Source organism: Hoeflea sp. CAU 1731 (genome assembly GCF_039888615.1).
Lineage (GTDB): Bacteria > Pseudomonadota > Alphaproteobacteria > Rhizobiales > Rhizobiaceae > Flavimaribacter.
On the sequence record NZ_JBDQQS010000010.1, the window covers coordinates 1 to 113,449 of the forward strand.

Consider the following 113,449-nt stretch of genomic DNA (forward strand, 5'->3'; position numbering starts at 1 on the left):
AACAGTGCCGCCTGACATTCCTTTCGCTTGCCCATCATCGCAATCAGCCTCCCAAATCACTTGAGAAACTGAATCAATCGACAAAGGCCTAATCAAGGCGACTTTTTCATCAAAATCAGCCCATTGCGGCCATCTATCAACTTGAAAATCGGCGGCCTTGCGCCCTCATTTCGGTCGTTTACGGGTTCTCTGTTCGGTCTGTAAAGCTGTCATTCGCTGCATACTGATTGGAGGAATAGAATGGATGGGAAGCGGACCTTCACAGCAATCGCGACATACTCAAAGCTCCAACAAAAAAGCAGACAAGATCCGGCGGTGGAGCAAAGCAGTATCCCGCTCACAAGACTTATGCGGTCACGAACAGCGTCCGGATCATGAGCCTTGCAACCGTTTTGCGGTATCTTCCTGCCGATTGCCTTGCGCCAATCTGGCAAAGGCGTCACGCCAGCCATTGGCGAGTTCGGGAAGGGTTGCCAAGGTCCGTGCGTCCTGAAGTGAGATGCGCCGGGTCAATCGTGCGCGCGTGACGCTCATGACGCTCCACTCGGGGCAGGGCCTTTCGATCAGCGTCAGGGCATCGCCAATGCCGACCTCGCCGGGTGCCAGAACCCTGTAATACCACCCGGTTCGTCCCGTTTTCTGAAAGCGCCACGCCATCCGGTCGTCGCCAGTGTGCGAATTCAGCTTCCAACAGGGTTGCCGGCCTTGGCTGATCTGCACCTTTGCCGTTCCGAGCGCGAATATGTCGCCAATGCACACCGCATCTTCCGTCAGACCGATAGTAGAGATGTTTTCGCCGAACCCGCCGGGGATAAGATCATCGCGAGCCAATTCATGGCTCCAGACGGCAAAGTGCTCGCCGGGATAATGATGCAGGGCCTTGTCCGGGCCGCCATGCACCGTCAGGTCGGCTTGCACATCTCCGTCGAGGCCGTTTTCCGTGACCAAAACCGTCTGAGAGAGCGACCGCTTTCCGATCGCCGTTGGCGGTTTGCTGGGCCAGCGGTCTTCGACGCTCCCGACGAACAGACCCTCAACGGTGACGCGGGCGGTCATGCCGCCACCTGTTCATGGCAGATCTGATCGCCCTCTTCGGGGGCGAGAGGCAGCGACAGCAGTGCGCAAAACGCACCGTCAGCGGTCGTGCAATGGTGCGCGCAGCCGCAGCACAAGCCGAACGCACGCCCACCACGCGCCGTCAGACGGGATTTCACAAGCGTCGAGAGGGTGTCGGCAAGGTTCTTCTGACAGTCGCCGGGCAGCGCATCAATGGCCTCGGCCAGGGCAGCCGGTCGTGTCGTCACGGCAACGCCCCGCTCGGTGAGATCGTATCGAATCGACCTCTTGTCCGCATCGGATCTGGTTTCGGTCACATAGCCTTTCCGCATAAGCGCTTTGAGGGTCTGCGACATCGTACCGCGTGTCGTGCCCAGATACTCCGCCACCTGCGAGGGAGCGCGCGAGAACCGATTCGCACATGACAGATACTCCAAGGCGGAGATCTGCGCCGGGTTCAGGTCATCGCCCCAGGTCTCGGCGGCGTCGAGGCGGGCGAGGCGATTCATGAGGGCGCGGATGTGGTTGGCTGTGGTCATGAGCACAAAGTATCGAGTCGAAATCACTATTGCAATAGCTTCGATCTAATGATATCGACTCGCTATTAAAAAAATGGAGACCATCATGACCCGCATCCTTCTGACGCCCGTTTGTGCTTTGGCTCTGGCCAGCGCTGCCTTTGCCGATGAACATCACGCCATACACCAGTCCGGGGCAATTACCTCGGCAGCCGACGCTTCCAAAACCGCTGCCTTCGATATCCTTGCCGCCCATGCCCATCGTGACGGCCGTCTCGTGACGTTCCACATGACGACGAACGGTGTCGCCGGTGCAGAGCAACCGGAGCCGATCGGCGCCCTCGGCGGTGCGCCGGTGCTGTCCTATGTCTGGCCCACATCGCTGGACCCCGCGACGGTCGGGTTCGAAGGCGGCACTGGCATCCTGGCTCTGGCCGCGACCAGCCACCCGGACTTCGACGACACGCCGCTTTTCGACGAAAACAACGACGGCGACCCGGCCAATGACGGGCTTCTGTGGCACAGCCATTGGGTGGTCTTGACGCCGACGGAGGCCTGTGGCGAAGACGCGCTCGGTGTTCGGGACATCCCCGAAGGTGCCATGCCCGCGCTGCCCGCGACATGGCCGGGGCTCCCGATCTTCATCGACAGCCCGGGCTATACGCCGATCTTCGACGGACCGGAAATATCCATCACCGTGCCCTTCGCCGACCCGGACGCTGTCAGCGGTGCCGCCTATGACGGTGTTACCTCGGCCTTGCGGGTGAACGCGAACATCCACGCACCGCTGCTCTGCGTGGCGGATGTCTTCGACATCGCGTCGGGCGATCTCAGCCTGCCCGGCACACTCAACTGATCCCGGGGCGCGTCCCCCACGCAGGACGGCCCCTTCAAGACTTGGAGATCGAGATGACTGAATCCTGGCTGCCGACCCTGCTCACGGAAACGCCGCAAGACGGCTACGCACTTGCGGTGAAACTGGCACGCGTCGCTGTGAAGATGACGCAGACGGATCCCGCCATCCGCGAGGATCTGCGCACCGTCTACGAAAAGGACGCCAACGCGCTGATTGCGACCTCCTCGGTCGTCGCGACCCACTTCCAGACGGTCGCGGCGGCCAACAACTACTGGATAGACTGATGGAAGCTTCGCATCACCCCCTGCCCGACTGGTCCGTGGATCAGTGGTTCAATACACCTAGATCGATCTCGCTCGCCGATCTGCGCGGCAAGGTCGTCGTGATTGAGGCCTTTCAGATGCTCTGCCCGGGATGCGTCGCCCATGGATTGCAGCTCGCACAACAGGTGCACGATCTCTTTCCCCGGGACGACGTGGCGGTAATCGGACTGCATACTGTTTTCGAGCACCACGCCGCGATGACGCCGGTCTCGCTTGAAGCTTTCCTACACGAATACCGCCTCACTTTCCCGGTCGGGGTCGACACGCCCGGCGCGGGCACTCTGCCCGTCTCCATGGAGCGCTACGGCCTGCGCGGGACACCGTCCTTGCTTCTCGTAGATCGGAGGGGCGCTTTGACGGCTCACTACTTCGGGCAGATCAGGTCGCTGCGACTTGGAGCCGATATTGCCGCGCTAATGGCCGGTAGTCAGCCAATCGGTACTTCAGTTCCAAAGCCCGAAAACTCATCCGACCACACAGCGGAATGTGACGATAACGGATGCGTGGTATAGCTGCCCCAAATGAGCGGCAACCGCCTTTTGCGCGACAAGATGGATGGCAGGTTTAACTACGAAGCGGCAACCTGAACGACAGTGAGTTGTGCTTCGCACTGAAGGGCTGGTTTGACGGGCCGCACAGCAGTATTGCTGCTTGACGCTGGAAGTCTGCTTGGGGCGGGAACCGCCACCAAAGCCGATGAATGTCAGCTAATCTCGATCGCAGCACGTAAGCCGACAGTCTCCTGCCGGCCCCAATTCTGTCGTTTATTCAATATGCAGCGAACGCCTGCTTCCTGTCCTTTTTCTGGTCCGCTGCAATGTCTAAGACGAACGATATAGGCGGGAAAGCATATGGTATTCGAAGCAGACACCATCCTGACATTTTAGTCGATACCACCTAGTAGAGTATCCAACCGTCATGTGGTTACTATGTGGTTACCTTTTCAAAGCCACACAATCGAAAAATCAGCTAACCTATTGAAATAATTGGCGCACCCGACAGGATTCGAACCTGTGACCTCTGCCTTCGGAGGGCAGCGCTCTATCCAGCTGAGCTACGGGTGCGCAGGGGCCGCTTCGGCTCCACGGTGCATAAACCAAGTCACACCGCTCCGCAATGTCAAAATGGCCGGCGCGCGCAACTCCCTCCGCCGAAACGCTTCGCCGGGCCGTTGCGGATATCGCCATGCGAGCGCAAGGAAGCTGATGCGGGCGACGCGGCTTTCCTCTATAGTCCGTCGCCGGATGATTCAGCCGGCAATTGCAAGCCGGGCTGATTGTACGGGACTTGCCGCCATGACCACCTTGCCGACCGATCCAGCGACCGAAACCACGCCGCGCCTTCAGGACTGCCCCGACTGGCTCTACCTGTTGCGCGAATTCGACGCGCTCTACCGCCACGGCTCGTCCGGCGGAAGCCGGTTGATCCGCTCCCACCGCAAGCGCGTGCGCGACACGCTTTCCCATATCATCGACGCCAATCCTGAAATTGCCTCGCGTGGACCCGAGACCAAGCCGGTTGCGGCCCATTTGCCGCGAGCGCTTGATCTGGTCGAACGCGGCGTCATGGCAGGCATGTCCCGCGCTCTTTCCAGGGTGGCGCATGCCCTGACCTGGGAATACGGCTATGAGAAAGTGCCCAGAGCGCTGGCGCAGAAATACGCCTATTGCGAAATTCTCGGTTCCCGCGGGCCGGTTCGCTCCGAGCGGCTCGTGCTCGGCTTCGTGCTGTTTGCGCCGAAAACCACCTACCCTCAGCACAGCCACGACGAAATAGAGGAGAGCTACATTTCGGTCTCGGGCGCCTGGTCCGAAAATGATGCAGCCGTGCATGCGCCCGGATCACTGATCCTCAACCGGCCCGGTCAGGAACACCGGATCACCACAGCCGATCTCGATCCCTGCCTTCTGGCCTATGCCTGGATCGGCCCGGAGGCGCGATTGAATGCGCCGGAGATGAAGTTCAGTTCACGTCGCAGATCGCGTCTGAGCCAGGGCATATGAGCGACGGCGAAGATCGGCGCCGATTTGCCAAACCATTTTGTCGCGGCCGCTCGTCTTCGCTGTCATCCGCGCCTGCGATAGGCGTTTCGGATTTCGCGCATGACGCGCTTTTGCAGATCTGACTGGTTGACGATGTTCCAGTGACTGGATTTTTCGAGCGTGGGCAGGTTGCGAATGTCGACATTGACGATCTCGCCGTCAAACCCGGGTCCCGGCGAGAATCTGCCCGGATTGTCCTTGTTCCCCGACGCCTTGAAATTCACGAAACGGCGCACGCCTTTGGGCACCGTCGTGGCGTAGAGGGGGTCGAGCGTGATGACGAGATCAACGGGAATGCCGGCCTCGGTCAGATCATTGGCCATGGCAATGACCACGCTTGCGCCGAGCGAATGACCGACGAGAATGATCGGCCTGGCGCGGCCCTGCGCACGGGCCGCCTTGATCTGCGCCAGCGTCTTGTCCTTAGCAGACCAGCTGACGGCCTTCGCCGGCACGCCCTTGCTGTTGAGATCGGACGCCATCTCGTTGATGCCGGTCGAGAAGACGCCGTTGAAGCCGCCGCGATACATGTAAATCTGCGCGCTCGACGCCGCTGGCGTAATCGCAAGCGCCTGCTCGATCGACTGGCCGTCGTTGATCGTTGTGCATGCGACAAGCGCGGGAAAGCCCGCCATGACCGCGATCAGGGCGGCGCAATACGCAAATCTCATTATGTCGGTTCCCTAGACGCCTTGGGTCAGGCGCACTCTCGCAAACTTCACAGGCGAGGAAAAGCCGAAATGCCGGCAATATGTTAATGATTTCCTTCCGAACGTGAAGGAGCGCTGCGCCCTGTCGACTTCGCGATACTGTGGACTGTAAATCAGCCTGATTTTCGCAGGTTGCGGAAAGTACAACAACAGTATTAATTGCCAATGTGGGCTACGCGTGCTTGACATGCCGCGCTATTGCACAATTCAGGAGGGTTTTATGCCACACAAATTCAAGATCGTTTCACGCAAGAACGACCAGTACGGCGTGCAGTTTCTGTACAATTCGGAAATCATGGTCTGGTCCGAAAGCTACAAGGGCAAGTCCAGCGCCACGAACTGCATCGAATCGATCAAGAAGAACGCGCCGGGCGCCGCCGTGGTGGATTTGACCAAGGACGACAAGGGATCTGGCTACCGTTTCGAGATCGTGGAAAGCAAAAACGGTCAGTATTTCGTCCGCTTCGTGGCGTCGAACGGTGAGACGATGGTTATTTCCGAAACCTATACCGACAAGCGAAACGCCGTAAACTGCGCCACAAGCGTAGCCAAGAACGCGCCTGCTGCCGCGGTTGAAGACGACAGCTGACGACCGGCGAGGCCGGCGTCAATCGGGGACGGCGATACGTCGTCCGGTGACGCTGTATTCGTCCTTGCCGTCCTCCATCTGAACAGCGTCAAACGGATTTCCAGAGAGCGGCGTATGACGCACGATCGCTTTGCCTTCGAAGACGTCCTGGCGCGCATCGTAGGTCGCTTCGAGATCGAGCCGTTTGATCTTCGCTTGCGGATCGTGCGGCGTGGAGAAAGTGAAGTCGATAATCACGGCCTTGATCGAGGCAAATCCGTCTTCGGCGCCGATGCATTTCCAGGCGCCGCCGCCACCCGTAAAGGGCTGCTTTCCGTAAAGCCCGACCTGCGCGGAATCCTTGAAGAATGCGTGGCCGCCATTGGTTAGCGAAAGAACCATGCGGCCAAGCCGCTCCTCGCCATCGTCTTCCTCCACTCGCAAGAGCAGGTAGCTGCCGACGGCGTCGATGCAAGCCGACAGATCAAGGTCATCCTGAGCGGTCGCGGCGCTGGTCACCGTCACCGAAGCGAACAGAACGGCGGCAAGCTTGAAAATTCTCGTCATTTCTCGTCTCCCATCGAGCCAGAATCCATTACCGCCTCCGAGGAAGCCAAGCGGCGACACGGATCTTATCTGGAAAATCCGAGACGCGAACCGGAAAACGAATATTCGCGCGGCGCGTTGAAATTCGCCACGTCATAGGGATCTAAGGCAAGCGGCGCCAAGCGCAGGATAGCGTCGCCTGCAATCTCGCCACTCGCCATGTCGTAATGCGCCTCGAAATCCATCCTGGCGATTTTTGCTTCCGGCTCCCTGGCGGTGGCCGAAGTGAAATCCAGCAGCATGACACGCACTTTCCCCGACCCGTCTGCTTCGCCGAGACATTCTCACACACCCTGTGCGTCGGTGAACGGCTGATATCCATAAATGCCGCTCTGCGCCGAATCCGTGAAAAGGGCGTTTCCACCAACTGTCAGGGTCAACAGCATGCGCCCGATCCAGTTATGCTTCCTGATGACCACCTGACGCTCAAGCAGATAGGCGCCGACCGCGCCGGGACATGCCCCCGCCTCTGTGGCGGCAGGGCTTTCTTCCAATGCCAATGCGACAGCTGGACAATGCAGCAGCGCCGCCAAGGCGGCGACCTTGATGATCCCCTGTCTTCTGTCCATTTGGAATATCCCATATTTGAAAAGAAATGAAACGGCGCCGTCAGTTGACGGTCGGGCTGAACAATAGCTTGATATAAGACCTGTAGAGAAGAATTTGTCTGGAAAGCACCGCGGGTTCGCCCAATGCTTTCGACAAAATGATGCCGCCGTCGACTGTGCTCGACACCATGTCCGCCACCGACTGGAGGTCGACATCGTCGCGCGGCGGATACACCTCAGCGATCTCTTCCAGCATGGCGACGAAGCGCTCGCGCCAGCCGAGAACCGCCGTGCGGTTCAGCGAACGGACCGACGGGTCGAACAGGCGTTCATTGTAGCAATAGGCCGCGACCATGCAGCCGGGATGGCCGTTCGGCAGATCGGCCATTTTCTCGGCCAGCAGCTTCAGGCCGATCAGGAAGGCGTGCAACGGGTCGTCATGCAGTTCCCGCGCCCGGTCGAAGAGTTCGTCGAGAAGTCCGTCCTCGCGGTCGAGATAGCGTTGCAGAATCGCTCGCGCGAGCTCGTTCTTGTCACGGAAATGGTAGAAGAAACCGCTTTTGGTGATCTGCGCTTCAGCGATGATTTCCTCGATAGACGTTGCGCCGAAGCCCTTGGCGAGCACCGACAACTCGGCGATGTCCAGAAGCCGCTCCCGTGTTTCCTGCCCTTTTCCCATGGATCAAACCAACCTGACCTCGAGTACAGTAAATTCTGCAAAGCTGGCCCAATGTAAAGGGATATTCAGCCAAACCTTTGCTTTCAAAGCAAATAACTATCCAGATTTTCAGTACCGTAAGTTGGCTATCTACCGCAAGACAGTCAGTGCATCTTCCGGGGGCACAACAACTGCTCAGAATGAGAAGTTGCGGACGTTCGGGAGAGCATAGCATGTTTGGAAAAATTGAATTCAACCGCAAACGCCATGGGACGGCAAGGACCCGTTGGCCAGCGGGTCGTTCCAGTTCGCTTGGAGATCTGTCGCCACACGCACGTCGCGATATAGGCATGACGATCGGCGTCAGCGATCGTTACTGGCGCAGTCTGTGAGAGTGTCGGGAGGCAAGCGTTGGCGCGCCTCCCGCAGCAGGCCGTTTCTGCTTATTCCGCCGCATCACGATGCTCGAGGGTCAGCCCCTTGGCAGTCCTCGGCGCGAAACCCTTCCAGTAGGTGTGCTCGGGCTTGAACGTACCGTCCTCATTGACGGCGACGACGCCGTCCGCCGAGTTCTCCAGCACGTCAAGGAAAGAGGCCAACTCATCATCCCCCTCCAGATACTCGCCGAAAAATGCGGAAACGAAATGCTGGGCGATATTGTTCATCCGCACCGTGTCCCACACGGCGTCGGCGTAGTGCTCGAAAGGCACGAAATCGAGGTGTTCCGACGGCTGCCAGGATTCGGCGGGCGCCGGCATGGGGGCGGCCGCATTGTGATTGGCGAAGGCGAAGGTCAGCAAATAGCGATCCGTATTAACCGCGCCCTCGAAGATCGCCTTCGTTCCCTTTTCATAACCCGAAACGTCGTCATCGCTGCCGGCGATGAACAGCATCGGGATCCGGACGCCCGCAAGACCCGCTGCGTCCCAGAATCCGGCGTTCATGCCCCAGGGGCCGATGGCGACGACAGCTTTGATGCGATCATCGAAAAGAGACTGCTGCGTGTCGCTGCCCGCCAAATGCACTTTCAATGTGCCGGCAGGCGCGCCCCAGGGATAGGCGGTGCTGGCTTCCGTTACGCCGGCTCCGGCTGTAATCATTGCGCCATAACCACCCATCGAGTAGCCCACAAGGCCCGTATTGCCGGCGTCGACCAATCCCTTCAGAAAGCTGTCGTCAGACTTCGACAACCGGTCGATTTCAGCCAGCACAAAAAGCTGGTCGAACGGCCTGTTGACGAGCGTGCTGCCAAAAGCCGCCTTGTTGTCATAGGTGCTGTCAGTGTGGTCGATCGAGACGACGACATATCCCTTTGTCGCGAGATTTTCCGCGAGCGGGCTCATCAGGAAACGGTTGCCGGGATAGCCGTGCGACACGATGATAAGGGGAAACGGCGTTTCAGCCGACGCCGGCGCGGCGTCACGAACAGCACGTCCCTGCAGGCTTACCTCTGTAACGCCGTCGCGAAGCAGCACCCCTTCATAGGTTCCGCCCGATCCGGTTCCATCTGCAGCCGGATACCACACCTCCAGCGTCAGCGGCCGGTCATAGGTGGGCGGGTCCTTGCCTTCTTCAACATTGAGAATATCGATCTGGCCCGGATTGACCACTTTGATCTGCCGCACGCCAATCTCGTAATCTCCGAAAGACGCCAGTTCGGGCGCGTCGGGCCGGATCTGGTCGATGCGGTTTTCCGCAGAGGCGACAGCTGTAAATCCAAGGAACGCCATTAAAAGAACACTCGCAATTTTCGTCATTTTAAGTCTCTCCCTTTTGTCCGGCGAGGCTTCACCGGAGGTTGCAGCATACGCGCTCTGAAACCGCAGTACAGAAGGAATGTGGCGTCGGCTTAACAGCCGGACGTCAGGGTTTTGTCCGGTAGAGGCGGATCTGAAGTTCACGCCCCTTGGAGTAATTGACGCCGACAATCGGCCCGCCCGGAATCATACCGTCGCGACCGCCCGGCAGGCTGGCGAATACAGAAGTGGCGTCCTTGTCCGAAATGGCGACAACGCCGCACGCGCCATTTTCCTCAAGAAACTCGGCAACATCGTGGGGACGCAGATTTTGGACCCGATCCGTCCCGACCAGAAAAACAAGGCTCGGTTCCCGGAATGAAAGCGAGCCGAGCGCGGACGCCTCGCACGGTTTTTCCTCGGCGAAACGTTCGGCTATCTGACGGTTTAACCACAGCCGGTCGAGCCCCGGCAGAACGCTTGCGAAGAGCATGCAATAGGCAATGGAGGCCGCGAGCGCGGCGACCAGGATCCTGCGCATTGGCGTCAGATCGAAAGTGTTCACCAGGGCGAACCAACCCGCAAGCAGCATCAGGATCGCAGCCGTCAGGCCCTGCCACTGGAACTCCGCCTTGAGATAGATCGGCAGCCCGACTGCAACGACGGCGAGACCCACAGCCACGACGCCCGTTCCAAATGCGCCAAGACCATGCAGCACACGCTGCCAAAGCAAAGGCGTATATCGATCCTGTTCACTCAGCGTGAGACACCAGGCCCCCATCAGCAGGATCGCAGGATAGGCGGGCAACATATAGTGCGGCAGCTTGGTCGGAATAATTTCGAATACGACGAAGAATGGCAGATACCAAGCGACGCAGAACAACAGCCGCGCATCGGCGCGCATGCGCCGCAGGGCGTTGGAGCCGCCGACAAGCGCCAGAAACCCAAAAGGCCAGACAAAAAGCGAATAGGTGAGAAGATAATACCCGGGCGGGGCGCCGTGCAACTCCTGGCCGCCGGCGACTTTTCCGAAAAGATCACGACCGAGCGCCTCCTGCCAAAACGCGCCCTCGCTCTTCCATGTGATGAGGACCAGCCACGGCGCCACGATGAGCAATGCAAGCAGCGCCCCGCGCAGCGGCTTCAGGTCCGTGAGCCAGCGACGCGCACGTCCACGTTCGAAAACCACGATGGTCGCGACCGTCAATCCGCTCAGCAGCGGCGTTATCGGTCCCTTGATCAGGATCGCAAGCCCCTGCGCGACCCAGAACATCCACGACCAATGCGCCGCAGGCGGAACATCGTCACGGCGGGCAAGATAGATGCGCGCCAGAAAGCCTTGCGCCAGGATCGACAACAAAAGCAGCACGGAGTCCGTCTTGGCCAGCCGTCCCTCAAACGCCACACCGAATATGCCGATGAACATGATGGCGGCGATCAGCCCCGCCGCGGGTCCGAACATGAACCCGCCAATCCACAAGACGGCTACGCCGGCGAGCGCCATGGCGAGTGTGGAGACAATCCTGTAGACCCATATCGAGGCGTCCTCGCCACCGCCGAGAAGCTGGACTGAAGCCGACTGCAGCCAGTAGATGCCGACGGGTTTCTTGTATCGGCTTTCATCCTGAAACCGGATATCAACATAGTCGCCGGTCTCGACCATCTGTTTCGTCGCCTGGATGAATCGCGCCTCGTCGCGATCGGTCGGAGGCGTCTGCCCTATGCCGGGCGCAAGCAACAGAAAGGCGAATAGAAAAACGAGGATGGCCTGAAGTGGTCGTAACCGTGACCCATTCGACATGGCGTTCCAGCGGCCGTCAGTTGGTGTCAGCCATTGCCGCCTTTCTTTCTGCAGCGATCAGCCAGAGATTGCGAATATAAATGATAAGCCCCATCCCCTGGCCGGCGATGAACACCGGGTCTTGTCGCTGGATGGCGTAAATAAACAGCAACGTGCCGCCGAACAGCGAAAAGAACCAGAAGGCGACAGGCACGACGCTTCGCTTGGCGCGTTCCGAAGCGATCCACTGCACGACGAAGCGCATCGTGAAACAGGCCTGGGCTACGAAACCCAGCACCACCCATCCGTCAAGCTGCGCGACGAATACTGTGTAAAACCAGTTGATCAGTGGCGCCAAAACATCAGTCATAACGAACTTCCTCAGCGACAGGCATTTGCCTGCGGCGGCGCTTCAGCCACCAAACTCCAATTAGATCCATCGCGCCTCGCAGACCGCGGTCGAGTATCCCATAATTGGATTTTCCAAACCGGCGCGGACGGTCAACTACGTCCATGGCCACCACGTCGTAGCCTTCCTGAATGACGAGCGCCGGCAGAAACCGGTGTGTGCCGTTGAAAAACGGAAGTCTCCGGAAGGTGTCGGTGCGCAGGACTTTCAGACCGCATCCGGAATCCCGGGTCTTGTCGCCGAGAATGGAACCTCGCAGCCAGTTTGCGAAGCGCGACGAAAGCTGCTTCAGCTTTGTATCCTTGCGTTTGACACGCTGCCCGCAGGCGATGCCCACGCCGGGACCGGCTTCAACCAACCGGTCGACGAGTTGCGGAATGTATTGCGGATCGTTCTGCCCATCCCCGTCGATCGTCGCGACGATCGCGCCGTTGGCTGCGAGCACGCCGCTGCGTAGAGAAAGACTTTGTCCGACGGACTCACGATGGCGCACATGCCTCAGCGGAAACGGTCTGCGAACATGTTCTTCAGCCAGAACTGTCGCGGTGTCATCCGTCGAGCCGTCATCGACGATGATGACCTCGAAATTTCTCCCCGCCATGTGCTGTTCGATCTCGTCGAGCAGCGGCGGGATATTTTCCGCCTCGTTCTTGCAGGGAATGACGATCGAAATCATGCCTTCGCCTTGAGATATTTTTGATCGATTGCGGAATGCAAATTTCGGCGAGACCGGAGCGGCCTGGCTTTCGTCAACCGTTCCGGAACGTCATGTCGACCGGGCCGCGGTGGCATTAGCAAATCGTATGATAGGGCGCAAGTTTCATCTCGACGAAACCGGTCATGGGCTTGCCAGGCGGGAGGCGCGCGGCCGGGGGCCGCGACACAGTATTACGAATGGCTTGACATACTGGCGTACAGCTTATTCAAAACAGAACAGTAATGGAGGAGACAATATGCTCGGACTCATGCAGGAATGGCCGCTGCTGTGCCACAAGATCATCGATCACGCCGCCAATTTCCACGGAGATCGTGAAATCGTAACCCGCACGGTCGAGGGCCCTGTCACGCGGACCAACTACCGCGACCTGCGGCAGCGGTCAATGAAACTGGCGAAGCGGCTCGAGAGAGAGGGAGCGCGGATTGGCGACCGGATCGCCACCATGGCCTGGAACACATCGAGGCATCTGGAAAGCTGGTACGGCATAACCGGCATCGGCGCTGTCTACCACACGCTCAATCCACGTCTGTTTCCGGACCAGATCGCATGGATCATCAACGATGCGGAAGACAAGTTTCTGTTCGTCGATACGACTTTCCTGCCGATTATCGAGGCGATCGCCGCCAAGACGCCGAGTATCAAAAAAGTATTTGTGCTCACTGATGCGGAGCATATGCCGGAAACGAAGCTCGACAATGCGGTCTGCTACGAGGAATGGCTTAACGAGACCGACGATGACTTTGCCTGGAGACGGTTCGACGAACGCACGGCAGCCGGCATGTGTTACACGTCGGGAACGACAGGCGATCCCAAGGGCGTGCTCTACTCGCATCGCTCCAACGTGCTTCACAGCATGGTCGCCTGCCAGCCGGACATGATGAACCTGTCTGCGCGCGACCGGATGATGCCGGTCGTTCCGCTTTTCCACGCCAATGGCTGGGCGACTGCTTTCACCTGCCCGCTGGTCGGCTCCACGATGGTGCTGCCTGGCGCAGGAATGGACGGAGAATCCCTTTACAACCTCCTGAACGACGAGAAAGTGACGATTACGGCGGCGGTGCCAACAATCTGGCTGATGCTGCTGCAGTTTCTGGAAAATTCAGGCAACAAACTGCCTTATCTGGAACGGGTTGTCATAGGCGGATCCGCGTGTCCGAGAGCAATTACCCAGACCTTCCAGGAAAAGTATGAAGTCGAGGTTATCCACGCCTGGGGCATGACCGAAATGAGCCCGCTCGGTTCGATGTGCACCATCAAGCCGGAGTATGAAGATCTGACAGGAGAGGAAAAGCTCGACCTGCAGCAGAAGCAGGGCCATCCTCCCTTCACTGTCGAGATGAAAGTAACTGATGACGAAAACAACGAGCTTCCCTGGGACAGCAAGTCGTTCGGACGACTGAAGGTGCGCGGACCCGCGGTTGCCTCGGCTTACCACAAGAACCGCGGCGAGGAACTTTTCGACAAGGAGAACTGGTTCGACACGGGCGATGTCGCGCATATGGATCCGCACGGCTACATGGAGATCACGGACAGGGCGAAGGACGTCATCAAGTCCGGCGGCGAATGGATATCGACGATCGAACTCGAGAACCTGGCCGTCGGCCACGAGGATGTCGCCGAGGCCGCGGTCATCGGCATCGCGCATCCCAAATGGGACGAGCGACCGCTGCTGATCGTCGTGCCGAAAGAGGGGCATGAGCCCAAGAAGGACGACCTGTTGAAATATCTCGAGGACAAGGTCGCCAAGTGGTGGTTGCCGAACGATGTCGTAACCGTGGAGGAAATTCCGCACACGGCGACCGGCAAGATCCAGAAAACCGCGCTTCGAGAACAGTTCAAGGATTACAGTTTTCCGACCGAATAAGGTGAAAGGCCGGCTTCGCGCAAGAGGTCGGCCTACCCTCCAAACGCCCTGGAAAGACCATAGCCGGCCAGAGCCGAAATGCCCGTCAGCGTCGTTCCCCAGGCTATGTCCGCGAAGACGACGGCGAGCGGCCAGTTTTTCAAGGTCGCGTAATTCGTCATGTCATAGGTGCCGTAAGCGAGCGCTCCAAACAGGGCTCCGGCGAAGAGAGCCATCGTCCAGGACTGGTCCCGGAGCGCCGGCAATACGGCGAAGAACACGATGCCGGCTACATAGAACACATAGAACAGTCCGGCGGCCGCCAGCTTCGGCTGATCGAGAAGCAGCGTCCCGATCTGACGGAGATAGAAGTCGTTCGCGATCCGGGTCAGCCATACGTAATCGAGCGCGAAGAAAATGATCGCGGTAAAAACATAGGCTATTGAAAACTGGATCATCATGCGTCTCCGTTACAATCGGCGGGTGATTTCATTACGGCCGTATGAAGCCGCCGGATCACCTGACCGTGATTTTCTTGCAGATAGCGACGCTCCGGTGATCCGGCCACCGCAACGATACGTAAATGTTTCCGAAGCACATTTTCGGAGGCCTTCTTGACCAAACTCAACATAGCTGTGATCGGCAGCGGCATTTCGGGACTGTCGGCGGCATGGCTGCTTGCGAAGAAGCACACTGTCACAATTTTCGAAAAGGCGGACTACGTCGGCGGTCACGCAAATACCGTGGATGTGATGACGGGCGACGGTCTGGCGCCCGTCGATACGGGATTCATTGTCTTCAACGATACGAATTACCCGAACCTCAGCGCACTCTTCCGCCATCTCGGCGTCGCCTGTGATGACACAGTGATGGGTTTCTCGCTGACCTGCGACGACGGCCGGTACGAGTACAGCGCATCGGGCGCCAACGGATATTTCGGTCAGCGCAGCAATATCGCTCGAATACGGCATTGGATGCTGTTGAAAGAAATTGCACGGTTTTTTTCGGAAGCCAAGACGAGGATAGGGATCTATCACAGGGATACGCCGCTCGGCGAATTCCTGAAGTGCGAGAACTATACGCAAACCTTTATCGAAGACCACATCCTGCCGATGGGCGCGGCCATCTGGTCATCGACGACTGACGACATGCTCGCCTTTCCGGCGCAAAGTTTCATCCAATTCTACGACAATCACGGAATGCTGCAGTTCAAGAACCGGCCCCTTTGGCGAACGGTCAGGGGCGGTAGCCGCAACTATATCAGACGTATTCTCGAAGACAGCGCTCTTGATGTCCGGCTCGGATCGGACCTGAAGCATATCCGGCGCAAAGGGGATTGCGTGACTCTGGAAACGACGGATGGCGTGGTCCATCTGTTTGATCATGTGGTCATGGCCACGCATCCCGATCAGGCGCTTGGGCTACTCGGCGACGCAGACGCCGCGGAACAGGCTCTTCTGTCGCAGTTCACATATCAGGAGAACATCGCGGTTCTTCATCGCGATCCCTCATGGTTGCCTCGGCGACGCCGGCTCTGGACTAGCTGGAACTATCTGAAATCAGGCGGCAGCGGAGATTTGTGCGTGACCTACTGGATGAACCAGTTACAGCGCCTGCCAACGCGCGAAAATCTGTTCGTTACTCTCAACCCGACTGAACAAATCGATCCCGATCTGGTCCTTCGCAGGTTCAACTACGAACATCCGGTCTTCGACACGGAAGCCCTGCGCGCACAGACAAAAATGGCTTCGATCCAGGGACAACGACGGACATGGTTCTGCGGGAGCTGGCTCGGCTACGGTTTCCACGAAGACGGCATCGCAAGCGGACTGAACGTAGCGGAACAACTCGGTGGCGTCGCCCGGCCCTGGCGCAGGGATCAGGACTACATCCGCAACGCCCCGTCCGAACAGCTTGAATTGCAGGTCGCAGAATGACCCTGAGCGAGGGAATTTTCGTGGGCACGGTGATGCACAAGCGGATGCGTCCCGTGCGGCACGAATTCCGCTATTCGGTATTCTCCCTTCTGATCGATATCGACCGGATGGATGAGATTGCAAAAGGTCTTCGGTTGCTTTCCGTTGATCGCGGGAATCTGTTTTCGGTCTTTCGTCGCGATCACGGCGCCGGCGACGGGCGATTGCGACAGCATCTCGACGGCTTGGCGACGCGGATGATCGGGCCGGAACGCATGCAACGATGGCTGATGCTGACCTATCCGCGGATTCTGGGATATGTATTCAATCCCTTGACTGTCTACTATGGACTGGACGGGGATGGGCGCGTCAGAGGCGTGATCTACGAAGTCAGCAACACTTTTGGCGAACGTCACAGCTACGCGCTTCCGGTTGGAGCGGACGGAGCCGCCATACGTCAGACGGCGGACAAGGCGTTCTACGTGTCGCCGTTCAACCCGGTCGCCGGACGCTACCGCTTCCGCACCCGTGCGCCGGTAGAAACGGCGCAGATGACAATCCTGCTGGAGGATGAGACCGGCCCGATGTTCGCTGCGGCTTTTTCCGGAAAACGACAGCCGCTGACGGACCAGGTTCTTTCAGCCTTGCTTCTGCGCCACTGGTTCATGACGTTCAAGGTGTGGGGAGGCATCCATTACCAAGCCCTGCGCCTTTGGATCAAAGGCTTGAAAATCTATCCAAGTCCCGGAAAAGGTGAGGACTACGCCCGGTCCTTGATCATGCGGCCGACTGCCCGGAAGTAAAGGGCGTTCGGCAGACAGCGCAACAGTCCAAAAACTGTTGCGAAGGGACGCGGAAAGCGGATTTCGAAACGCTCTTTCTGAATACCGCTTATGATGTAGTCGGCCGCCTGCTCCGCGCTTATCAGCTGCGGCATATTGAAGTCATTCTTTTGAGTGAGCTTCGTATCGACAAATCCCGGGTTGACCAAAGTGATGCGGATATTGAAGCGTTTGAGGTCGAGCTTGAGAGTTTCGGCCAGATTGATCAGCGCGGCCTTTGTCGGTCCGTAGTTCACTGTCCTGGGCAAACCGCGGTAGCCCGACAACGACCCCACGATAACGATATGTCCCTTGCCTTGTCGTTTCATGATAGGAACAAGGGCGGCGATCGCATGAATTGCGCCCATATAGTTTACCTCGACGCCCCTTCTAATGGACGTGATGTCGATCTCTCCGGGTTCGAGCGGCTTCCAGGCTCCAGCCGAAAGAACCACAGTATCTATCGCTCCGAACCTGCTCGCGATTTCTTCCGCAGTATTTTCGACTGCCTCTGCATCCGTCACATCGAGTGGGAATGCGGCTATCCCCCGCCACTGCTTTTCCATCTCGATCAATGCATCCGACGAACGGGCGGACACGGCGATATTCTGCGCCACGCCGGCGACCTTCTCCGCAAAGGCCCTGCCGATACCGGAACTTGCGCCAATTACCCAGACATTGCCCGGGTCAATCTGCCGACTCGCCATGGATCAAATACCGATCAACGGCTGCAGGATGCGACTCACCATGCCTTTGAATCGCGTCGGGCGTTCTGTCGCTACCAGACAGATGCAATCGATATCGGAATCGACAACAGGCTGATGTTCGACATGTTCGTCAAGATCGGCGATGTCGCCGGCCGCAAACTGACCGAAAACATCGCTGTAGGAGCCCTCGAGGATAAGGGTCATTTCGGTTCCGCCGTGGCCATGTTCAGGCATCTTTCTGCCAGGCGCAATCTTCAGCATATAAAGCGAAGATGTCGACGAGGCGATGTCTATCCGATGGCGCTGCATGCCCGGAACAATCGTGCGCCATGGCACCTGATCCAGATCGCGGCCAATCAGACGCGACAGCGGCAAAGGCACGTTACCGGCGGTTGGCTCGGGCGTCAGAAGCGGTTTTTCCGGCTCCATATCGAGCATCCGCGACAGTCTGTCAAAAGCGTCGGCTGCGAGCGGCGACGAATCCGCCGCCTCCATGACAGCGCCGCCCATGGCTTCGGCGGCCCGCACGGCTGCGCGACATTCGTCACACATTGCAATATGAGACGCCACGATAATGGCGAAAGCCTCGTCGAAATCGCCGCTGGCGTAACGCATGATCGAGGCGTCATCGAGATGGTGATGAACGGTCATGCCAGATCTTCCAGTTCTTCCCTTAGTTTGCGATAGGCTAGACGCAGTCGCGACTTTACTGTGCCTATAGGCAGATCGAGATCGCGGGCGATCTCGCTGTGCGGCTTGTATTCGGCAAACGCCATTTTAACGACCTGTCTTTGTTCCGAGGGTAGTTTATCCAGTGCGTTACGAACCAAGTCGCCCTGCTGGCTGCCGATCGCTTCCGCCTCGGGACTGTCGTCCTCGCTAGCGACCATCACCGTCTCTACATCGATGTAGGGCTGCGCCGGCAGGCGGCGTAGACGGTCGATGCGGGCGTTGCGGGCGACCGTATAGATCCAGGTGCTGACCGCGCCTTTGTCTGGCCGATACAGCGCAGCCTTGCGCCAAACGGTCAGCATCACGTCCTGCACCAGATCCTCCGCTAGATCGGAGGACGCACCGGATTTCTCCATCATACCCTTAACTCTGGGGCCGAACCTGTCGAACAGAATTTCGAACGACGCCTTGTCCCTGGAGGCAGCGACCTCCATCATAAGAGCCTTCAGATAGTCCTGATCCGCTGTGGGGTCCGGATTCTCGATCGGCATATCCGTTCTCAAGACACTCAACATGGTCCCGACCTGTTTACTGTCGGAACCGATTACGTGGCGAAATTACAATCAGATCACAATTTCGGAAAAAATTATAGACAGGGTCTCCGTCGCGCCGAAATCAGCGATTCAAATCTGGTCCGGTTTGCAATTCCAAGGCTTATGTGGCTCATTGCCAGAGGGAGGGAACCATCATGAAACTGACGGCTCATTTTACGGACATTCAGGGACAATCTGTTTTTATTACGGGCGGCGGTTCTGGCATTGGCGCGGCCCTTACGGAGGGATTTGCAGCCGAGGGCGCGAAGGTCGCTTTCGTGCAGCGTTCAGATGCAACGGATCTCTGCGACCGTCTGGAAGCAACCTACGGAAACCGGCCGTTTTTCCTCCCCTGCGACGTAACCGACGTGGAAGCGTTGAGCGCGGCCATGGAGGAGACGAAAAGCCGCCATGGCGCGATCACCATCCTCATCAACAATGCGGCGTCCGACAACCGCCACGGCCTGGCGGATTATTCCGTCGAAGACTGGAACGCCTCGCTGAACATCAATCTGCGGCCTCATTTTTTCACATGTCAGAAAGCAGCGCCTGACATGCGGGCGGCGGGCGGCGGCTCGATTATAAACTTCTCGTCGATTTCCTACATGATGGGCAATGGCGACTACCCCGCCTATGTCGCAGCGAAGTCGGCAATCACGGGATTAACGAGGGGCCTGGCCCGCGAACTTGGACCCGACAATATCCGCGTGAACGCGCTCATGCCCGGCTGGGTTCTGACGGAACGCCAGCAGCGCCTGTGGGTTACCGAAGAGGGACTTCAGGCGCATATCGACCGGCAGTGCCTGAAGCAGGAAATCATGCCCGAGGACATGGTTGAGCCGACGCTTTTTCTGGCGTCGTCCGCCTCGCGCATGATGACCGGACAGGCGCTCGTCGTCGACGCCGGCGTTGTCGTGACAGGGTAAAGACATGACTCCATTCTACGCGGCCGCAGACTGGGGAACGTCGTCATTCAGGCTCTGGCTGATCTCAACCGAGGGGCAGATTATTGCAGAAAGAAGCAGCAACCAGGGATTGGCCGTCGCTGCGACATCCGGTTTCGCGCAGATTCTTGAAGACCATCTCGACGCTCTTTCTGCGCCGATAGATCTTCCTGTTGTCATTTGCGGCATGGCCGGCGCGCGACAGGGATGGCGCGAAGCGCCTTATCTTTCCGTTCCATCCGCGCTGTCGGATATCTGCGACAACGCCGTCGAAATCGATGGTTCGACGCGCCGGATCTGCATCCTGCCAGGCGTCGCCTCGCATGATCCGGTGACGCCCGATGTCATGCGCGGCGAGGAAACATCGCTCCTCGGCAATCACGCCGATTCCGACACGATTTACCTTGCCTGCCTGCCCGGAACCCACTCCAAATGGGTCCAGATCGACGAGGGCGCGATTGTCGGTTTCTCCACTTTCATGACGGGCGAATTGTTCGGACTGCTCGCAAAACACTCTATCCTGAAACACGCCGTGGACGGTCATTCACAGATACACAGGGAAAGCCGCCACTTCGCCAAAGGCGTAAAGGCCGGGTACTCGAACCCGGAGGAAATCACCAGCCACCTGTTTTCGATCCGGGCGGGGCAATTGCTTCAGGGCCGGACCGGTCAGGATGGTTATGATCGCCTGTCCGGTCTTCTGGTCGGATGCGAAATCGGAGGCGCCCGCGTGCGTTTCGGCCAGACGGAAAATCTCCGCCTTATCGCGTCGGGACATCTGGCGTCCATCTATGACACGGCTTTCGAATTGCTGGATATGCCGGTGACGACGGTGGACGCCCATAAAGCGGTTCGTGACGGTCTCGACATTGCCGCCAGACGCCTCTTCCGGTCCCGTGCAGGCAGCGGCGGAGGCCTGTAGCATGAGCGCCGCGTCCGGCTGGCCACCGCTGCAGCGATCTCTTGTCGCCATTCTGCGCGGGATACGCCCGCACGAAGCCGCCGATATCGTGGGCGCACTCGTCGAAGCCGGTTTCGAAGCCATCGAGATCCCCCTGAACTCGCCTGACCCTTTCGCCTCCATCGAAATCGCCGTGAACACCGCGCCGGACGGCGCCCTCATTGGCGCCGGCACCGTGCTTGTCCCCGAAGAGGTCGACCGTCTGTCGGAGATCGGCGGCAGGCTGGTGGTCAGCCCGAACGCCGACCCCGCCGTCATCAAACGGACGTCAGACCTCGGTCTCGTATCGATGCCAGGAGTCTTTACGGCGACCGAGGCTTTTTCAGCGCTTCGCGCCGGCGCCTCCGGCCTGAAATTCTTTCCCGCCAGCGTGCTCGGCGCGGCCGGCGTCGCAGCGATCAGTGCCGTGCTGCCGCCTGGAACAGAAACAGCCGCAGTAGGCGGCGTTTCGCATAATGATTTCGCATCCTACGCCCAGGCCGGCGTTCGGACCTTCGGTCTTGGGACCAGTCTTTACAAACCCGGCCTGACCGCCGCCGAGGTCGAAACGCGCGCCGTGGAAGCCATTAAGGCCTACGATACAGTTTTCGGGAGACAGAATTGAACCAGACTGTGGCGACCTACAAGGATTTCAGCGAGACAGCGTGCGAGGTCGGCGAGGGGCCGACCTATGACACAGCGACCGGGACTACCTACTGGTTCGACATTCCCGGCAAGACACTGCTGGAGATGTCCGAGAAGGGCGTGGAGACGATCCACACCCTGCCTTTCGCAGCGAGCGTGCTTGCGGTGATCGACGACGAAAGCCAGCTGATCGCGACGGAGAACGGCCTGTTCCGGCGCGTCGTCGCAGACGGCTCGCTGAACCTGATCAAGGAACTCGAGCCCGACAAGCCGGAGAACCGTTCCAACGACGGCCGGGTTCATCCTTCCGGCGCCTTGTGGATCGGCACGATGGGCTGGCAAAGCGCCGATAACGCCGGGGCGATCTATCACTACTGCAAGGGTGAACTCAAAACACTCTTTGGCGGGATCACCGTGCCGAACGCGATCTGCTTCACGCCGGACGGCGCGTCCGGATATTTTACCGACACGCCAACCAAAAAAGTCATGCGCGTCGCCCTCGACCCGGCAACAGGATTGCCGGTCGCCGCCCCGACCGTTTTCCTGGACGAGACCGCGAGCGATCGCGGTTTTGCCGACGGCGCGGTGGTCGACACAGACGGCAATTTCTGGTGCGCGCGCTGGGACGGAGCCTGCGTGCAAGGGTTCGACCCGAGCGGCGTCTGCTTCGAGACGATCGAACTGCCGACGGATCGTGTCACCTGTCCCGCCTTCACAGGCCGCGATCATTCCAGGATGATCGTGACGTCCGCCTATATCGGCCTCGACGACGATCAGATGCGCGCGCAGCCGGACGCAGGCGAAACCTTCCTGCTTGAGGCGCGGTTTCGCGGAAAGGCCGACCCTCGCGTGCTGATCTGAGGGAACCGATGCGCGGGCACGGTTGTTTCACCCCGAGCCCGATGCTATCCAACCAACAGCTGTTTCGCCTAATCAAACCGGACCCCCGCCATGACTTCCGCCTTCAAAGCCTACGACATTCGCGGTGAAATTCCCGCACAGGTCAACGTGCCCTTCACCTATCGTCTGGGCCAGGCCGTCGCCGCCCAGTTTTCGCCCCAGAGCGTTGTCGTCGGACACGACATGCGGATGGACAGCCCGGCGCTCGCCCAGGCGCTGATCCAGGGTTTGCTCGACAGCGGCGTCGATGTGCTTCCGCTTGGCCAGTGCGGCACCGAGGAGGTCTATTTCAACACCGATTTCCACAATGCCGACGCCGGGCTGATGATCACCGCCAGCCACAACCCGATGAACTACAACGGCATCAAGATGGTGCTGAAAGGCGCGCGCGCGGCGACACAGGACAACGCTCTCGGACCTCTCGAAAAGCTTGTCTACTCGGACCAGCAGTTCAAGACTGTTTCCGACTATGCGGATCGCGGCCGGCTCGCCATGCATCTCGACAAGAAAGCCTATGTCGAGCGCCTGCTGACCCAGGTCTCCGGCGTCGACCTCAAGCCGTTGAAGATCGTCTGCCACGCCGGCAATGGATGCGCCGGACCGATCATCGATCTTCTGGAAGACCATCTGCCCTTCACCTTCATCAGGGTGGATCACGAGCCGGACCCGACCCTGCCCAACGGCATCCCCAATCCGCTGCTTCCCGACAAGCGGGAACGGGCGAGCAAGGCGGTTATCGAAAACGGCGCGGATCTCGGCCTTGCCTGGGACGGCGATTTCGACCGCTGCTTCTTCTATGACGAGAAAGGGCGCTTCGTCGAAGGCTACTATCTCGTCGGCCTGATCGCCCAGACGCTTCTCCGCAGCCATCCGGGCGGCATCATTCTTTACGATCCGCGCCTGACGTGGAACACCATCGACGTCGTCAAGGCGGCGGGCGGCGATCCTCGCGTCTGCCGTACAGGACACGCCTTCTTCAAGCAGATGCTTCGCGACGACAATGCGCTCTACGGCGGCGAAATGAGCGCGCATCACTATTTCAACGATTTCAGCTTCTGCGACACAGGAATGCTGCCCTGGCTCGCCATCGTCGCCGAACTGTCCTCCACCGGCGCAACGCTGAGCGAGTTGGTCGACCACCGGATCGCAGCCTTCCCGTGTTCCGGCGAGATTAATTTCACCGTGGACGACGCGAAGGCGGTCCAGAGCCGTATTTCGGATCACTTCGCTCCACTCAATCCCGAAATCGAGGGCGTCGACGGTCTCGGCATGGCCTTCGATGACTGGCGCTTCAATGTGCGCGCGTCGAACACCGAACCGCTGCTGAGACTGAACGTTGAAGCGCGCGGCGACGCAGATCTCGTGGCCGCCAAGGTCAACGAAATCACCAAGCTGATCCAGACGACCTGATTGCCGCTCACACCTGAAAATAACGGCGGCTCTCGATATCGGAGCCGCTGTTTGCATGACGCCATTATCATTTAAGTCTTTGAAATAAAACTATAAAATTTAATTCTGGCTTTGTTTCGGGAATCCGCGAATTTCAAGCCTTCTGTGATCTGCAGAGCTCCAAGGCGGTCCACTGGGTTTGTTTCGGGAATTTGGCTTTTTCATCTTTCTCCCGCTAATCCGATCGCATCTGGCTTTGTTTCGGGAAATTGCGATTCATAGAGTTTCGGGCTTCTGCAGTGCTCCAAATCAATCCTTTGGCTTTGTTTCGGGAATTCTGGTTTTTCGCCCTTCCGCCGCCATTCGACCAGTCGCCCCTGCCCTTTGTTGATCTCATCTTATATCACGGAACACCGACAAACGCAGCAAAATTGTTCATGTTTTGTTCAGCCAATAATCCGACGCGACACGATACTGCGTCGCGTCGCGCTTAGATCAGTTCGTCACGTTGGGCGCGTTCGGGAAGAACAGTTGCTTGCCGTCGAGCCGGTAGGAGGCAATCGCCTTCTGGCCCTCGTCCGACAACATCCAGTCGACGAAGGCCTGGCCAAGGTCGGATTTGGCGCGCGGACATTTCTCTGCATTGACGAGGATCACGCCGTACTGGTTGAACAGCGCCTTGTCGCCCTCCACCAGAATTTCGTGATCGGCCCTATTGCCAAATGCGATCCAGGTCGCCCGGTCGGTCATGGTGTAGCCGTCCATGCCAATGGTCGCGTTGAGCGTGGCGCCCATTCCAGAGCCGGTTTCGCGATACCATTGTCCGCTGCTTTGCGACGGGTCGACACCCGCAGCCTTCCAGAGCGCGACTTCCTTCTTGTTGGTGCCTGAATCATCGCCGCGAGACACGAATATATTTTCGCTGTCAGCGATCTTGTTCAACGCAGCCGACGCGTCCTTCATACCCTTGACGTCAGCCGGATCAGCCGGCGGACCGACGATGATGAAATCGTTGTACATCACGTCCGTGCGTTCAACCCCGTAGCCTTCCGCGACGAATTTTTCTTCCGCCGGCTTTGCGTGCACCAGAAGAACATCGCCGTCGCAATTGCGCGCATTCTTGATGGCCTGCCCTGTTCCAACCGCGACAACCCGGATCTGGACGCCGGATTTGTCCTCGTAGATCGGCAGGATGTAATCGTAGAGGCCGGAATTCTGTGTCGAGGTCGTTGACTGGACAACGACGAAATCGTCAGCCATCGCGCCCCCTGCCGTCATGGCGACCACAGTGGAAACGGCCATGAAGCGTGCAAGATGTCTGTTCATTGAAACTCCCCTTTTCAAAATAAAGTTCAAATCAGCAAGCGTCCTGATATGAACGCCTCGGCTGTTTCGGATTGCGGACGCTGAAAAAAATCGTCGGTTGCAGCGCGTTCGACGATTCGCCCATGATGCATAAGAATGATCTCGTCCGCGACCCTTTTCGCCTGGGCGAGATCGTGGGCGACCATGACGGCGCGCATGCCCTTGACGCTGGCGTCCCGCACCATCGTTTCGATCGCCAGGACAGAAGCCGGATCGAGGCTCGATGTGGGTTCGTCGAGGAACAGCAGATCCGGATGCGTGGCCAAGGCCCGAACCAGAGCAAGACGTTGCCTTTCGCCGCCTGAGAGCACACGGGCCGACGCATGGGCGAAGCGCTCCATGCCTGCCTCGCCAAGCGAGGTTTCGGCGCGCCGGCGCGCCTCGTTGCGACTGTGACCGACAGCGCGCAGGGCGTATTCGACATTCGCCCTGACGGAGCGACGCAGCAGAACCGCATGCTGCAGCACCATGCCGAAACGGCAGTAGCGCGACCGGGAGGGCGGCGTGCCATTCCATCGCACCTTGCCGCGGTCGGGCTGACGCAATCCGGCGAGCAGATTGAGAAGCAGCGACTTGCCTGCGCCATTGGGCCCCACAATGACGGTGGTTCCATGACCTGCGATCTCGAAGCTTTCAACATCGAGCAGCACCCTGCCCTTGCGGCTTACCTTGAGTTCCGTTCCGGTGACGGGAAGAACCGGCATCGCCTGGCGCTGCACGGCCGACAGCAAATCTTCACGCATAGGCGCGCCTGACGGCTGCGGCGCGGGACATGAACACGAGCGCGTTCACGGCGAAGGCGATGGTGACCAGGATGAAGCCCAGGCCGAGCGCCAAAGCGAGGTTTCCCTTGGAGGTTTCAAGCGCGATCGTTGTCGTCATGACCCGCGTGACATGGTTGATGTTTCCGCCAACGATGATCACGGCGCCGACTTCCGCCACCGCCCGGCCAAAACCCGCGAGCAGCGTCGTCAAAAGGCTGTAGCGCCCCTCCCACAGAAGCGTTTTCAATTGCGCCAGATTGCCCAGGCCGTAAAGGACGAGTTGGTCGCGATATTCATCGTGCAGATCTTCGAGTGTCTGACGGGCGAGCGCGGCGACGATGGGCGTGACGAGAATGGTTTGGGCGATGATCATCGCGGTCGGCGTATAAAGCAATTGCAGCGGGCCAAGGACGCCTGCGCTCGACAGCAGCATGTAGACGACGAGACCGACGACGACCGGCGGCAGACCCATCAGCGCGGAAATCGTGATGACAAGCAGTCCCCTGCCCGGGAAGCGCGCGACGGCGAGGAAGGCGCCGACCGGAAAGCCGACGAGTGCAGCCATCGCGACGGCGCTGAGGCTGACCCGCATCGACAGCCACACGACCTCGAGAAGATCGGGGTCGAGCGAAATGACCAGCCTGAACGCCTCCAAAAATGACGCCGCGAAATCCTGCATCCGTGCGTTTGTCTCCTCTCCATTGAAACCGTGTATTGCGCAAACGCCTTGCGCATTCCATCAAAAACGTCCGGCGGGGTGAAACAAAACCACCAATAGTTTGACGCCATTGCGAAGGGCGTTCGCGTTGCGACATTTGTCGCGCATACACGAAAGGAAACGCGCAACGAGCGAAGCCCGATGAGACGCGGCTTAGTTAGCGCCTTGCGCAGCCCCATCCAGAAGATCGCCCAGCCTTTGTTTTGCATCTTCCTTTGCAATCTTCGCGGCAAGCAGGATTTCATCGATACGATGAAAGTCCATGCTGGCGAAGCCGCCGACATCGGGGCGAACAAGCAGGTCGGGCTGGATCCGCTTCAGGCGCTCGTTGACCAGCGAATGCAAGGCGATCTGTGAGGAACCGATCCAGGTGTCCATTGCGCCGGGGGTGGGACCGGTGGCTCGGAAGCCGTTTCCGGTCACGTCGACGGCGATGACAAGTCCCGGCTGGTCGGCAAGGATGTCAAACGGGGTGGGATTGACGAACCCCCCGTCTATAAGCACGCGATCCCGCCACCGAACAGGCGAAAGAAGCACCGGAAGCGCTGCGGACGCGCCGATCGCCTTTTTCAACGGCCCGTCCTCGATCACGAACTCCTCCTCGCGATAGAAGTCTGCTGTCACGATTCGCATCGGCGTGCGCAGGCCCGTGAATTCGTCAGGAACGGCGTCAGGCAGTATGGCGGACATCAGCACTTCCGGATCAAGCGCGGCCGAGTTCCCCATGGCGAAAACCGATGCCCAGCTGCCGGGATTACCGGGAAACAGACGGCGCAACGTGTTCAGCCGGCTTGAGAGAAGATCGATAGCAAAGGCCCTGATCTCCAGCCCGGACATGCCGCTGGCATACATGGCTCCAATGATCGCGCCCATTGACGTGCCGGCGATCATTGAAGGTTGGACGCCAAGATCATCCAGCGCTTCCAGAACCGGAATATGGGCAAGTCCGCGCGCTGCGCCGCCGCCGAGAGCGATGGCGCATCCCGAGCCCGCAGATGCGCGCGCAGCGCCGGACGCGCCCGCGACAAGCGACAGCGAAGCTGCTTTCAGAATATCGCGACGCCCGAAAGAAAAGGTCATTCGGCCATAGCCTCCCCGTTGGAGCAGCCGTTCTGGAAACCATTGTTGCAATGCGCTTTCAGTCGCTCGGTATCGGCCGCCGTCCAGTCTTCCGGCGCAGTCACCTCGACCCAGGGATCGATATAGTCATGCGCATAGTAGGCGTGACCGTAGCCCGCGGGGGCGGCGGTGGACAGCGCCATGTCGAGGGCCAGTTGAAACTGCGTGACGACAGGCATGAAACGCAGATAAGGCGAAACGCCCCTGCCCGGCGGCTCGCGCATCCAGACCGGCGGCCGAAAGGCGGACAAAGAATCGAAGAACACGATCGGGTCGCTCGGATATTGCAGGAAAACCATGCGCATGTCGCCCCAGTCGGCGTAAGCGGCGTCGTCCTCTCCCGGCGCACTGTAGCGGATCAGCGATCCGTCGCCGATTTTCGGCAGGACCCACGGCGTGCCTTCATTGCGCGCGTGCTGCACCTTGTTCCAGAATTCCGACGGGAATGGCGGACCGGCCCAGAACGCGCCGTCAATCGGATCATTGACCAACTGGAAAAGCGTCGTCGCGTACATTGACGACCATGCGCCCAGACTCAAGCCGTGGATGTAAAGCCGCGGCCGCCGATCGGCCGGCAGCGTGGTCCAGTAATCATATATGGTTGAAATCGTCGCCGAGGCCTGATCAAGGCCGGTTCTGGTTTCGAACAACAGCGCGAAAGGCGACTGCAGATAGGAATATTGCACCGCGACCGTCGCGATGTCGCCGTTGTGCATATATTCCAGTGGATCGTGCGATCCCGGATCCATCCAGCCGGTTCCGGTCGGGCTGACCAGCACCAGAACCTTGCGGTCGAAAGCGCCGAGCCGGATCAGCTCGGCGAGCGCAAGGTCAGCGCGCTCCTGCGGCGTATCAGCGTTGGCGCGGCCGACATAGACGCGCACGGGATCGAGCGCCGGCTTTCCGGTAAACGCAGAGATCGCCGCGGCGTCCGGGCCGCCGGTTACGAAATCGCGTCCGGGCTGACCCATTTCCTCCCACCCGACCAGGGATTCGGCGCTGCCGGGAATGCGGGCGAGCGTGGGCGCGGGCGGCGCCCTTTCGAACAGGTTCTGACCGGCCTCATAGGCCTCGTCCATGGCCGAAATGGCGGTGTCGAGCAGCCCGTCGCGCGTGACGACGAACAGCACCAGAAACACGATGACCAGACCCAGCACATTGGCTCTTCGCGGCGGCATGACGCGGTGAAGGCGCGTGCGGACGAAACGGGAGAAAAATGCAATCAGCGCGCCGACGCCGAACAGAACAAGGAACACGACCAGGGCGATCAGCAGCATCTGGATCAGGTGCGCGTCGTCCACAGGCTCCATTCCCATGCGGGCGCGTATATCGTTCTGCCACAAAAGCGCGTAGCGCAGCGACAGCGCCAGGATGACAAGAACGCCGACAGCGGCGACCGCCTTCACGATATACAGGAGACGACCGCGCAACACCGGCATGTCCGCCGCCGTCCAGAGCAGTTCGACAATCCGCCAGGCGAGGTATCCGAGCGCCATGACGATGCCGCCGAGAGCGCCTTGCAGAACCGGATCACGCGGAATCAGCGACGGCGTCAGGGAGGCGGCGAGAAACAGGAGCCCGAGCAGGACGCCGAAAGACGAGAACGGCGATAAAATGCGTTTCATGACGATTGATCCCCCGCGTAAAAGCCGACGCCGACAATAACGGCGAAGAGTTTAACGACGGGTGTGCATGTTTCGAAAGTCTTTACGGAAATTTTTTTGAACCGGAAGAACGACGCCGCTTTCAAAACGTCGGAGGTCTTGCAGTTTGGCTGCTTGCAGGATGCAAGGGGCCAACACGTTTTTCACAGTTGCCAAGCGGCCCGGTATTCTCCAAGACCCTGTAGCGGAGGGTGCGCATGGATTGTGATGTGGGAATTGTCGGCGGCGGGCCGTTTGGCCTGATGCTCGCCAACGAGCTTGGGCGGCGCGGCGTCTCTGCGATACTGTTCGACGAGAAACCCTCGACGGCGTTCAATCCGCAGGCCAACGCGACCCAGGCGCGGACAATGGAGCACTATCGGCGGCTGGGATTCGCGGACGAGATAAGAGCGCTCGGCATGCCGGAGGATTTTCCGACTGACATCGCCTATTTCATCCGCTATGCGACCCATGAACTGGCCCGTTTCAGGCTGCCCTCGGCGCGCGAGGCAAAGAGCCGCATCGCCTCGCTTGGCGGGTCATGGAGCGCGGCGGAGATGCCGCACCGCGTCTCGCAGAAGTTCGTCGAACAGGTGCTTCGAGACCACGCGGAAAAGCTCGACGGCGTCTCAGTCCATTACGGCTGGAAGGTCGTCGGTTTTAAAGACAGCGCACACGGCGTCGCCGTCGAGGCCGAGGAAGTAGAGACGGGATCGCGCCGCACGATACGGTGCCGGTATATGGCGGCCGGCGACGGCGCCCGCAGCTTCGTTCGCCGCCAGTTGGGATATCGCATGGGGGGCGAAACCGGCGTCGTGCGCGATTTCTTTGGCGGACGAATGTTCGCGCTTTATCTGCGCTGCCCGGAATTCTACGAAGCCTCGCCGTTTGCGCCTGCCTGGATGAATGTGACGTTCAACGCGCAAAGGCGCGCCTTTATGGCGGCGGTCGACGGGCGCGGCGAATTCGCCTTCCATACGCAGCTTCGCGATGGCGAGGACGCGGACAGGATGAGCGACGACGAGGCGCTTGACGTGTTCCGCTCGGCGGTCGGTCGTGCGGTCAATGCGGAAATCCTGTCGCGCGGAACCTGGACGGCCGGCCACGCGCTGGTTGCAGAGCGGTTCGCCGCAGGCCGGGTCTTTCTCGGCGGCGACGCCGTGCATCTGTTCACGCCGGCCGGCGGGCTTGGCTACAACACGGCGATCGACGATGCGGTCAATCTCGGCTGGAAACTCGCCGCCGTGGTGAAAGAAATTTCGCCGCCTGCGATGCTCGACAGCTACGAAATCGAGCGGCGACCGGTCGCGATCCGCAACACCGGCTTCGCCCGCCGCTTTGCCGAATCGCTGGGCAACTACACGCCGCAACCGGGGCTGGAGGACGACACCGACGAGGGCGCCCGGCTGCGCGAAGCCGCGGGCGCCTATCTCGAGGCGCATGGCCGGGCGGAATTCAACATCCCGGGCGTCACCTTTGGCGCGCGCTATGACGGCTCGTCGATCATTCTCGGTGAAGACCGCGAACCGGTCGAGGACAGGCCGGACCACTATGCGCCGACCGCATCACCGGGCGGGCGGGCGCCGCATTTCTGGTTCGACGAAACCACGTCGCTTTATGATCTGTTCGGCTTTGAGTGGACGTTGCTGCGCCTCGGCGGGACCTCGCCGGAAGCGGCGAGCATGATCGCCGAGGCGGAGCGTCGCGGCATGCCGCTCAAGGTTCTGGACATAGACGATCCCGAGGTCGCCGCCCTTTATGAGGCGCCGCTTGTTCTTGTACGGCCCGATCAGATCGTGGCCTGGCGGGGAGCGGACGACAGCACGACGCGGTATGTTCTCGACACGGTGTTGGGAGAGCGCTCGTCCGCCTCTGCGTGACGCGTTTACCCCTTAACAACATCACGCTCCGGCTTTCCTTGCGCCCGCGAATCTCCGATGATGCGCCATGGCCGTCAAACTTCTTTCAGAGACGCTGATAAACCAGATCGCCGCCGGTGAAGTGATCGAGCGGCCGGCGAGCGTCGTCAAGGAACTGGTCGAGAACGCGATCGACGCCGGGGCGCGGCGCATCGAGGTCGCAACGGCCGCAGGCGGCAAGTCGCTGATCCGGGTGACGGACAATGGCTGCGGCATGGGGCCGGACGATCTGGGGCTTGCCGTGCAGCGCCACTGCACGTCGAAGATCGACGGAGACCTGGACCATATCTCGACGCTCGGCTTTCGCGGCGAGGCGCTGCCGTCGATTGGCTCGGTCGCCAAGCTGCGTATCCAGAGCCGGCCCGACGACGCCGACACCGGTTTCGAAGTCCGGGTTGAAGGCGGCCGGATGACCGAACCCAGGCCCTCGCCCGGCAACAAGGGCACGATCGTCGAGGTTCGGGACCTGTTTTTCGCGACGCCCGCGCGTCTGAAATTCATGAAGAGCGAGCGCGCCGAGACAGGCGCGATCACCGAGGTCGTGCGCCGCATGGCGATCGCCTTTCCGCAAGTGCGCTTCGCGCTTTCAGGACCCGACCGGACCAGCCTCGAATTCCCGGCGACCGAGGCTGACCGCCTCGCGCGCATCGCCCAGATTCTCGGCCGGGACTTCAAAGACAACGCCATCGCGCTCGACGCCGTGCGGGAAGACGTCCGGCTTACGGGCTTTGCCTGCGTGCCGACATTCAATCGGGGCAATTCGCTGCATCAGTATATGTTCGTGAACGGGCGGCCGGTGCAGGACAAGTTGCTGATTTCGGCGATCCGCGGAGCCTATGCCGACACGGTCCCGCGCGGGCGCTATCCGGTGGCGACCCTCTTCATCGAGCTCGATCCGGCGCTGGTGGACGTCAATGTCCATCCGGCGAAGGCCGATGTCCGGTTCCGCGATCCGGGGCTGGTGCGCGGTCTCATCGTCGGCGCGATTCGGGAGGCCCTGACGCGCGAAGGCGGCCGCGCCTCGACGCTCGGCGCCGAGGGGATGATGCAGGCCTTTCGACCGGGTTTCGGACGGCAATCCGCTGCGCCGCAGGGCCGTCCTGCGGGCTTTGGCAATCCGGCAGCCTTCGGTGGCGGGCAACGCCCGCAGAATTACACCATGGATCAATCGCCCTTTCGTCCCCTTGAGACGGCGGCGGTTACAGGTTTTGCCGAGGAGCGACAGGCCGTCTTCGGCGCCATCGATAGCCCAAGCGCGCGTGGCGAGAGGCCGCCGGTTTACGACCATGCGACGCCCGCGGACGATGCGACGCACCATCCTCTGGGCGCGGCGCGGGCGCAGCTGCATGAAAACTACATCGTCGCCCAGACCCGCAACGGCCTCGCCGTGATCGACCAGCACGCGGCGCATGAACGCCTCGTTTACGAGGCGCTGAAGCAATCGCTCCACGCGAACCGGACGCCGTCGCAGGTCTTGCTCATTCCGGAGATTGTCGACCTTGCCGAGGAGGACTGCGACCGTTTCATGGCCCATGCCGACGCCTTTGCGGAGCTTGGACTTGCGGTCGAGCGTTTCGGCCCCGGTGCGCTGGCCGTGCGCGAGACGCCGGCGATCCTTGGCGAGATCGACGCCGCCGGTCTCGTGCGCCAGCTTGCCGACGACATCGCCGAATGGGAAGATGCGAGCGGCCTGAAATCGCGCATCGACCATGTCGCGGCAACGATGGCGTGCCATGGTTCGGTGCGCTCGGGCAGACGCCTCACGATCGAGGAAATGAATACGCTGTTGCGCCAAATGGAAGCGACGCCGGGCTCCGGCCAATGCAATCACGGCCGCCCGACCTATATTGAACTTAAACTATCTGATATTGAGAAGTTGTTCGGTCGGCGATAGGAGATCCGGCCAAGCCAAGAAGATACGACGAGGGAAAGGGATGAACAAGTTTGAAGGCCATGGGTCTGGCGAAGCCAAGATCCGCTATCTCGACTCCGATTTCCAGGTCATCACGCCCGGTTCCTTTGTCCGCTGCGCGATTACCGGCGAATCCATTCCACTGGAGGAGCTGAAATACTGGAGCGTGGCGCGACAGGAGCCTTATGCGAATATCCAGGCCTCGGTCGAGGCGGACCGGATCGCCGGCGTATTGCCCAATCAGACCGGCGGCTGATTTTCCGACGTTCTTCGCTTCCTGAAGTTTTCCCGCGCTTCCTCGATGATGCGTTGCCCGAGATCGGGCAGATCGAATTCCAAACGAACGTCAAGCACCTCGGACTGAGCGGCAAGCTCTCGCGTCTCTCCGCTCGCGTGCCTCAGGCGAGCCATATCCTTTGACGTGGTGACAAGCTGCAGGTCGTTTCGGCGGGCGAGATCGAGGAGGTCCGCCATCTCGTCCTCGTTGAGGCTATGGTGGTCACCGAAACTCCGCGTCAGCTCCACCTTGGCGCCGATCGTTTCGAGGCTGCGAAAAAACTTTCCCGGATCGCCGATGCCGGCCCAGGCCAGAACCCGCTTGCCGCGAAAGGACTTCGCCTTGAGCGGATTGAGGCGCGCCTCGTAGACAGGCTTCGCCGCCCGCCCGGCCATGCGCACGACGCGGTCGGCCGCGTCTCCGTCGCCGATCACAAGGAGGCCGTCCGCGCCGCGGATCTGATCGAGAAGCGGCGCTCGCACCGGACCAGCTGGCAGAATATGCCCGTTTCCAACGCCGCGGCGGGCGTCGATGACGAGAAGCGCGTAGTCGAAAGCGATCTTCGCGCTTTGAAAGCCATCATCCATGATGATCAGGTCGACGCCGTTTTCTATCAGGAGCTCTGCGCCGTCGACGCGCTTCGGGGCAATGGCCGTCGGGGCCTTGTCGGCCAGAAGCAGCGGCTCGTCGCCGACTTCCGTTGCGTAGTGGTGCGACGGATCGACGAGCGCCGTCTTGCGCAGCGAGCCGCCATAGCCGCGCGTAAGAAAACCCGGCTTCAGCCGCATTCTGCGGGCGGTGTCGGCGAGCGCGAGCGCCGTCGGCGTTTTGCCGGCTCCGCCGACTGTCAGGTTGCCGATGCAGATCACCGGACAATCGACCGGCGCGCGCGGCGCATGGCGCATGCGGATCGCCGCGCCGCGACCATAGGCGAACGCCAGCGGCGAAAGGCACCAGGCGCGCCAGTCCGATCGCGCCCACCAGAATGGCGGGGCTTCACTCACCATGGGCGGCGCTGTCCGTTGCTTCTTTGAAGCTGCGCCTGGACCATCAGCGGTTTGATATAGGGCTCCAGCGCGCGGATTGTCTTGGGCAGCGCGCCGCTCATTTCCTCGATCGTCTTGGCGGCGGCGGCGCACATGTCGCGGCGCACATTCTCGTTGCTGATGAGATAGTCGACGGACTGGATCAGCATGTCGCGATCCCGCACCAGCCGGGCGCCGCCGCGCTTCAACAGGCTCCGGTAGCTTTCGCGGAAGTTTTGAACGTTGCGGCCCGACAGGATCGCACATCCAAGAGCCGCGGGCTCCATCGGGTTCTGGCCGCCTTCGCCGGTGAGCGAGCGGCCGACGAAAGCGATGCTTGCAAGGCTGAGATAGTATCCCATCTCGCCAATCGTATCGCCGAGATAGACATCGGTGTTCTGGGTAATGACTTCCCCGCGCGAACGGCGGGCGACGATCAGGCCGCGCGACTTGATGAGGTTCTCGATATCATCCGACCTTTCGGGATGACGCGGCACGATGACCGTGACGAGGTCGTATTTCTGCATGAGGGCTTCATGCACGTCGACGGCGATCTCCTCCTCGCCGGCGTGGGTGGAGACGGCGGCCCAGACCGGACGGTCGCCGATGCGCAGCTGCATCTTGCGCAGCGCTTCGGCGTCGAAAGGCAGCGGCGCCACGTCCGCCTTGAGATTGCCGGATATGGTGATCGGACGGGCGCCAAGCGCATGAAAACGCTCCGCGTCGAGATCCGATTGAGCGACGACCAGGGAGAGATTTTCGAAAAGCGCCTCCGCCAGGCTCGGCCGCTTGCTCCAGCTCGAGAAGGACCGGTCCGAAAGCCGGCCGTTGACGAGAACCTGGGGCATCTTGCGCGCGCCGAGTTCAAGGATCGTCACGGGCCAGATCTCGGATTCGGCGATCACCGCGAGATCGGGCTTCCAGTAGTCGAGGAAGCGGGAAATGGCCGGTTTGAGATCGAGCGGCACATATTGGTGGATGACGAGATTGCCCAGACGTTCGCGGGCGACGGATGCGGAGGTGACGGTGCCTGTCGTCAGGATGACGTGGATGCCGCGGCTGCGCACCTCGCGGATCAGCGGCACGACGGCGTTGGTTTCGCCGACGCTTGCGGCATGGAACCAGACGATCGGTCCGTTGGGCCGCTCCACGCTCGCATAGCCGTAGCGTTCGAGCCGGCGCGCCCGCTCTTCCTTGCCCTTGGTCGCGCGCACCGCAAGGTAGCTGCCGATAAAGGGATAGATGCCAGCTCCGGTCCAGCGATAGGCTGTCAGAGCAACGCGCGCCCAGGTATGGCTCATTCACGCACTCCAACGGCCTCGTATGCTTGGCTCGTCACCCGATTCATCTCTTCAGTCAATATCTTCCGGAATTCCTGCAACTCCTCCTCCGACGAATTGCGCGGAACGTAAACAGGGTCTCCGATCTTAAGGCAACCCCGGCCGAATGGCAGATTTATGGTGGTCTTATCCCATGTTTTCTTGAAAACATAGTGATTGCTGGTTGCAAGGGCGATCGGAAATATCGGTCGGCCCGAAAGTTTCGCCAGCATCACGATGCCCTCGCTCGCCTGGCGCGGCGTGCTTTTCGAGATATCGGCGATGATCGTAATGTTGTAGCCGTCGCGAATGGCGCGGATCAGTCCGCGCAGGGCCTGAGCGCCGCCCTTCTGGTTCTGGAAATAGCTGGGCCGACCGCCAGACCCGCGCACGGTCTTGACGCCGTTGAGATCCAGGATGCGCGCATTGATCTCTGCGTCCTGGCTTCTCGAAACGAGGGCTGCGACCGGCTCGCTCTTCGGGCGATGATAGGGGATCAGATATTGCTGCCCGTGCCACATCGCGAAGATGCCGGGCCGCATGCCTTCCGATTTCTGCACGAAGTCATCGGACGCCGGCACGAACCGGTTGGACCAGTGGATGAATGTCAGCAGCCCGTGGATGAAATAGGAGACGATCGTGAGAAAGACATTCGAATGCAGCAGCCCGCGCAGCGGACGCCGTTTCCTGCGCTTGTGCGCGACATCACCGTCAGGGGGCCTTGTTTCGGAACTCATCAGTGATCGTTCATCCGCCAGCAAAAACCACGACGCCCGGCGCCATGACCGGACAGGGGCACAATCATGCTGGCCCGCTCATGCGGCCGCAAATGCCCTAGAGGCTGGTAGAATCATCATCTTCCGGATTCAAGAGCTTATGCATGTGAACGATGAAATATCGCATATGCGCGTTGTCGACCGTCTGCTGGGCCTTCGCCTTCCAGGCCACGAGCGCCGACCCGTAATCGGGGTAGATTCCAACGATGTCCAGATCGTCCAGATCACGGAACCGGACTTGCTTCAGATCCTCAAGTTCGCCTCCGAATACCAGATGAAGCAATTGCTTGCTTTCCTGCGCCATGGCCAACTCCATTGTTCAACCGGTAAAAATCAACACTGTCTTGCCACAGCAGTATGACGCCGGGTTTGTGCAATGCAAGAGACACCGTCTACAACTCGACACCGTCCAGTTCTTTCCTGAGCGTGGACATCATGCCGTTGGCGGCAGCGATCAGCGCGTCATGCTTCGTCGTAGCACGCGCGTAGCCCAGCGTATTGCCTTTGATGTCAACGAGGCTTCCGCCGGCCTGTCTGAGGATGATGTCTGCGGCTGCGATATCCCAGTCACTGGCGTTCGCCTTGACCAGCGTGGCCGAAAGCCTGCCGTCGGCGACCATCGCGATCCTGTAGGCGAGCGACGGGATGTAAACCTCATGCACCATCGTGGCGAGAGGACCGCCGGACAGCTTCTTCATGATCGATTTGGGCGCGGCGACGCGCCCGTCGAAACCCTTTGACGACACCGTTATCGGCTGGCCGTTCTTCATGGCCGGGCCGCCGAGCGCGGCTTCGAAGTATTCGTCGCGCGCGGGACAGGCAAGCACGCCAGCCTGCGGAACGCCGTCGCAGACGACGCCGATACTGACGCACCATTGGTCCTGCCCGCCGACGAAACCGCGGGTTCCGTCAAGCGGATCGACCACAAAGACGGGCGCGCCGCCAAGCCGCGACATGTCGTCGGCGCTTTCTTCCGACAGCCAGCCATAATCCGGCCGGCTGCGGCCGAGCGTCTCCTGCAGATAGTCGTTGACGGCGATGTCGGCCTCGGAAACAGGCGACGTTCCGTCCTTGTACCAGACATCGGGATCGCGGCGGAAATACCCCATGGCGATCGACGCCGCTTCACGGGCGGCGTCCCGAATGAGCGCCAGATCGCTTGTCGTCATGTTCAGGTTCCCGCCAGCGTCATTCCCTCTATAACAAGGGTCGGCGAAGCCGTCGGGAAGCTTCTGTCGATGTCGTTGGCGGCCGTCATGCGCTTGAACATGTCCTTGAGATTCGAGGCCACAGTGACCTCGGAAACCGGGTGGGTCAACTGCCCGTTCTCGATCCAGAATCCGGACGCGCCCCGGCTGTATTCACCGGTAATCATGTTCACGCCCTGTCCAATCACTTCGGTGACGTAGAAGCCGTTGTCGATCTCGCCGATGAGTTCCTCCGGCGAACGGCTGCCCGGCTCCAGGGCGAGATTGGTCGAGGAAGGATTGACATTGACGCCGTTGCGCGCGCCGCGTCCGTTCGTCTTCAGGCCGAGCTCCCGCGCGGTTCCGGTGGACAGGAACCAGTGTTGCAGAACGCCGTCCCTGATCATTTCCAACCGTTCGCCCCGAACGCCCTCGCCGTCGAAGGGGCGGGACGCCGAACCGCGAACGATCTGCGGATCGTCGGTGATGGTGATCGATGGCGCGAGCACCTGCTGGCCCATGCTGTCGCGAAAGAAGCTGGTTTTTCTGGCGACGGCCGCGCCATTGATGGCGCCGCCGATATGGCTTGCAATGCCGCGCGCGACGCGCGGATCACAGACGATCGGAATTCCGGTTCCGGTCGCCGCCTTGCGCGGATTGAGACGACGCACTGTCCGCTCGCCGGCAGAATGACCGATCTTTTCCGGACTTTCCAGGGCGTCGTAATAGACGCCGCTGTCGAAGTCGTAGTCGCGCTCCATGCCGGTGCCCTCCCCGGCGATCACGCTGACCGATCGTCCGAAGCTGCTTCGCCGGTAAGCACCGGAAAAGCCGTGCGACGTCACCAGCACCACGCCGACCATCCCCGTGGATGCTCCGGCGCCGGAAGAGTTGCTTACGCCGGGCACCTCCAGCGCCGCATTTTCCATGGCGAGCGCCGCATCGGTCAGTTCATCGGCGGTGACCTCGGTCGCGTCGAACAGATCCAGATCGATGATATCCCGCGCCAGATTTTCCGGATCGGCGAGCGTCGCATACGGATCTTCCGGCGAAACCTTCGCCATGGCGACGGCCCGCTCGGCGAGCGTCGTCATGTCCGCCCTGGCGTTCGCCGAGACGCTCGCCAACCGGTTTCCAACGAAGACGCGCAGCGAAAAGCTGTCGGCTTCCGAGGCGTCGGTGCTTTCCACCTTGCCCATGCGCACGTTCACGGAGACCGATTGTCCGCTGGCGACGACGGCGTCGGCCCGATCGGCGCCGGCGCGCTTTGCCTGCTCCACGAGCAATTCCGCCTTGCCCAACAATTCACTGGTCTTGTCCTGCTGCAACATCAATCAAGCCTTTCCGTTGGGCATCATTTATGGTCAAGGCGGTTCGGCATCAAGCTTAAACCGCCCGTGATCGCAGCAGGACTGCCCGACGCGCCAGCAATATTCGGCAGCCAGGGGAAAAAATTCATCAATATTACTATATTGCCTTTGACAGGAGCTTTTCCAAAGCTGTGGTAAACCGGACGCATCCAAAGCGAGGGACTGACATTCATGCCGGAACACGACATGCATTATTTCCGCGAGGCGCTGATACTCCTCGCCGGCGCCGTGATCGCAGCGCCGCTGGCCAAACGCCTCGGCCTTGGAACCGTGCTTGGCTATCTGTTCGTCGGTATTCTGTTTGGCCCCGTATTGCGGATCGTTCTCGGCGGCGGCGAAATCCTGAATTTCGCGGAACTCGGCGTCGTGCTTCTGCTGTTCATCATCGGGCTTGAACTCAAGCCTTCCCGGCTTCTGTCCATGAGCCGCGAGATCTTTGGACTGGGACTTGCGCAGGTGGTCGTCACCGGACTTGTGCTGATAGGACCGATCCTGGTTTTGAAACTGACGTCGTTCAACGCGGCGATCATCATCGCCTTCGGACTGGCGCTGTCCTCCACCGCATTCGCGCTGCAAATTCTCGAGGAACGCGGCGAACGCAACACGGCCGCGGGACAGCGGGCGTTCTCCATCCTGCTTTTCCAGGATCTCGCCATCGTTCCACTCCTCGCGATCATTCCCTTGCTGACGCCCTTCAGCGCCGGGGGGAACACCAACCCCCTGCTGGATTTCGGCATCGCGATCGCCGCCATCGTCGCGCTCTTTATCGCAGGCCGCTACATCCTCAACCCGATTTTTCAATTGATCGCCACATCGGGCGCCCGCGAGGCGATGATCGCGGCGGCGCTCCTCGTTGTGCTCGGATCGGCGAACCTCATGCAGTTCGCCGGCCTCTCGATGGCCATGGGCGCGTTCCTTGCCGGGGTTTTGCTCGCCGAATCGTCCTATCGGCACGAGTTGGAAGCCGACATCGAACCATTTCGCGGCATTCTGCTAGCGCTGTTCTTCATGGCCGTCGGCCTGTCGCTCAATCTGGACGTCGTGGTCAAGAACTGGCTGATGATCGTCATCGCCGTGCCTGTCATCATGATCCTCAAGAGCCTGCTGATCTACGTATTGTGCCGGCTGTTCGGATCGAGCCACAACGCCGCAATCCGGATCGCCGGCCTGCTGCCGCAAAGCGGCGAGTTCGGGTTCGTCATCTTCACGGCCGCCGCCGCCGCCGGCATCTTCTCCTCGGACACGGCTTCGCTGCTGATCGCCATCGTTACCGTCACCATGGCGCTGACGCCCTTCGCCACCATGCTGGCCGAACGGCTGCAAACGACGAGCGAGCACGAGGAACTGGAGGAGAATTTCGAAAACGCCGGATCAGATGTGCTGATGATCGGCTTTTCGCGTTTCGGTCAGATCGTGTCGCAGACGCTGCTTGCCGGGGGAACGGACGTGACGATCATCGATCATTCAGCCGACCAGATCCGCAACGCCTCCAAATTCGGCTTCAATATCTATTTCGGCGACGGCGCACGCAAGGATGTGCTTCTGGCGGCCGGCATCAAACGGGCGAAAGTGGTGGCCGTGTGCACCTACGGACGGGCGACGACAGACCGGATCGTCAACCTGATCCAGGCGGAATTTCCCGAGACGCGATTGCTGGTGCGGGCCTATGACCGCGCCCACACGCTGTCGCTGCGGGACCGCGGCGTAGACTACGAGATCCGCGAAACCCTGGAATCGAGCCTTGTCTTCAGCCGCAAGACCCTGGAGATGCTCGGCATGGACGAAGAGATCGCTGACGAAATCGTCAGCGACACGCGCCGCAGGGACGAGGACAGGCTGAAGGTGCAGGCGATCGAAGGCTTCTACGCCGGCAACGACATGTTGCACACCCGCCCGGTTGCGCCGGAACCGCTGATCAAGCCGAAGCGGGCCGCCGAACGCATCGACCTGAAGGAGTCCGAAGACGAAACGGCCGAAGCCGAGACTCAGTAGACCTCTTCGTAGGCTTTGCAGATTTCGGCTTCCGTCTTGCCTTCCAGCACCTTCATCTCGCCAAGCTTGTGCTGACGATAGACATCCGCGAACGCGCCCGGAAACCAGCCGGTGACGGTCTCGTCGGACGAAAACCGATCGAGCGCCTCCTCAAGCGATTGCGGCAGCCTGACGAAACCGCGCGAGGCGAGGTCACCGGCCGAGAGAAGCGACAGGTCTTCTTCCGTCGCCTTGGGGCATTCCAGACCTTCCTCGACGCCCTGCACGCCCGCATGGATGATCGCGGCCAGCGCCAGATAGGGACTAGCCGCGGCGTCCGCCGCCCGAAATTCGAAATTGAATTGCTCCGCAGGATCGACATCGCTGAGGTCGCTTGTCGGACAGATCCGCACCGACGCCTCGCGATCGCGAAAGCCCAGATTGTTGAAGGCGGCGCTCCATCGGTGTGGCGTCAGCCGGGTGTAGGAGACGACGCTTGGAGCCGTCAGGGCGACGATCCGGTCGAGATATTTGAGAACGCCGGCGATGAATTGTCTTGCGATGGCGCTGAGGCCGTAAGGGCCGCTAGCGTCCCAGGTCTGTCCGGCGCCGGAGGAATCCTGCAGGCTGAGATGGATGTGAACGCCGTTGCCGACTCCTGCGGGATCGCGAAGCGGCGTAAAACTGGCGCGGCGGCCGAGGCGCGCCGCCGTTTCCTGGACCAGTTCGCGGACGATTGCGGCCTGGTCCGCGATCCGCGTCTGCATCGACGGTCCGATGGTCACCTCGTACTGGTCGGCGCCGAATTCCTTCATGAAGGTGTCCGCCTTCAGACCGGCCTCCCCAAAGATCGAGAACAGGGTTTCGGCGAAGACCCTTTCTGCGCGAAAACCGGCGGTCGTATAGGCTCTGCCGGGCGGACAGCCGCCATCGACGAACTGGAATTCATGCTCGAAGGCGCCTTTGAGATGCAATCCCGTCGCATTTTCGAGACGCGCGAGCGCCTGTTTCAGGATCGACCGCGTGCAGCATTCCCAGGGCTTTCCCGACGTCGTCAGGATATCGCCGATAACGAATTGCTCCGCTGGACCGTCGTCGCCGAAATCCGCCCTGACGAGCGCCGACGGATCGGGAATGAGAACGAGATCGCCCAACGCGCCGTAGGGGCTTTCGGCAATGACGTCGAAACAGGTGATCTGAACATTGGTCGGCGTCCATCCGACCCCCCGCTTCAATCGCTTTTCGAATTCATGCGCGGCGAAGGCCTTTCCACGCATCTTGCCCGCGAGGTCGCTCGTCGCGGCGATGATCATCGGTTCATGTCTCATTACTCGTCCATTTCCTGATCAAGTCTGAAGCCATCCCACTGGCCAATTCTATTTCTGGTCGCCTCCCAGTCCTGCTCGGATACATTGGAGATTATCGCCTCGACAAGCGCGACAGCCCCGCAACTGGAATCCCAGGCTGTTCCGCTCTCAATCGGCAATGCAAGCACTTCCGTTGCATGGCGAGCGATCGGCGAGAGCCACTTGTCGGTAATCACGATCACCTGAGAACCGCGTTCGCGGGCGGCCATGCCCGCCAACTTTTCAAGTCGCGGATCGTAACGCCGGAAATCCATCATGATGAGGATGTCCTGCGAACGCATGCGCAGCAGATATTCCGGCCAGACTTCCGGGTCGGGCGGCAGGTGATAGACGTCACGGCGTATCTGGCGCAGATGCCGTCCGAGATATTCCATGACGGTGTCGCTGATGCGTCCGCCGATCAGATAGACGGCCCGCTTCTTGTCTGCCGTCAGCGCGCATACGCGGTTGAACTGCGCTTCCGTGACCGCCTTGGACACTTGCTGCAGCAGAACTGAGGTGTTGTTCAGATAACCTTCCAGAAAACCACTTCCGATTGGCTTGGTGCGTCGGCGCAACTCGACCGGCGACTGCTGCCCCTCCTTCAGTTCGCTTATCAGACGGCGTTGAAAATCCTGGTAACCGTTGCAACCGAGCTTTTGAATGAAACGGGTGATGGTCGGCGCCGATATGTGGGTTTTTTCCGCGAGCGTCTGTATTGGCTCAAGCCCGGCGAACGGATAGTCCGCAAGCAGCGCGGACGCCAATTTGCGCTCCGTCGCCGTCAGGTTGTCGGACATCTCACCGATTTGCTGTCGCAGGTCCATTGCGCTGTATTCCCTTGCAGAGCGCCAAACTCTCACTTTGAAAATATTTCGTCAATATCGAATATTTCGTTGACATTGATTGAATGTTTTCATCTACTACCCCTTAATCAGAGGGCCCTGAACATATGACGTCCTATGCCATGAGGCATGATTCATCCCTGTTGCGGAATGACGATCCACAACCTTTCGAGGTTGTGAACGGCGACAGCCCTTCCCCCGTCGTGCTGGTGTGCGAGCACGCGGGGCGCGCCATTCCCTCCGACCTCAAGAATCTTGGACTGGCGCCGCAGATCATGGACATGCATATCGCCTACGACATTGGTGCAGGCGCCGTTGCCAGGCTCGTCGCCGACGCCCTCGATGCGCCGCTGGTGCTTCAGCCCTACAGCCGGCTGGTGATCGACTGCAATCGCCCGGTCGAAGCGGCCGATGCGATACCGCAAACCAGCGACGGCGTGGTTGTGCCGGGTAATCGGAACCTCACGCAAGACAGCCGCAAGCGCCGCATCGAGGCGATTTTCGAACCCTTTCACCGGACGATTTCCGATCTGATCGAGAAATCGCACCGCACGACTCTTGTCGCCATTCACAGTTTCACCAGGCACTTCAGCGGACTGCAGCGCCTGTGGGACGTCGGCTTCGCCTTTCGCGCCGATCGACAGACTGCAGAGTTTCTCGCCGAACAGTTGCGCCGGCGAGACCTGTCGCTCCTGATTGGCATGAACGAGCCCTATGCGATCGACGCCTCCGACTGGTCGATCCCGGCGCACGCAGAGGGGCGTCAGCTCGCGCACAGCCTGATTGAAATTCGCAATGATCACTTGCGCGACGACGCCGGCCATCGCCGATGGGCGGACTTGCTCAGTGGCGCCATCGAGGAACTGGCTTCAAGAAGGGCGCCGTCATGACGTTGTCCCGCGACCTGCCTCTCACGCCCGAGCAATCCGCGCTGCTGTTCATCGACGTCCAGAATTTCTGCGCGCGGCGCGACGGCGGAGAGTTCAAGCATATCGAGGACGCCGAGTTCGACGCGAAATACGGCTGGTTCTACGATCAGTTCAGGACACGCGTGTTGCCCAACATGCAACGCCTTCAGAAGGGATGCCGCGACGCCGGGATCGAAGTGCTCTACACAACGATAGAGAGCCTGACGAAAGACGGGCGCGATCGCAGTCTCGATTACAAGATCACCGGTTTTCACGTTCCCAAAGGATCATGGGACGGCAAGGTCATCGACGAACTGGCGCCGGCCGACGATGAAATCGTGCTCCCGAAATCGTCGTCCTCCGTCTTCGTCTCGACGCATATCGACTATCTGCTGCGCAATCTCGGCGTTCGGCAACTCGTGATCAGCGGGCTTGTGACGGACCAGTGCGTGGAGAGCGCCGTCAGGGACGCATGCGACATCGGCTATCTGGTCACCCTCGTCACCGACGCCTGCGCCACCTATTCGCAGTTTCGCCACGACCATTCGCTTTCGGCGATCAGAGGCTACTGCAGGCAGGTGACTACCGATCAACTTCTCAAAGAACTTGGACAGGAGGCAGCATGAGCAACGCTATAGAAGCCGTCTGGAAAGCAATCGACGACGATCCGGATTTCGTTATCGAACTGACACAGGAACTGGTGCGCGTTCCCTCGGTCAATCCGAAATTTCAGGTCGATCCGGAGCTCAATCGCGAACCGGAAGTGCAGGACATCATCCAGAAGCAACTCGAAACCGATGGTTTTACGACGGAGCGCTGGGACGTGTTCCCAGATCGGCCCAACGTCATTGGCGAATGGGAAGGCTCCGATGAAAACAGCCTGATCCTGTGCGGTCACATTGACGTGGTGCCGGTCGGAGACGATTCCCACTGGACCAAGGAACCGTTCGGCGGCGAGATCACCGACGGCCGGATCTGGGGGCGCGGCGCCATCGACATGAAGAGCGGCGTCGCCGCCTGCATGGCGGCGGCTCACGCGATCCGGAAAACCGGCGTCGAGCTGGATGGCCGGCTGGCCATCCACAGCGTTGTGGACGAGGAGGCCGGCGGTTTCGGCGCCATTGATATCGTCCGCAACAAGAGACTTGCCAAACGGGCGATCATCGCAGAGCCCACCTGGGGCAATGTGGTGCCGGCCGAGGGCGGTCTTACCTGGGCGCGCGTCACCATTTTCGGAAAGCAGGCGCATGCCGGATGGCGTTTCAACTCGATCTGGCCGCAGGCTCATACCGCGGATCGGGTCGAGCCTGGCGTCAACGCCATCGAGCTGGCGAACCGGTTCCTCAACGCCCTGCGCGATTTTGAGGCAAGCCGGTGCCGTGACCACTGGCATCCACTGGTTCCTGCAGGTCTTGCGACGATCAATCCCGGTGTTATCCGTGGCGGCGCGGGGATGGGCGAAGACGGCAATCCCGTCATCATGTCCAACGCGGCTATCATCTCCGACGTCGTGACGATCGATCTCGACTACAAGTTCATGCCCGACGAGAATTTCGAGGACGTGAAAGCCGAGTTCGAGGCGTTTCTGCTGAATTTCGCGGCCATGGACCCGTGGATGCGCGAGCACCCGCCGAAAGTTCTCTGGGACCTGTTTGACCTCAATTTCCCGCCCATGAACACGCCGGTCGACCACCCGCTCGTCACATCCATTTACGAGAGGGCCGGTCAGGTCCAGAAGACAGCGCCGGTCGTCAAGGGATTCGAGGCCGTGACCGACGCCGCCCACTATGCGGGCGCCGGAGTGGACGCAGTGATCTATGGCGCCACCGGAGAGGGCTTCCACGCCTATGACGAATGCGTCGATATCGAAAGCCTCATCGATGCGACCAAGGTCATCGCCGCGGCGGTGATCGACAATTGCGGCACCAAATAATGCAAAACCCGATCAACAAGGAGAAAGCTATGTTGAACAGACGAATGCTGCTTGGCGCTGCTTCCGCGCTGGTTCTGGCCTGCTCGGCAGGCATGGCGCAAGCCGATGTCGTGAAAATCGGCGTCCTGGCGCCGGTCACCGGAAAAGCTGCGGCCGATGGACAGGAGATGGTCAACGGCGTCCAGCTCGCCGTCGACGAACTAAACGCCAATGGCGGGATCGACGGCAACACGTTCGAAGTCGTTGTCGGCGATGTCGGCGATGCGAGCGCGGACGCGGTCGCTACCGCCGCAGAACGCTTGCTCGGCGATCGCGACATGGGCGCGATCATGACGGGTTACGCCTCAGGGTCGAACTTCGAGATCGAGATGATGGCCGAGCAGGACATGATCTATCTGATTTCGGCGAACTCGGCCCAGACGGAAGGAATCATTGCGCCCAGCCCGGACGATTTCATGACGGTCTGGTCAACCACTCCCTCCTATGATGGATACAACACCGAGATCGTGCCCGTGATCGACGGGCTCTCCGAAAGCGGCAAGCTCAGTCTTCCAAACAAGAAGGTCGCGATCATCTCATCCGACAATCCCTATTCCAAGACGATAGCCGAAGGCATGGTTGAATCGTTCACCAAGGCCGGATGGGATGTCACGGAAAACGACCTCGTCCCCTTTGGCGAGATCAATGACTGGCGCGCGTTTCTTGCGAAGATCCGTCAGGATCCCCCGGCCGTTCTCATCAACACCGACTATGTTTCAGCCAACGCGGCGACCTTCATGACGCAGTTCATGGAAGATCCGACAAACAGTCTTGTCTTCATCCAGTACGCGCCGTCGGTTCCGGAGTTTCTGGAACTGACGAAGGAGAAATCCTCCGGTGTTGTCTACAATCTGCTGGGCGGGGTGCTGAACACGCCGACCAATCCGCGCGCCGCCGAAATCATCGAGAAATACAAGACGGCCTTTGGAACTGAGCCAGGCACCTACGGGCCTGGCCTCTACGAGCAGGTGATGATCTACGCAGACGCGCTCGACCAGGTCGGCGATCCTTCAAAGAAGCTCGAAATCGGCGAAACGATCGGCAAGACGAACAAGCAGACCGTCAGCGGCAACATACAATTCGACCCCGCGACGCACCTGTCGGTCCAGAGCAATGACGGCGTGCCGATCCAGTTCTACCAGATCCGCGATGGGAAACGCATCCTGTTCTACCCGGACAAATACGCAACGGGTGAGTTCGAACAGCCATCCTGGATGAAATAGCAACCGAAAAGCCGGGTCGGAGCAATTCGACCCGGCCCTCGACCGGTATTTTCTATGACCAATGCGATAATCGAGGTTGTGGACGCCTGCAAATCGTTCGGGGGGCTGAAAGCCGTCAAGGACGTGTCTTTCTCCGTAGAGACCGGAGAAATATTTGGCATTGCCGGCCCGAACGGTTCGGGCAAGAGCACGCTGTTCAATCTCATGACCGGCATCCCCTACGGACCGACGAGCGGCGAAATACGTTTCGACGGAACCCGCATCGACCGCTGGCCCGCCCACGCAATCGCCCGGTCCGGGCTCTGCCGGACATTCCAGAAGGATGCGGAGTTTCCCGATTTGACCGTTCTGGAAACGCTGCTGGTCAGCGCCGTTTACAACGGCGACCTGTCGGCCTCGGAGGCCGCGAACGAAGCGCAGAGCGTTCTCGAACTCGCGCAGTTCGACCCAAACCGCGTGGACATGCTCTCAAGCGAGCTCTCCGTTTATGAAAAGAAGCAGCTCATGATCGCCTCGGCGTTGATCTCGAAGCCGAAGGTTCTGATGCTGGACGAGCCCGCCTCGGGTTTGACGAAACCGGAGATAGCCAAGCTCGACGCTTTGCTGCTTGGCGTGAATCGTGCCGGCGTCACCATTTTGCTGATCGAACATGTGCTGAGCCTGCTGCTCTCCGTATCGCAGCGGCTGATCGTACTCAACCAGGGCGCCATTCTGGCCGAGGGCCTGCCGGCGGATGTGGTCAGGGACCCGGCCGTCGCAGAAGCCTATCTCGGAGGCGGGATCTGATGGAACGGCTTCTCGAGGTGACTGACCTTTCCGCAGGCTATGGCGCCGTCACCGTGCTTCGCGGCGTCGATATCCATCTGGACTCAGGCGAGAGCATCGGTCTGTTCGGCCCAAACGGACATGGCAAGACCACGCTGCTCAAGACTATTTCAGGCCTGATCCGGCCGACCGCCGGCGCTATCCGGTTTTCAGGAAATGACATTACGGCGGCGAGACCGCCCGACATCGTCAATGCCGGACTGATCCACTCGCCACAAGGCAATACGCTGTTCGGCGACATGCAGGTTTACGAGACGCTCGAGCTGGCGTCGATTGCTAAGCGGGCGAAAGGCGAAAGTCGCAAAAACCTGAAATCCGTCCTCGAACTGTTTCCGAGGCTCGAAGAGCGCCGGACTCAGAAGGCGAAGACCTTGTCGGGCGGCGAACGGCAGATGCTATCCATCGGCTGCGCGCTGATGTGCGTTCCCAAACTGCTGATGCTGGACGAACCGACGCTAGGCCTTTCGCCGCGACTCAAGAAGGAACTGGCCGCCGCTGTCGGAGACATCGCCAAAAGCGGCGTGCCGCTGGTGGTCGTGGAGCAGGACGTCGAATTCCTGATGGCGTTGACGGACCGGCTCTACATGATCGAGCATGGCGAGGTCGTACGGGAGATCGACAAGGCCAATGCACCTGACCACGAGGAGGTCATGAAACTCTATTTCGGCGAGGTCTCCCATTGATCGACACGCTTTTTGCGACCCTTGTTTCGGGCCTTGTTCTCGGCTCGCTCTACGCCCTGATGGCGAGCGGCCTCAGCGTTGTGTGGACAACGCTCGGCGTCTTCAATTTTGCGCATGGCGCCTTGATGATGATCGGGGCATTTTTCGCATGGACGCTGGTCGAACCAGTGGGCCTGCCCCTGCCGGTGGGCATACTGTGCGGCGCGCTCGGCGCCGCCGCAATCGGCATCGTGATCGAACGCCTGCTCGTGCGACCCTATTACGGCAACCGCAACATGCTGCTGATCACTGTGATGACGACGCTCGCGGCGATGATCATCCTGGAAAAGGGCGCCCAGATGATCTGGGGAGCGCGGCTGAAACAACTGCCGCGACTGATCGACGGCGAGATTTCGATCGCAAGCGCCACCATCTCCGCCCATGAAGCCGTGATGATCGTGCTTGCGCCTCTCGTGCTCGCCGCCATCTGGGCCTTCACCGTCAGAACCAATATCGGCCGGTCGCTGCGGGCGGTCGGACAGAACCAGGACACGGCGGCGTTGATCGGCATCAACGTGCCTTTCGCCTTTGCGCTGGCCTTCGGACTTGCGGCGGCGCTGGCGGGTCTGACGGGCGCGCTGCTCGGCTCCATTCGCTTCATTACGCCCGCCATGGGCGCCGATCCGCTGACCAAAGCGATGATCGTGGTGATCTTCGGCGGGCTTGGCAGCCTGGGCGCGACCGCCGGAGCCGCCTATCTGATCGGCCTCATCGAAGCCATCCTCGTCCTTTGGCTCGGGCTCTACTGGACGCCTTTCGTGCTGTTCCTGATCATGATCGTCGTCCTCGTATTCAGGCCGAACGGAATATTCGGAGGCAACCAATGACCCCGATGATCAGAAACGTCGTTCTGCCGCTTGCGGCGCTGATTGCGCTGGCGCTCACGCCGATCTTCGTGATCGACAGCTACACGCGCCACCTGTTCATCATCGCCTTCATTTACGCGATTATCGCCTCGAACTGGAACTTGAGTCTCGGCCAGTGCGGGGTCTTCAATTTTGGCCATCTGACATTCTTCGGCGTGGGCGTCTACACGGCGGCGATCCTCGCCAAGACGGTCGGGCTCAATCCACTTCTTGCGATCGCCGCTGCCGGCGTCACAGCGCCGATCGTCGCATTTCTGATGGCGGCGCCGGTCGCCCGTCTCAAGGGCATCTATGTGGTGCTGGTGACCTTCGCCTTCAGCCAGCTCGTCATGCAGCTTGTGCTGAGCCAGTCGCAGATCACGGGCGGCGCCGAGGGTATGGTGCGCATTCCCTATCTGAAGATCGGAGACTACTCCTTCATCCGCGACTACAAGCTCGGATACTACTATCTGTGTCTCTGCCTGCTCGTCGTCTCCACCATATTCCTCATTCTGATTGCCCGCTCGCCCTTCGGCAAATCCCTGAAGGCGGTGCGCGACGCGGAAGACTACGCCGTGTCGCGCGGAATATCGGTGTCGCGGCAGCGCGTGCTGGCGCTGGCGCTCAGCGCCATATTTACCGGCGTTGCCGGTGGTTTCTACGCGATCTATCTGCGAGTCGCCTCTCCGGAGGTGTTCGGTTTCGGCACCTTGACGCTTGCGCTGTCCATGCTGCTGATCGGAGGCGTTGGAACCACCTATGGACCGATTGTCGCCGCGCTCGCCATAACCTTCGCAACGGAATCGCTGGCCGGAATACGCGGCTTCGAAGAAGCGCGATACATCGTTATCGCCGTCGCCATGATATTGGTGCTTCGGCTTGCGCCCGAAGGCATATTGGGATTATTCAGGCGACTTACGGGTTAGCGGCGCGCCGCCAATCCGGTTTGTCTTCCGGGCTTTGACTGGCGACCGCACCGGTCTATAGCTGGCTGGATTGCTTCAAAGCGAGTCTCTCATGCTTGTCTCCGGGCCGTTCGCGGCCGCCCTTGTCTTATCCTGCAAGAACCGTGCTTCCTTCGCGACTGGAGCCCAATGAGCGCGCCTGCGAAGTTCGTCACCGGCTCAACGATGCGCCATGTCATCGTGATGGCGGCGACCGGCTCGGTCGGCCTGGTGTCGATCTTCATCGTCGACGCTCTGAACCTGTTCTACATTTCCCTGCTCGGCCAGTCGGAGCTCGCCGCCGTGATCGGCTATGCGGGAACGCTGATTTTCTTCACCGTGTCGATTTCCATCGGCATGTCGATCGCCGGCACAGCGATCACGTCGCGGGCGCTGGGCGCGGAGGATCGGGAGCGGGCGAGAAGACTGGCCGGGGCGAGTCTGTTTTTCACCGGTCTCACGACAACGCTGTTCGTCTCCATCGCCTTCCCCTTTCTGGATGTTCTGGTGGGAATGCTGGGCGCAACAGGCAGAACCGCGGAGCTGACCGTCGAGTATATGCGCATAGTGCTGCCTTCTCTTCCGGTAATCGCCGTCGGCATGAGCATGGCCGGCCTGTTGCGATCGACCGGGGACGCCAAGCGAGCGATGTTCATTACCCTGATCGGCGGCGCAGCAACGGCCGTGCTCGATCCGCTTTTCATCTTCGCCCTTGATCTCGGCATTCATGGCGCCGCCATATCGACCGTGATTTCCCGGTTCACAATCGTCGTCGCCGGTTACTATTTTCTGCGCCGGACGCACGACCTTCTCGCCTTGCCGTCGCTTTCCGTGCTCTCTCATGCTCTGCGGCCCTATTTGTCGGTCGCCGGGCCTGCGATCATGACGCAGCTTGCAACGCCGGTCGGCAACGCCTTCGTCACCTTCGAAATTGCGTCCTACGGAGATTCCGCTGTCGCCGGCTGGGCGGTGGTGGGGCGAATTATTCCCGTGGCGTTCGGCGCGCTGTTCGCAATGTCCGGCGCGGTCGGCCCGATCCTCGGGCAGAACTACGGCGCACAGCGATATGACCGGCTACGCAGCACAATGCGCAATTCCTATTTTCTGATGACTGTTTATGTCGCCGTGATGTGCGTCATTCTCGCGCTTGGCCGCGACCAGATCGCAGCGCTCTTCGACGCGACCGGCGAAGCCGGCGATCTCGTCCGTTTTTTCTGCCTTTTCGTCAGCTTTTCGTTCCTGTTCAACGGCTTGTTGTTCGTCTCCAACGCCGCCTTCAACAATCTGGGCTACGCGTTCTATTCGACGCTCTTCAACTGGGGACGGTCGGCGGGCGTGATACCGCTGGTGTGGCTGGGATCCCGGCTCTACGGCGCCGAAGGGGCGCTTGCGGGATTTGGCCTGAGCGGCGTTATTTTCGGTCTTGGCGCCGCCTTCACCTGCCTGAAGGTAATCGACCAGATCGCAAAGACCGGGCCACCCAAACCGCCTCACGAGCCGGACATCCGGTTCCCGCCGGCCGCCAATTCTCCGTTCACCAGCGGCAAGGCGGCGACCTGAAATTATGGATTGGCCTTGCCTGCAAAGGCCATGATCGCATCGAGCGAATACTTCAGCTCGTCGCGTATCGGGGTCGTGGCGTCGAGAATTTCATCCGCCTTGAAGAAATCGAGCACCCGGAAGGCGCTGACGTCCGGCCGCAGGAAAATGTGCGGGCTCGCGGCCTTGAGCTTCATCGATATGATCGACTGCATCATGATCTGGCTCGAACCGTATATGAGATCGACCGTTGTCGGACAGTCCTCGCTCGTGCCGCTCGGCCTACCCACGACATCGATGCCGATGATGATGTCGGCAAGACCGGCCAGATGGTCGTAGGGAACAGGATTGAAGATGCCGCCATCGATCATGTAGCGGTTGTTGCAAAGTACAGGCCGGAACAGGGCCGGTATCGCCGATGAGGCGGCAATCGCATTGTAGAGGTCCCCGCTTGTGCAAACGGCCTCTTCCTGCGCATAGAAATCCGTGACGATGATCTTCATGGGGATCTTGAGATCCTCGAAGCGTTTAGGCACGCTTTCGGGCAGGAAGGCCGGCAGGGTTCGCTCGATATTGAACTGGCCGAGACGAAATCCGCCGGATAACATGTCGCCCATGCTGTAGGGCCGCGATTTCCAGATGCGGCTGATAACTTCACTGCGCTTCGAAAAGACGGCCAACATGCTTTCGCGAACCTCTCGGCCCGTCATGCCCGCGGCCATGCCCGATCCCAGGATCGACCCTATCGAAGCGCCGGAAATCGCCACCGGTTTAATACCCAGTTCGTCGAGCACTTCGATGACGTGAATATGGGCGACGCCACGCGCGCCGCCAGCGCCGAATGCGACGGCGACTGTAGGCTCACCGGAGATGCGGTGGACGGACGACAGATCTTCCGAAAGCGCTGGCTGGCTCTGCATAATCGGCTTTCCCGGATCGCGCGGCGACGGACGGACAATCCATCCGGCCGGCATAGATCGAATGTGCGCCGTTCACGGCGGGAGTTCAAGAGCAGTGCGACAAACAGGCACGGCTTCAACTAACGCGAAGGACGCTCACTCCGGTTCATGGACAAAGAAATGCATCGCAGTGTCGCCGAATGCGCGTCTCTCCAGCAGACGGTAGGAGCTGTCTACCTCCGGCGTGACGCTTGCGCGCTCTTCCAGCACCGCAAGAGCCCCGGCCTTGAGCCAGTTTCCTCGCGCCGCCGCATCGAGCGCGCGCTCGCCGAGACCTTTTCCGTAAGGTGGATCCGCGAACAGGATATCGAACGGCTCTATCGCCTGTATATCGTCGAGGGCCGTGGCGTCGCGCCGGTAGATTTTTGATCTGCCTTGCGCCTGCAAGGCGTCGACATTGGAGCGGATGAGCGCGCGCCCTTCTGCGGATTGTTCCACGAACAGGACGAAGGACGCGCCGCGCGACAAGGCTTCAAGGCCCACCGCGCCAGTTCCGGCGAACAGGTCGAGGATCCGGCTGCCTTCCACGTCTATTGCAAGCCCGTGGGCAAGAATGTTGAACAGCGATTCCCGCGCGCGGTCTGTTGTGGGCCGGATCGACGCGCTTTTGGGCGCGGCGAGCCGATGACCGCGATGACTACCGCCGACGATCCGCATCGCTTCCGCGCGGCTTGCGTCCGGCCGGACGGGGTTTCGACTTGCCTGCGCCCATTTTCGCGCCCGGCTTGCCGGAAGGTTTTTTGGCGGCCTTCGCAGGGCCGACGGGACGCGCGCCAGGCGCCATCCAGACGTTGGAGCCGCGATTGCGTTGCGGCGCGGGTTTGCGCTGCGGCTTGTCGTCCTCGCCGAAGGACGACTTGCCGCCTCTGGCGTCGCCGCCGTCAGGTTTGCGGCGTTTTACGTCTCCGGCCCGCTCGGTGCGGCCGTCGGGTTTCCTGAATTCCTTGCGCGGTCGTTCCGGTTTTTCGGCGTCCGGACCATGCTTGAGTAGCGGCGCGTCGAAATTGGCGCCGGCCGCCAGCGCGAGACGTTCGCCCAATTGCTCGCGCAGCAGACGGCTGCGCACTTCCGATACGCCGCCTTCCGGCATGTCGCCGAGCTGGAACGGGCCGTAGGAGGTGCGAATGAGACGGTTGACCTCCAGCCCCAGAGCGCCCAGCACGTTTTTGATCTCGCGGTTCTTGCCTTCGCGCAGACCCATCGTGATCCAGACATTGGACCCTTGAACGCGGTCGAGCGTCGCTTCAATACCGCCATAGAGCACGCCGTCGACTGCGATGCCCTCTTGCAGCTTGTCAAGCGCCGCCTGCTCGATCTTGCCATGGGCGCGCACACGGTAGCGGCGCAGCCATCCGGTCGAGGGCAGCTCAAGCGTCCGGGCGAGGCCCCCGTCATTGGTCAGGAGCAGCAAACCCTCGGTGTTGATGTCGAGACGACCGATGGACATGACGCGCGGCATTGTTTTGGGCAGTTTTTCAAAGACTGTAGAACGGCCTTCGGGATCTTTGTGCGTGGTCACGAGACCGATCGGCTTGTGGTAGAGCCAGAGCCTGGTCCGTTCGATCGTGCGGATCGGCGAGCCATCGACCTCGATCCGGTCCTTCAGCGTGACGTTGACGGCTGGCGACTGCAGCACCGCGCCATTCAGGCTGACGCGGCCCTCGGCGATCATACGTTCGGCGTCGCGACGCGACCCGACGCCCGCGCGCGCGAGACGCTTTGCAATACGTTCCTCGCTGTTTTCATCGACACTGACCACCGGCGCGCGATCCGGCTTCGGGGCCGGCTTTCCGGTCGGCTTTTTGCCGCCGCGACCGGCGCCGCCTTTCGCGCCGCCCGGCCTTTTGCCAAATTTCGGTGATTTGGCTTTCGGGGACCGATTTTCCATCATCTATTGATTCCTATCAGGAGCGAGTTGCTCTATTACACCGGAATATGTCGACGACAATGCGTTTTATGGATGTGGCGCTCGAAGAAGCCAGGCTCGCCGCCGAACGCGGCGAAGTGCCGGTGGGCGCTGTCATCGTCCACAAGGGCGAGATCGTGACGCGTTGCGGAAATCTCACACGCGCCACAAGCGACGTGACGGCCCATGCGGAGATTGTGGCCATCCGAAGCGCCGGGGAGAAACTCGGGAGCGAGCGGCTTTGCGAATGCGACCTCTACGTCACGCTGGAGCCTTGCGCCATGTGCGCCGCGGCGATTTCCTTCGCCCGCATCCGGCGGCTGTATTTCGGCGCAGAGGACGCCAAGGGCGGCGGCGTTGTGAATGGTGTAAGGTTCTTCGCTTCCGCGACCTGTCACCACCGTCCGGAGGTCTATTCCGGCTTCTCCGAAAAAGCGGCTGAAACCATGCTCAAGTCGTTCTTCGCCGAACGCAGGCAGCGCTGATCAGAAGGGCCAGAGCTTGAAGCCCTTTTTCTCCTTGGCTTCAGCTTCGCGACGCTTTTCCTTGTCGTATTCGGATTCGCCCAGCTCGCCGACAGGCGCCGTATCGGCCGGTTCGCGATAGGCCATGGGCGGATCGCTCAAGGTGCGGCGGTCCGAATAGGCGCCCCTGGCGTTGGCCTTGGCTGCACGGAATTGCTGCCACTGTTCACTGCTGACGTTGTCGTCAGGGCTGGCCAGCGGCGACGTGTACGGTTTCTTGTCGCGATTGACGGAAGCCGTCTCGCGTAAACGCGCCCTGGTTTCTTCCGGAGATTCAAGCCAGGCGGGATTATCTTTCGAGGCCAGGCTCTGCTGCGGTTGCGGCAGCGTGGCGCCTTCCGGAGGCTCGACAATATCCGGCCGCGGATTGTATTCGGTCTTCTGATTCTTGCCCGGAGTGCCTATCGAGGCAATGCTGGTGATGTCTTGCAGCAACTGCACATTCTGCGACGTGCCCGTGCCGTAGGTCGGACCGCCGAGGCAGCCCGAAAGGACGGCTGAAACCGCTGTCGCACCGGCAATGACGCAACCCGACCGGAAAGTACTTCGCTTCATCTAACTGGTTATCCCGTTTCCCACCTGACGCCCCTCAGGACGCATGCCAATAGTCCCACCGTCCAACTTGTGTCCGGTTTGACTGTCGAATCCGGCAATATTGGGGAGAGTTGTAACCGATTTTGGCTTCCGCCGCAAATTTGAAGCGTCAAATCCGGTTCCAACTCTCCCAGGACTCGGTCGTCTGACTAGTCCAGCCTGCCGAGCGCCTTCAATTCTTGCAGCGCCGCCGCGTCGCGCGCCGAAACCTCCGGAAACTCCGGGTCCGAGCCCACATCGTCGGTCAAACGCCATGAACGGGCGCATTTGCGGCCGTTTGCAAGCACCGGCTCGACGCTCACGCCTGCGATTTCCGGCATCCGGAAGGCGGCGGACGGACCTTCGCCGTCCTTCACCACGACGCCGGAGGTGATGCAAATCTCCTCGAAATCGCGCCCTTCGAGCGCTTTTCGCAATTCTGCGTCGGCGATGTGCACGACAGGCGCCGCCTCCAGCGACGAACCGATGCGCTTTTCGCGACGCTCGATTTCGAGGGCGCCGGTCACGACCCGGCGCACCGTGCGAATCCGGCGCCAAGTGGCCGCGAGCGCTTCGTCCAGCCATTCGGCCTCGACAGTCGGGAACTGCGCCAGATGAACGGATTCGGCGTCCGGATACCGCATCAGCCAGGCTTCATCCATGGTGAAGGGCAGCATTGGCGCAAGCCAGCATGTCAGGCAGTCGAAGATCTTTCTCACCGTCTGCAAGGCGGCTTTCCTGCGGACACTCGATGGAGCATCGCAGTAGAGCGCGTCCTTGCGTATATCGAAGTAGAAGGCCGACAGATCCACGCTCGCGAAATCGATCAACGCGCGGGCGATCGTCTTGAAGTCGAAATCGTCATAGCCGCGATTGACCAGCGCCTCGAGTTCGACCAGCCGGTGCAGCATGTATCGTTCGAGCTGCGGCAAATCGGCGTAGGCGACTTCATCGCCCTGGTCATGCGAGAGGGTTCCGAGCATCCAGCGGATGGTGTTGCGCAGCTTGCGGTAGGCGTCGATATTGGTCTGGATCGTCGCCTTGCCGAGACGCTGGTCCTCCCAATAGTCCGTCGTCATCACCCAGAGACGCAGGATATCGGCGCCGGACTGGTTCATGATGTCCTGCGGCGTGACCGTGTTGCCCTTTGATTTGGACATCTTTTCACCGTTCTCATCCATGGTGAAGCCATGGGTGACGACGGCGTTGTAGGGCGCGCGGCCACGCGTCGCGCAGCTTTCAAGCAGCGAGGAATGGAACCAGCCGCGATGCTGGTCCGAGCCCTCGAGATAGACATCGGCGGGCCATTTCAGGTCAGGCCGGTCTTCCAGAGTAAACGTGTGCGTGCTTCCGGAATCGAACCAGACGTCCAGAATGTCGGTGACCTTCGTCCAGCGATCCTTGTCGTCGCGGCCAGCCAGGAACCGATCCTTCGCCCCGTCCTCGAACCAGGCGTCCGCGCCCTCTGCTTCGAATGCCTCGAAGATGCGCCGGTTGACCGTTTCGTCGATGAGAATGTCGCCGTCTTCATCCACGAATACGGTGATCGGCACGCCCCAGGCGCGCTGTCGCGACAGCACCCAGTCCGGCCGCGTTTCGATCATGCCGCGCAGCCGCCTCTGGCCGCCAGCGGGAACGAAACGCGTATCGTCGATCGCCTTCAGCGATCGCTGACGCAGCGTCGTTCCATCTTCGAACTCCTTGTCCATATGGACGAACCATTGCGGCGTGTTGCGGAAGATCACCGGTTTCTTGGAGCGCCAGGAATGCGGATAGGTGTGTTTCAGCCGGCCCCGGGCGAACAGCATTTCGGCCGCGATCAGAGCGGCGATCACGCGCGTGTTGGCGTCGCCCTTCTTGCCCTTGTCGTCGATGACGCGGGCGGCGCCGTCCGGTGAATCCGGACCAAAGCCCGGCGCGTCCTTTGTGTAATAGCCGTCGTCAGCGACCGGAAACGGTATCGCCACCTCGAGGCCGCGCGCGGCGAGTTCGCGCGCATGATCCATCCACGCCTCGAAGTCCTCGCGGCCGTGGCTCGGCGCCGTGTGCACGAAACCGGTTCCGGCGTCGTCGGTGACATGATCGCCTTCAAGCAGCGGCACGGGGAAATCATAGCCGAGATCGCTGAGCGGATGCGCGCATGTCAGGTGCAGCAACTCGTCGCCGGACACATCGCGCAGGCGGCTGTATTCCAGTTTCGCCTTGGCGAAGCTTTCCTCTGCGAGCGCGTCGGCGAACACCAGTTTCTCGCCCGGCTGCGGTCCGAAATCGTTTTCGGCCGCCGTGACTTCGTAGAGGCCATAGCTGATGCGCGGTGAAAAACAGATTGCGCGGTTGCCCGGGATCGTCCACGGCGTGGTTGTCCAGATGACCACGAACGCGCCCTGCAACTCCGCGACCTTTACGGCGATATCCGCCGAATCCGGCTTCGCGCCCCAGTCGATGACGGGAAACTTCACCCAGACCGTGTCGCTTTCGTAGTCCTGATACTCGACTTCGGCCTCGGCGAGCGCCGTGCGCTCGACAACCGACCACATGACGGGCTTAGACCCCCGATAGAGCTGGCCGAGTGCGGCGATCTTCATCAGTTCGCCGGCGATCCGCGCCTCGGCGTGGAAATTCATGGTCGTGTAGGGCTGCTCGAAATCGCCTTCGATGCCGAGCCTGTGGAACTCTTCGGTCTGGACCTCGATCCAGTGGCTGGCGAACTCACGACATTCGCGCCGAAACTCGTTGATCGGCACCTCGTCCTTGTTCTTGCCCTTGGCGCGATACTGCTCTTCGATCTTCCATTCGATCGGCAGGCCGTGGCAGTCCCAGCCCGGCACATAGTTGCTGTCATATCCGCGCATCTGGAATGAGCGGGTGATGACGTCTTTGAGAACCTTGTTGAGCGAATGGCCGATGTGGATGTTGCCGTTGGCGTAGGGCGGACCGTCGTGTAGCACGAATTTCGGCCGGCCGGCGGCGTCCTCGCGCAGTTTGCGATAGAGGTTCATGTCCTCCCAGCGTTTCACGAGGTCGGGCTCCATCTTCGGCAAGCCGGCGCGCATCGGAAAGTCGGTCTTCGGGAGGAAGAGCGTGCGTGAATAGTCCAGTTGTTCTTTGGTGTCGGTCATCGGCTTTTCGGTTCTGATCTGGTCCGCCCGGCTATCGCCGTTGCGGTTCTGACGCGCAGCGTCGAAATGCATTGTCTGGATTGATCGCGCCCTCTGGACGCAGCTCAGGGTTCCCGGACTTCCCCAGTCAGGAAGCCGGGCCGATAATTCGTATCGTGCTGTTCAATCCGAAAGCGGCCTTCATAACGAGAGGCCTTCTATCAACGCTCTTTGCAGGAATAAAGGCTTTTCTCGGCAGACAGCGACTTTTAGCTTCAGATTATCCTGAAAGCGGGACGGTTATGTCGAGCGGTCCTGGTGTGGTGGAATTGAAGTTCCTTACATTGTGGCAGCTGTCACTTGCAGGAACTTCAAATCCGTACACAACACTAGAATCATTATCTTGCTAGTGCCCTTATCGAATCTGAAGTTCAAACAAAGCCTACTGCAGGATGTAACGAACCTCAGATTCGGGGCGCCAGGTGGCGCGCGCCGGACAGCGCCGCGCGAGCCTCCTCGGCGTCCAGGTGCATCTGGTTGGTCAAGGCCTCCAGACTGTCGAACTTTTCTTCCCCGCGCAGCCAGGAGACGAAGGAGACGCTGCAGGTCTCGCCGTAAAGGTCGCCCTCGAAATCGAACAGATATGTTTCGAGCAGAAGCGCGCCGTCTTCATCAACGGTGGGCCTGCGTCCGAAACTCGCGACCCCGTCGAACAATTCGCCTCCGGAACGACGGAACCGAACCGCATAGACGCCCGGCTTCAGCATCGCGTGATCCGGCATGCGCATGTTGGCCGTCGGAAATCCGAGCGTCCGGCCAAGTTTCCTACCGTCCACGATTTCCTCTTCCACCGTGTAGTGGTAGCCGAGAAGTCCCGACGCCTCGGCGACCCGGCCTTCGGAGAGAAGCTGGCGGATCCGGCTTGAGGAGACGACTTCGCCGTTCTCGTCCCTGAACGATTCCACCTCTGTGACGCCAAAGCCGAAACGCTTCCCCGCTTCGCGCAAATAGTCCGGCGTTCCCGCCCGCGCCTTGCCGAAGTGAAAATTGAAGCCGGTGACCGCATGGGTGAGGCTGAAACCGCCCACCAGGATGTCCTTGATGAAATCGGCGGCTTCCAGGGCGGCGAACGCGCGGTCGAAAGGCATCTCGACGACGGCGGCGAAACCCAGCCTTTCTATCAGATGCGCCTTGAGCGGCGCGGGCGTCAACCGGAAGACCGGATTGTCCGGCTTGAAGACGGTTTTTGGATGCGGTTCGAAGGTCAGAACGATAGCCGGCGCATTTTTTCTGGACGCGATCTCGAGCGTTTCCCCGAGAACCGCCTGGTGGCCGCGATGGAGTCCGTCGAAATTTCCTATGGCGACGACGCCGCCTTTCAGGGAAGGCGGCAGGTCGGTCGTCGATTGGGTTCGAACGAACGCTGTCATGCTTACCTCAAGCGCGGCATCCAGCCCACCGGCGTCATGCGATGTTCGGCGAGAAACGTATCGAGCGCGGTTTCGTCAATCACGCCTGTCCGGGAGTAGATCGCCGCGTGTATTCCAAGCGCAATGTATATGACGTCGAGCCCGTAATCATGCGCCCCCTTGATATCAGTCGGCATGCCGTCGCCAATGGCGACCACGCGCCTGGGATCGACAACACCCTTGACGGTTGTCGCCGTTTCCAGCGCCGCCTCGTAAATCGGCCTGTGCGGCTTTCCGGAAATTCTCGTGGCGCCGCCCATTTTCTCATAGAGCGCCGCGATCGCTCCGGCGCAGGGCACCAGCTTGTGACCGCGCTCGACCACAATATCCGGGTTGGCGCACACGAACGGCAGATCCCTGGCTTTAGCCTGTTCGAGCATCGGGAGGTAATCTTCCGCCCGTTCGTTCTCATCGTCCCGCAAGCCTGCGCAGACGACGGCGTCCGCCTCTTCAATCTCGACGCAGGAGACATCAAGACCGTCGAGCAGGCTCTGGTTCCAGTCAGCGCCGACGAAATGAATGTTCTTCGGACCGTCCTCGATCAGCGCCCGCGTCACGTCGCCCGACGTGACGATTGCATCGTAGCTGTCCGCGCCAACGCCGAGCCCGGCGATCTGCAGGCTGACATCCGCGCTGAGCCGCGGCGAATTCGTAATGAGGATGACGGATCCGCCCTCGATCCGGAAGTTGCGAAGCGCCTCGGCGGCGGGCTGGAACGCCTCGACGCCATTGTGCAGGACTCCCCAGACGTCGCACAAAACCACATCATATTGGCCTTTGATGTCAGCCAGGCGATCGATTTTTGCCACCATGAATACTATTGCCTTCAGGACGTCCGGAACTCTTTTTCGCGCCTCGACCTTGCGCACGGCGCGGGCAAGGCAGACATTGACCAGCAGCGGCGAGAATACAAGTCCCCGCCGACAAATTAATTAACCGCGATCGGGGATTTGCTGTTGACCCCGACCGGAGCACCGCGCTATCCGGCGGCCCAGGCGACGCCGGTACAAAGACTCGCAACCGCGATCTGAAAAAGCGGCGCCAAAATCCTTGACACCCGGCGATATCGATCTTATGTCCCCTGCAAATTAGCACTCGCTTCCGGTGAGTGCTAATTTTAAAGAGCCGGACACCCAAGTCCGCATCTGTAACCTATTGAGGGCAAAGACGATGACAGACGTCAATTTCCGTCCACTGCATGACCGTGTGGTCGTGCGTCGCGTAGAGTCTGAAGAAAAGACTGCTGGCGGCATCATTATTCCCGACACAGCCAAAGAAAAGCCGTCCGAAGGCGAAATCGTCGCAGTCGGCTCCGGCGCGCGCGACGACGCTGGCGCCATCATCCAGATGGACGTCAAGGTCGGCGACCGCATCCTGTTCGGCAAATGGTCGGGCACCGAAATCAAGCTCAATGGCGAAGACCTTCTGATCATGAAGGAAAGCGACATCATGGGCGTAGTCGGCTAACCCCGCACACAAGTCAACAAATCCACTTCTGAACGAGGGCCACGAGGCCCGGAAATGAGGAAACATGTCAGCTAAAGAAGTCAAATTCAGCCGCGACGCACGCGAGAAGATGCTGCGTGGCGTCGACATTCTCGCAGACGCTGTGAAGGTGACGCTCGGCCCGAAAGGCCGCAACGTGGTCATCGACAAGTCGTTCGGCGCTCCGCGGATCACCAAGGACGGCGTGACCGTCGCCAAGGAAATCGAACTGGAAGACAAGTTCGAAAACATGGGCGCACAGATGGTGCGCGAAGTCGCCTCCAAGACCAATGACGAAGCCGGTGACGGAACCACCACGGCGACCGTACTGGCCCAGGCGATTGTCCGCGAAGGCGCAAAGGCCGTCGCCGCCGGCATGAACCCGATGGACCTGAAGCGCGGTATCGACCTCGCAGTCACCGACGTCGTTGCAGACCTTCTCAGAAGGGCAAAGCCAATCAACACGTCGGAAGAAGTCGCACAGGTCGGCACGATCTCGGCCAATGGCGAAAAGCAGATTGGCGATGACATTGCAGCCGCTATGCAGAAGGTCGGCAATGAAGGCGTCATCACTGTCGAGGAAGCCAAGACCGCCGAAACCGAACTTGAAGTCGTCGAAGGCATGCAGTTCGACCGCGGCTACCTTTCTCCCTATTTCGTCACCAATGCCGAAAAGATGGTCGCCGAGCTGGAAGACTGCTACATCCTGCTTCACGAAAAGAAGCTCTCGAACCTGCAGGCCATGCTTCCGATCCTCGAATCGGTCGTCCAGTCCTCAAAGCCGCTCCTTATCATTGCTGAAGATGTCGAAGGTGAAGCCCTCGCCACCCTCGTCGTCAACAAGCTGCGCGGCGGCCTCAAGATCGCTGCTGTCAAGGCTCCGGGCTTCGGCGACCGCCGCAAGGCCATGCTTGAAGACATCGCTATCCTGACCGGCGGTCAGGTCATCTCCGAAGATGTCGGCATCAAGCTCGAAAACGTCACGCTCGACATGCTCGGCACTGCCAAGCGCATCTCGATCACCAAGGAAAACACGACGATCGTCGACGGCGCAGGCAAGAAGGCCGAAATCGAAGGCCGTGTCGCCCAGATCAAGGCGCAGATCGAAGAAACCACTTCTGACTACGATCGCGAAAAGCTGCAGGAACGTCTAGCGAAGCTCGCCGGCGGCGTTGCTGTGATCCGCGTTGGCGGCGCAACCGAAATCGAAGTAAAGGAAAAGAAGGACCGCGTCGACGACGCACTGAACGCAACCCGCGCGGCCGTTCAGGAAGGCATCGTGCCGGGTGGCGGCGTTGCGCTCCTTCGCGCTTCCGCGAACCTCAAGACCAAGGGCGCAAACGACGATCAGGACGCCGGCATCAATATCGTACGCCGCGCCCTGCAGACACCGGCCCGTCAGATCGTCGCCAATGCAGGTGACGAAGCATCGGTTGTTGCAGGCAAGATCCTGGAAAAGAACGACGACAATTTCGGCTACAACGCCCAGACGGGCGAGTATGGCGACATGATCCAGATGGGCATCGTCGATCCGGTCAAGGTCGTTCGCACCGCTCTGCAGGATGCAGCATCGGTCGCCGGTCTCCTCGTCACCACCGAAGCCATGGTCGCTGAGATTCCGAAGAAGGAATCGGCGGCTCCGGCAATGCCCGGCGGCGACATGGGCGGCATGGGCGGCATGGGCTTCTAAGCCAGCGCTCTTCGCACAGACTATCGGAAAGGCGGCTTTCGGGCCGCCTTTTCTTTTTTAGGTTTTACATCACCAGTTGCGCGGACAGTTCTTCAGTTCGTAGGTCCAGGTGTATATGCGCTGGTTCGTGGCGTAGTACCACTCGTCCCATTTCGGCGGCCGGTGGGTTGTCGTGATGTCGAGTATCCTCACATCCGGTCCGCAGATCTTGATCACCTCGTAGCGGCATGCCTGCTCCGTGCGACCCCAGGACGACTGCGTGCAGGTGATGCGGGCGTCCGTTCCCCAGCGCTTGACGCCAACCGGCATGACGCTGGCCCAGAATCCCATTGTGAATATGAGCGGCGCGATTATCAGCAGGCGCAGGATTCTCATCGGGATCTCCTTGGATTGAGCTTCGTCTGCGTCCCGACCATAGTGACACTTTCGCCGCTCTTGCGAAAGGGCGTCACAACTCCCGCCCGCGCAATCGCGCGGACAGGAGGATTTTCATGCCTAGCGCCTCATGAACGCGGCGGAATATTCAGGGCCTTTTCGCTGGCCGGCCGCGCAAGACAGCGATCGAGCCAGGCGCCGACATTGACGAGTTCGTCGAGCTTGAGCGCCTCGCCGGCTTCGTAGAAACCGCCCAGCGTCCTGACCCAGGGGAAAGAGGCGATGTCGGCGATCGAATAGTCGTCTCCGACAAGCCATTCGCGGCCTTCGAGCCGCCCTTCCAGAACCTCCAGAAGACGGCGCGATTCCTTGCCGTAGCGTTCCGTGGGATAATCGTCCTTCAGCTTGCCGGCCATGAATTTGAAAAAGTGTCCGTACTGACCGAACATCGGTCCAACGCCAGCCATCTGGAAGAACACCCATTGCAGACATTCGTAGCGGCCTTGCGGATCGGCGGGCATGAGCTTTCCGGATTTTTCGGCCAGATAGACGAGTATGGCGCCTGATTCGAACAGCCCGATCGCGTCGCCGCCCGGCCCCGCCGGATCTATCATCGCCGGGATCTTGCCATTCGGATTGAGGGCCAGGAATTCCGGCGTCTTCTGGTCGTCCTTGAGGATATTGATCAAATGCGCCTCGTAGGGCAGTCCCGTTTCCTCAAGCGCCGCCGACACCTTGATCCCGTTCGGGGTGGCGAAGGAGTAAAGCTGGATGGCGTCAGGCTTTGATGGTGGAAAGAGCTTCGTGATTGGGAAGTCGTTCAAAGCAGTCATTTATGGATCCTGTCTTCGGTAATTCTGATTGAGGAAGGCGATTGCCTTCAATATCGTTCGACGCCGTCCACCATCAAGAAAACAATCTTCGATAATTGGCTCTGTTTAGTGAACAATCTGTAGAATATTTCCCGTCTGTCCCGACATGATTGAATTTCTATAATGCGGCCATCGACACACTTTGGAGGGATCAATGTCAAACGCCGCAACCTTATTGATAGGACGCATTCTCCTGTCAGCAATCTTTATCCTGTCCGGACTCAGCAAGCTCGGCGACCCCGCTGGCACTGCCGGATACATGACCAGCCTGGGGCTTCCGCTTGCCAGCATCGGCGTCTGGATCGTCATTCTGGTCGAGGTCCTCGGCGGGATCGCGGTTCTTGTCGGCTTCATGACCAAGCCGGCCGCATGGGCCCTGGCGCTGTTCTGCATCGCCTCCGCTCTGCTTGCGCATTCGAACATCGGTGATCAGGCCCAGTTCATCGCCTTCTTCAAGAACCTCGCCATCGCAGGCGGCTTCATGGCGCTCGCGGCCCATGGCCCCGGCAGCATTTCCGTTGACGCCCGCCGCGCGGGCTGACAACCCGGATAACAACGAAAAACCGCAGGGACATTGCGCATGTCCCTGCGGTTTTTCATTTGATGCAGATATGTGCGACGTCAGCCGCCGAAGCTGAAGATGCTTCCGAAAACATCCACGCCGCGCTCGCTGTAGACGTTGGAGGCGTTGCGCGAGCCCGGTCCGATGACAATCACCTTGGTTCCGACCGGAGCCCGGCTGTAGAGATGTTCTACATCCTTGTTCATCATGCGGATGCAGCCGGACGACATGTTCTGCCCGATGGTCCAGGGCTGGTTGGTGCCATGGATACGGTAGATCGTGTCGCGACCGCCCTTGTGCAGATACATTGCGCGCGCGCCAAGCGGGTTGTTTATGCCTCCCGGGACGAAAGCCGGAAGATTGTGACCCTTGGCGCGTTCACGCCGAATCATGGTCGCAGGCGGACGCCAGTCCGGCCACTCGGCCTTGCGCCCGACCTTGACGGTGCCCGACCAGCCGAAGCCGTCGCGTCCGACGCCGACGCCGTAGCGCGTGGCCTTGCCGTTGCCCTCATAGTAGTAGAGGTACTTCCGGTTGGTGTCGATGATGATCGTCCCCGGCCTCTCACTGGTGTCGATACGCACCTTTTTGCGCTGATATTTCGCCTGCGGGCGCTTTGAACTCGAACTGTATACCGGTTCCTGCCGGTCACGGCTGAACGCCCCGGTCCCCGTTACGACAGTTGCCGATGTGGCAATAAAAGCGACCGCCAGCAATGACGAAATGAATTTTCTCACGGCTGAACTCCTGTTGCTATCCCCTACCAGAACCTAGCATTCGTTGAAAAACATGCAACTAAACTTGCACGATTTCTACCTGCGGGAACTATTAAATCTTTATGCCAAAGAAGTTGACGATCCGCTAGATAGTTAGATCACAACGACTTTTGCGCCTGTTGGCACCCGCTCGTACAGATCGATCACATCTTCGTTCCGCATCCGGATGCAGCCGGAAGAAACCGCCCGACCGATCGTCCAGGGCTGATTCGTGCCGTGGATCCGGTAGAGCGTCGAACCGAGATACAGAGCGCGCGCGCCGAGCGGATTGGCCGGACCACCCGGCATGTAGTTCGGCAGGTAATGCCCCTTCTTCGCCTCGCGGCTGATCATTTCGGCCGGTGGGCGCCAGGAGGGCCATTCCGCCTTGCGCGAAACTTTGTGGGTGCCGGCCCATTCAAAGCCGGGCTTGCCGACGCCGACGCCGTAGCGCCGCGCCTGGCCGTTTCCGAGCACCAGGTAGAGATGCCGGCTTGGCGTGTCGATGATGATGGTCCCGGGCGCCTGGGCGGTGTCGTAGGCGACTGTCTGCGGCAGGAACACAGGATCGAGCGCCGGTTTCGCGGCCTGGGCCGCGGATGCGGTTTGCACCGGCTTGCGCCGCACAGAGCCCGTCGATCGCTGCTGCTTCGGACGGCCCGGCTGTACGACCCTGCCGGCGCCGTGCGGCGTGCCGGGCTGGCGAAGCTGCACGACCCAGGGGGCCGTCAGATCCGGACTGAGCACCACCGGAGGGCGCTGGCCATAGCGTTCGCCGGCCTCGGCCGCACTGGCCATGACTGTCGCCCCAAGGACAACGAGAAGGAATTTCATATGCATCGGACGTACTCTCAACACTGCGTCTGACTGGGCGCCTGACAACATTGCGGGGTGGCAAGGATGCAGGCCTTCGTCCCAAGTCTGCATCGCCATTGGACTCCGAATGGTGAATCGACGTCGTTAAAAGGCGCGCAAAGGCAGAAAGCTTTCGGCAGGGTTATCGAGCCGTTGAAAATTGCAGTTAATGTCAGTTTAAACACGCGGCTGCGGCGTTAACGCTTCGTTTCCCCGGCGCTTCAGCTAGAATGCGCGAGTCGTTGCAACGGAGGGGCTGACGTGTCGCACAATGGACTGATCGAAGGACCGGACGGCAAACTGCGCTGCTTCTGGCACGGCAACAAGGACGACTACCTCGCCTATCACGACAATGAATGGGGCCGTCCTGTTGTTGACGACAAAAGGCTGTTCGAGAAAATCTGCCTTGAAGGCTTCCAGTCCGGACTCTCGTGGCTGACGATCCTGCGCAAGCGGGAAAAATTCCGCGCCGCATTCGCCGGTTTCGACTTCGAGCGCGTCGCCGAATTCGACGAGGCCGACGTGGAGAGGCTGGTCCAGGACGCAGGCATTATCCGCCATCGCGGCAAGATCAACTCGACGATCAACAATGCGCGGCGCGCCATCGAACTGCGAAAGGAATTCGGTTCTCTTGCGACGTATTTCTGGTCGCAGGAGCCGGGCGCACACGCACGACCGGCGAAACTCGACTACAAAACGCTGCGAACGCTCGGCAAGACCGAGGAATCGACGGCGATTTCCAAGGATCTGAAGAAACGCGGCTGGAGTTTCGTCGGTCCGACCACGGTCTACGCCTTCATGCAGGCCATGGGTCTCGTCAACGATCATATCGAAGGCTGCTTCGTCCGCGAAATTGTCGAAGACGAACGCTGCAACTTCGTCAGACCTGTCTGAAATCCACCCGGCCGGCGCCCGCAAACATGCGCCTTGCCGCTTTCCGGCCAATGGGTTAGGAAGGCCGCGATTTCAACTTCAGCTTCACCCGGACACACGCGCCCCATGGGCAAGAAAGACAAAAAGCAGCAGAGACTGAAAGCGCGGCTGCCGCGCGGTTTCGTCGACCGATCGCCGCAGGACATCCGTGCGACGGAGAAGATGGTGTCCGGAATCCGCGAGGTTTTCGAACTTTACGGGTTCGATCCGGTGGAAACGCCGATGTTCGAATACACCGACGCGCTGGGCAAGTTCCTGCCGGACAGCGACCGCCCGAACGAGGGCGTCTTCTCGCTGACCGATGACGACGAGCAGTGGATGAGCCTTCGCTATGACCTGACCGCGCCGCTGGCGCGCCATGTCGCGGAAAACTTCAACGACATCCAACTGCCCTATCGCACCTATCGCAACGGCTGGGTGTTTCGCAACGAAAAGCCGGGCCCGGGACGGTTCCGCCAGTTCATGCAGTTCGACGCCGATACGGTGGGCGCGCCCGGCGTACAGGCGGACGCCGAAATGTGCATGATGATGGCCGACACGATGGAGAAGCTCGGAATCCGCCGGGGCGACTATGTGATCCGCGTCAATAACCGCAAGGTTCTCGATGGTGTAATGACCGCAATCGGCATCGGCGGAGACGAACACGCCGACACCCGGCTGACCGTGCTGCGCGCGATCGACAAGCTCGACAAGTTCGGAACCGAGGGCGTTCGGCTGTTGCTTGGCGCCGGACGCAAGGACGAGAGCGGCGATTTCACAAAGGGCGCCGGCCTTGACGCGCCGGCGATCGACACAGTTCTCGCCTTTGTCGACGCCGGGGGCGAAAGCAACGCCTTGACCATCGCCAATCTCGAACAGGTGATCGCCGGCGGCGACGCCGGTCAGGACGGCGTTGCGGAACTGAAGCTGATGGCGCAGCTCTTCGACGCCGCAGGTTATGAAGAAGGCCGCGTCCGCATTGACCCTTCTGTCGTGCGCGGCCTCGAATACTATACCGGACCGGTTTACGAGGCCGAATTGCTCTTCGACGTCACCAACGAGAAAGGCCAGACCGTGCAATTCGGATCGGTCGGCGGCGGCGGGCGCTATGACGGGCTGGTGTCGCGCTTCATGGGACAGCCTGTTCCGGCGACAGGGTTTTCGATCGGTGTGTCGCGCCTGATGACGGCGCTGAAGAACCTTGGCAAGCTGGATGCGATCGATGTCGCCGAACCGGTGATCGTCTGCGTGATGGACCGCGATATCGAAAGCATGGGACGCTATCAGCGTTTTGTCAGCAATCTGCGTTCCGCCGGCGTTCGCGCCGAGATGTTCCAGGGCAATCCGAAGAATTTCGGCAAGCAATTGCAATACGCCGACCGGCGCGGCTGTCCGATCGCGATCATCCAGGGCTCGCAGGAGCGCGAGGAAGGCGTGGTCCAGATCAAGGATCTGATCGAGGGCAAGCGGCTGTCCGGCGAAATCGAGGACAACGCCGCCTGGCGCGAAAGCCGCCCGGCGCAAATTTCCGTGCCGGAAAGCAACCTCGTCGCCGAAGTGCAAAAGATCCTCGCCGCCCAGGCCGAAGACCGCAAGACGGCTTAACCATGGCGCACCGACCCGCTTTTTCAGACGGCATTCTGGAGTTCTTTGCGGACCGCGACACGAGCGCCGTGGAGATTCCGGTGCTGCAGCCGGCCGATCCGTTTCTCGATACGGCCGGCGAAGATCTCAGACGGCGCATCTTTCTCACCCAGAACGAGTTGGGCGACATGTTGTGCCTGCGGCCTGAGTTCACGATCCCGGTGTGCCTCAGCCATATCGAGACGGCGGCCGGCACGCCGCAACGCTATTCCTACCTCGGCGAGGTGTTCCGGCAACGGCGCGACGGCGAGACCGAATTCTTCCAGGCCGGCATCGAGGATCTCGGCAACGAGGCGTTCGCCGAGGCCGACGCCCGCGCTGTCAGCGAAGCGATCGAGACGCTCGCCCGCCTGCTTCCGGCCGACGACTTGCAGGTCACGCTTGGCGACCAGACGGTGTTCGAGGCCGTGGTCGAGGCGCTCGGGCTTCCCGAAGGATGGCAGACCCGCCTGATCAGGGCCTTCGGCGACGCGGCGCAGATCGATCTGCTCTTGCAGAACCTAGCCGGAGAGCGGCGCGCGGCCGAAGGCCTCGACGACGATCTGGCGGCGTTTGTCGGATCGGGCGATATGGCCGGGCTGACCGACCTCATCGACCGGCGCATGCATGAAACCGGTTTTCTCTCCAACACCAGCCGCGGCCCGGCGGAAATCGCCGAAAGGCTGGTGGAAAAAGCCCGGCTCTCCGCCACGTATCTTGATCCCAAGGCGCTGGACATCCTGAAGACCTTCCTGGCGCTCAACGCCTCGCTCGACGAAGCCGGCGGATCGCTCGCCGCCTTTTCGCGCATCGCCGGGATCGATCTGAGCGAGGCGCTTGCGCTTTTCGAAAGCAGGGTCGCCGCATTGAAAGTTAAAGGCGCCCGGACAGACGCGATCCGTTACCGCGCCGCTTTTGGCCGGCCGCTCGACTACTATACCGGTCTCGTCTTCGAAATCTCGGTGAAGGGTTCGGTGCTCGCCGGCGGCGGCCGTTTCGACCGGCTTCTGACGTTGCTTGGCGCGCCGAAACCGATTCCGGCCGTCGGCTTTTCGCTGTGGCTCGACCGGATCGAGACGGCGCTGGAAGGAGGCGGGCAATGACCGTAACCATCGCCCTTCCCTCCAAGGGTCGCATCCGCGACGGTTCGATCGAAGCCTTCGAGGCCGCCGGCATGCAGATCTCCGCCGTCGGCAACGAACGGTCCTATCGCGGCCGTATCGACGGGATCGAGAATGTCGAGGTCGCCTATCTCTCAGCCTCGGAGATCGCGCGTGAACTCGGGCGAGGCAGTATCGACATTGGCCTCACCGGCGAAGACCTGGTCCGTGAGGACATCGCCGCGCTGCATTCGAGAGTGGCGTTTCGCTCGCGCCTCGGATTCGGCAAGGCGGATGTTGTCGTGGCGGTTCCGGAAGTCTGGTTCGACGTCGAGACCATGGCCGATCTCGGCGATGTCGCGGCCGATTTTCGCCTGCGGCATGGCCGGCGACTGCGGATCGCGACGAAATACTGGAGCCTGACGCAGCAATTCTTCTCGGCCAAGCACGGCATCCAGGTCTACCGAATCGTCGAGAGCCTCGGCGCGACCGAGGGCGCGCCGGCTTCCGGCCACGCCGATATCATCGTCGACATCACCTCGACGGGCTCGACGCTGAAGGCCAATCACCTGAAGATCCTGACCGATGGCGTCATTCTGCGGTCGGAGGTCTGTCTGGTCGAGGCGCTGAAGGACCGGACCGAGGAAGACAGGGATACGATTGAAAGCCTTGTGAGCCGGATCGAAGCGGCGCTGCGGCCCGCCTGATCAATCGGTCAGTTCGACGGGGCGCGGCCCGCCCCAGGCCCAGTCCAGCAGTTTCGCCGTATGGACCACAGGAATGCCGGTCGCCATGCCGATCTGGGTGATGCATCCGACATTGCCGGCGGCGACGATGTCCGCCTCGGTCGCCTCGATGTTCTTTACTTTCCGGTCGCGCAACCGCGTAGCGATTTCCGGTTGCATGATGTTGTAGGTGCCGGCCGACCCGCAGCACAGATGCCCCTCCGCCGGCTCCTTGACTCGGAAGCCCGCTTTTTCCAGAAGCAAGCGCGGTTCGAGTTTGATCTTTTGACCATGCTGCATGGAACAGGCCGAGTGATAGGCGACCGTGCAGTCGACGACGATCGCCGGCTCCGGCAGGTCGAGCGTCGCCAGATATTCGGTAATGTCGCAGGCAAGGCCGGAAACCCGGGTCGCCTTTTCGCTGTAGGCCGGATCCTCGCGCAGCATGAAACCGTAATCCTTGATCGTCGTGCCGCACCCCGACGCCGTGATGATGATCGCGTCGAGACCCTCGCCGTCGATCTCGCGCGTCCAGGCGTCGACATTGATGCGCGCGGCGGCGAGCGCCTGTTCCTCGCGGCCCATATGATGGACCAGCGAGCCGCAGCAGGCCTCGCCGTCAGGCACCACGACCTCGACGCCGAGACGGGTCAGAAGCCGTATCGCGGCGGCGTTGGTTTCGGGCTCGAGAACCTGCTGGGCGCATCCGGTGAGGAGCGCGACACGCTGCCTGCGTTTTGCGGACGGACTGTGGACGCCGGGTTTTGCGAATGGCGATGGCGGCGCATTGCGCCGAGGCGCCAGTTCCAGCATCGCGGCGAACGGTCCGAGTCCCGGAATGCGCTTCAGCAGCGGACGGAAGGGCCGCCCCAGTCGCGCGAGACGAAGCGCCGCGCGAAACCGGTCCGGATAGGGCAGCACCATTGCCAGCACTTGCCGGGTGAACCGGTCCATTACGGGCCTTTTGTAGGTCTTCTCGATATGCGCCCGGGCGTGGTCGACCAGATGCATGTAGTGCACGCCGGAGGGGCAGGTCGTCATGCAGGACAGGCACGACAGGCAACGGTCGATGTGACGCACCACGGTTTCGTCCGCCGGCCGGTCGTTTTCCAGCATGTCCTTGATGAGATAGATGCGGCCGCGCGGGCTGTCGAGTTCGTTGCCGAGCGTCACATAGGTCGGACAGGTGGCCGTGCAGAAGCCGCAATGGACACAGCTTCTGAGGATCTTTTCGGATTCGGCGACGGCGCTGTCTCTGAGCTGCTCAGCCGAAAAATGCGTCTGCATACCTGTTTCGCCGCCTCAGACCAGCCAGGTGTCGACATTCGCGACGGGCTCGTTGCGCGTCAGCACCTGGATTCCTTTGATACAGCGGATGACATACCAGACCAGAACAGCAATCATCAGAAGGAATCCGATCCCCACAATAGCCAGCACCATGCAGATAACTGAGTAGAGCAGACCAATCCAGAACGTCCGGATGGCATAGGTGTAATGCGAATCAATCCAGTTTGCCGATTTACCCCGGTTGATATAGGCGAACACCACCCCGACAATGACGGAAATCCCGATCGCCAGACCAACGAGATACAGAATGTAGACGAGCTGCGCGTTCTGCTTGCCCGGGTCGAACCAGCCGGCCGCGTTTTCACCCTGATTGTTCTGCATATCCGACATGACGTCCTCTCTGTTTTCGAACCAGCAAGCGACACTTTATCACAGTCGCTGATCGTGGCTACCGCGTTCACATGAAGCCGGACATGCGGCCCGGATTGAGGACCCCCGCCGGATCGAACTGCTCCTTCAGCCGCTGCGAAAGGGCTGCGAGCGCTATCGGTTGCGGTTCGAAAACCGCAAAAGCGCTGCGCAAGGCCGCAGGGGCGCGCACGAGCGTCGCGTGGCCGCCGCCGAGTTTAGCGATGGTCCGTCGCACGATGTCGGCCTCTGCGTCGGCTTCCATGCGCAGCCAGACGAGGCCGCCCTGCCAGTCGTAGTAGGCGTCGACGCCGGTTTGCAGGCGAAGACTGCCGACAAGCACGTGGCCCTGCGACGGCGCAATGGAAATGCGCCAGACAGCGCGCTGCGTGCCGTCACAGAAAGGCTTTACATCGCGGATCTCGCGCCAAAGCACAGCTGACGTTTCAGCATCGAGGCTCTCGCAGGGGCCAACCTTTCCCAGGATGTCGCGCAGCCGTTTTTCGCGATAACGCACGGACGGTTCGAAGCCCTCGAGACGGAAAACTGTCGCCGCTCCGTCCGGCAACCCGCCGTCGATAAAGCAAAATCGAACGCTTTCGGGAAGGTGGGCCGCCGCCGATGCCTCCGTGTCGGACCCCATGGCGTGCGCCATCACATCGGCTGCGTCGCCGTCGGCAAGGCCGCTCAGGACGAGCGTCGAACAGGTTTCCGATTTCGGCAGCACCTTGAAGGTAAGTTCCGTGAAGACGCCCAGCGTGCCCCAGGAACCGGAGAGACCGCGCGATAAATCGTAACCTGTGACGTTCTTCACAACTCGACCGCCGGATTTGATGATGTCGCCGCGTCCGGTCACCGCGCGAATGCCGAGAACATGGTCGCGGGCCGCCCCCGCCTTTATGCGGCGCGGTCCGGACAGGTTGCAGGCGAGAAGGCCGCCAAACGTGCCGCGTTCGGCTTCGTTTCCCAAAAGCCCGCGATAATCCATCGGCTCGAACTGGAGCTCCTGGTTGTTCTCGCAAAGCAGCGCCTCGATGTCGGCGACGGACGTGCCGGCGCGCGCCGTCAACACCAGTTCCTCCGGTTCGTAGAGGGTGACGCCGGACAATGCCGAGAGATCGAGCGTGTGAGCGACCTGCATGGGCGCGCCGATGCCGCGCTTCGAGCCATGGCCAAGGATTTCGAGCGGCTTGCTTTCGGAAACCGCCCAGGACACCGTGTCGAGAACCTGCTTCTCGTCCTGCGGCCGCAGGACTTCTTCGGTCGGTTGCGCGGACATGTCTGTCAGAACCTCGGAATGTCCGGAAACGGCAACTGGCCGCGGGAAATGTGCATGCGGCCCATTTCCGCGCAACGATGCAGTTCCGGAAACACCTTGCCCGGATTGAGCAAATGCTTTTCGTCGAAGGCGCATTTGACGCGGATCTGCTGGTTCAGATCCTCCTCGTTGAACATTTCCGGCATAAGATCCCGCTTCTCCACGCCAACGCCGTGTTCTCCCGTCAGCACGCCGCCCACCTCGACGCAGAGCCGCAGGATGTCGTTGCCGAAATCCTCGGCGCTCTGCAGTTCGCCCGGCTTGTTGGCGTCATAGAGGATCAACGGATGCAGATTGCCATCGCCGGCATGGAAGACATTGGCGACAGCAAGGCCGTATATTTCGGAGAGGCTTCGCATGCCGGCGAGCACCTGCGGCAACGCCTTGCGCGGAATGGTTCCGTCCATACAGTAATAGTCCGGCGAGATACGCCCGACGGCCGGAAACGCCGCCTTGCGGCCGGCCCAGAAGCGCTGCCTCTCCTCTTCGCTTTTGGACACGCGCGAGGTCACGCAGCCATTCGATCCGGCGATGCGCTCGACTTCGCCGATCAGCGCCTCGACCTCCGCGGCCGGACCGTCAAGTTCGACGATCAGCAGCGCCTCGACATCGAGCGGATAGCCGGCGTGGACGAAATCTTCAGCCGCCTTGATCGCCAGCCTGTCCATCATCTCCATGCCGCCCGGAATGATGCCGGCGCCGATGATGTCGGCGACACACTGTCCGGCCTGCTCACTGGTCGGAAAACCGATCAGCAAGGCGCGCGCGGTTTCCGGCTTGCGCAGGATTCGCACCGTGACTTCCGTGATAACGCCGAGCAAGCCTTCCGATCCGGTCATGAGACCCAGAATGTCGTAGCCCGGACTGTCGAGATGCCTGCCGCCGACGCGGATCACGTCACCATTGATCAGCACCATCTCGATGCCCAGAACATTGTTGGTCGTCAGACCGTATTTCAGGCAATGGACGCCGCCGGCGTTCTCCGCGACATTGCCGCCGATCGAACAGGCGATCTGCGACGAGGGGTCCGGCGCATAATAGAATCCGTCTGCGGCGACTGCGTTGGTTATGCCGAGATTGGTGACGCCCGGCTGTACGACGGCGGCGCGGTTGTCATAATCGACCTCGAGGATGCGGTTGAAGCGCGACATGACCAGAAGCACGGCGTCCTGCAACGGCAGCGCGCCACCGGAAAGGGACGTGCCGGAGCCGCGTGGCACAACCCGGACGCCGTAGCGGTGGCAGTATTTCAGCACGCGCGAAACCTGTTCGACGGTTTCCGGCAGCACGACAACGAGCGGCAATTGCCGATAGGCGGTGAGACCGTCCGTCTCGAAGGCGCGCATCTCGTTGGTCGTATCGACGACCCCCTCGCCCGGCACGATATCGCGCAGATCATCGACGATGCGCGCGCGCTCGGCGAGCGTCTTGACGTCCGGGTCCGGCATTCGCGGTCCTGTCATGGCGGGCTCCTCCTGTCGAATTCACGGCTTCAATTCATTGCTGTCTGGTTCTAGAACACAGAAACGAACGGAAGCAAAACCATTATGCAGAATCTCGGCGATCTGGAAATATTCGCACAGGTTGTCGCAACCGGCAGCCTGTCGGCGGCGGGCCGCGAACTGGGACTTTCGCCCGCGATGGTCTCCAAGCGGCTGAAACGACTGGAGGACAGTCTCGGCACGCGCCTCGTGCAGCGTACGACGCGCCAGGTCTCCCTGACGGAGACCGGCAAGGGTTTCTACGAGCGCGTCACCGCCATCCTGGCCGGCATCGAGGAGGCGAAAGCCTTCGCCGCAAGGCGGTCGCAGCAGGCGCGCGGCGTGCTTAAGGTGTCCGCGCCGACCTCCTTCGGCCGCATGCATATCGCGCCCAACCTCAAGGCCTTCATGGGCGCCAATCCGGACCTTTCGATCGACCTTTCTCTGAGCGACCGCTTCGTCGACATCGTCGCCGACGGGTTTGACATCGCGATCCGCATCGGCGAACTCGCCGATTCCAGCCTTGTCGCCCGCAGGCTGGCCCCCGTGAGGCGTATTCTGTGCGCAACGCCGGATTATCTCGCCCGGCGCGGCAGCCCACAGTCCATCGAAGACCTCGCGAACCATGTCCTGCTTCCGCCGCACAATAATGACCCGTGGCGGCTGGAAGGGCCGCGTGGGCCGCTGGTCTACCGGCCCGACGGACCGCTGATGACGAATTCCAGCGAGGTGATCCGCGAATGCGTTATCTCCGGTCTCGGAATTGCGCTGCGCTCGACCTGGGATATTTCGGCGGAACTGAAAACAGGGAGGCTGACGCAAGTGCTGCCGGCCTATGAGGGCTCGCGCAATCTCGCCGTCTACGCGGTCTACGCCAGCCGCCAGTTCCTGCCGGCAAAGATCCGTGTTTTCGTGGATTACTGGGCGGAGCTGTTCGGGCCGAGACCCTATTGGGAGAATTAGCTGATTATCTGGTGCGGCATCACGGATGATTGACCACGCTCGGCTCTGCTTGATAGCTTCGCGCGATGCGTTGGAAGCATCCGCCTCCGACACTCCTTTCAAGGCGCGCAAGCCATGACACGCATTCTCTCGATCATGCACGAAACACCGGCCGAGACGGATCGCGGCACGCTGCACTTGATATCGAGAGGATTCGAGCTCGAGGAGATACGGCCCTACCGCGGCGATGGACTGCCGGATCTCACCGACGATATCGCCGGCGTAAAGATCCAGGGCGGCGCGCAATTCGTTTCCGATCTCGAGGCGTTTCCCTATCTGCGCGACGAGGCGGAGTTCGTCCGCGCCGTCATGGAGCGCGGCATCCCGCTGCTCGGCATCTGTCTCGGGGGGCAATTGATCGCGCATGCGCTCGATGCGACGGTGGACTACCACCCGGAAGACAACGTGGCGCTCGGCTATTATCCGCTTCGCCCGACCGGCGCAGGCCTCGACTGGTTTCCCGAGGAATTGCTTGTTCTCTCCGCCAATGCGCAGGGTTTCGAGTGCCCGGCTGAAGCGACATTGCTGGCCGCCGGCGACGTGTTTCCCAATCAGGCCTTCATCTACGGCGACCGCACCATCGCTTTCCAGTTTCATCCGGAAGTGACGCGTCCTATGCTCGATCGCTGGCAGCAAGAACTGGCGCACAATCTCGGCAAGCCCGGAACCCAGTCGGTGGAAGAGCAGAATCGCGGCTTTGACCTCCACAACGATACGCTGGGCGCGTGGTATTTCGATTTTCTGGACCGTTTCTTCTGACGCGAGACGGGGAAAATAAAATATTGCGCGCCACCAGCCACGGAACTATCGTCGACCCATGCCTATATCCTTTGAAATTCTACTGACCTTCATGCTCGCCAGCTTTGTGCTGCTGGTCATTCCGGGACCGACTATCATCATGGTCATTTCCCAGGCGCTTGCGCATGGCCGGCGCGTCGCCTTTGCGAGCGTCGCAGGCGTGGGGCTCGGCGATCTTGCGGCCGCCTCGCTGTCGATTATAGGGGTCGGGACCATTCTGGCGACTTCGGCGACCGTGTTCATGATCGTCAAATGGCTGGGCGCCGCCTATCTGATTTACATCGGGGTGAAGATGTGGCGCGACCCGGTGAGCTTGCCGGAATTTGATATTGACGACTGCGCCCACCGTTCCCGCTGGCCGGTGTTTCGCGATTCCTTTCTGGTGACGCTGTTCAACCCGAAGGGCATCGTCTTCTTCATGGCCTTTGTGCCTCAGTTCATTTCGCCGTCGGCGCCGTTCGCGCCTCAGGCGGCGATCTTCGTGGCGGTCTTCGTGGTTCTGGGCATCGCCAACGCCTGGGCCTATGCGCTGCTCGCCAGCGGCGCGCGACAGGTTATCCGGCGCCCGGCGGTGTTGAGAGCCGCCTCGCGCAGCGGCGCAGTGATGCTGATCGGCGCAGGGGTTGTTTCAGCCTTTGCCCGCCGAAACTGAACGACGCCAAAAGCCGGTTCATGCGCGCCAAATTCAGAATGCAGCGACTTTTTGTCGATCAGCCGATCGGGCTGGACGCGCGTCTGCCGACGGACCAGGACCAGTTCAACTACCTCGCCAATGTGCTGCGCTACGCCGAAGGCGACGGGGTTCTCGTCTTCAACGGCCGCGACGGCGAATGGTCGGCGCGCATTTCCTACCCCGCCCGCAAGCGGATAGACCTTGTTATCGACGAGCAAACGCGCCCGCAGCCCGACGCGCCCGATCTCGTTTACCTTTTCGCGCCCCTAAAGCAGGGTCGGCTTGATTACATGATCCAGAAGGCCGTCGAAATGGGCGCCGGCGTATTGCAGCCGGCGCTAACCCATCACACGCAGAGCCACAGGATCAACATGGCGAAAGTGGAGCGCTACGCGATAGAGGCGGCGGAACAATGCGGCGTTCTCGCCATACCGGAAGCGCGTGACCCGCGACCGCTCGCAGAGCTGCTGAACGGCTGGGATCATTCGCGCCGCATCATCTTCTGCGACGAAGGCGCCCAGACGCACAACCCGGTCGAGATACTGAAAGCGGTGACGGAGGACAAGCTGGCGCTGCTGATCGGCCCTGAAGGCGGATTTTCCGACGACGAACGCGATCTGCTGCATTCCCTCGACTTCGTGACCGCGATACCGCTCGGACCGCGCATTCTGCGCGCCGATACGGCTGCGGTCGCCGCCCTGGCGGTCTTACAGTCAACCATCGGCGACTGGTAGCATGAAAGATTATCAAGATTTTCTGAACGACCCGGTCAGCGCTTTTCACTTGCGCCGAACGCCAATACGGTCCAAGCAGCACGGCAACAAACGTCACAACACTGTCACGGCCATGTGGCCCGAGTACCAGAGCTGACCCATGGCGCGAGATACGACCAACCAGACACCTGTATCGTCCATCGACGACCTCGTTTCCTACCTGGCGGATGGATGCAAGCCGCCCGAGAATTTCCGGATCGGCACAGAGCACGAGAAATTCGCCTTCTTCCGCGAAGACAACTCTCCGGTCCCCTATGACGGTCCGCGGTCGATCTCTGCTCTTCTGAACGGCATGCACGCGTTGCTCGGCTGGGAGCCGATCATGGACGCCAGCAAGATCATCGGTCTCGTCGAGCCGACCGGCATGGGCGCGATTTCACTGGAGCCGGGCGGCCAGTTCGAACTCTCCGGCGCGCCTCTGGAAAACATTCATCAGACCTGCCGCGAATCGAATGCGCACCTGGCGCAGTTGCGCGAGGTCGCAGAGCCGATGGGGATCGGCTTTCTGGGTCTCGGCGGCAGTCCGAAATGGACGCGGGCGGAAACGCCGCGCATGCCGAAATCGCGCTATGACATCATGACGAACTACATGCCAAAGGTCGGCAGCCAGGGGCTCGACATGATGTACCGAACCTGCACGATCCAGGTGAATCTCGACTTTTCGTCCGAGACGGACATGCGCCGCAAGATGCAGGCCTCTCTCAAGCTCCAGCCGCTGGCGACGGCGCTGTTCGCCTTTTCGCCTTTCACCGAAGGAAAGCCGAACGGCCTGCTTTCATGGCGTTCGAATATCTGGCGCGACACCGACAAGGACCGCACCGGCATCCTGCCCTTCGCGTTCGCGCCCGATTACGGCTTCGCCGACTATGTGGAATGGGCGCTGGACGCGCCGATGTATTTCGTTCTGCGCGACGGCAAATACCAGGACTGCACGCACGTCACCTTCCGGCAATTCATGGATGGCGCGCTGAAGGATGAACTGCCCGACGGCATGCCCAACATGGGCGACTGGACAAACCACCTTTCGACGCTGTTTCCCGAAGTGCGGCTGAAGCAGTTTCTCGAGATGCGCGGCGCCGACGGCGGTCCGTGGCGCAAGATCTGCGCTCTGCCTGCCTTCTGGGTCGGGCTTCTGTATGACGATACGTCACTGGACGCGGTGGAAGACCTCACGAAGGACTGGACCGTCGATCAGGTGCAGGCGCTGCGCGACACCGTTCCGGCCAAGGGGCTCGACGCGGAAATCCGCGGCGTCAGCCTGCATACGATTTCACGGGAGGTTCTCGGCCTGTCCCGGCAAGGCCTGCAACGCAGAGCCCGCCTCAACGACGACGGCAACGACGAGGCGCACTTCCTCGCGCCGCTCGAGGAAACTGTGGCGCGCGGCAAGACGGCCGCCGGCCTGTTGCTCGACCTCTACCACGGCAAGTGGCAGGAATCGGTGGAGCCGGTTTTCGAGGAATTCTCGTACTGATCGCACCAACGAGCGGTCTTTTCTTTGTCCTCGCCTGCTCAAACGCTATTGACCCGCATGTGCGGTGCGTCATCGCCTATGGCCCGCTCCAGCTCCTCCGGCTTCGCCTGTACGGAATTCAGTCAGACAACTGACTTCCTTTGTATATCGAAACCCCGATGATCCGGCAACCCGGTCGTCAGTCGCGCGAATGGCGGCTTGGCTCTATCCGGCCCTCGAGCGCGTCTATTCTGGCGTCTACCTTCCGCAGCAGATGCAAGGTCGGTCTGGTAAACAGTAACCAGAGGCCGACATAAAATATGAACACAGGCATCCAGGCAAGCACCAGTAAAAGGAGACCTGGGTCATCGTTGGCGACCGATATCATCACCTCTTTGTCGAGCAATTGGGATAGCAGGCTTCCAGGAACATTAGAACCCGGAACCTGCGTGACGACCGCCACTCCGCGCGCGCCTTCCGCCTCAATAATCCGGTCATGCAGCGTGACTCGCAAGATTTCTCCGCCGCGAACCATATCCACAAGTTCCGAGTAGGCGACGTTCTGAAAAACTCTCACCGACGGCTGCGAGAACAGATTAATGGTGAAAAAGAGCAAAATCACGACCCCGACAATTGCGAGACCCCATGACCAGACGGTCTTACTCATCATGTTCAAACTCATTTTTAGTTTATGCATCGCAGGAAAATTACAACTTTTAGTATTTTCTTCGGCCAGAATTGACAATAGCGGTGTTTGGCAAATGCGCATGCCGACCGCCTCCAATGAGAATATTCCGGCCCTTTCGCTTCATCCTTTCTGAACATATACTCGGCAGAATGCCTGCATGCATACGCAACAGGCAGCGAAAGGACGTGTCCAGCCATGCTACCGCTCTACGACATGATGATGCAGGCGCAAAATGGCGAGGCGATGCGGGTGATGGCGCGGCAATTCGGTCTGGACGATGACCAGGCCGCGCGTGCAATGGAAGCCCTGATCCCCGCCTTTTCGACCGGCCTGAAGCGTAACGCGGCCAATCCGTACACGATGATGGATTTCTGGCAGGCCTTCGCCGATCCGGGCCATACGCAATATTTCGAGAACATGACGAAGGCTTTCACGCCCAAGGGCATCGACGAAGGCAACCACATACTCGGCCAGTTGTTCGGCTCGAAAGAAATCAGCCGGGCGGTCGCCTATCAGGCCGCGCAGTTCTCGGGGTTAAGCCAGGAAATTCTCAAGCAGATGATGCCGGTTATCGCGGCCTCCATGATGGGCGGGCTCTACAAACAGGCGTCGAACGCATTCGGCGCAAACACCGCGCAGGGCGCAAACTTCTTTACCGACATGATGCAACAGATGACCGGGGTTCGGCAGAATCCGAAACCGAAGGAATTCGAGTATCCCTTCGTGACGATGATGGAGCAGATGTTCGGGGGCGGAAAAAAGCAACCGGAGAAAAATCCTGCCGCCGACAATCCGTTCATGAAGATGTTCGAGGACATGATGGCCGCCAGCACGCCCTCCTCCAAACCCGAACCGGAACCCGAGAAGTCCGCCAACCCTTACGACAAGCTTTTCGGGAATATGTTCGAGGCGGGAATAGAAATTCAGAAAGACTACCAGAAAAACATGGAGTCGATTTTCGACACCTATGTATCGGGCGCAAAGAAGCAATAGCCGGTTAAAAACCCGGCGACTGTCACACCAGCCGCCGGGAGGGAGCGGGCACAGGGCACGTGACCCGCGGGGAAAACATGGCGTCTGGCCGCTTTGCCGTTTCATCGCCCTTGCGGGCTAGCGCCGAACGGCGTCAACGGCCAGACATTCATCTTACAGAGGCAATGACCTGCGAGACCGCCGGCGCAGCGCGGCGCGCGTCAGTTCGTTCGAGTAATCATCGAATGCGCCGCCGCGAACGGCGTAGCGCACGTCATCACGCTGCAATCCGATATCCGCCAGCTGGTTGTCCGTAAACTCGAGCAACCGGTACACTTCGCGCCGGTTTCGATAGCGGCGCACGAAGGAGCCGACCGTATTCCAGTAGGCAGCGAAGCGACCTTTCGGCTTGAATGTCGCGTCGAGTAGCAATTGTGTCTGTCTGTCTGTCATGTCAGTCTCCTTTCCGCGCCTGCCTGTCAGATGCTGAAGGCAGGAAAACGCTGTGCTTCAGGTGGTTTCACCCAGTGAGTTGAATCCGATTGTTGGGGAACCTGCCTTGTCGACAACGGGGAGTCGTCGACAGGGCAAACATTTCAAACCTTGACTAATCAGTCCAGTGAATGTTTCTAATGTTTATGATCATCTTTTTTGATATGAGACCGATATGGCTGCGCCCCTCGACATCGACCAATTGAGAACATTCATCGCAATCGTCGACATTGGCAGCTTCACGCGGGCGGCGGAGGAGGTGAACAAGACCCAGTCCGCCGTCTCCATGCAGATGCGTAGGCTGGAAGAGCGGATCGGCAAGTCGCTTTTCGAAAAGGACGGCCGCGTGAACCGACTGACGGCGGAAGGCGAGCGGCTGATGCCCTACGCCCGCCGCATGGTGAGGCTGAGCAACGAAACGCTTGCGGCGTTCGACGACAATGCGCTGGCCGGCAGCATCAGGCTCGGAACGCCGGACGATTACGCCGACCGCTACATGCCCGACATTATCGCCCGGTTCGCAAAGACCAATCCAAATGTCGAACTGTCGATCATGTGCGAGCCTTCCCGCGATCTCATCGACCGGCTGGAGCGCAACGAGCTCGATATCGCGCTAGTGACGCACAGTCCGCGGAACTGGCGCTCGCGCATGCTGAGAGCGGAGCCGCTCCTGTGGGTGACCTCGATGGCGCATTCGGTGCACCAGAACAATCCGGTGCCGCTGGCCGTCGGAAGGCTCAGCTGCGACTGGCGGCAACTGGGATGCGCAGCGCTCGATTCGACGGGCCGCAAATACCAGATCCTTTTCACGAGCTTTTCCTCCACAGTCGTCGCATCGGCGGTGCTTGCGGGACTGGCCGTGTCCATCCTGCCGGAATCCGCGCTGAGGCCCGGCATGCGCATTCTGACAGCCGCAGACGGATTTCCTTCGCTGCCGTCAGCCGAAATCGGCATGATCCGGCGGGCCGGCGTTCCGACCGCGCTGATGGACGCCATCACCGAGCATGTCGCGGCGAGCCTCGACAACATCTCGAACACACCGGTTGACGAAGGCGGCGAGGCGACAGCATCCAACGTCATGCAGAACAATCGCATTCGAAACGAGTTGATGTTTTCGAGCTGGTAGGCTGGCGCGTTTCCTGGCGCCGGCGATCTTGACCTCGCCGCCCGAAACAGGCGCTATGGGACCATGTCGACACAGCAGACGAACGATTCGCCCAGCAATCTGACGGAATACACCGTCAGCGAGATTTCCGGTTCGATCAAGCGCACCGTCGAGGACGCTTTCGGGCATGTGCGCCTGCGCGGCGAAATTTCCGGCTTTCGCGGACCGCATTCGTCGGGACACGCCTATTTCTCCCTGAAGGACGATCGGGCGCGCATCGAGGCGGTGATCTGGCGCGGCGTATTCTCCCGACTGAAATTCAAGCCCGAAGAAGGCATGGAGATGATCGCGACCGGAAAGGTCACAACCTATCCGGGCTCCTCCAAATATCAGATCGTCATCGAGCAGCTTGAACCGGCCGGGGCCGGCGCCTTGATGGCGCTCCTGGAGGAGCGACGAAAGAAACTCGCCGCCGAGGGCCTGTTCGACGACGATCGCAAGCTGCCCCTGCCCTACATGCCCAGGGTCATCGGCGTCATCACCTCGCCGACCGGGGCGGTGATCCGCGATATCCTTCACCGGATCAGCGACCGCTTTCCAGTGCATGTCGTCGTCTGGCCTGTGCGCGTCCAGGGCGAAACCAGCGGACCGGAAGTTGCGGCCGCGATCAACGGCTTCAACGCTCTCGACAAGGACGGGGCCATTCCGCGGCCGGACCTGTTGATCGTCGCACGCGGGGGCGGAAGTCTGGAGGATCTCTGGGGCTTCAACGACGAAGAGGTCGTGAGAGCCTCGGCGGCGTCGAGCATTCCGCTGATTTCCGCCGTCGGCCACGAGACCGACTGGACCCTGATCGACCATGTCGCGGACCGCCGCGCTCCGACGCCAACGGGCGCGGCCGAAATGGCCGTTCCGGTCAAGGCGGACCTGGAAGCCAATCTCGCGGCGCTGGCCGCGCGCCACTCCGGAGGGCTGACGCGGCTTCTCGACGCCAGACGCCAGGCCGTGCGCGCGATGGCCCGCGCGCTGCCTTCCATCGACATGTTGCTTGCCCTTCCGCGCCGCCGCTTCGACGAGTCGGCCGGCAATCTCGGCCGGGCGCTGCAACTGAACACGGCCAACAAGAGACGCGACTTCGAACGCCGCGCCCAGCGGATAACGCCGGAATCCCTGTTGCGGAGGTTCCTGCAGAAGCGTCAGCGCATCGGCGAACTGGCGAACGCCTATGACCGGCGCGTCGAGCGCATGCAGGACCGGCTCGCAGGAAGGCTGTCCAACGCGGCAAGCCGTCTTTCGCTAAGGCCAGCGCTCGCGCGCATTGACCACGGACGCACAGGCCTGCAGGGCCTTGCCGGACGCGGCGACAAGGCGATCTCGCTGCTTTCCGAAAGACAACGCCGCCGTCTGAACGAGGCGGGGCGATTGCTTGATTCCATGTCCTACAAGAACGTCCTGCAGCGCGGCTACGCCGTTATTCGCGACGCCGGCGAGAACGTAGTGGACAAGGCGGCGGCGCTATCTTCCGGCGACGCTGTGTCGATCGAGTTCAAGGACGGTCGCGTCGACGCCTTCACAGCCGGCGGACCATCCGGAAAGGCGAAATCGAAACCCGCCGTCCGGAAGAAACCGGCAGGACAGGGCAGCCTGTTCTGATCACTTCTTGAGCACGCCCAACCGGCTGCCGGAAATCAGCGCTGTGATGTCGAGCAGAACCTGCGGCGCGGCCAAGCCTCCGGGACAAGCCAGATAGTTCGGCGTCCAGACCGGATCGAATTTCTGCTTGTAGGACCGTAATCCCTCGAAGTGGTAGAAATCTTCGCCGCGTTTGTAGATCTGCGTTCCGATCCGGTTCCAGGTCGTGGCGAGCGGGTGATCCGCGAGGCCGGCAAGCGGCGCGGCGCCGAGATTGAACCAGCGGTATTGATCCGATTGCGCGTAAAGCAGCAATTCGGCAAAGAGATAATCCATCACCACGTTGGAGGCGCCGGGGACGGAGCGCATCAGGTCGATCGCCATTTCCTCGCGGTCGGATCCACGCAGGATGTTGGCGAACGCGATAATCTCCTCGTCGCGCCAAATGACGGCCATGTCGAAATTCAAGAGATAGGCCTCATCGAAACTTCCGAGCGCAAAGCGTTTTTCGCTTCCCGACTTACCGTCCAGCCAGGCGTCCGAGACCCGGCGCAGAGACGGCAAGTGGGGCGAGACCCAGGAAGCCGGAACGATTTCGAATGACAGGCCCTCCTTCCTGGCGCGCCGCTGCGCATGCCGCAGATCTTTTTTGCCGTGCCCTTGAAGCGTAAAGCCTGCGAGATCGACCCGGGCGACCTCGCCGATCTTCAAAACCGACAAGCCCATATCGACGTAAAAAGGCAAATAATCGGTTCCAACGGCGTAAAAGGCCGGGCGATAACCTTCGCGATCGGCCAATTCCCTGAACCGCCAGGCCAGATTTTCTCCCTCGCCGCGATCTCCCACCGGATCTCCCTTGGCGACCAGCGTACGGCCGCTCGCGCCGTACATGAGAAAGGCGTTCTCCTGCGGAGAGATCAGAAACGACTTGTCGCCGAGCAGCGCAATGGTCGTCTCGGACTTGGGCGACTGCGCCACCAGTTCGCGCACGATTTCCGGAATCGCTTCACCCGGGCCAATCGTGAGGGCGCGCCTGTTGAGCATCATGAAAAGACCGATCGCAAAGACCGCCACAACCATGACAAAAGCCGAACGCAGGAAACGCGATGCGTCGCTGTCCCAGCCGAATCGCCACCAGACATCGCTGGCGAACGCGGCGTTGCGATAGGCGAAGAAACCGAGCCAGACAGCAGACGCAAGCGTGACGAGCATCAGCATCAACCAGAACGGCGTGAGTGCGAGAAAAGAGTCTCCTGACCGGCGATGGAACGCCTCTCGAAACGGAAGAAGCACCAGGAAGACGACGACGAGGCCGGCCGCCAGATAGAGGTTCAGCCCCTTGCCGAGCGCGAAAAGAGCGCCAGCAAGCAGAAGCCCGAGAACAGCGTAATATCCGCTGCGACGGCGTCTGAGCAACGCATGAGCAATGATGATCAGAGCCAGTCCGACAAGGCTCGCCAGCATATGGGACGATTCGAAAACCGCCAGCGACAGGTTGGACTTGAGCCATTCATGCCCGGACGAGCCAACCGGGATCGACCCGGACAGCATCAGCGCGAAGCCGGCGGCGAAGGTCAGTCCGGCGGCAAGCGGCGGCAGGAGCGGCTGCGTCACCCGGCCAATCTCGCCGACGCCGCCCTTAATGGCGCGTCCGCCATTGAAAAGCTCTGTCGCCAGCATGACGAAGACGACCGGAACGACCGGAACGATATAGTAGATCACCCTGTAGAGAACGAGCGCGCCGAGCACGTCAGGTCTTCCGCTTGCGCCCAGCCCGGCGATCACCGTCGCGTCGAATACGCCGAGGCCGCCCGGCGAATGGCTGGCGGTGCCCAGAATGACCGCCGATATGTAAACGATGAAGAAGCTTCCCGGAGATCCTGCGATATCGGCAGGCAGCAACACGTAAAGCGTTGCGGCCGACGCGCCGACATCGACGAAACCGGCGCAGAGCTGCAACAGGCCGACGCGCAATCCAGGCAAAGTGACTTGCATGCCGCGAAACGCGATGCGGCGAGAGCCTGTCGCAATCCAAACAAAATACGCCAGGAACACGATCAGAATGAAGACGCCTATTGCGCGCAACACGAAAACCGGGATGGGCAGGAGTTGATGGACGCCTTGCGGCTGAAACGCCAGCGCGCAACCGATCAGCGATCCAACGCCCAGCCAGAGACACATCCATGAAAGAAAGATGATCTGGCCAATGGAGGAAAACTCTATTCCGCCGCGACTGTAGATGCGGTAGCGCAAGGCGCCGCCGGTCAGGACGTGAAAACCGATGGCGTCCGACAGCGCGAAACCGGCGACGCCCGCCCAGGCGGCCGTGCGCAGTCGAATTCTTCCAGGCGCAACCAGCCTGACGGCCATCATTTCATAGCAGGCAATGGCGGTGAAGCTGGTCATCATGGTCAGGAACGCAAGAACGATCGACCGCGTCGGCGTCTCACGAATGTCGTCCATGACCTGCTGCAGAGAGACGTTTTCTGTAAACCTGTGCAGCACATAGAAAGCGAATGCGATCAGAAAGATCGCGACGAGGGCTGTCAGGACGTGCAGAAGGTTTCGTCTTTTGGCGATTGCCTGCATGCCGCCCAGGATACCCGATAACAAACCACTCACCCCGATAATCGCTTGATTTTAAATTTTTATCGCAGTTTCACTAAGAGAGCGCAATCTCGCCAGTTCAATCAATGACTCACTGTCTGGTCAAGAACAGCACAATCGCCTCTGTTGATTGATCCCTATCGAAAACTGCACTGCTCAATTACCGATCAGGATTTCGTCTGATGCGTCTGAACGTAGGCGCTCAAAACGGCAGCCATGCGAGAGGTGTAGCCCTTGGGATTTTCCCTGTTGAAGAAATTGACCACATCTTCTGACAACCTCAGTGAAACGTTGGGCTTGGTTCTGGGCGGTGATATTTTCGCATTTTTCCAGAAATTGTCATCAAGTTCCGGTATATCACTTGTATCAATCTCACTATCCGGCAAGGCTGCGATTTCCTCAGTGGTCAAAGGTTTTTCGTATTTCTTTTTCATATATTTTTATCTTCTTTCTAAGCGCTGGCCTTGCTGAAATAGTCCGGCAAACACCTTCTCTCTCAGTGTGCGCCCCAACGAGAATTGCCGTTCCATCAACCATTCCAAGGCTAATTTCACGCACTTCTCCATACTCAAATCGCTCATCAAGCCAACCGACGTCCATCCGTCGAAGATCTTCTGCGCCTGCTCAAAGCTAACGCCATGCTTTGCGATGTTCCGGCGATTTTTGTCTTCATCCCATTCAAATTCCATCAATGTCTCACATCAATTCAAACACTCCATAGTTTCCATGAATTCTGTCTGGCTATCCAGATTGTCGGACAACCGCTTGAAGACGGGGTCATGATTGAATAGGCATGGTCGGAACAATTCCGATTGGCGGACAGACACAATGACCGAGGAACAGAAGAGGCCGACCATAGCGCTTATTGGCTTTGGAGAGGCGGGCGCGGCTTTTGCGGAAGGGTGGCGCGGCGACGGCGTCGACACTGAGATCCGCGCCTTCGACATCAAGACTCAGTCAAACGACGCCAAAATCGCTCGCGACAAGTGGCAAGCCTATGGTCGCTGGCAGGTAACAGGCTTCGCCGATTTGCCCGCAGCGCTCGCCGAGGCGCCCGTCATCTTTTCGCTTGTCACAGCCGACCAGGCTGAAACAGCCGCCGCGGACGCCGCGCCTCTTCTTGATGAAGGCGCGGTGTTTTTCGATTGCAATTCCTGTTCGCCCGGCGCCAAGCGGCAATCGGCGGCGCGCATGGAGGCGCGCGGCGTCCGCTATGTCGACACGGCGGTGATGTCGCCCGTGCATCCGAAACTTCACAAGGCGCCGGTGCTTTTAAGCGGCCCGCACGCGATCGAAGGACTTGCGATCCTCGAACAACTCAACATGTCGCCAAAGCTGGTTGAGGGCGACATCGGTCGCGCATCGTCAATCAAGATGATCCGCAGCATCATGATGAAGGGGCTGGAGGCGCTGGTCCTCGAATGCGTTCTTTCCGGTTGCAAGGCGGGCGTGGACGACGAGGTGCTGAGTTCGCTCGATGTGACCTATCCGGGCTTCGACTGGAAGGGCAAGGCGGCTTACATGATGGAGCGGGCGCTGACCCACGGAAAGCGCCGGGCCTCGGAAATGCGCGAGGTCGCAAAAACCGTCGAGGAACTCGGCTTTTCCCCAAGGATGGCGGACGCCACGGTGTTCTGGGAACAGTTCGCGGCCGATCTGGAGCTCGACACGAGCGCGATGCCAATCGATGACTACCGTTTTCTTGCGCACACTATTCTTGAGCGCAAACCATCGTCCTGAGGCATAATTCGATCAACGTGTAAAACCATTTGTACTTTCGTACAATTTCGCTAATTTCGGCGACGTGTAACAGTGGGAGATGACACGATTGTTTCAGGATGTAAGATTTATACGCTTCTGCTAATGTAAGCTCAAAGTGTCAAAATGGGAGGAAACCAATGCGATTGACCAATTCAATCAAGACACTCGCCGCTGCGTCCGTTGTCGCCATCATGGCGGTTCCGGGAGCCATGGCGCAGGAATACACCTTCAAACTTCACCACCTTCTCGGCGCCAAGGCGCCCGCGCAAACCCAAATGCTCGAGCCCTGGGCCAAGCAGGTCGAGGAAAATTCCGGCGGCAAGGTCAAGATCGAGATCTATCCCGCCATGTCGCTCGGCGGTCGTCCTCCAGAGCTTGTCGGCCAGGCCCGCGACGGCGTTGTCGATCTGATCTGGACGGTCAACGGATACACGCCAGGCCTGTTTCCGCGCACGGAAGTGATGGAACTGCCGTTTGTCTACGTGAACGACCCGGTCGCCACCAATCTGGCGCTCTACGACATGTTCGAGGATGACCTGAAGGACGAGTACAAGGGCCTTGAGGTCATGTTCCTGCATGTTCATGCCGGTCAGGCGATCCACATGCGTGACAAGGAAGTGCGCAAGCCCGAGGACCTGGAAGGCATGAAGATGCGCATCCCGACCCGCACAGGCGCATGGATCATTGAGGCGCTGGGCGCAGCACCAGCGGCTATGCCGGTGCCGGAACTGCCGCAGGCGCTATCCAAGGGCGTCGTCGACGGCGCCTTCATTCCCTGGGAAATCATTCCTCCGCTAAAGATCCAGGACCAGACCCAGTATCAGATCGAAGGCGCGGACATGGCCCGGTTCGGAACGACGACGTTCCAGGTCTCTATGAACAAGGATCGCTGGGACAGCCTTCCCGACGACATCAAGAAGGCCTTCAAGGATGCGTCCGGACCGGAATGGTGGGCGGAAGTCGGAGAAATCTGGCGTAATTCCGACGACTTCGGCATCAAGATCGCCGTCGATGCGGGCAACGAGCATATCGTGCTCACAGAAGAGGAAACCGACGCTTTCCGCGAGAAGCTGGAGCCGGTCGTCGACCGCTGGGTCGAGGAAGTGAGCGCGCAGGGTATCGATGGCGCCGGCCTCGTCGAGAAGGCCCGGACACTCATAGACCAACACAGCCAGAACTAGCGTGACGGCAGACGAAAAAGGCGGCGCCGGCCCGATCGGCGCCGCTCGCAAAATCATTCATGGTTGGGCTCTGCTGGGCGGCTGCGTTCTTCTCGCCGTCGTCGCGATGAACATGATTTCCGTTATCGGCAGCGTCGTCTGGAAGCCGTTTCCGGGCGATTTCGAGATGACCGAGGTGGGCGTGGCGATAGCCGCTTTCTCCTTTCTGCCCTATTGCCAACTCACCTACAGCAATGTGACCGCAGATATTTTCACGTCTCGCGCCTCGCCGCGCACGATCGCTTTTCTGACCATGATCGCCTCTATCGTCGCGCTTCTATTCAGCCTGCTTCTATGCTGGAGGATGTTCGACGGCATGCTCGATCAGAAGGAATATGGCTACACGACAGCCATTCTACAGTTCCAGCACTGGATGGCCTTTATCCCCTTTCTGATCTCGCTGGCCCTGCTTGCCATCGCCGCCCTGATCACTTTCGGCGAGAACGCAGCGGTGCTCGCAGGGAAGACATTTGATGACTGAGGCGATTTCTCTCGGCGTCGGCAGCCTTGTTGTCCTTGTCGCTCTGATTGCGCTCCGCATGCCGATCGCATATGCGATGATCCTCGTGGGCGGCGTCGGCATCGCCATCGTCAACGGGCCATCGCTGCTGATGAACCAGCTCAAGACGCTCGCCTATGGGCAATTCTCGATCTACGATCTTTCGGTGGTGCCCATGTTTGTTCTCATGGGCGCCCTGGCCGCCAAGGCGGGGTTGAGCCAGGCCCTGTTCCGGGCGGCGAACGCATGGCTCGGGCGTTTGCGCGGCGGCACGGCGATGGCCGCAATCGCGGCTTGCGCGGGCTTTGGCGCCGTTTGCGGATCGTCGCTCGCGACGGCCTCCACCATGGGCCGCGTGGCCTTGCCGGAACTGCAGCGTTACAATTATTCCGGCGCGCTGGCCACCGGCACGCTCGCAGCCGGAGGCGTTCTCGGCATCCTCATTCCGCCCTCGGTCGTCCTGATCATCTACGCGATCATCGTCGAGGCCAATATCGTCACAATGTTCATGGCCGCCTTCATTCCCGGCATTCTGGCGGTGATCCTTTTCCTTTTAACGATCGCGATCTACGTGTCTGTTGTGCCTGATTCCGGCCCCGCCGGCGGCGCCAGCGACAGAAGCGAATTCGTACGCGCGACGGTTGGCGTCATTCCCGTTCTGATTATCTTCGGACTGGTCATCGGCGGAATTTACGCGGGCCTGTTCAATCCGACGCCGGCTGCGGCCGTCGGAGTGACGCTTGTCTGGCTTTATGGCGCATTGCAGCGCAAGATCAGCTTCGGCGACATGAAGGACGCCCTGAAGGAAACCGCCGGCACAAGCGGCATGATCTATCTGATCCTGCTCGGCGCGGAACTCCTGAAGATCTTCATGTCGCGGATCAACCTGCCGCAGGCGACGGCCGAATGGATTTCCACCTCCGGTCTGACGCCGATGATGGTGATGGTGCTGCTCTTGATCGCGTTGATCCTGCTCGGTTGCCTGATGGACAGCCTGTCGATGATCCTGCTGGTTATCCCGTTTTTCTGGCCGGTGCTGATGGAGATCAACGGCGGCATCTATCAGGGCGCCGACGGCGCCGGATTTGGCATGAGCACGGAAGATCTGAAGATCTGGTTCGGCATCCTCGCGCTCATAGTGGTCGAACTGGGGCTGATTACGCCGCCAGTGGGGATGAATGTGTTCGTCATTTCCGCGTTGGCGAAGAATGTTCCGATGATAGAGACCTTCAAGGGCGTCATGCCTTTCTTCTTCGCCGAGATTATTCGAGTGGTTATCATCCTGCTGTTCCCGGCGCTGACGCTGTGGCTACCCCAGTTACTCAGGTGAACTGCGAAACGGATTTGAAAATGGACGCGAAATCGCAAGAAGACGTCACTGCCGGCGGCGCCATATTCACCCGACTGAAAGCGCTCGGCGTCGACTATGTCTTCGCCAATTCCGGCACGGACTTTCCGCCGATCATCGAAGGGTTGGCGGAAGCCGCCGCCCGGTCGATCGAGCTCCCGCAGGCAGTGACCATTCCGCACGAACACGCCGCAGTTGGCATGGCGCATGGATACTACCTGATCTCCGGCCAGGCGCAGGCGGTGATGCTGCACACCAATGTCGGGCTTTCGAATGGCGCAACCGGCGCCATCAATGCAGCCTGCGAACACATTCCCATGCTGATGATGTCCGGACGCACGCCGGTGACGGAAGGTGATCGCTTCGGCGCACGGACGGTGCCTATCGGATGGGGACAGGAAATGCGAGACCAGGCCGCGCTGGTGCGCGAGGCCTGCAAGTGGGAATACGAACTGAAGTTTCCGGAGCAGATCGCCTCCCTGCTGGACAGGGCGCACGCCATCTCCAATTCCACCCCGAAAGGCCCTGTCTATCTATCTCTGCCCCGCGAAACTCTGTGCGAACAGATTCCCGCCGCCAATCTCGAACAACCTTCAACGATCGCCCCGGTGGTCGGCGGTCCCAATTCAAGCGACATAGAAACCGCGGCCGACTGGCTGGCGACGGCTGATAATCCGCTTGTGATCGCGCAGCGGGGCGCTGGAGACGAGGCGAGTTTTCAGGCATTCGCCGATTGGGCGGAGGAATGGGGCATTGCCGTCAGTTCCTGGTGGGCGACGCATCTCGCCATTTCCACGGAACATCCCTGTCATGTGGGAGCCGATCCCGGTTCATGGATGGAGAAGGCGGACGTCGTCGTCATCCTCGACAGCATCGCGCCCTGGTGGCCGGACATGCACAGGCTTCATCCGACGGCTCGCGTGATCAATATCGGCCCAGACCCGGTTTTCAGCCGCTTCCCGGTTCGAAACTTCCGGTCGGATCTCTCGATCGCGGGTGAAAGCAGCGAGACGTTGCCAGCGCTCATTGCGGCAATGAATCGTCGCGAACGAAACCTGAAGGCGCTGCAAAAGAGACGAAGCACGCTGGCGGAAGCCTCAGCCGCCTTCCGCAAGAAGATACGCGAAGACGCCGCCGCAAGAAACGCGCAGGGAATCACCAAGGCCTGGGCGAGCAAATGTCTGGGCGAAGCCCTGAAGGGTAAAAAATCCAGCGTCTTTTCGGAGTTGGGCACAATACTGGGCGTATTGGAGAGGATCGAGCGAAATTCCTGGTTCCAGGAGCCGCATTCAGGCGGTCTGGGCTGGAGCTTTCCCTGCGCGATGGGCGCGCAGCTCGCAGATCCGGACCGGCTTTGCGTCGCCACCATGGGCGACGGCTCGTACATGTTCGCCAATCCCACAGTCTGCCACCAGATCGCCGAGGCGCTTGAGCTGCCGGTGCTCATCATCATCCTCAATAACGAGGAGTGGGGCGCAGTGCGCGCATCCGTTACGGGCCTCTATCCGGACGGTTACGCTGCGAAAGCCAACAAGATGCCGCTGACCGCGCTGAAACCCTCTCCCGACTTCACACTGACGGCGGCGGCAAGCCGCGGCTGGGCGAAGAAAGTCTCGAAGGCCGAGGACCTTCCCGGCGTTCTCGAAGAGGCGATCGCCGTGGTCGAAAACGAACGCCGTCAGGCGCTGGTGGAAGTCGCCACTCTTCCCGGCTAAAGCAACGCGCCCTATTTCAGAACCGGTTTAGAACTAGCAAGGAAACATCAATGTCCGATCTCACCCCTCCGTTTCGCGCCGATCACGTCGGCAGCCTGCTGCGCCCGGCGAGCGTCGCCGAAGCGCGCAAGAAATTTCAGGAGAACGCAATCACCGCGGACGTACTGAAATCAGTCGAAGACGAGGCTATCAAGGACGTTATCCGCATGCAGGAGGACGTGGGGCTCAAGGCCGTGACCGACGGTGAATTCCGCCGGTCATTCTGGCACTACGACTTCATGGGCATGCTGACCGGATTCAACCTGGAAGAACGCGACGAGGGCGTCCAATTCGCCGGCGTGAAGCTTCGACCGATTTTTCCGACGATTTCCGGAAAGCTCGATTTTCCCGATGATCATCCGATGCTCGAACATTTCAGGTTCGTGGCGGCCAACACCAATGTCGTGCCGAAAATCTCTATCCCGGGACCGAGCTGCTGCCATTTTCGGACAGCGCCAGCGGACATAAGACCCGCCGAATACAAGGACGCCGACGTGCTGTTCAGCGATATCGCGGCAACCTACAAGAAGGCGGTCCAGACCTTCTACGACGCCGGCTGCCGGTACCTGCAGATGGACGATATCTTTTTCGCCTATCTGTGCGACCCGAAGCACCGGGAAGAAAAGAAGTCGCAAGGTCAGGATCCCGACTGGCTGATAGACCGCTACGCCTGGATGATGCATGAGGCGATCAAGGACAGGCCTTCGGATATGGTGATCGGCATGCACATGTGTCGCGGCAATTTCAAATCGACCTACGCGGCCGAGGGCGCATACGATCCCGCCGCCGACGCCGTCTTCAACAAGACGGGCGTCGACATCTTCTTCATGGAGTACGACACGGACCGCGCCGGCGGTCTGGAGCCGCTACGCCTGCTGTCCAAAGGCAAGCAGCGCGTTTTGCCCGGTTTCATCACGACGAAAACCGGTGAGCTCGAGTCGATCGACGATCTGAAGAGGAAGTTCGACGAGGCGTCGCAATACGTCGATCTCGACCAGCTGGGCATCGCGCCGCAATGCGGTTTCGCCTCCACCGAGGAAGGCAACGCGGTGACCTTCGACGACCAGCGCCGCAAGCTTGAGCTTGTCGTGGAGACGGCCAGGACGATCTGGGGCGAGGTTTAGGGATTTCGGAAGTGGTACGGTTGGGTGGGCTCGAACCACCGACCTCTGGATCCACAATCCAGCGCTCTAACCAACTGAGCTACAACCGCATGGCGGGGTCATCCGTTCTGAACGCGTGACATACGGCGACGGAATCAATTTGGCAAGACCAACTTGGAGCGGAACTGCAAAAATGCAGCTCCGCATCCGCGTCGGCTCGTGGTTGCGCCGACGTGGAACCCTCACAGAATTGTGCGACGCCATCATGTTCCGCTGATCCGACATCTCATGTAGGATCGTATGTAAGGGGACATGGAGGATGATAATTCAGTATTAAAGAGCGAAACCACTATGAAATCTCCTTTCTACAATCGTCGTTCCTTTCTTTTATCCGCCGGCCTGGCGAGCGCCTTCACGGCGCTGGAACCCGTTGGGCTGCTCTCGCCAGCAAGAGCAAGCGGACTTGCGCCGACCCGGTCGATGCGCGGCGGCAGCAACAATTACAGACCGAATGCGCCCATGGTCGATCGTCTCGGATCGGGTTTCTGGGTTTCCGGCACTGTTCGCCGCGCAGGCGACGGCGCGCCACTGAAGGGCGTGCGCATCCAGATCTGGGCCGCGACAACGCTCGGCGGAGAACGGGAACCGCGAAATCACGGCAGCGTGCTGACCGCAGCCGACGGCAGCTTCCGACTTGAAATGGAGCAGATCGTTCCCAATTTCGGTCAGCCGCATGCGCACCTCGCCTATGATGACGGCGCGTACGAGACTGTCTTCCTGCGCCCCGTTATGCCGAGCGCAAGCGACACGTCAGTCAGTACGGAGTTTGTGCTCGCGCCGGTTTGACGCCGCAGAACGTCCGCCCATGACGAAATCCGCAAGACGCGCGGTCGCCATCGCGATGTGGGTCGTACTCGCGATCGTGATGATCGGACCCATCCTGATTGCCGCAAACAGCCCGTATCTGTCCTACCGCAACACAGCCTATATCATCGGTGGTTTTGCCGGAATCGTCGGCTTGTCGCTGCTGTTGATCCAGCCATTGCTCGCCGCAGGATACCTGCCGGGCGCAAGGGCGATCACCGAGCGTAAATGGCACCGATGGGTCGGGACGGCGATTGTCGCCTGCGTAGGCCTCCACATCGGAGGGCTTTACATCACGAGTCCTCCCGATACGCTGGACGCGCTTCTGCTTGTCTCGCCAACCGCTTTTTCTGTTTACGGGGTTATCGCCATGTGGGGGATCGTGCTGACGGCGGCGCTCGTCATTCTGCGTCACCGCCTGGGATTACGCTATGCGACGTGGCGTCTTGTCCATAATGGTCTGGCTGCGATCGTCGTTGCCGCGACCGTCACCCATGCGCTGCAGATTGAGGGCGCAATGGAAAGCCTTTCGAAATGGGGGCTTTGCCTCGCCGTGATCGCGGCAACCGGCGCCACGCTGATCGATCTTCGTCTCATCAGGCCATTGTTCGCCCGGAGGCGCGGTTGGAGAAACCACGGCTCCGACGCCAGAAAGCAAAAGGCCGGCGAGTAAACCGCCGGCCTGGAATTCATTCTCTGTCAGGAACTGAAGTTACGCCTTGAAGCTCTTGGCTGCCTTTTCATAGGCGGTCTTGCCCGGCTTGGAGACATCTTCGGCGACCTTGCGCGCGGTGTCCTGGAAGCCCTTGACCTGGTTGACGGCGCTCTCTGCCTGGCTGCGAACAAAGGCAGACTGGAGTTCAATGAACTCGGCGACCGACTTGACGCCCATCAGTGACTCGAGGTGCGTCAGCGAGCTGTCGGCGGTTGACCGAACGGAGTCGATGGCCTTGAGACCCATCTCAACGGTTCCGGCCTGAGCGGATTCCAGAGTCTGCTCAACCGTCTTTGTAGCATCTTCGGCAGCAGTCTTGAACTTGTCATAAGCTTCCTTCGACTGGCTCATGCCCTTCTCGGTGAATTCGCGATAGGACACGCCGAACTTTGCGGGATCGAAAGCGGTGAATGCAAATACGTCTTCAGTGGTGGTTTTTTTGGTAGCCATTTTGGCGCTCCTTCCTTGGGCCCTCTCTAGAGGCGCCCGGTTTCATCTGCTTCGAATCCTATATAGGACATCTTTTTGTGCATTGCAACATTTTTTTGCGCTGCACAAAAATCCATTAACCCTGTTGGCACTAATTCCGGCTTGAAAGGCCTCGGAAAGCCGCCATCATATGGACCCGAACCCTCAAGCGGACTATTAACAGACTATTAATAATAAGGCAGGCTTCGGAACCGGCGCGCCGGTGGCAGCCTTTAATATGAATACGCTCAGCAGATCCATGAATTGGCTGCAGACGAGTTGAAACGTAGGTGAGAGAATGCCTTCACGGCAATATCCCTTCATCGACATAGCGGTTCATGACCGGATCCGGGAAGGCTTCGCCAGTGGCGACGCACAAGTGCTGCTCGCGCAGAACCTGACGGATTTGCTTTGGGTGAACGGCGCCGGCGCTCATCTCTTCGGCTACGCCAATCTCTACGACTTTCTGGAAGAAGGCCTTGCCTCAGGATCGGCCACCTTCAGGCAAATTCAAAGCGCCACTCGATCCGCCGATCGCTCCGACCCGTCGACCCAATACCGATTTGCGATGCGCATTGGCTCAGGCTTTCGTCGCCCCATGCTTTCGGCCGGCATGGAGCGGATACAGCTTTCCGGTGGAGAGCCCGCCTATTTGCTGACCTGTTCGCAGGAGAAAGCATCCGATACGCCGCAGGACCGGGCCGGTCACATGATCAGCGGTTTCGAGGACACGGGCACGCATGCGGCGGTGCTGGATGGAGAGGGGCGCGTCGTCGCCTCCACACAATCATTCCAGCGGCTGGGGATGGAAGACGCGGCCCGAAAGCGCCTGATCGAGGATGTCGCCCGCGATACCGACAGGCTGGTCAAACACCCGGTGCGCACCGCGCTCGGCTATCTTCCTGCGGCCATAGCGCGGATCGACGACGACAACGAATTGCACCTGATGTTCGCCGTCGAAATGTCGATCGGAAATCTGGACCCGGCGCCTGAACCGGAAGTCTCGCCTGATATTTCGGAGCCTGAAGGTAAAATCGAAGCCGCGTCGGAAACCGAGACCGATACGCTCGAAACGGAGCTGGACCAGTCCGCAATTTCAAAGCAGACGCCGGGCGCGGATATCGACGACCCCGCTCCGGTTCAGCCTTCGGAGACGGCAGAAGTATCGGTAGAAAAGAATATCTACCCGCCTTTGTCGGAGACGGAAGGCGAAGCAAAGCCTGTTCGAGACGAAAGCGCGGAGTCTACCGATAAAGGCGCCGAGAATGAGCCTCCCTCGGAAGCGCCGTCAGAACCAGATGACGCGTCGGAAACAGAATTGGCGGAGACTGTAGCCGCGGCGGCGGACAGCTTCGTATTCAACCCGCATAATCGACCGGTCCGCTTTCTATGGAAAATCGACGCGGAAAGACAGTTCACCGAAATATCGCCGGAGTTCGCCGATGTGGTCGGCCCGAACGCCGCCGATGTCATCGGCCGCAAATTCAGCGATGTCGCGCAGGTTTTCAATATCGACCCGAAGCATGAGATCGTCGAGTTGCTGCAGCGTCGCGACACCTGGTCAGGCAAGACCGTGTTCTGGCCCGTTCAAGGAACAGAGCTTCACGTGCCGGTTGATCTCGCGGCATTGCCCACCTATTCGCGTGATCGGGTGTTTGACGGCTTCCGCGGTTTCGGCATCGTGCGTTGCGGCGATGCGCGCTACGACCCAGAGCGCATAGGCCTGGCCCTGACCGACGACGCCAGGCCAGCAACGACAGCGACCCCGGCGGCGACAACCGGTCCGCAGACCGCATTGGAGAGTGATATTTCGAATGAGGATGCGGACCTGTCCGCTGAACCAGGCGAGACCATTGACCGCGATGACACGACAGATCAGCCCGAATCCGAAAAGGTAATACAACTCGAAGATCGCCGCACCAAGCCGAGGCCCGGCCTAAGCAATGCCGAGAAAATGGCGTTCCGGCAAATTGCTGAGAAACTTGGACATGCGGCCGACGAACTGTCAGCTTTCGGCAAGAGAAGCAATTCGGATATCGAAGAGCCAACCGAGCCGAAACAGGCCGTCAGCCAGGAAGAACCGGGTACGCCAGTCGCCAATGCGGATACGCCCTTTGACGACAGCGACGAGACAACGCCGCCGCCGGAAGAAGAGCTTCCCGCATTTCCCGCGCCCGAGCCCGCGTCCGGTCGCGAGCTGTTCGCCGACGAACTGGACCGGATCGACGTTCCAACCGTCATTCACAATGGATCCAGCATCTATTTCGCCAATGACTCCTTCAAGGCGCTGACGGGTTTCGATGGCGCAGAGGAAGTCAACGCGACGGGCGGACTTCCCGTCATCCTTGGCCGCGTGGAGGACGATGACGATCTGGACGCCGAAAGCGCGGCGATGACGTTGCATACGCTGCACGGCCAGTCCGTCGAAGTCGATGCGAAATTGCGATCGGTGATCTGGGAGGGAAAAAAGGCGCTGATGCTGACATTTGTTCCGTTGGCGACCGATGTAGCGCAGCCCCCGGAAGAACCGACTCCTGTTACGGAAAAGGAACAGGACCTCGCCTCGGAGAGCGACCCGGCCGAAGCCCGGAAGGTTGCTACGCTGGAAGTGGAAGTGAACGAGCTGCGCTCGATCCTGGAAACCGCAACCGACGGCGTGGTGCTGCTCGGCGAGGACGGAACGATCCGGTCTCTCAACCGGTCAGCGTCGGCGCTGTTCGATTACGACGAGGATGAAATTCGCGCCAAGCCGTTTTCCTATCTGTTCGCGCATGAAAGCCAGCGCGCCGTCAGGGACTATCTCGCCAGCCTTTCCGATCATGGCGTGGCCAGCGTGCTCAATGACGGCAGAGAGGTTATCGGGCGCGAGGCGTCCGGGCGTTTCCTGCCGCTTTTCATGACCATCGGCCACCTGTCCGGTTCGAACGGACATTGCGCCGTCATGCGCGACATCACCCAATGGAAACGGGCCGAAGAGGAATTGAAGAGCGCCAAGCGCGAAGCGGAATCGGCCAGCCTCCACAAATCGGAATTCCTGGCCCGGGTCAGTCACGAAATCCGCACGCCGCTAAACGCGATTATCGGCTTTTCCGATCTGATGGCCGAACAGCGTTTTGGTCCGATCGGCAGCCCCCGTTATGTGGAATACGCAAACGACATAGGGCGTTCCGGCAAGCATGTGCTGGAAATCGTCAATGATCTGCTCGATATCTCCAAGATCGAGGCCGGCGAACAGGAACTGGACTTCGCGGCCATCTCGCTCAACCAGACGCTGCTCGACGCCGTGACGATTCTCCAGCCGCAGGCGAACAGGCAGCGCGTCATCATCCGCACCAGTCTGTCATCCGCGGTGCCCGATGTCGTCGCCGACCGACGGTCGATCAAGCAAATCGCGATCAATATTCTTTCGAACGCGGTGCGTTTCACGCCGGCCGGCGGACAGGCGGTTGTCTCGTCCTCCTATGAGAAGGACGGCGGCGTCGTCGTACGCATTCGCGACACAGGCGTCGGAATGTCGGACCAGCAACTGGCCGACGCAATGAAACCATTCCGCCAGGTCTCGGAAAGCGCGCGTCCGCGCGGAGAAGGCACGGGTCTCGGCCTGCCGCTCGCCAAAGCGATGACCGAGGCCAACCGGGCCCAGTTCTCGATGGATTCAAAACCGGGCGACGGCACTATTGTAGAAATCCGCTTTCCCCCGCAGCGGGTGCTGGCGGAGTAGCAAGCTTATCCAAGCAGACTTGCGCTTAAACGCCGATTTGTGGAAGAAGACGCGGAAAGCCGCATCCGGATCCGTTGGCGCAAGATAAAGACAGATGGCTCATTTCCCGTTGACTGCTTCACGATCCGCGCGCAGCGGCGCAGGCCTGCCGGTTCTTGCGCTCGTCATTTCGGTCTTCGTCCTCATTCCCGTCGTCGCGCTGTTCGTCATCGCCCTGACCGGATCTTCAGAGGACTGGCCGCACCTGATCCGTTATGTAATTCCTCAGTCGATCTGGACTACGGTTCTCCTGCTCTTGGGCGTCGCGGTCCTGACGGGCTCGATGGGAATTCTTTCGGCCTGGCTCGTCGTCTCCTGCGATTTCCCGTTTCGCCGGTTGCTTTCCTGGGCGCTTGTCCTGCCGTTTGCTGTTCCGACCTATCTCGCCGCCTACGCCTATGTCGAATTCCTCGACTATACAGGCCCCGTTCAAAGCGCGATCCGGGCGATCTTCGGATACACGTCAGGCTCGCAATACAGTTTCCCTGAGGCAAGATCGCTCTGGGGAGCGGCGATGATCCTCTCCTTCGTGCTCTTTCCCTATGTCTACCTGACCTGCCGCGCCGTCTTCCTGATGCAGGGCAAGGCGGCTGTCGACGCCGCCCGGACGTTGGGCGTCGGGCGGCTGGGCGCCTTCTTTCGCGTACAATTGCCGATGGCGCGCCCTGCTCTCGCCATCGGGATAACGCTCGCGCTGATGGAATCGCTGAACGATATCGGCGCTGTGGAATATCTGGGCGTCAACACGCTTACGTTCTCGATCTACGACACATGGCTTAATCGCGGAAGCCTCGCCGGCGCCGCCCAGATCGCCTGCGCCATGCTGATCATCGCCTTCGGATGCGTCGTCTTCGAACGATGGGCGCGCAGACGCCAACGCTTTAATGTTACGCGCACAACCGGAGCCGTTTTCGACACGGTTCCGCAAAAATTGACTGGCCCTGCCGCGTGGGCGGCGACGGTCGCTTGCGCGCTGCCAATTCTCGCGGGCTTTGGAATTCCCTTCTATATCCTTGGCGGCTTCGCTCTGAAGAGACTGGAGCAATTTTCCGGCGACCGGCTCTACGCCGCACTGTTTGACAGTCTCTACGTCTCTACGGTCACCACGCTCATCACCGTCGTGGTGGCGTTCGTCATCGCCTATGCGGCGCGGGTGTCCGGCAGCAGGATCGTCGCCTATACCGGCCGCATCGCGTCCTTCGGTTACGCCATTCCCGGAACCGTGCTGGCGCTCGGCGTCCTGATCCCTCTGGCGGGTCTGGACAATCTGATCAATCTCGCCTCCGAACAGATGTTTGGCGTCAAAGTCGGATTGCTTCTGACGGGATCAGGCGCCGCCATCATCTACGCATGCAGCATCCGTTTCCTGACCATGGCGGAAGGATCGGTGGATGCCGGATTCCACAAGCTGTCGCCCAATCTCGACATGGCTGCGCGGACACTCGGGCGTAACCGAAGCCAGACCTTCATCTCAGTGCTGCTGCCGATGATGCGCCCGGCGGCGATGACCGCCGCGCTTCTTGTGTTCGTCGACACGATGAAGGAACTGTCGGCCACGCTGCTTCTCAGACCGTTCAACTTCAACACGCTGGCGACCCTGGTCTATGAAGACGCGTCACGGGCGCGCGTCGAGGACGCCGCGCCGGCGGCGCTGATCATCATGCTCGTCGGCATCCTACCCGTTATACTGATTTCCAGGACAGCGATCCGGCGGCCATCCGCCGCTCCGCTTTACAGAGGTTGAGCGGTTTCTTTCTTCGTCGCGTCCGACCGATCCTGAGGGGTCTCGACGGGAGCGCCGAGTTCCTTGCGGGAAATGAAGGTGTAGAACATTGGCACCACGAACAGGGTGAACGCCGTTCCGACGAGGATACCGGTGAAGATCACCAGTCCCATGGAATACCGCGCCGCCGCTCCTGCGCCTTCGGCGGTGATCAGAGGCACGACGCCGAGCGCCATTGCGGCGGTCGTCATGAGAATCGGACGCAGCCGCACCTTCGCGGAAGCGACAATCGCCTCTCGACGTGACAAGCCGTTTTCCTCGCGCTGCTGATTGGCGAATTCGACGAGCAGGATCCCGTGTTTGGTGATCAACCCGACCAGCGTGATGAGGCCCACCTGCGTGTAGATATTGAGAGTTCCTAACCCGATATTGAGCGGGATTATCGCCCCGAATATCGACAGCGGCACCGACATCAGGATGATGAAGGGATCGCGGAAGCTTTCGAACTGCGCGGCCAGAACCAGGTAAATGATGACAACGGCCAGAATGAAAGCAATCAGGATCGTGTTGCCTTCCGTTTTCTCCAGCCGGGACTGACCCGAATAGTCGATAAAAAAGCCTTCGGGCAGCAGGGGCCGGGCGACATCCTCGATCAACGCCAAGCCTTCGCCGGTTGTCACTCCGGGAAGCGGCAGGGCCGAAATCGTCGCGGAATTGAGCTGGTTGAACTGTTCGATCGCCGCTGGAGACGCATTGGTTGAAATCTTTAAAACCGCCGACAACGGCACCATGTCGCCTGTAATGCTTCGGACGAAATACTGTCCGACTGCTTCCGGATTGTTACGGTAGCGATCGGGCACCTGCATGATGATGTCGTAGCTGTTGGAGTCGCGATCGAACTGCGCAATCGAGCCGCCGCCGACGAGCAGTCCGAGCGTCGTGCCGATGTCGCTGATCGGCAGATTCAGCGAAGCCGCGCGATCCCGGTCAATCGTCACGGTGACTTCCGGCGCATCATAGGCCAGCGAGTTCTGGACGACGATGAAACGTCCGGACGCCATCGCCTCATGCTTGATTTGCTCGGCGACCTCGTAGACCTGGCTCGGATCCCCGATCGACTGGATCACCACGGAAATCGGCAAACCGCCGCCGGATCCCGGCAAGGAAGGCGGAGAAAAAACCAGCGCCTCGACGCCGGCGACCTTTGAAAGCCGCGCCTGTATATCGGCCTGGATCTCCTTTTGCGACCGGTCGCGTTCGCTCCAGTCCTTGAAGGCCCAGACGGCGATTGCGCTGTTGGTCTGTCCGGAAAATCCGACGATCTGGAAGTCCTTGTCGAGTTCCGGAATGTCCTTCGTCAATTCGCGAATCTGGTCGGCGTAGAGGTCGGTGTATTCGCTGGTCGCGTAACGCGGCGCATTGATGAGCGCAAACAGTGCGCCGGCGTCTTCCTCGGGCGCGAGTTCGCTCGATGTCTTGGTGAACATGAAGACCGTGACGCTCACAAGAGCAATGACGACGAGAAGCGTGACCGGTCTATATTTCAAAGACCCGGCGACAAGCCGCTCGTAGCGTTCGGAAATCCATTCGAAACAGCGGTCGACGAAATTGGCGAACCTGCTTTGCTGTCCGGCTTTCAGGAGACGCGCGCTCATCATCGGCGTGATCGTCAGGGCGACGATGCCGGAAATGATCACCGCGCCCGCAAGCGTCAGGGCGAATTCCCTGAAGAGAGCGCCCGTCAGACCGCCGGTAAAGGCAAGCGGCGCGAACACCGCGGCAAGCGTGATCGTCATGGCGATGACGGCGGAGGAGATCTCCTGCATTCCGGTGAAGGCGGCCTGCATGGGCGACAGGCCTTCCTCGATATGACGATGAATGTTCTCGACGACCACGATTGCATCGTCCACCACCAGGCCGATCGCCAGCACCATGGCCAGCAGCGACAGCAGGTTGAGCGAATAATCCATCATCAGGAGAAGGAAACAGACGCCGATGAGGGACAGAGGAATCGTCACCACCGGCATGAGCACCGATCGGAATGAACCCAGGAATAGCAGGATCACAACGATCACGATGATCACGGCTTCGCCGATGGTCTTGAAGACCTCCTCGATCGAGGCGCTGATCGTTTCGGTGGAGTCGTAGACCAGGGCGATCGACATGCCCTCCGGTAGGCTTGCCTGGATGGCCGGCAACTCTTCAATGACGGCGGACGCGGTATCGAGCGGATTGGCCGCCGGCGTCTGGTAGATGCCGACGAAGGTGCCGCCCTGTCCGTTGATATTGACGATGGTGTCGTTGTTTTCGGCGCCGAGTTCGACCTCGGCGACGTCACGCAGCCGCACCACCTTGCCGTCTTCCGACTTCACCGGCAGTTCGGAAAAGGCGTCCTCGGTCTGCAACGTCGATCTCAGTGTAATGGAATAGGCGACGTATTCGTTCTCTGTCTTGCCAGGCGCGGACAGGAAGTTAGACGCATTGATGGCGGCGAGAACTTCGGACGCGGTAATGCTGTGGGCGGCGAGTTTTACGGGGTCGATCCAGACCCTCATCGTGTATCTGCGGCGCCCAGGATCTGGACGTCGGCGACGCCTCTGACCGTGGACATGCGGGGCCTGATGACGCGTTTGATGTATTCGGTCAACTGCTCCGAAGTCATGTTCGGGTTCTGCATGGACAGATACATCAGCGCGAAGGTCTGGCCCGTTCCCTTGACGATCGTCGGGTCGCGCGCGTCCGCCGGAAGATCGCCGCGCACCTGCTGCACTTTCGAGAGCACCTCCGTAAGGGCGACGTCCGGATTTGAGCCAAGGCGCATGTGAACCGTTACGACGCTTGTCGACGGCAGGCTTTGAGACGTGACGTAGTCGATGTTTTCCGTCGTCGCGACGGCGGCTGCGACCGGTGCGCTTATAAAACCCTGGACGAGATCGGGGCTCGCGCCCGGATAGACCGTCGTGATGGTGATGACGGTTTCCTCGACCTCGGGATATTCGCGGATCTGCAGGTTGAAGATGCCCTGGAAACCGAGAATGAGGATAAGGAACGCCAGAACCGTCGAGAGAACCGGACGCTGTATGAATATGTTCGAGAAGTTCATTCGGCGTCCGTCTGTTTGGCAGCGACTGCGCCTGGATTGATGGCGTTGTCGACTGTTACAGTTGCGCCGTTGGAAAGGCGGTTCTGCCCTGCCGTAACCACTGTATCGCCAGCGGATAGGCCTTCCGGTATCTCGACCCAGCCAAGGCTGCGACGGCCTGGTTTCACGAAGATCTGTTTGGCGACCAGTCGGGCCGGCGCATCACCCTCGGACCCAGCCGCATCACCGTCTGCATCTTCGGCGTTGCTGACGCGATAGACATAGTCTCCATAGAGACTCGTGATCAGCGCCGTCTGCGGAATGGCGAGGATATTCTCTTCTTCAGGAAGCTTGACCCTGACCTGTACGAACTGACCGGGATTGAGCTTTCCATCCGGATTGGTGATGATTGCGCGCACCGAAACCATGCGGGTGACGGGGTCGACTTTCGGATCGATGCCGGTGATCGAACCGGTGAACGGCATGTCGTCGGGGGTTATTCCGAATACCACGTCCTGCCCGATCTCCAGATCGTCGAATCGTTGTTCGGGAACCGTGAAATCCACCCGCATCGTGTCGAGATCCTGCAACGTGGCGATCACCGTGCCGGGTGAAACGTACTGTCCCGGATCAACGCGCGGGATACCTGTGGTTCCGGAAAAAGGCGCCTTGACCTGTTTCTGGTCGAGCACGGCCTGCGCCTTGGTCGACAGAGCCGCCGACACCGAGGCCGTCGCCTGGGCGTTTGTGACGCTGACCTCCGAATTCACGCCGCGTTCGCGCAATTGCTCGGCGCGTTCCAGCGTTTGCCTGTCGAGCGCGGCCTGCGCCTCGACTGAATTCAGATCCGCCCGCTCGACGTCGTCTTCGAGCTGGACGAGCAGAGTTCCCTTCTCAACGTGCTGGTTTGCGTCGAAGAGAATTTCGCGCACCACGCCGGTCGTTTCGACTGTCAGATCGACGCCCTTCGATGCGCCTACCGTTCCTATAGCCATAATTCCCGGATTCCAGGTGATCGGTTCGACCTCCATGGTCGAAACGGTTACGGGCGGCGCCTGCATATTCGCAAAAAACTGCTCGATCGCCTGATCGCGAAACATGTTGAAGCCGACGATGCCGCCGACGACGATCGCAAGCAGGATGATGGCAATGATGAAACGCTTGATCACGGGAACCTCTGCGTGGACGAAGATCAAATGACATTGGCCCATTGCGGCGACAGGCGAATAGTGTCCAGATTCATCCTAACTGTACCGTCTGGACGGTAATGTCAAATGGATTTATTATCATTAAATAGAGAGGAAATGAATGTCAGGCAACAGACCGAGTTCAAGATCCAGGATACTTGCAGCCGCGGCGGCGCTTGCCCGCGACGCCGGTCCGGGCAGGCTTTCTCTCGATGCGGTCGCCGCTCGGGCCGGAGTATCCAAGGGCGGGCTTCTGTACCATTTTCCGAGCAAGGCCGCGCTGATGGCTGGCCTCGTGGAAGACTATATCGCCGAATTCGAAGCCAAACTCGATTCGGCGATAACAGAAGGCGACACCGAAGAGGCCTTGATGAAGGCCTATATCGCCCTGTCCCTGAAATCGCTCGACGAGAAGCAGCCTCCGGCCTCCTGGATCTTCTCCGCCATGGCCGAGGATCCGGATTTTCTCAAACCGGTCAACGAATTCCGGCGCAAACTGCTTCAAAGGCTGCTTTCGGGATCGGCGGATCGAACAAAAGCCCTCATGGCTTACCTGGCGATCGAAGGCATGCACAGCTTGAAGCTGTTCGGATCGGACCAGTTGTCGGGAGAAGACCGGGATATGATCGAGGATCATCTTCTGTCTCAGTTAAATGAACAGCCAACCTCGAGCAGGCAATAAAAAAAGTGCGCCGGAGCGCACTTGAGAAATTTGCTGAGCTGTAAAGCAGGTTTCGCCCGTAGAACCAACGTCGCCTGAATTCGTGACTGAACACAGAAGTGGTTCAGACACGCGAACAATACGGAAGCGACCGTAAACGCTTCCTTAACAAAACTGATCAAATCGTAACCAGCAAGCGGCTCTGTAAAGGTACGGTTAATTTCCTGTTTACTTTCGATTAACCATGAAACATTGGCGTTGACGCAGTGCGCCGCGTTTGGCTGCCTTGCATTTTTTACCGTCGGGTCGTCTGGCGGTGAATTGCCGCCACGGATCTGATTTTCCTTTTTCCGGAAATCGTGTATACATTCTATCTGAAACTCGCTGAGAACAGACAATAGAGGAAACCGCGAGAATGAGCCAGAACACGGCAGCCACCCACGCCGCGCGAACGGTCATAGAACTGCGTGAAAAGATCATAAGCGGTCAACTCACAGGCGGTACGCGCCTGTTCGAAGTCCCGCTTGCTGAAGAGTTGCAGATATCGCGGACGCCGCTGCGCGACGCCATGTCCAGGCTCACGGAAGAAGGTCTGCTGGAAAGGCTGAAGAATGGCGGCTTCGTCGTTCGGACTTTCACGATGGACGACGTCGTCGACGCCATCGAATTGCGTGGCGTTCTGGAAGGGACCGCGGCGCGTCTGGCGGCGGAGCGCGGTGCGGCGCCGGAACTTCTTTCGCGCATGGAAAGTCTGGTTTCCGAACTCGACAATTGCTTCGGAAAAGCCCACAATACGGTGGATTTCGAGCAATATTCCGAACTGAATGCCGAGTTCCACCAGGTTCTGGCGTCGCTGTCCGGCAGCGACATGGTCAAGCGGGAGGTGGAGCGTGTTTGTCGCCTGCCTTTCGCATCCCCGTCGGCCTTCCTGCCCGACCGGTCCGATATCGTGGCGTTCCGTCGTTCGCTGCAGGTGGCGCAGGAGCAGCATCGCGCGATCGCCGCCGCCATCGCCGCGCGCGAGGGCAGTCGCGCCGAACATCTGGCGCGCGAGCATGCGCGCACCGCAAGACGCAATCTCGATTACGTGCTCAGACAGGAAGCAAACCTCAGGGACCAGGTGCCAAGCCTGGCGATCGTCTCCAACTGACCAGTGCTGATGGCGATACCGTTTTAGACTTGCGTCCGATCCATAATTCGGGCAGTTATGTATACACGGAACTGCTATATGGGAGGATAAGATATGACTGTATCCAGTCTAGAAGACGTTCTGCGCAGAAGCGGCAACACTGTTGATCACCTGCGCAACTCGACAATCGGCATGTATGTGTACCCGGTCGTGGCGCCGGAATTTTCCAACTGGCGCGACGAGCAGCGCGCCTGGCGCGATACGGCTGTGCTGTTCGACCAGACCCACCACATGGACGAACTGATTGTCGAAGGACCGGATGCGGCTGCATTTCTGGAACATGTCGGCATCAACAGCTTCGCCAATTTCGATCTCAACCGCGCGAAGCATTTCGTCCCGGTCACGCCGGCTGGCCATGTCATTGGCGACATGATCATTTTTCGCGAGCGGGAAGACAAGTTCGTGCTCGTTGGCCGCGCGCCGACGGCGAACTGGGTCAAGTTCCAGGCGGCGATCGGCAAATGGAAGGTGCGGCTTATCCACGATCCGCGCTCCGACAGCCGGCCGGACGGCAAGGCGATCTACCGCACGCATTACCGTTTCCAGATCCAGGGCCCGGACGCCAACAAGATTTTCGACAAGATCAACGGCGGCGCCATTCCCGACGTGAAGTTCTTTCATGTCGACTGGATCAACATCGGCTCCAAGCGGGTTCAGGCTCTGCGGCATGGCATGGCCGGCGCGCCGGGTCTCGAAGTGTGGGGACCCTATGCCGACAAGCACTACATCCAGTCCACGATCCTGGAAGCCGCGCGGGACGTCGGCGTCGATCTGCGCCAGGTGGGCAGCCGCGCCTATTCGACGAACACGCTGGAATCCGGCTGGATTCCGTCGCCGTTGCCGGGCATCTACACGGGCGACGGAATGATGAAGGAATATCGTGAGTGGCTGGGCGCGGACAGCTACGAAGCGGCCGGCTCCATCGGCGGCAGCTACGTCAGCGACAATATCGAGGATTACTACGTCAATCCGTTCGAACTCGGCTACGGCTTCTATATCGGATGGAAATCCGACTTCATCGGCAAGGACGCGCTGACGAAGATGAAGGAAGGCAAGAACCGCAAGAAGGTCACCTTCGAATGGAATCGCGACGATGTGCTCAAGGTGGTTGCTTCCGGCTTTGAAGGCGGCACGCCCTACAAGTGGATCGATTTCCCGCAGCCGAACTACGCTTCGACCAGCGCCGACATGATCATGAATGGCGACCGGATGGTCGGCATGTCGATGTTCAACGGCTATTCGTTCAACGAACGCTGCGTGCTGTCGCTGGGTGTGGTCGATGACGCGGTGCAGGAAGGCGACGTGCTGACGCTCGTCTGGGGCGAACCGGAGGAAACCCAGAAAACATCCACCGAAAAGCACAAGCAAACGGAAATCCGGGTGCGCGTATCGCCGACGCCCTACGCCAGCGAAGCGCGCGATAACTACGCGGAAAGCTGGCGCACCAAGAAGTCGGCCTGATGTTCTGACAGGCGCGGGAACGCCAGGCCTCCCGCCGGCCGGAAACGGCCGGCGGCTACAATACGAGGAGGAATGCCCAGTCACGGGATGCGGGAGCGTTCTCGATTCACTTGGCGGGAAAAGTATCATCAATCAGGAGGATAGTGATGAATATCAATCGCATGTTCGGCGGCCTTTCCTCGGCCACGGTCACCGTTGCCGCCGTTGTGGGACTGTCAAGCCCGTCGTCGGCGCAAGAAACGCTCAAGCTCGCGCATTTTGTGCCGCCGGCGCATATCGTCACCCGATCCGTGGTCGAGCCGCTGGCCAATGGGCTCGAGCAGGATTCCAGCGGCGAGTTGAAGATCCAGGTCTATCCGGGCGGCGAGCTCGGAGCAGGCCCGCTTGAACAATATGTCCGCGCGCTGCAGGGAGTGGCGGATATCACCTGGGGTCTGCAGGGCTACACGTCATCCCAGTTTCCGAAAAGCATGATCGTCGAAATGCCGGGCGCAATGGACGGCATGACGGGCTACGACATGATCTGGAACGCCTATGACGAACATCTCAAGGATGAGTTCCCCGGCACCAAGCCGCTGGCTCTTTGGGCTTCCGAACCGATTATCTTCATCATGAAGGATTACGACGTTCGCACGCCCGACGACATCAAGGGACTGAAGATCAGGGTTTCCGGCTCCACCGCCGCGGCCACTGTCGAAGCGCTGGGCGCAACGCCCGTGCAGCGGCTATGACGTCACGGTCGAACGCGATATCCGGACACTGGAAAACCCCGACAAGCCCCGCAAGACATACCGCTACGAGGTGCAAGGGCCGAATGCGCTGAAGCTGCTGGAGACAGTGAACGAAGGCGGGCCACTGACGACAAAATTCTTCAATATGGGTGAAATCACGATAGCCGGATGCACGGCCCGCACCCTGTCGCACGGCATGGGCGGCGCACAGGGACTGGAGCTCTGGGGGCCGTTTGAAGAAGGCGCAGCAGTCAAGGCAGCGCTCCTGAAAGCCGGAGAGGCGTTTGGGCTGCGGCAGGTCGGTTCGCGCGCCTATTCCACGGCCGCCGCTGAATCGGGCTGGATTCCCTCTCCTCTGCCGGCGATCTTTACCGGCAAGGACATGCAGGCCTATCGCGAATGGCTGCCGGCAAACGGTTTCGAGGGCGTCTCCTCGCTCGGCGGCAGCCTGATGTCGGACAATGTCGAAGATTACTATCTGACGCCCTGGGATCTCGACTATGGCCGCGTCGTCAAGTTCGACCACGAATTCATCGGTCGCCAGGCGCTTGAAAAGATGGCGGGCGGCCCGCACCGTCGCAAGATGACGCTGGTCTGGAACCGCGACGACGTGCTGTCTGTGTTCGCCGGCATGATGGATGACGGGGATCTTCCCGCCAAAGTTATGGAAATGCCGGCCGCTCACTACGCCACGCATCCCTATGACCGTGTCCTGGACGGGGGAAAGGATGTCGGCGTCTCGATCAGTCCGGTGTTTTCGGCCAACGAACGCGCCTGGATATCCCTCGCGATCCTGGACGAGGCGGCCGCGCAACCGGGCGCAGAAGTCAGCGTGCTGTGGGGAGAACCGAACGGCGGCAGCGCCAAGCCCAACGTCGAGCCGCACCGGCAGACAACTGCGCGCGCAACCGTGCAGCCATGGCCAATTCACGAAGCCAGCCGAAAGTTCTACAGGACCCAGTCATAAACCGTTGCGCGCCCCACGGCGGCGAATGTAAGGAGAAGTCGATATGAACAAGCCCAGCGCAGACAGGAAAATCGAGGCGTCGATCGAGGTGTCGCCGAGACAAGCCGTCGAATCGGCCGATCTGCCGGGGCTCTTTCCCGCGGGCGTTCGCGTCTACATCACCGATGTCGGATCCGATCCGACCGAAACGCTTGTCGCCGCTGCGCGCCGCGTGCATGACCTCGGCTACTCCCCGGTTCCGCATTTTGCATCGCGCCGACTCACAAACCGGCAGGCGCTGGAGGATCGCATCAAGGCAATGGCCGAAATGGCCGGCGTGCAGGACGTTCTCGTCATTGGCGGCGGGCTCGAA

General features: G+C 60.2%; 106 protein-coding genes, 2 tRNA genes and 3 pseudogenes (1 of these 111 cut by a window edge). 58 read left to right on the forward strand and 53 right to left on the reverse strand.

The window, feature by feature from the left end:
• Positions 1-372: 372 nt before the first annotated feature.
• Together AAFN47_RS16420 and AAFN47_RS16425 are read right to left on the reverse strand one after the other, a co-directional pair.
• The gene (locus AAFN47_RS16420; RefSeq protein ID WP_499810333.1) at positions 373-1,056 is read right to left on the reverse strand and encodes an MOSC domain-containing protein; all 684 of its coding nucleotides are present in this window, start codon (positions 1,054-1,056) and stop codon (positions 373-375) included.
• Positions 1,053-1,595 (reverse strand): MarR family winged helix-turn-helix transcriptional regulator, encoded by a 543-nt coding sequence (locus AAFN47_RS16425; RefSeq protein ID WP_499810334.1) that lies wholly within the window; start codon positions 1,593-1,595, stop codon positions 1,053-1,055. The genes AAFN47_RS16420 and AAFN47_RS16425 overlap by 4 nt, the downstream gene beginning before the upstream one ends.
• 85 nt (positions 1,596-1,680) lie before the next feature.
• On the opposite strand from AAFN47_RS16425, the gene AAFN47_RS16430 reads away from it, so the two are divergent.
• Genes AAFN47_RS16430 through AAFN47_RS16440 form a run of 3 tightly spaced genes read left to right on the forward strand, consistent with a single transcriptional unit; the run spans position 1,681 to position 3,265 of the window.
• Positions 1,681-2,430 carry a hypothetical protein gene (locus AAFN47_RS16430; protein ID WP_499810335.1) on the forward strand — a complete coding sequence of 250 codons (750 nt, stop codon included), beginning with the start codon at positions 1,681-1,683 and terminating at the stop codon, positions 2,428-2,430.
• Between the two features lie 53 nt (positions 2,431-2,483).
• Positions 2,484-2,714: a hexameric tyrosine-coordinated heme protein gene (locus AAFN47_RS16435; protein ID WP_499810336.1), complete on the forward strand. Its 231-nt coding sequence runs from the start codon at positions 2,484-2,486 to the stop codon at positions 2,712-2,714.
• Positions 2,714-3,265: a peroxiredoxin family protein gene (locus tag AAFN47_RS16440; protein WP_499810337.1), complete on the forward strand. Its 552-nt coding sequence runs from the start codon at positions 2,714-2,716 to the stop codon at positions 3,263-3,265. The genes AAFN47_RS16435 and AAFN47_RS16440 overlap by 1 nt, the downstream gene beginning before the upstream one ends.
• Positions 3,266-3,740: 475 nt before the next feature.
• On the opposite strand, the gene AAFN47_RS16445 is transcribed toward AAFN47_RS16440, so the two are convergent.
• Positions 3,741-3,817: transfer RNA gene (locus AAFN47_RS16445), tRNA-Arg, on the reverse strand.
• Positions 3,818-4,048: 231 nt separating this feature from the next.
• Between AAFN47_RS16445 and AAFN47_RS16450 the strand changes: the two genes are divergently transcribed.
• On the forward strand, positions 4,049-4,756 hold the full coding sequence (locus tag AAFN47_RS16450; RefSeq protein WP_499810338.1) for a dimethylsulfonioproprionate lyase family protein: 708 nt from the start codon (positions 4,049-4,051) through the stop codon (positions 4,754-4,756).
• A gap of 62 nt (positions 4,757-4,818) precedes the next feature.
• Here the strand turns inward: AAFN47_RS16450 and AAFN47_RS16455 are convergent, their stop codons facing one another.
• Positions 4,819-5,466, reverse strand: a complete 648-nt coding sequence (locus AAFN47_RS16455; protein WP_499810339.1) for an alpha/beta fold hydrolase — start codon at positions 5,464-5,466, stop codon at positions 4,819-4,821.
• A gap of 259 nt (positions 5,467-5,725) precedes the next feature.
• Here AAFN47_RS16455 and AAFN47_RS16460 point away from each other — a divergent pair, with 259 nt between their 5' ends.
• Entirely contained in the window at positions 5,726-6,094 is a 369-nt protein-coding gene (locus AAFN47_RS16460) for a YegP family protein (RefSeq protein ID WP_499810340.1), read from the forward strand.
• An 18-nt stretch (positions 6,095-6,112) separates the two neighbouring features.
• Here the strand turns inward: AAFN47_RS16460 and AAFN47_RS16465 are convergent, their stop codons facing one another.
• The 8 genes from AAFN47_RS16465 to AAFN47_RS16500 all read right to left on the reverse strand — a co-directional run bounded on the left by AAFN47_RS16465 (position 6,113) and on the right by AAFN47_RS16500 (position 12,486).
• Positions 6,113-6,640 carry a hypothetical protein gene (locus AAFN47_RS16465; protein WP_499810341.1) on the reverse strand — a complete coding sequence of 176 codons (528 nt, stop codon included), beginning with the start codon at positions 6,638-6,640 and terminating at the stop codon, positions 6,113-6,115.
• 65 nt (positions 6,641-6,705) lie between these two features.
• On the reverse strand, positions 6,706-6,921 hold the full coding sequence (locus tag AAFN47_RS16470; RefSeq protein ID WP_499810342.1) for a hypothetical protein: 216 nt from the start codon (positions 6,919-6,921) through the stop codon (positions 6,706-6,708).
• 42 nt (positions 6,922-6,963) lie between these two features.
• On the reverse strand, positions 6,964-7,248 hold the full coding sequence (locus AAFN47_RS16475) for a hypothetical protein (RefSeq protein ID WP_499810343.1): 285 nt from the start codon (positions 7,246-7,248) through the stop codon (positions 6,964-6,966).
• A gap of 40 nt (positions 7,249-7,288) precedes the next feature.
• Positions 7,289-7,906: a TetR/AcrR family transcriptional regulator gene (locus AAFN47_RS16480; RefSeq protein WP_499810344.1), complete on the reverse strand. Its 618-nt coding sequence runs from the start codon at positions 7,904-7,906 to the stop codon at positions 7,289-7,291.
• Positions 7,907-8,328: 422 nt separating this feature from the next.
• Positions 8,329-9,642 carry an alpha/beta hydrolase family protein gene (locus AAFN47_RS16485; RefSeq protein WP_499810345.1) on the reverse strand — a complete coding sequence of 438 codons (1,314 nt, stop codon included), beginning with the start codon at positions 9,640-9,642 and terminating at the stop codon, positions 8,329-8,331.
• 106 nt (positions 9,643-9,748) lie between these two features.
• Positions 9,749-11,422, reverse strand: coding sequence for an ArnT family glycosyltransferase (locus tag AAFN47_RS16490; RefSeq protein ID WP_499810346.1), 1,674 nt, complete (start codon positions 11,420-11,422; stop codon positions 9,749-9,751).
• Positions 11,423-11,438: 16 nt separating this feature from the next.
• A complete protein-coding gene (locus tag AAFN47_RS16495) occupies positions 11,439-11,771 on the reverse strand; it encodes a lipid-A-disaccharide synthase N-terminal domain-containing protein (protein WP_499810347.1) in 333 nt (110 codons plus the stop codon).
• Complete coding sequence (locus AAFN47_RS16500) at positions 11,764-12,486, reverse strand: glycosyltransferase family 2 protein (protein ID WP_499810348.1); 723 nt, start codon at positions 12,484-12,486, stop codon at positions 11,764-11,766. Before AAFN47_RS16500 ends, AAFN47_RS16495 begins: the two co-directional genes overlap by 8 nt.
• A gap of 277 nt (positions 12,487-12,763) precedes the next feature.
• On the opposite strand from AAFN47_RS16500, the gene AAFN47_RS16505 reads away from it, so the two are divergent.
• Entirely contained in the window at positions 12,764-14,392 is a 1,629-nt protein-coding gene (locus tag AAFN47_RS16505) for a long-chain-fatty-acid--CoA ligase (protein WP_499810349.1), read from the forward strand.
• Positions 14,393-14,424: 32 nt separating this feature from the next.
• Here the strand turns inward: AAFN47_RS16505 and AAFN47_RS16510 are convergent, their stop codons facing one another.
• Positions 14,425-14,829: a DUF2177 family protein gene (locus AAFN47_RS16510; protein ID WP_499810350.1), complete on the reverse strand. Its 405-nt coding sequence runs from the start codon at positions 14,827-14,829 to the stop codon at positions 14,425-14,427.
• Positions 14,830-14,985: 156 nt separating this feature from the next.
• Between AAFN47_RS16510 and AAFN47_RS16515 the strand changes: the two genes are divergently transcribed.
• Positions 14,986-16,308: an NAD(P)/FAD-dependent oxidoreductase gene (locus tag AAFN47_RS16515; RefSeq protein ID WP_499810351.1), complete on the forward strand. Its 1,323-nt coding sequence runs from the start codon at positions 14,986-14,988 to the stop codon at positions 16,306-16,308.
• Complete coding sequence (locus AAFN47_RS16520) at positions 16,305-17,090, forward strand: DUF1365 domain-containing protein (protein WP_499810352.1); 786 nt, start codon at positions 16,305-16,307, stop codon at positions 17,088-17,090. The genes AAFN47_RS16515 and AAFN47_RS16520 overlap by 4 nt, the downstream gene beginning before the upstream one ends.
• Here AAFN47_RS16520 and AAFN47_RS16525 read toward each other — a convergent pair.
• From AAFN47_RS16525 to AAFN47_RS16535, 3 genes are read right to left on the reverse strand one after another with little or no spacing between them, the layout of a single operon-like run.
• Positions 17,048-17,815: an SDR family NAD(P)-dependent oxidoreductase gene (locus AAFN47_RS16525; protein ID WP_499810353.1), complete on the reverse strand. Its 768-nt coding sequence runs from the start codon at positions 17,813-17,815 to the stop codon at positions 17,048-17,050. The genes AAFN47_RS16520 and AAFN47_RS16525 overlap by 43 nt on opposite strands.
• A 3-nt stretch (positions 17,816-17,818) precedes the next feature.
• Positions 17,819-18,466: a ChrR family anti-sigma-E factor gene (locus tag AAFN47_RS16530; RefSeq protein ID WP_499810354.1), complete on the reverse strand. Its 648-nt coding sequence runs from the start codon at positions 18,464-18,466 to the stop codon at positions 17,819-17,821.
• The gene (locus tag AAFN47_RS16535) at positions 18,463-19,062 is read right to left on the reverse strand and encodes a sigma-70 family RNA polymerase sigma factor (RefSeq protein ID WP_499810355.1); all 600 of its coding nucleotides are present in this window, start codon (positions 19,060-19,062) and stop codon (positions 18,463-18,465) included. Before AAFN47_RS16535 ends, AAFN47_RS16530 begins: the two co-directional genes overlap by 4 nt.
• A 173-nt stretch (positions 19,063-19,235) precedes the next feature.
• On the opposite strand from AAFN47_RS16535, the gene AAFN47_RS16540 reads away from it, so the two are divergent.
• From AAFN47_RS16540 to AAFN47_RS16560, 5 genes are all read left to right on the forward strand, one after another.
• Positions 19,236-20,006 carry an SDR family NAD(P)-dependent oxidoreductase gene (locus AAFN47_RS16540; protein ID WP_499810356.1) on the forward strand — a complete coding sequence of 257 codons (771 nt, stop codon included), beginning with the start codon at positions 19,236-19,238 and terminating at the stop codon, positions 20,004-20,006.
• Positions 20,007-20,010: 4 nt separating this feature from the next.
• A complete protein-coding gene (locus AAFN47_RS16545) occupies positions 20,011-20,946 on the forward strand; it encodes a 2-dehydro-3-deoxygalactonokinase (RefSeq protein ID WP_499810357.1) in 936 nt (311 codons plus the stop codon).
• 1 nt (position 20,947) lies between these two features.
• Positions 20,948-21,589 (forward strand): 2-dehydro-3-deoxy-6-phosphogalactonate aldolase, encoded by a 642-nt coding sequence (locus tag AAFN47_RS16550; protein ID WP_499810358.1) that lies wholly within the window; start codon positions 20,948-20,950, stop codon positions 21,587-21,589.
• Positions 21,586-22,470 carry an SMP-30/gluconolactonase/LRE family protein gene (locus tag AAFN47_RS16555; protein ID WP_499810359.1) on the forward strand — a complete coding sequence of 295 codons (885 nt, stop codon included), beginning with the start codon at positions 21,586-21,588 and terminating at the stop codon, positions 22,468-22,470. The genes AAFN47_RS16550 and AAFN47_RS16555 overlap by 4 nt, the downstream gene beginning before the upstream one ends.
• Before the next feature lie 90 nt (positions 22,471-22,560).
• Positions 22,561-23,919, forward strand: coding sequence for a phosphohexomutase domain-containing protein (locus AAFN47_RS16560; protein WP_499810360.1), 1,359 nt, complete (start codon positions 22,561-22,563; stop codon positions 23,917-23,919).
• 474 nt (positions 23,920-24,393) lie between these two features.
• Here AAFN47_RS16560 and AAFN47_RS16565 read toward each other — a convergent pair whose 3' ends face one another.
• The 5 genes from AAFN47_RS16565 to AAFN47_RS16585 form a co-directional block, all read right to left on the reverse strand.
• Positions 24,394-25,224 carry an ABC transporter substrate-binding protein gene (locus tag AAFN47_RS16565; RefSeq protein ID WP_499810361.1) on the reverse strand — a complete coding sequence of 277 codons (831 nt, stop codon included), beginning with the start codon at positions 25,222-25,224 and terminating at the stop codon, positions 24,394-24,396.
• A gap of 26 nt (positions 25,225-25,250) precedes the next feature.
• Entirely contained in the window at positions 25,251-26,006 is a 756-nt protein-coding gene (locus AAFN47_RS16570; protein WP_499810362.1) for an ATP-binding cassette domain-containing protein, read from the reverse strand.
• Positions 25,999-26,706 (reverse strand): ABC transporter permease, encoded by a 708-nt coding sequence (locus tag AAFN47_RS16575; protein WP_499810363.1) that lies wholly within the window; start codon positions 26,704-26,706, stop codon positions 25,999-26,001. The genes AAFN47_RS16570 and AAFN47_RS16575 overlap by 8 nt, the downstream gene beginning before the upstream one ends.
• A gap of 192 nt (positions 26,707-26,898) precedes the next feature.
• Positions 26,899-27,825, reverse strand: a complete 927-nt coding sequence (locus tag AAFN47_RS16580) for a patatin-like phospholipase family protein (protein ID WP_499810364.1) — start codon at positions 27,823-27,825, stop codon at positions 26,899-26,901.
• On the reverse strand, positions 27,822-29,489 hold the full coding sequence (locus AAFN47_RS16585; RefSeq protein ID WP_499810365.1) for an alpha/beta hydrolase: 1,668 nt from the start codon (positions 29,487-29,489) through the stop codon (positions 27,822-27,824). Before AAFN47_RS16585 ends, AAFN47_RS16580 begins: the two co-directional genes overlap by 4 nt.
• A gap of 236 nt (positions 29,490-29,725) precedes the next feature.
• Here AAFN47_RS16585 and AAFN47_RS16590 point away from each other — a divergent pair, with 236 nt between their 5' ends.
• The 3 genes from AAFN47_RS16590 to AAFN47_RS16600 all read left to right on the forward strand — a co-directional run bounded on the left by AAFN47_RS16590 (position 29,726) and on the right by AAFN47_RS16600 (position 33,594).
• Entirely contained in the window at positions 29,726-31,387 is a 1,662-nt protein-coding gene (locus AAFN47_RS16590; RefSeq protein ID WP_499810366.1) for an FAD-dependent oxidoreductase, read from the forward strand.
• A 67-nt stretch (positions 31,388-31,454) separates the two neighbouring features.
• A complete protein-coding gene (gene mutL, locus AAFN47_RS16595; RefSeq protein ID WP_499810367.1) occupies positions 31,455-33,320 on the forward strand; it encodes a DNA mismatch repair endonuclease MutL in 1,866 nt (621 codons plus the stop codon).
• A gap of 40 nt (positions 33,321-33,360) precedes the next feature.
• Positions 33,361-33,594 (forward strand): DUF2093 domain-containing protein, encoded by a 234-nt coding sequence (locus AAFN47_RS16600; protein ID WP_220228095.1) that lies wholly within the window; start codon positions 33,361-33,363, stop codon positions 33,592-33,594.
• On the opposite strand, the gene lpxK is transcribed toward AAFN47_RS16600, so the two are convergent.
• The 6 genes from lpxK to AAFN47_RS16630 form a co-directional block, all read right to left on the reverse strand.
• Complete coding sequence (gene lpxK, locus AAFN47_RS16605; RefSeq protein WP_499810368.1) at positions 33,579-34,622, reverse strand: tetraacyldisaccharide 4'-kinase; 1,044 nt, start codon at positions 34,620-34,622, stop codon at positions 33,579-33,581. The genes AAFN47_RS16600 and lpxK overlap by 16 nt on opposite strands.
• A complete protein-coding gene (gene waaA / locus AAFN47_RS16610) occupies positions 34,616-35,941 on the reverse strand; it encodes a lipid IV(A) 3-deoxy-D-manno-octulosonic acid transferase (RefSeq protein ID WP_499810369.1) in 1,326 nt (441 codons plus the stop codon). The genes lpxK and waaA overlap by 7 nt, the downstream gene beginning before the upstream one ends.
• Positions 35,938-36,696: a lysophospholipid acyltransferase family protein gene (locus AAFN47_RS16615; RefSeq protein ID WP_499810370.1), complete on the reverse strand. Its 759-nt coding sequence runs from the start codon at positions 36,694-36,696 to the stop codon at positions 35,938-35,940. Before AAFN47_RS16615 ends, waaA begins: the two co-directional genes overlap by 4 nt.
• Before the next feature lie 97 nt (positions 36,697-36,793).
• The gene (locus AAFN47_RS16620; RefSeq protein ID WP_499810371.1) at positions 36,794-37,039 is read right to left on the reverse strand and encodes a DUF4170 domain-containing protein; all 246 of its coding nucleotides are present in this window, start codon (positions 37,037-37,039) and stop codon (positions 36,794-36,796) included.
• An 88-nt stretch (positions 37,040-37,127) separates the two neighbouring features.
• Positions 37,128-37,904 (reverse strand): 3'(2'),5'-bisphosphate nucleotidase CysQ, encoded by a 777-nt coding sequence (locus tag AAFN47_RS16625; protein WP_499810372.1) that lies wholly within the window; start codon positions 37,902-37,904, stop codon positions 37,128-37,130.
• Between the two features lie 2 nt (positions 37,905-37,906).
• On the reverse strand, positions 37,907-39,253 hold the full coding sequence (locus AAFN47_RS16630) for a TldD/PmbA family protein (RefSeq protein WP_499810373.1): 1,347 nt from the start codon (positions 39,251-39,253) through the stop codon (positions 37,907-37,909).
• 210 nt (positions 39,254-39,463) lie between these two features.
• On the opposite strand from AAFN47_RS16630, the gene AAFN47_RS16635 reads away from it, so the two are divergent.
• Positions 39,464-41,284, forward strand: a complete 1,821-nt coding sequence (locus AAFN47_RS16635; protein WP_499810374.1) for a monovalent cation:proton antiporter-2 (CPA2) family protein — start codon at positions 39,464-39,466, stop codon at positions 41,282-41,284.
• Here the strand turns inward: AAFN47_RS16635 and AAFN47_RS16640 are convergent.
• A complete protein-coding gene (locus tag AAFN47_RS16640) occupies positions 41,278-42,591 on the reverse strand; it encodes a glutamine synthetase family protein (RefSeq protein ID WP_499810375.1) in 1,314 nt (437 codons plus the stop codon). The genes AAFN47_RS16635 and AAFN47_RS16640 overlap by 7 nt on opposite strands.
• Positions 42,591-43,436 carry a MurR/RpiR family transcriptional regulator gene (locus AAFN47_RS16645; RefSeq protein ID WP_499810376.1) on the reverse strand — a complete coding sequence of 282 codons (846 nt, stop codon included), beginning with the start codon at positions 43,434-43,436 and terminating at the stop codon, positions 42,591-42,593. Before AAFN47_RS16645 ends, AAFN47_RS16640 begins: the two co-directional genes overlap by 1 nt.
• Before the next feature lie 125 nt (positions 43,437-43,561).
• On the opposite strand from AAFN47_RS16645, the gene AAFN47_RS16650 reads away from it, so the two are divergent.
• The 9 genes and pseudogenes from AAFN47_RS16650 to AAFN47_RS16690 all read left to right on the forward strand — a co-directional run bounded on the left by AAFN47_RS16650 (position 43,562) and on the right by AAFN47_RS16690 (position 52,453).
• Positions 43,562-44,344 carry an N-formylglutamate amidohydrolase gene (locus AAFN47_RS16650; RefSeq protein ID WP_499810377.1) on the forward strand — a complete coding sequence of 261 codons (783 nt, stop codon included), beginning with the start codon at positions 43,562-43,564 and terminating at the stop codon, positions 44,342-44,344.
• Positions 44,341-44,988, forward strand: coding sequence for a cysteine hydrolase family protein (locus AAFN47_RS16655; protein ID WP_499810378.1), 648 nt, complete (start codon positions 44,341-44,343; stop codon positions 44,986-44,988). The genes AAFN47_RS16650 and AAFN47_RS16655 overlap by 4 nt, the downstream gene beginning before the upstream one ends.
• Positions 44,985-46,295: a M20 family metallopeptidase gene (locus tag AAFN47_RS16660; protein WP_499810379.1), complete on the forward strand. Its 1,311-nt coding sequence runs from the start codon at positions 44,985-44,987 to the stop codon at positions 46,293-46,295. Before AAFN47_RS16655 ends, AAFN47_RS16660 begins: the two co-directional genes overlap by 4 nt.
• Before the next feature lie 29 nt (positions 46,296-46,324).
• Entirely contained in the window at positions 46,325-47,557 is a 1,233-nt protein-coding gene (locus tag AAFN47_RS16665) for an ABC transporter substrate-binding protein (protein ID WP_499810380.1), read from the forward strand.
• A 54-nt stretch (positions 47,558-47,611) separates the two neighbouring features.
• Positions 47,612-48,343 (forward strand): ABC transporter ATP-binding protein, encoded by a 732-nt coding sequence (locus tag AAFN47_RS16670; RefSeq protein WP_499810381.1) that lies wholly within the window; start codon positions 47,612-47,614, stop codon positions 48,341-48,343.
• Positions 48,343-49,065, forward strand: coding sequence for an ABC transporter ATP-binding protein (locus tag AAFN47_RS16675; RefSeq protein ID WP_499810382.1), 723 nt, complete (start codon positions 48,343-48,345; stop codon positions 49,063-49,065). The genes AAFN47_RS16670 and AAFN47_RS16675 overlap by 1 nt, the downstream gene beginning before the upstream one ends.
• Positions 49,047-49,931 (forward strand): annotated as a pseudogene (locus tag AAFN47_RS16680) (branched-chain amino acid ABC transporter permease); the annotation flags it as partial. The gene AAFN47_RS16675 and the pseudogene AAFN47_RS16680, both read left to right, overlap by 19 nt.
• Positions 49,928-50,875, forward strand: a complete 948-nt coding sequence (locus tag AAFN47_RS16685; RefSeq protein WP_499810383.1) for a branched-chain amino acid ABC transporter permease — start codon at positions 49,928-49,930, stop codon at positions 50,873-50,875. The pseudogene AAFN47_RS16680 and the gene AAFN47_RS16685, both read left to right, overlap by 4 nt.
• A gap of 168 nt (positions 50,876-51,043) precedes the next feature.
• Positions 51,044-52,453 (forward strand): MATE family efflux transporter, encoded by a 1,410-nt coding sequence (locus AAFN47_RS16690; protein ID WP_499810384.1) that lies wholly within the window; start codon positions 51,044-51,046, stop codon positions 52,451-52,453.
• Between the two features lie 2 nt (positions 52,454-52,455).
• On the opposite strand, the gene AAFN47_RS16695 is transcribed toward AAFN47_RS16690, so the two are convergent.
• The 3 genes and pseudogenes from AAFN47_RS16695 to AAFN47_RS16705 form a co-directional block, all read right to left on the reverse strand.
• Positions 52,456-53,352 carry a patatin-like phospholipase family protein gene (locus AAFN47_RS16695; protein WP_499810385.1) on the reverse strand — a complete coding sequence of 299 codons (897 nt, stop codon included), beginning with the start codon at positions 53,350-53,352 and terminating at the stop codon, positions 52,456-52,458.
• 135 nt (positions 53,353-53,487) lie between these two features.
• A complete protein-coding gene (gene rsmD, locus AAFN47_RS16700) occupies positions 53,488-54,048 on the reverse strand; it encodes a 16S rRNA (guanine(966)-N(2))-methyltransferase RsmD (RefSeq protein ID WP_499810386.1) in 561 nt (186 codons plus the stop codon).
• Positions 54,035-55,282, reverse strand: a pseudogene (locus tag AAFN47_RS16705) (pseudouridine synthase); the annotation flags it as partial. The pseudogene AAFN47_RS16705 and the gene rsmD, both read right to left, overlap by 14 nt.
• Positions 55,283-55,338: 56 nt before the next feature.
• Here AAFN47_RS16705 and AAFN47_RS16710 point away from each other — a divergent pair.
• Positions 55,339-55,782: a nucleoside deaminase gene (locus AAFN47_RS16710; protein ID WP_499810387.1), complete on the forward strand. Its 444-nt coding sequence runs from the start codon at positions 55,339-55,341 to the stop codon at positions 55,780-55,782.
• Here the strand turns inward: AAFN47_RS16710 and AAFN47_RS16715 are convergent, their stop codons facing one another.
• From AAFN47_RS16715 to AAFN47_RS16730, 4 genes are all read right to left on the reverse strand, one after another.
• Positions 55,783-56,376, reverse strand: coding sequence for a hypothetical protein (locus AAFN47_RS16715; RefSeq protein ID WP_499810388.1), 594 nt, complete (start codon positions 56,374-56,376; stop codon positions 55,783-55,785).
• 188 nt (positions 56,377-56,564) lie between these two features.
• Positions 56,565-59,513 (reverse strand): isoleucine--tRNA ligase, encoded by a 2,949-nt coding sequence (ileS, locus tag AAFN47_RS16720; protein WP_499810554.1) that lies wholly within the window; start codon positions 59,511-59,513, stop codon positions 56,565-56,567.
• A gap of 443 nt (positions 59,514-59,956) precedes the next feature.
• On the reverse strand, positions 59,957-60,922 hold the full coding sequence (locus tag AAFN47_RS16725) for a bifunctional riboflavin kinase/FAD synthetase (RefSeq protein WP_499810389.1): 966 nt from the start codon (positions 60,920-60,922) through the stop codon (positions 59,957-59,959).
• Between the two features lie 2 nt (positions 60,923-60,924).
• Positions 60,925-61,773, reverse strand: coding sequence for a TIGR01459 family HAD-type hydrolase (locus AAFN47_RS16730; protein ID WP_499810390.1), 849 nt, complete (start codon positions 61,771-61,773; stop codon positions 60,925-60,927).
• A gap of 358 nt (positions 61,774-62,131) precedes the next feature.
• On the opposite strand from AAFN47_RS16730, the gene groES reads away from it, so the two are divergent.
• Positions 62,132-62,428: a co-chaperone GroES gene (groES, locus tag AAFN47_RS16735; protein WP_499810391.1), complete on the forward strand. Its 297-nt coding sequence runs from the start codon at positions 62,132-62,134 to the stop codon at positions 62,426-62,428.
• Positions 62,429-62,492: 64 nt separating this feature from the next.
• Entirely contained in the window at positions 62,493-64,136 is a 1,644-nt protein-coding gene (groL, locus tag AAFN47_RS16740) for a chaperonin GroEL (RefSeq protein ID WP_499810392.1), read from the forward strand.
• 69 nt (positions 64,137-64,205) lie between these two features.
• On the opposite strand, the gene AAFN47_RS16745 is transcribed toward groL, so the two are convergent.
• Positions 64,206-64,511 (reverse strand): hypothetical protein, encoded by a 306-nt coding sequence (locus AAFN47_RS16745; protein ID WP_499810393.1) that lies wholly within the window; start codon positions 64,509-64,511, stop codon positions 64,206-64,208.
• Positions 64,512-64,639: 128 nt separating this feature from the next.
• Positions 64,640-65,344, reverse strand: coding sequence for a glutathione S-transferase N-terminal domain-containing protein (locus AAFN47_RS16750; protein ID WP_499810394.1), 705 nt, complete (start codon positions 65,342-65,344; stop codon positions 64,640-64,642).
• A gap of 193 nt (positions 65,345-65,537) precedes the next feature.
• On the opposite strand from AAFN47_RS16750, the gene AAFN47_RS16755 reads away from it, so the two are divergent.
• On the forward strand, positions 65,538-65,924 hold the full coding sequence (locus tag AAFN47_RS16755; RefSeq protein WP_499810395.1) for a DoxX family protein: 387 nt from the start codon (positions 65,538-65,540) through the stop codon (positions 65,922-65,924).
• An 80-nt stretch (positions 65,925-66,004) separates the two neighbouring features.
• On the opposite strand, the gene AAFN47_RS16760 is transcribed toward AAFN47_RS16755, so the two are convergent.
• Together AAFN47_RS16760 and AAFN47_RS16765 are read right to left on the reverse strand one after the other, a co-directional pair.
• Entirely contained in the window at positions 66,005-66,682 is a 678-nt protein-coding gene (locus tag AAFN47_RS16760) for a L,D-transpeptidase (RefSeq protein WP_499810396.1), read from the reverse strand.
• A gap of 132 nt (positions 66,683-66,814) precedes the next feature.
• Entirely contained in the window at positions 66,815-67,540 is a 726-nt protein-coding gene (locus AAFN47_RS16765; protein ID WP_499810397.1) for a L,D-transpeptidase, read from the reverse strand.
• 276 nt (positions 67,541-67,816) lie between these two features.
• On the opposite strand from AAFN47_RS16765, the gene AAFN47_RS16770 reads away from it, so the two are divergent.
• From AAFN47_RS16770 to hisG, 4 genes are all read left to right on the forward strand, one after another.
• On the forward strand, positions 67,817-68,449 hold the full coding sequence (locus tag AAFN47_RS16770) for a DNA-3-methyladenine glycosylase I (RefSeq protein WP_499810398.1): 633 nt from the start codon (positions 67,817-67,819) through the stop codon (positions 68,447-68,449).
• A 105-nt stretch (positions 68,450-68,554) separates the two neighbouring features.
• Positions 68,555-70,072, forward strand: a complete 1,518-nt coding sequence (hisS, locus tag AAFN47_RS16775) for a histidine--tRNA ligase (RefSeq protein ID WP_499810399.1) — start codon at positions 68,555-68,557, stop codon at positions 70,070-70,072.
• A 2-nt stretch (positions 70,073-70,074) separates the two neighbouring features.
• Positions 70,075-71,193 carry an ATP phosphoribosyltransferase regulatory subunit gene (locus AAFN47_RS16780; protein WP_499810400.1) on the forward strand — a complete coding sequence of 373 codons (1,119 nt, stop codon included), beginning with the start codon at positions 70,075-70,077 and terminating at the stop codon, positions 71,191-71,193.
• Positions 71,190-71,897 (forward strand): ATP phosphoribosyltransferase, encoded by a 708-nt coding sequence (hisG, locus tag AAFN47_RS16785; protein ID WP_499810401.1) that lies wholly within the window; start codon positions 71,190-71,192, stop codon positions 71,895-71,897. The genes AAFN47_RS16780 and hisG overlap by 4 nt, the downstream gene beginning before the upstream one ends.
• On the opposite strand, the gene glcF is transcribed toward hisG, so the two are convergent.
• The 4 genes from glcF to AAFN47_RS16805 form a co-directional block, all read right to left on the reverse strand.
• The gene (glcF, locus tag AAFN47_RS16790) at positions 71,898-73,202 is read right to left on the reverse strand and encodes a glycolate oxidase subunit GlcF (protein ID WP_499810402.1); all 1,305 of its coding nucleotides are present in this window, start codon (positions 73,200-73,202) and stop codon (positions 71,898-71,900) included.
• 15 nt (positions 73,203-73,217) lie between these two features.
• Positions 73,218-73,592 (reverse strand): DUF4870 family protein, encoded by a 375-nt coding sequence (locus AAFN47_RS16795; RefSeq protein WP_499810403.1) that lies wholly within the window; start codon positions 73,590-73,592, stop codon positions 73,218-73,220.
• A gap of 67 nt (positions 73,593-73,659) precedes the next feature.
• The gene (gene glcE, locus AAFN47_RS16800) at positions 73,660-74,889 is read right to left on the reverse strand and encodes a glycolate oxidase subunit GlcE (protein ID WP_499810404.1); all 1,230 of its coding nucleotides are present in this window, start codon (positions 74,887-74,889) and stop codon (positions 73,660-73,662) included.
• A gap of 5 nt (positions 74,890-74,894) precedes the next feature.
• On the reverse strand, positions 74,895-76,391 hold the full coding sequence (locus AAFN47_RS16805) for an FAD-linked oxidase C-terminal domain-containing protein (RefSeq protein WP_499810405.1): 1,497 nt from the start codon (positions 76,389-76,391) through the stop codon (positions 74,895-74,897).
• Between the two features lie 81 nt (positions 76,392-76,472).
• Between AAFN47_RS16805 and AAFN47_RS16810 the strand changes: the two genes are divergently transcribed.
• The 5 genes from AAFN47_RS16810 to AAFN47_RS16830 all read left to right on the forward strand — a co-directional run bounded on the left by AAFN47_RS16810 (position 76,473) and on the right by AAFN47_RS16830 (position 81,129).
• Positions 76,473-77,372 carry a LysR family transcriptional regulator gene (locus AAFN47_RS16810; RefSeq protein ID WP_499810555.1) on the forward strand — a complete coding sequence of 300 codons (900 nt, stop codon included), beginning with the start codon at positions 76,473-76,475 and terminating at the stop codon, positions 77,370-77,372.
• A 114-nt stretch (positions 77,373-77,486) separates the two neighbouring features.
• Positions 77,487-78,170 carry a glutamine amidotransferase-related protein gene (locus AAFN47_RS16815; RefSeq protein ID WP_499810406.1) on the forward strand — a complete coding sequence of 228 codons (684 nt, stop codon included), beginning with the start codon at positions 77,487-77,489 and terminating at the stop codon, positions 78,168-78,170.
• 58 nt (positions 78,171-78,228) lie between these two features.
• Positions 78,229-78,861, forward strand: a complete 633-nt coding sequence (locus tag AAFN47_RS16820; RefSeq protein ID WP_499810407.1) for a LysE family translocator — start codon at positions 78,229-78,231, stop codon at positions 78,859-78,861.
• Positions 78,862-78,881: 20 nt separating this feature from the next.
• Positions 78,882-79,616 (forward strand): 16S rRNA (uracil(1498)-N(3))-methyltransferase, encoded by a 735-nt coding sequence (locus tag AAFN47_RS16825; protein WP_499810408.1) that lies wholly within the window; start codon positions 78,882-78,884, stop codon positions 79,614-79,616.
• A gap of 139 nt (positions 79,617-79,755) precedes the next feature.
• On the forward strand, positions 79,756-81,129 hold the full coding sequence (locus tag AAFN47_RS16830) for a glutamate--cysteine ligase (RefSeq protein ID WP_499810409.1): 1,374 nt from the start codon (positions 79,756-79,758) through the stop codon (positions 81,127-81,129).
• Positions 81,130-81,307: 178 nt separating this feature from the next.
• On the opposite strand, the gene AAFN47_RS16835 is transcribed toward AAFN47_RS16830, so the two are convergent.
• The gene (locus AAFN47_RS16835; RefSeq protein WP_499810410.1) at positions 81,308-81,892 is read right to left on the reverse strand and encodes an ATP-dependent metallopeptidase FtsH/Yme1/Tma family protein; all 585 of its coding nucleotides are present in this window, start codon (positions 81,890-81,892) and stop codon (positions 81,308-81,310) included.
• Positions 81,893-81,991: 99 nt separating this feature from the next.
• Between AAFN47_RS16835 and AAFN47_RS16840 the strand changes: the two genes are divergently transcribed.
• A complete protein-coding gene (locus AAFN47_RS16840) occupies positions 81,992-82,789 on the forward strand; it encodes a DUF937 domain-containing protein (protein WP_499810411.1) in 798 nt (265 codons plus the stop codon).
• A gap of 153 nt (positions 82,790-82,942) precedes the next feature.
• On the opposite strand, the gene AAFN47_RS16845 is transcribed toward AAFN47_RS16840, so the two are convergent.
• Complete coding sequence (locus AAFN47_RS16845) at positions 82,943-83,221, reverse strand: DUF1127 domain-containing protein (RefSeq protein ID WP_499810412.1); 279 nt, start codon at positions 83,219-83,221, stop codon at positions 82,943-82,945.
• Between the two features lie 214 nt (positions 83,222-83,435).
• Here AAFN47_RS16845 and AAFN47_RS16850 point away from each other — a divergent pair, with 214 nt between their 5' ends.
• Both AAFN47_RS16850 and xseA read left to right on the forward strand, forming a co-directional pair.
• On the forward strand, positions 83,436-84,386 hold the full coding sequence (locus AAFN47_RS16850; RefSeq protein WP_499810413.1) for a LysR substrate-binding domain-containing protein: 951 nt from the start codon (positions 83,436-83,438) through the stop codon (positions 84,384-84,386).
• A 63-nt stretch (positions 84,387-84,449) separates the two neighbouring features.
• Entirely contained in the window at positions 84,450-86,018 is a 1,569-nt protein-coding gene (gene xseA, locus AAFN47_RS16855) for an exodeoxyribonuclease VII large subunit (RefSeq protein WP_499810414.1), read from the forward strand.
• On the opposite strand, the gene mprF is transcribed toward xseA, so the two are convergent.
• The 3 genes from mprF to AAFN47_RS16870 form a co-directional block, all read right to left on the reverse strand.
• Positions 86,019-88,619 carry a bifunctional lysylphosphatidylglycerol flippase/synthetase MprF gene (gene mprF, locus AAFN47_RS16860; protein ID WP_499810415.1) on the reverse strand — a complete coding sequence of 867 codons (2,601 nt, stop codon included), beginning with the start codon at positions 88,617-88,619 and terminating at the stop codon, positions 86,019-86,021.
• Between the two features lie 152 nt (positions 88,620-88,771).
• A complete protein-coding gene (locus tag AAFN47_RS16865; protein ID WP_499810416.1) occupies positions 88,772-89,038 on the reverse strand; it encodes a BrnA antitoxin family protein in 267 nt (88 codons plus the stop codon).
• A 6-nt stretch (positions 89,039-89,044) separates the two neighbouring features.
• Positions 89,045-89,293: a BrnT family toxin gene (locus tag AAFN47_RS16870; protein ID WP_499810417.1), complete on the reverse strand. Its 249-nt coding sequence runs from the start codon at positions 89,291-89,293 to the stop codon at positions 89,045-89,047.
• A 139-nt stretch (positions 89,294-89,432) separates the two neighbouring features.
• Here AAFN47_RS16870 and AAFN47_RS16875 point away from each other — a divergent pair, with 139 nt between their 5' ends.
• The 6 genes from AAFN47_RS16875 to AAFN47_RS16900 all read left to right on the forward strand — a co-directional run bounded on the left by AAFN47_RS16875 (position 89,433) and on the right by AAFN47_RS16900 (position 96,310).
• Positions 89,433-90,344, forward strand: a complete 912-nt coding sequence (locus AAFN47_RS16875) for an NAD(P)-dependent oxidoreductase (RefSeq protein WP_499810418.1) — start codon at positions 89,433-89,435, stop codon at positions 90,342-90,344.
• 212 nt (positions 90,345-90,556) lie between these two features.
• A complete protein-coding gene (locus AAFN47_RS16880; protein WP_499810556.1) occupies positions 90,557-91,546 on the forward strand; it encodes a TRAP transporter substrate-binding protein in 990 nt (329 codons plus the stop codon).
• A 1-nt stretch (position 91,547) separates the two neighbouring features.
• The gene (locus AAFN47_RS16885; protein WP_499810419.1) at positions 91,548-92,066 is read left to right on the forward strand and encodes a TRAP transporter small permease; all 519 of its coding nucleotides are present in this window, start codon (positions 91,548-91,550) and stop codon (positions 92,064-92,066) included.
• Positions 92,059-93,414, forward strand: coding sequence for a TRAP transporter large permease (locus AAFN47_RS16890; RefSeq protein WP_499810420.1), 1,356 nt, complete (start codon positions 92,059-92,061; stop codon positions 93,412-93,414). The genes AAFN47_RS16885 and AAFN47_RS16890 overlap by 8 nt, the downstream gene beginning before the upstream one ends.
• Positions 93,415-93,434: 20 nt before the next feature.
• Entirely contained in the window at positions 93,435-95,147 is a 1,713-nt protein-coding gene (locus AAFN47_RS16895) for a thiamine pyrophosphate-requiring protein (RefSeq protein ID WP_499810421.1), read from the forward strand.
• 50 nt (positions 95,148-95,197) lie between these two features.
• Positions 95,198-96,310 carry a 5-methyltetrahydropteroyltriglutamate--homocysteine S-methyltransferase gene (locus tag AAFN47_RS16900; protein ID WP_499810422.1) on the forward strand — a complete coding sequence of 371 codons (1,113 nt, stop codon included), beginning with the start codon at positions 95,198-95,200 and terminating at the stop codon, positions 96,308-96,310.
• A gap of 12 nt (positions 96,311-96,322) precedes the next feature.
• Here AAFN47_RS16900 and AAFN47_RS16905 read toward each other — a convergent pair.
• Positions 96,323-96,399 (reverse strand) — tRNA-His (locus AAFN47_RS16905).
• Between the two features lie 241 nt (positions 96,400-96,640).
• On the opposite strand from AAFN47_RS16905, the gene AAFN47_RS16910 reads away from it, so the two are divergent.
• Together AAFN47_RS16910 and AAFN47_RS16915 are read left to right on the forward strand one after the other, a co-directional pair.
• Complete coding sequence (locus AAFN47_RS16910; RefSeq protein WP_499810423.1) at positions 96,641-97,135, forward strand: twin-arginine translocation pathway signal; 495 nt, start codon at positions 96,641-96,643, stop codon at positions 97,133-97,135.
• A 19-nt stretch (positions 97,136-97,154) separates the two neighbouring features.
• Positions 97,155-97,826: a ferric reductase-like transmembrane domain-containing protein gene (locus AAFN47_RS16915; protein ID WP_499810424.1), complete on the forward strand. Its 672-nt coding sequence runs from the start codon at positions 97,155-97,157 to the stop codon at positions 97,824-97,826.
• Positions 97,827-97,865: 39 nt separating this feature from the next.
• Here AAFN47_RS16915 and AAFN47_RS16920 read toward each other — a convergent pair whose 3' ends face one another.
• Positions 97,866-98,318 (reverse strand): phasin family protein, encoded by a 453-nt coding sequence (locus AAFN47_RS16920; RefSeq protein WP_499810425.1) that lies wholly within the window; start codon positions 98,316-98,318, stop codon positions 97,866-97,868.
• Between the two features lie 316 nt (positions 98,319-98,634).
• On the opposite strand from AAFN47_RS16920, the gene AAFN47_RS16925 reads away from it, so the two are divergent.
• Together AAFN47_RS16925 and AAFN47_RS16930 are read left to right on the forward strand one after the other, a co-directional pair.
• Positions 98,635-102,057, forward strand: a complete 3,423-nt coding sequence (locus AAFN47_RS16925) for an ATP-binding protein (RefSeq protein ID WP_499810426.1) — start codon at positions 98,635-98,637, stop codon at positions 102,055-102,057.
• A gap of 94 nt (positions 102,058-102,151) precedes the next feature.
• Positions 102,152-103,840, forward strand: a complete 1,689-nt coding sequence (locus AAFN47_RS16930) for an ABC transporter permease (RefSeq protein WP_499810427.1) — start codon at positions 102,152-102,154, stop codon at positions 103,838-103,840.
• Here AAFN47_RS16930 and AAFN47_RS16935 read toward each other — a convergent pair.
• Positions 103,828-106,922 (reverse strand): annotated as a pseudogene (locus AAFN47_RS16935) (efflux RND transporter permease subunit). The gene AAFN47_RS16930 and the pseudogene AAFN47_RS16935 overlap by 13 nt on opposite strands.
• Positions 106,919-108,070: an efflux RND transporter periplasmic adaptor subunit gene (locus AAFN47_RS16940; RefSeq protein ID WP_499810428.1), complete on the reverse strand. Its 1,152-nt coding sequence runs from the start codon at positions 108,068-108,070 to the stop codon at positions 106,919-106,921. Before AAFN47_RS16940 ends, AAFN47_RS16935 begins: the two are co-directional and overlap by 4 nt.
• 139 nt (positions 108,071-108,209) lie before the next feature.
• On the opposite strand from AAFN47_RS16940, the gene AAFN47_RS16945 reads away from it, so the two are divergent.
• The 6 genes from AAFN47_RS16945 to AAFN47_RS16970 all read left to right on the forward strand — a co-directional run.
• Entirely contained in the window at positions 108,210-108,770 is a 561-nt protein-coding gene (locus AAFN47_RS16945) for a TetR/AcrR family transcriptional regulator (RefSeq protein ID WP_499810429.1), read from the forward strand.
• A gap of 394 nt (positions 108,771-109,164) precedes the next feature.
• The gene (locus AAFN47_RS16950; protein WP_499810430.1) at positions 109,165-109,899 is read left to right on the forward strand and encodes a GntR family transcriptional regulator; all 735 of its coding nucleotides are present in this window, start codon (positions 109,165-109,167) and stop codon (positions 109,897-109,899) included.
• Between the two features lie 93 nt (positions 109,900-109,992).
• Positions 109,993-111,399: a vanillate/3-O-methylgallate O-demethylase gene (gene ligM / locus AAFN47_RS16955; RefSeq protein WP_499810431.1), complete on the forward strand. Its 1,407-nt coding sequence runs from the start codon at positions 109,993-109,995 to the stop codon at positions 111,397-111,399.
• 146 nt (positions 111,400-111,545) lie between these two features.
• Positions 111,546-112,130: a type 2 periplasmic-binding domain-containing protein gene (locus AAFN47_RS16960; protein ID WP_499810432.1), complete on the forward strand. Its 585-nt coding sequence runs from the start codon at positions 111,546-111,548 to the stop codon at positions 112,128-112,130.
• A 70-nt stretch (positions 112,131-112,200) separates the two neighbouring features.
• Positions 112,201-113,097, forward strand: a complete 897-nt coding sequence (locus AAFN47_RS16965) for a hypothetical protein (protein ID WP_499810433.1) — start codon at positions 112,201-112,203, stop codon at positions 113,095-113,097.
• A gap of 43 nt (positions 113,098-113,140) precedes the next feature.
• Positions 113,141-113,449, forward strand: partial view of a methylenetetrahydrofolate reductase gene (locus tag AAFN47_RS16970; protein ID WP_499810434.1) — the 5' portion only. 579 nt of this gene lie beyond the right edge of the window; 309 of the gene's 888 nt are visible here — the first part of the coding sequence; it begins with the start codon at positions 113,141-113,143; its stop codon lies beyond the right edge, outside the window.

Bases quoted from the DNA above. Each gene is read 5' to 3' on its own strand.
- AAFN47_RS16460 (WP_499810340.1), top strand. From the start codon at position 5,726: ATGCCACACAAATTCAAGATCGTTTCACGCAAGAACGACCAGTACGGC.
- hisG (WP_499810401.1), top strand. From the start codon at position 71,190: ATGACCGTAACCATCGCCCTTCCCTCCAAGGGTCGCATCCGCGACGGT.
- AAFN47_RS16745 (WP_499810393.1), bottom strand. From the start codon at position 64,511: ATGAGAATCCTGCGCCTGCTGATAATCGCGCCGCTCATATTCACAATG.
- AAFN47_RS16525 (WP_499810353.1), bottom strand. From the start codon at position 17,815: ATGGCGAGTCGGCAGATTGACCCGGGCAATGTCTGGGTAATTGGCGCA.
- AAFN47_RS16880 (WP_499810556.1), top strand. From the start codon at position 90,557: ATGGCGGTTCCGGGAGCCATGGCGCAGGAATACACCTTCAAACTTCAC.
- AAFN47_RS16755 (WP_499810395.1), top strand. From the start codon at position 65,538: ATGTCAAACGCCGCAACCTTATTGATAGGACGCATTCTCCTGTCAGCA.
- AAFN47_RS16685 (WP_499810383.1), top strand. From the start codon at position 49,928: ATGACCCCGATGATCAGAAACGTCGTTCTGCCGCTTGCGGCGCTGATT.
- AAFN47_RS16750 (WP_499810394.1), bottom strand. From the start codon at position 65,344: ATGACTGCTTTGAACGACTTCCCAATCACGAAGCTCTTTCCACCATCA.
- AAFN47_RS16840 (WP_499810411.1), top strand. From the start codon at position 81,992: ATGCTACCGCTCTACGACATGATGATGCAGGCGCAAAATGGCGAGGCG.
- AAFN47_RS16725 (WP_499810389.1), bottom strand. From the start codon at position 60,922: ATGACAGCGTTCGTTCGAACCCAATCGACGACCGACCTGCCGCCTTCC.
- rsmD (WP_499810386.1), bottom strand. From the start codon at position 54,048: ATGCGGATCGTCGGCGGTAGTCATCGCGGTCATCGGCTCGCCGCGCCC.
- AAFN47_RS16670 (WP_499810381.1), top strand. From the start codon at position 47,612: ATGACCAATGCGATAATCGAGGTTGTGGACGCCTGCAAATCGTTCGGG.
- AAFN47_RS16625 (WP_499810372.1), bottom strand. From the start codon at position 37,904: ATGACGACAAGCGATCTGGCGCTCATTCGGGACGCCGCCCGTGAAGCG.
- AAFN47_RS16570 (WP_499810362.1), bottom strand. From the start codon at position 26,006: ATGCGTGAAGATTTGCTGTCGGCCGTGCAGCGCCAGGCGATGCCGGTT.
- AAFN47_RS16765 (WP_499810397.1), bottom strand. From the start codon at position 67,540: ATGCATATGAAATTCCTTCTCGTTGTCCTTGGGGCGACAGTCATGGCC.
- waaA (WP_499810369.1), bottom strand. From the start codon at position 35,941: ATGAGCCATACCTGGGCGCGCGTTGCTCTGACAGCCTATCGCTGGACC.
- AAFN47_RS16805 (WP_499810405.1), bottom strand. From the start codon at position 76,391: ATGACAGGACCGCGAATGCCGGACCCGGACGTCAAGACGCTCGCCGAG.
- AAFN47_RS16535 (WP_499810355.1), bottom strand. From the start codon at position 19,062: ATGTTGAGTGTCTTGAGAACGGATATGCCGATCGAGAATCCGGACCCC.
- AAFN47_RS16430 (WP_499810335.1), top strand. From the start codon at position 1,681: ATGACCCGCATCCTTCTGACGCCCGTTTGTGCTTTGGCTCTGGCCAGC.
- AAFN47_RS16565 (WP_499810361.1), bottom strand. From the start codon at position 25,224: ATGAACAGACATCTTGCACGCTTCATGGCCGTTTCCACTGTGGTCGCC.
- AAFN47_RS16520 (WP_499810352.1), top strand. From the start codon at position 16,305: ATGACCCTGAGCGAGGGAATTTTCGTGGGCACGGTGATGCACAAGCGG.
- AAFN47_RS16640 (WP_499810375.1), bottom strand. From the start codon at position 42,591: ATGAGACATGAACCGATGATCATCGCCGCGACGAGCGACCTCGCGGGC.
- AAFN47_RS16865 (WP_499810416.1), bottom strand. From the start codon at position 89,038: ATGAAAAAGAAATACGAAAAACCTTTGACCACTGAGGAAATCGCAGCC.
- lpxK (WP_499810368.1), bottom strand. From the start codon at position 34,622: ATGGTGAGTGAAGCCCCGCCATTCTGGTGGGCGCGATCGGACTGGCGC.
- AAFN47_RS16465 (WP_499810341.1), bottom strand. From the start codon at position 6,640: ATGACGAGAATTTTCAAGCTTGCCGCCGTTCTGTTCGCTTCGGTGACG.
- AAFN47_RS16960 (WP_499810432.1), top strand. From the start codon at position 111,546: ATGAATATCAATCGCATGTTCGGCGGCCTTTCCTCGGCCACGGTCACC.
- AAFN47_RS16925 (WP_499810426.1), top strand. From the start codon at position 98,635: ATGCCTTCACGGCAATATCCCTTCATCGACATAGCGGTTCATGACCGG.
- AAFN47_RS16730 (WP_499810390.1), bottom strand. From the start codon at position 61,773: ATGGTGGCAAAAATCGATCGCCTGGCTGACATCAAAGGCCAATATGAT.
- AAFN47_RS16590 (WP_499810366.1), top strand. From the start codon at position 29,726: ATGGATTGTGATGTGGGAATTGTCGGCGGCGGGCCGTTTGGCCTGATG.
- groL (WP_499810392.1), top strand. From the start codon at position 62,493: ATGTCAGCTAAAGAAGTCAAATTCAGCCGCGACGCACGCGAGAAGATG.
- AAFN47_RS16945 (WP_499810429.1), top strand. From the start codon at position 108,210: ATGTCAGGCAACAGACCGAGTTCAAGATCCAGGATACTTGCAGCCGCG.
- AAFN47_RS16645 (WP_499810376.1), bottom strand. From the start codon at position 43,436: ATGGACCTGCGACAGCAAATCGGTGAGATGTCCGACAACCTGACGGCG.
- AAFN47_RS16575 (WP_499810363.1), bottom strand. From the start codon at position 26,706: ATGCAGGATTTCGCGGCGTCATTTTTGGAGGCGTTCAGGCTGGTCATT.
- AAFN47_RS16560 (WP_499810360.1), top strand. From the start codon at position 22,561: ATGACTTCCGCCTTCAAAGCCTACGACATTCGCGGTGAAATTCCCGCA.
- AAFN47_RS16495 (WP_499810347.1), bottom strand. From the start codon at position 11,771: ATGACTGATGTTTTGGCGCCACTGATCAACTGGTTTTACACAGTATTC.
- AAFN47_RS16915 (WP_499810424.1), top strand. From the start codon at position 97,155: ATGACGAAATCCGCAAGACGCGCGGTCGCCATCGCGATGTGGGTCGTA.
- AAFN47_RS16820 (WP_499810407.1), top strand. From the start codon at position 78,229: ATGCCTATATCCTTTGAAATTCTACTGACCTTCATGCTCGCCAGCTTT.
- AAFN47_RS16825 (WP_499810408.1), top strand. From the start codon at position 78,882: ATGCGCGCCAAATTCAGAATGCAGCGACTTTTTGTCGATCAGCCGATC.
- AAFN47_RS16455 (WP_499810339.1), bottom strand. From the start codon at position 5,466: ATGAGATTTGCGTATTGCGCCGCCCTGATCGCGGTCATGGCGGGCTTT.
- AAFN47_RS16480 (WP_499810344.1), bottom strand. From the start codon at position 7,906: ATGGGAAAAGGGCAGGAAACACGGGAGCGGCTTCTGGACATCGCCGAG.
- ligM (WP_499810431.1), top strand. From the start codon at position 109,993: ATGACTGTATCCAGTCTAGAAGACGTTCTGCGCAGAAGCGGCAACACT.
- AAFN47_RS16540 (WP_499810356.1), top strand. From the start codon at position 19,236: ATGAAACTGACGGCTCATTTTACGGACATTCAGGGACAATCTGTTTTT.
- AAFN47_RS16650 (WP_499810377.1), top strand. From the start codon at position 43,562: ATGACGTCCTATGCCATGAGGCATGATTCATCCCTGTTGCGGAATGAC.
- AAFN47_RS16440 (WP_499810337.1), top strand. From the start codon at position 2,714: ATGGAAGCTTCGCATCACCCCCTGCCCGACTGGTCCGTGGATCAGTGG.
- AAFN47_RS16450 (WP_499810338.1), top strand. From the start codon at position 4,049: ATGACCACCTTGCCGACCGATCCAGCGACCGAAACCACGCCGCGCCTT.
- AAFN47_RS16655 (WP_499810378.1), top strand. From the start codon at position 44,341: ATGACGTTGTCCCGCGACCTGCCTCTCACGCCCGAGCAATCCGCGCTG.
- AAFN47_RS16585 (WP_499810365.1), bottom strand. From the start codon at position 29,489: ATGAAACGCATTTTATCGCCGTTCTCGTCTTTCGGCGTCCTGCTCGGG.
- AAFN47_RS16815 (WP_499810406.1), top strand. From the start codon at position 77,487: ATGACACGCATTCTCTCGATCATGCACGAAACACCGGCCGAGACGGAT.
- AAFN47_RS16870 (WP_499810417.1), bottom strand. From the start codon at position 89,293: ATGGAATTTGAATGGGATGAAGACAAAAATCGCCGGAACATCGCAAAG.
- mutL (WP_499810367.1), top strand. From the start codon at position 31,455: ATGGCCGTCAAACTTCTTTCAGAGACGCTGATAAACCAGATCGCCGCC.
- AAFN47_RS16695 (WP_499810385.1), bottom strand. From the start codon at position 53,352: ATGCAGAGCCAGCCAGCGCTTTCGGAAGATCTGTCGTCCGTCCACCGC.
- AAFN47_RS16490 (WP_499810346.1), bottom strand. From the start codon at position 11,422: ATGTCGAATGGGTCACGGTTACGACCACTTCAGGCCATCCTCGTTTTT.
- AAFN47_RS16505 (WP_499810349.1), top strand. From the start codon at position 12,764: ATGCTCGGACTCATGCAGGAATGGCCGCTGCTGTGCCACAAGATCATC.
- ileS (WP_499810554.1), bottom strand. From the start codon at position 59,513: ATGACCGACACCAAAGAACAACTGGACTATTCACGCACGCTCTTCCTC.
- AAFN47_RS16500 (WP_499810348.1), bottom strand. From the start codon at position 12,486: ATGATTTCGATCGTCATTCCCTGCAAGAACGAGGCGGAAAATATCCCG.
- AAFN47_RS16900 (WP_499810422.1), top strand. From the start codon at position 95,198: ATGTCCGATCTCACCCCTCCGTTTCGCGCCGATCACGTCGGCAGCCTG.
- AAFN47_RS16830 (WP_499810409.1), top strand. From the start codon at position 79,756: ATGGCGCGAGATACGACCAACCAGACACCTGTATCGTCCATCGACGAC.
- AAFN47_RS16420 (WP_499810333.1), bottom strand. From the start codon at position 1,056: ATGACCGCCCGCGTCACCGTTGAGGGTCTGTTCGTCGGGAGCGTCGAA.
- groES (WP_499810391.1), top strand. From the start codon at position 62,132: ATGACAGACGTCAATTTCCGTCCACTGCATGACCGTGTGGTCGTGCGT.
- AAFN47_RS16950 (WP_499810430.1), top strand. From the start codon at position 109,165: ATGAGCCAGAACACGGCAGCCACCCACGCCGCGCGAACGGTCATAGAA.
- AAFN47_RS16780 (WP_499810400.1), top strand. From the start codon at position 70,075: ATGGCGCACCGACCCGCTTTTTCAGACGGCATTCTGGAGTTCTTTGCG.
- AAFN47_RS16845 (WP_499810412.1), bottom strand. From the start codon at position 83,221: ATGACAGACAGACAGACACAATTGCTACTCGACGCGACATTCAAGCCG.
- AAFN47_RS16910 (WP_499810423.1), top strand. From the start codon at position 96,641: ATGAAATCTCCTTTCTACAATCGTCGTTCCTTTCTTTTATCCGCCGGC.
- AAFN47_RS16530 (WP_499810354.1), bottom strand. From the start codon at position 18,466: ATGACCGTTCATCACCATCTCGATGACGCCTCGATCATGCGTTACGCC.
- AAFN47_RS16665 (WP_499810380.1), top strand. From the start codon at position 46,325: ATGTTGAACAGACGAATGCTGCTTGGCGCTGCTTCCGCGCTGGTTCTG.
- AAFN47_RS16890 (WP_499810420.1), top strand. From the start codon at position 92,059: ATGACTGAGGCGATTTCTCTCGGCGTCGGCAGCCTTGTTGTCCTTGTC.
- AAFN47_RS16850 (WP_499810413.1), top strand. From the start codon at position 83,436: ATGGCTGCGCCCCTCGACATCGACCAATTGAGAACATTCATCGCAATC.
- AAFN47_RS16545 (WP_499810357.1), top strand. From the start codon at position 20,011: ATGACTCCATTCTACGCGGCCGCAGACTGGGGAACGTCGTCATTCAGG.
- AAFN47_RS16550 (WP_499810358.1), top strand. From the start codon at position 20,948: ATGAGCGCCGCGTCCGGCTGGCCACCGCTGCAGCGATCTCTTGTCGCC.
- AAFN47_RS16620 (WP_499810371.1), bottom strand. From the start codon at position 37,039: ATGGCGCAGGAAAGCAAGCAATTGCTTCATCTGGTATTCGGAGGCGAA.
- AAFN47_RS16930 (WP_499810427.1), top strand. From the start codon at position 102,152: ATGGCTCATTTCCCGTTGACTGCTTCACGATCCGCGCGCAGCGGCGCA.
- AAFN47_RS16580 (WP_499810364.1), bottom strand. From the start codon at position 27,825: ATGACCTTTTCTTTCGGGCGTCGCGATATTCTGAAAGCAGCTTCGCTG.
- AAFN47_RS16635 (WP_499810374.1), top strand. From the start codon at position 39,464: ATGCCGGAACACGACATGCATTATTTCCGCGAGGCGCTGATACTCCTC.
- AAFN47_RS16710 (WP_499810387.1), top strand. From the start codon at position 55,339: ATGCGTTTTATGGATGTGGCGCTCGAAGAAGCCAGGCTCGCCGCCGAA.
- AAFN47_RS16475 (WP_499810343.1), bottom strand. From the start codon at position 7,248: ATGGACAGAAGACAGGGGATCATCAAGGTCGCCGCCTTGGCGGCGCTG.
- AAFN47_RS16600 (WP_220228095.1), top strand. From the start codon at position 33,361: ATGAACAAGTTTGAAGGCCATGGGTCTGGCGAAGCCAAGATCCGCTAT.
- AAFN47_RS16425 (WP_499810334.1), bottom strand. From the start codon at position 1,595: ATGACCACAGCCAACCACATCCGCGCCCTCATGAATCGCCTCGCCCGC.
- AAFN47_RS16660 (WP_499810379.1), top strand. From the start codon at position 44,985: ATGAGCAACGCTATAGAAGCCGTCTGGAAAGCAATCGACGACGATCCG.
- AAFN47_RS16895 (WP_499810421.1), top strand. From the start codon at position 93,435: ATGGACGCGAAATCGCAAGAAGACGTCACTGCCGGCGGCGCCATATTC.
- AAFN47_RS16510 (WP_499810350.1), bottom strand. From the start codon at position 14,829: ATGATCCAGTTTTCAATAGCCTATGTTTTTACCGCGATCATTTTCTTC.
- AAFN47_RS16435 (WP_499810336.1), top strand. From the start codon at position 2,484: ATGACTGAATCCTGGCTGCCGACCCTGCTCACGGAAACGCCGCAAGAC.
- AAFN47_RS16615 (WP_499810370.1), bottom strand. From the start codon at position 36,696: ATGAGTTCCGAAACAAGGCCCCCTGACGGTGATGTCGCGCACAAGCGC.
- AAFN47_RS16795 (WP_499810403.1), bottom strand. From the start codon at position 73,592: ATGTCGGATATGCAGAACAATCAGGGTGAAAACGCGGCCGGCTGGTTC.
- xseA (WP_499810414.1), top strand. From the start codon at position 84,450: ATGTCGACACAGCAGACGAACGATTCGCCCAGCAATCTGACGGAATAC.
- AAFN47_RS16715 (WP_499810388.1), bottom strand. From the start codon at position 56,376: ATGAAGCGAAGTACTTTCCGGTCGGGTTGCGTCATTGCCGGTGCGACA.
- AAFN47_RS16675 (WP_499810382.1), top strand. From the start codon at position 48,343: ATGGAACGGCTTCTCGAGGTGACTGACCTTTCCGCAGGCTATGGCGCC.
- AAFN47_RS16920 (WP_499810425.1), bottom strand. From the start codon at position 98,318: ATGGCTACCAAAAAAACCACCACTGAAGACGTATTTGCATTCACCGCT.
- AAFN47_RS16630 (WP_499810373.1), bottom strand. From the start codon at position 39,253: ATGTTGCAGCAGGACAAGACCAGTGAATTGTTGGGCAAGGCGGAATTG.
- AAFN47_RS16470 (WP_499810342.1), bottom strand. From the start codon at position 6,921: ATGCTGCTGGATTTCACTTCGGCCACCGCCAGGGAGCCGGAAGCAAAA.
- AAFN47_RS16485 (WP_499810345.1), bottom strand. From the start codon at position 9,642: ATGACGAAAATTGCGAGTGTTCTTTTAATGGCGTTCCTTGGATTTACA.
- AAFN47_RS16875 (WP_499810418.1), top strand. From the start codon at position 89,433: ATGACCGAGGAACAGAAGAGGCCGACCATAGCGCTTATTGGCTTTGGA.
- glcE (WP_499810404.1), bottom strand. From the start codon at position 74,889: ATGTCCGCGCAACCGACCGAAGAAGTCCTGCGGCCGCAGGACGAGAAG.
- glcF (WP_499810402.1), bottom strand. From the start codon at position 73,202: ATGCAGACGCATTTTTCGGCTGAGCAGCTCAGAGACAGCGCCGTCGCC.
- hisS (WP_499810399.1), top strand. From the start codon at position 68,555: ATGGGCAAGAAAGACAAAAAGCAGCAGAGACTGAAAGCGCGGCTGCCG.
- AAFN47_RS16690 (WP_499810384.1), top strand. From the start codon at position 51,044: ATGAGCGCGCCTGCGAAGTTCGTCACCGGCTCAACGATGCGCCATGTC.